Genomic DNA, 111,979 nt, shown 5'->3' on the forward strand with positions numbered 1-111,979 from the left:
ATGGGCGAAGGGCCGGAGGCCGAACTGGTCATGTTCTCCATCCAGGATTTCAGCATCACCCGCACCGGAGAAACCTGGGAGGACTACCGCAATGCGCTGCGCGGCATGTTCAAGGGCCTGGGTGGCGACACCCCCGAAACCACGACCATGACCCGCGCGCAACTGATGGAGGCAGAGGATGAAGACTGGATGCGGGCTATGTCGCGCATTCTCTGCCTGAATGACAAAAGCCGGGCCGCAGACCTTCTGCAGCAATGGCGTGACTGCGTGGCAGCACCTGATCCTGACGACATGGGCTGGGATGAAGATGACGAGATCGACCCCGATGTCATGCATCTGCCCGCTGGAGAAAACGCACTGACCCTGTACTGGGGACATCTGCTTGCCATTGCCGGTCAGTTCGCCCGCTTTGACTGGAAGGATGCCGAGGGCATTGCCGCCACGCACTGGCTGCCCGGCACCGATGACTGGCAGTGGGACACGCCCGCTGACGGTGTTGAATCGGGCCTGGAGCATATGGCCGAACATCTGGCTGGCCGCCAGCTGGCCCTGATCAAGCTGGCCACCGATGACGACAGCCTGCGCGTGACCGTGGTGCGCTCGGCAGATGCCGAGGACTTCATGGAGCGGCTGGCGCAGGCCCATATCAGCGCCTGGAACTACAGCGCGAACTGATGGCGACACCGGGCCACAGCGGTGCTCGCCGGCCTGATCCGGGGACGAAAGCAAAGCCCGCAGCAGTATCTTCAGCAACGGCAAAGCCGTGCAAAGGCCTTCATGCTGTCTAAAACAGACCCGGCTTCAACAAACAATATGACGCACAAATTTTAAATATTTCGTCATTTCGTCATTTATCGACAACACTTCGACAAAAACAGAGTTTTGCTAGACACTGTTGACAGCAAACCACTGCTTGCACCCTGTCCCTGTTTGTAGAATTCATTTTTACCGTTTTCTGATTGCGGATATGACATCACCCTCCGTTGCTCTCACTGGCAGCATTGTTGCCCTCATTACGCCCATGCTCGAAGACGGTAGCGTCGACTACCCGTCGCTGCGCAAACTCATCGACTGGCATGTGGCCGAAGGCACCAACTGCATCGGTGTGGTCGGCACCACCGGTGAATCTCCCACCGTGAATGTCGAAGAGCATTGCGAAATCATTCGTGTCGCCGTGGAGCAGGCCGCCGGCCGCGTCTCCATCATGGCCGGCTGCGGCGCCAACAGCACGCACGAAGCCATCGAGCTGGCCAAGTACGCCAAGAAGGTGGGCGCCGACAGCCAGCTGCAGGTCGTTCCCTACTACAACAAGCCCACACAGGAAGGCCAGTACCAGCACTTCAAGGCCATCGCCGAAGCCACTGGAGACCTGCCCGTGGTTCTGTACAACGTGCCCGGCCGCTCGGTTGCGGACATGCAGCATGACACCGTGCTGCGTCTGGCCCAGATCCCCGGCATCATCGGCATCAAGGAAGCCACAGGCAACATCGAGCGTGCTCAATGGCTGATCCGCGACGTGCCTGCCGGCTTCGGCGTCTACTCCGGTGACGACCCCACCGCAGTGGCACTGATGCTGTGCGGCGGCCACGGCAATATCAGCGTGACGGCCAACGTCGCTCCCCGTCTGATGAGCGAGCTGTGCAAGGCTGCCATGGCCGGCGATACCAAGCGCGCCATGGAAATCCAGTTCAAGCTCATGCCCCTGCACAAGAGCCTGTTTGTCGAAGCCAATCCCATTCCCGTGAAATGGGCAGCGGCCCGCATGGGTTTGTGCGGCCCCGCCATGCGCCTGCCCATGACGCCGCTGAGCGAGCAATGCGAAGCAGTTGTTGAGGATGCTCTGCGTAAAGTTGGCGTACTCTGATCGAGTTGCGCTAAGCTAGCGGTTTTTCGCACATAGCCTGAACGCTACCCAAGGACAATCCGCGTGAAACAACAAACAGCACGTTTGAGCCTGCTCAGCATCGCGCTGGGCCTGTCTGCCTGCACGACCACGTTCCAAGAGACCAAGATCGACTACAAGAGCGCGGGCAAGAATCAGGCCCCCTCTCTTGAAGTCCCTCCGGATCTGACGCAGCTGTCGCAAGACTCGCGCTATACCGTCCCTGGTGGCGTGGTATCCGCTGCTGCCATGCAGGCCAATGCCAAGGCAGCCAAGCCGACCGACAACAACACTGCAGCCAACAAGATTGGCGACGTCCGCATCGAGCGTGACGGTGCCGAGCATTGGCTCGTGGTTGATCGTGCAGCCGACAAGCTCTGGGAACCCACTCGCGACTTCTGGCTGGAAAACGGCTTCATCTACTCGATGGAAGACCGCCAGCTGGGCATTCTCGAGACCGACTGGGCCGAAAACCGCGCCAAGCTGCCTCAGGACATCATCCGCAAAAGCCTGGGCAAGGTGTTCGATTCGCTCTACTCCACCAGCGAGCGCGACAAATTCCGCACCCGCCTGGAGCGCGAGCCCGATGGCAAGACCCGCATCTATGTCACCCACCGTGGCATGCAGGAGGTCTACACCAGCGAGCGCAAGGACAACACCATCTGGCAGCCGCGTCCTCGCGACCCCGAACTGGAAACCGAGTTCCTGCGCCGCATCATGGTCAAGCTGGGTGTGAGCGAAGAGCAGGCCTCTGCCGTCGCCAAGGCGGACAAGTCTGCGGCCACTACCTCGACCGGCGCACGCATGGACACCATCAACGGCGTGCCCACTCTGCAGCTGGAAGAAGGCTTTGAGCGCGCATGGCGCCGCGTTGGCGTGGCACTGGACCGCACCGGCTTCACCGTGGAAGATCGCGACCGCAGCCGCGGCCTCTACTACGTGCGCTACGTGGACCCGAACGCCAAGCCCGAGTCCAAGGGCTTCTTCAGCAAGATCTTCAGCCAGGGCAAGGAAGCTGCTGCGCCTCAGAAGTATCAGATCCAGGTCAAGGGTGACGGCAACAAGTCCCAGGTCAGCGTGCTCAATGAGCAAGGCCAGCCGGACAGCTCCACCAACGGCCAGCGTATCGTGCGCATCATCACGGATGATCTGAAGTAAAGAGCGCTGCGCCCCATAAAAAAGCCACCGGACTGCGCTCTGGTGGCTTTTTTCATGTCCGAACGAATCGAGCCTGGGCCTGGGGCTGCAATGCTCATGGCGCGCGCTTGCCCGCCAGAATCCGCCCAAGTGCAGATACAGGTCCAGACGCAGACCTTGCATGCCAAGCATGCATCCGCAGCTCGAAAATCCGCTGCAAAACCCAGACGCAAAAAAACCGCACCTGGGTGCGGTTTTTTCATGCTCGAGGCCTGGGCCTCAAGCTGGCTGATGCAGCGAATTACTTGGCAGCAGGAGCTTCAGCGGCGGGAGCAGCAGGAGCGTCAGCGGCAGGAGCAGCAGGAGCGTCAGCGGCGGGGGCAGCAGGAGCGTCAGCAGCAGGAGCAGCAGCGTCAGCGGCGGGAGCAGCAGGAGCAGCAGGAGCTTCAGCAGCAGGAGCAGCAGGAGCTTCCACAGCAGGAGCGGGAGCAGCAGGAGCTTCTTCCTTCTTGCCGCAAGCAGCCAGAGCAGCAGCAGCGATCACGGTAGCCAGAATCAGAGAGTTCTTCATGACAGTTTCCTAAATGGTAGGTTCAGCAGACGGTATGCAGATTGCCATTACGGTCAGCCTTTTGCAGCTATTGATCGCTATGGCATATCAGGTCAAACGATAAATTCGACTCAGCCCGCATTATAGGTAGTTTTGCCCATTGCTGACTAACACTGACAGCAACTAAACAATTCTGCACAAATCGGTGCGTTCTCATTTACCGGGCAAGCCCACGCTTGCCTTGAGTCACACTGTGGAGCATAAATTTATTCCTGTCAAATCCCTGACAGAGCTTTGACGAAGATTTACATAACCTATACAAAGCCCGCCGAATCGACAAAAGCCACAGAGGACAAACCCGTAAGTTAGCACGATCGCTGTTACAAGTCCACCCTGTTTCAGTCGCCTGAGCGAACCCAGCCCGCATCGAACCACGACGACAGCAACTCCAGCGCATCATCGCTGGCCGTTGCCAGATCCTTGCGCGACAGGGCCCTGGTGTCAGCCAGCTTGCGCATCAAGGTGGCATCGCGGCCGCCCGCCAGATAGCTTTCGCCATTGATGAAGATGTGCTTGGCGTCATACATCATGCGCGTTCGGCGATCCAGCACCACGCTCTCGAACATGCCGTTTTCATCGCCATGCTCGAACCAGACATTGGGCTTGGGGTCGCTCAGGTACTCGCCCAGCGCGCGCTCCAGCGCCAGCGGCTCGGCCATGGCCTTCTTCAGTGCCTCGCGGGCAAAGTCATACATGCCTTCAGGAATCAGCGCCGGGTTGCTCACGGCTTCCTGCTTGGGGTCGCGATAAATGACCGGAGCCTCGGGCTCATCGGGCTCATCCGACATGCGCAGCAGCAATTCACGGCCCAGCTCGCTGCGATCGGGGGAGCGAAAGCCTATCGAATACGTCATGCATTCGCCTTCTGCCACTCCGTCATGCGCCCATTTGGGCGGCAGATACAGCATGTCGCCGGGCTCCAGAACGAACTCTTCCTCGGGCTCGAAATTGGAGAGGATTTTCAGTGGCTTGCCCTGCTGCAAAGACAGGTCTTTTTGACGACCGATGCGCCAGCGGCGCTTGCCCTGGGCCTGCAGCAGAAACACGTCATAGCTGTCGAAATGCGGGCCTACGCCGCCCTGATCGGTGGCAAAGCTGATCATCAGATCGTCAAGGCGCGCCTCGGGCACAAAACGGAATTGCTGCAGCAACTCATGCGCCTTGGCGTCATGCATGTCCACGCCCTGCACCAGCACGGTCCAGCCCGGCTTGGTCAATGCAGGCAGACTGCGACGGGACAGCGGACCATGGCTGAGCTTCCAGTTGTCACCTTCGAGCTGTTGAATCAGGCGCGACTCCACGCCATCCTCGCCCGCCATGGCCAGCAGGCGAGCACGCGGAATCGGGGCCTTGAAGCCGGGGATGGCCTGGCGCACCAGCAAGGGCTTTTTGTGCCAGTGGCGGCGCATGAATTGAGAGGCTGTGAGCCCACCCAGCAGGGTGAGCGGCGTATTGATGTCCATGAATACAGTCCTGCTTTCTAAGCAACGGACTGCATTGTCCTATAGGCCTCGAAAACGCTGGTCAGCACAGATCAATGACCAAGCGCTCTGAACTCGGACGGCGACATACCGGCATAGGCCTTGAAGGCACGGCTGAAGTGCGCGCTGTTGCCAAAACCGCAGCCCATGGCAATTTCTGTAATGGTGCGGTGCGCGAGCGCCGGTGAATGCAGCTCCCGCATGCACAGCTCCAGCCGGCTTTGCTGGATGAAGCCGCCCAGCGACTGGTCTCGCCCCGCAAAGGCATTGTGCAGATGCCGACGGCTGCAATTGAGTGCTTCGGCCACCTGATCGACCGACAACCCGGGGTCGCGCACATGGCAGGCCACATGCTCGCAGATGCGGTCGTACAGGGCCTGCTTTTGTGTCACCGCCGTGGCCTGCCCGCCAAGTGCCTGCAGGGACAGATGCACCATGTCCACCAGCAACTCCCCGGCGCGGCGCGCCAGCGGTGCCGCCATATTGTCCAGTTCCTGGTAAGTGCTGCGCATGGTCTGCAGAGCAATGCGCGCAATGCCGGCGCTGCCTCCCACCGAGCGTCCCATGAGGTTTTCCAGACGCAGGCCTCGCTCGGCAATGCTCTGTTTGGGCACCATCATGATCAGGTGCTCCGTGTGCTGGGGATTGGCCACCACATAGGGCTGCGAGGTGTCATAGATGGCCCAGCTGCCATTGCTCACGCAGGCCTTGCTGCCGTGCTGCTCCACCTCGGCATGGCCGCTCCAGGGGGCCACGATCTTGAGATAGGCCGCTTCGCTGTCGCGCAGACGGTGGCTGTCGCGTATGACGCGGTGGCGCCCGGCATCCAGCTTGGTGAGCATCACATCGCCTGCGTATGCCACGCTCAGATGCCCGTCAAAACAGGTGTCGCCATACAGATCCGTATCCAGACCCGAGAACAGCTGCGCCATCCAGTCCTGCCAGGCTGGTGCAGTTTCCTTCTCGGGAAGACCATCGGTACTCAGTACCACGGGCGCGGTCATGGGCCTTGACTCCTCGTTGTATCTATCTCTGCCTGTGCCGACAAAGTACAGCAATTATCGGGAAGTGAGCACTTTCGCGCTCAGGCCGGCAAGAATCTCCCACGCTGTATTAAAACTAGTGCAAACCCTAGGCTGCGTGCACGATTCGTCAAACGGTTTGTGCACATTGCGCACAGCATCTTGCCAAGGCTTTTCCTACGATCACTCACACGCCAGTCTCAGGCGAAACACCACAAAAGGTGGAGACAAGCCCGGTGACGCAAGCCTTGCGCAACGACACCAGCTCCCACTTTTCAACGTGCATCAACAAGCAGTGACCGAGGTCACGCGCCCTTGGTAGTGAAGGAAGCGAAGATGATTGAACAAAGCATGCTCATCGGCGGTCAGACCGCACAGGCCAGCAATGGTGCCACTTTCGAGCGCAGGAACCCTCTGGACGGATCGGTCGCCACGCGTGCCCCGGCCGCCACAACAGCCGATGCAGTGCGTGCCGTGGAAGCCGCTCAAGCGGCCTTCCCGGCCTGGGCAGCCCTGGGCCCCACAGAACGCAGGCTGATGCTGATGAAGGCCTCCCAGGCACTGGAAGCAAAGGCCGAGGCCTTTGCCGCAGCCATGGCGGCAGAAACCGGCGCCTCCGGCATCTGGGCCGGCTTCAATGTGCATCTGGCGGCCAATATGTTTCTCGAAGCCGCATCGCTGACCACCCAGATCAACGGTCAGCTGATTCCTTCGGACATTCCCGGCAGCATGGCCATGGCCGTGCGCCAGCCTGCCGGCGTGGTGCTCGGCATCGCCCCCTGGAATGCCCCCATCATCTTGGCCGTGCGCGCCATTGCCACGCCGCTGGCCTGCGGCAATACCGTGATCCTCAAGGGCTCTGAGCTGTGCCCTGCCACGCACGGCCTGATCATCGAAGCGCTGCAGGAAGGCGGCTTGCCGCCAGGCGTGGTGAACTTTGTGACCAATGCGCCCGAAGATGCCGGCGCCGTGGTCGAGGCCATGGTGGCTCACCCCGCCGTGCGCCGCGTGAACTTCACGGGCTCGACGCGCGTGGGCCGCATCATCGGCCAGACCTGCGCCAAATACCTCAAGCCGGTCATTCTGGAGCTGGGCGGCAAGGCCCCATTCCTGGTTCTGGACGATGCCGACATCGACGCCGCCGTGGCCGGCTGCACCTTTGGCGCTTTCGCCAACTCGGGCCAGATCTGCATGTCCACCGAACGCATCATCGTGGACGAGGCCGTGGCCGAGGAATTCATCGGAAAACTGGTGGCCCGCGCCACAACCCTGCCTCTGGGCGACCCCCGCAAAGGCCCTGTGGTGCTGGGCTCCGTCGTGGACATGAACACCGTGCACCGTGTCAACGAACTCATTGACGATGCCGTGAGCAAGGGCGCCAGGATTCTGTGCGGTGGCAAGGCCAGCGACACCTTGATGGCCGCCACGCTGATCGACGGTGTGACTCCCGAGATGCGAATCTTCCGTGAAGAGACCTTTGCCCCGGTAAAAGCCATCGTGCGCGTGCGTGGCGAAGAGCAGGCCATTTCCATGGCCAACGACAACGAGTTCGGCCTGTCTTCCGCCGTCTACACCAGGGACACAGCGCGCGGCTGGCGCGTGGCCGGCCGCATCGAGGCGGGCATCTGCCATGTCAACGGCCCCACCGTGCACGACGAAGCACAGATGCCTTTCGGCGGCGTGAAGAACTCGGGCTACGGTCACTTTGGCGGCCAGGCCGGTATCGATGCCTTCACAGACACCCGCTGGATCACCATGCAGACCACCGCACGTCACTACCCCTTCTAAAGCACCCAGGACAGCAGTCATAGCCGGCAGGCGTGACTGCTGTCTTCGCTTGAAACCTCCATCGCGGGCACTGGGCCATGAGGCAAAGACCTCAGGTGCAGCGCCCGCATGGGCAAGGCGCGAACCCCAACCCGCGCCTTGTGTCTGCCGACCCACAGAACCACCGGAGACCCACGTTGAAACATGCCTCCCAACTGGCCCTGGCAGCCCTGCTGTCCGGCCTCAGCCTCGCTGCCTCGGCTGCGGACTCTCACGGCACTGGCCCCGGCCAGCGCTTTTACGAAAAGACCTGCGCCAAATGCCATGAAGCCGGCATAGGCCCCGTCATCAAGGGACGCGGCTTTCCGCCCGCGACCTACGTGATCATTGCGCGCAACGGCATGAACGCCATGCCATCCTTTCGCGTGACCGATATCGACGATGCCACGCTGGAAGACTTGGCAAACTACCTGTCCAAGACAGAGGCCCCCAAGGCTGTCGAGCCAGCCAAGAAATAAGAAGGACGATGTAATGCAATCCGATCGTCGCTCCCTTCTCAAAGCTCTGACCGCAACAGGTCTGGCTGTCTCCGGCATAGGCTGGGCACAGGCTGCCACCTCCGCCGCAGGTCGCACCGCCAGCGCAGCCACGCGCTCTGCCGAGGTGCTGGCCGTGACATCCTCCATGCACGCCAGCGCACTGGACAAGGCCTTTGTGGCCGGTGTTCAGAGCACATCCCGCAATGCGCTGCACACCGGCCTTCAAGGCCTGGACAGCGCCGCATTCAACCAACTGGGCGAGCTGCTGACCGACAGTCAGGAAACCCTGTTGGTGGGTCTGCTCGACGACGCCTCGGCCACGCTGGTGCTGGATCTGGTTCGCTCCAGCGGTGGCCGCGTGCTGACCGTGGAACACCATCGCGTGGACGGCACCGCCGCCGACTGGGCCCAGGCGCTGGGTCGGTCGCTGGCGTCCAGTCAAGTCATGAACACCACCACGGCGGCAGCAGGCAAGGAAGCCCGCGTGTCCTTTAGCTGCGTAATCTAAGAAACAAGGAAAGCAGAGCATGACAAGCAAATACATGGCCCTGCCCAAGGGCATGAGCGAGAGCAGCTTTGATGCGGCCATCGCCCAGTTCAAGAAAGCCCTGGGCGAAGACAATGTGATGATCAAGGACGAGCTGGTTCGTCCCTACACCAAGGTGATGATGGCTGTGCCTACCGAAGAGCACACGCCATCGGCCGTGGTGACTGCCACCACCGTGGAGCAGGTGCAAGAGGTGCTCAAGATCTGCAACGCGCACAAGGTGCCCGTGTGGACCATCTCCACCGGCCGCAACTTCGGCTACGGCTCGGCCGCACCGGGCCAGCGCGGCCAGGTGGTGCTGGACCTGCGCAAGATGAACAAGATCATCCACGTGGACCCCGAACTGTGCACGGCCCTGGTCGAGCCTGGCGTGACCTACCAGATGCTCTACGACTACCTCGAAGAGAACAAGATTCCCTTGATGCTGTCGTTCTCGGCACCTTCTGCCATTGCCGGTCCTCTGGGCAACACCATGGACCGCGGCGTAGGCTACACCCCCTATGGCGAACACTTCATGATGCAGTGCGGCATGGAAGTGGTGATGGCCAACGGCGATGTGCTGCGCACCGGCATGGGAGGCGTCAAGGGCGACAAGGCCTGGCAGGTTTTCAAGTGGGGCTACGGCCCGACACTGGACGGCATGTTCACCCAGTCCAACTATGGCATCTGCACCAAGATGGGTTTCTGGCTGATGCCCAAGCCCCCGGTCTTCAAGCCGCTGGAAATCCAGTTCGACGAAGACAGCGATATCTCCGAGATCGTGGAATTCATCCGCCCCCTGCGCATCGCCCAGGTCATCCCCAATTCGGTGGTGATTGCCGGCGTGCTGTGGGAAGCGTCCACCTGCAACACCCGCCGCTCGGACTACACCACTGAGCCCGGCCATACGCCTGACGCCATCCTCAAGCAGATCCAGAAAGACAAGCATCTGGGCGCCTGGAATGTCTACGCTGCGCTGTACGGCACCAGGGAGCAGGTCGACGTCAACTTCAAGATCGTGCAGGACGCGCTCAGGAAACTGGGCAAGGGCCGCCTGATCACCGAGGAGATGGCCGGAGACACCCAGCCCTTCAAGTACCGTGCCCAGCTCATGTCAGGCGTGCCAAACCTGCAGGAATTCGGCCTCTACAACTGGCGCGGAGGTGGCGGCTCGATGTGGTTTGCCCCTGTGTCGCAGGCACGCGGCAGCGAGTGCGACAAGCAAAAGTCGCTGGCCAAGAAGATCCTCAACAAGCATGGCCTGGACTATGTGGGCGAGTTCATCGTCGGCTGGCGCGATATGCACCATGTCATCGACGTGCTGTACGACCGCAGCAACGAAGAGGAAACCAAGCGTGCCAACGCCTGCTTTGCCGAGCTGCTGGACGAGTTCGAAAAGGAAGGCTATGCCGTGTACCGCGTGAACACCGCCTTCCAGGAGCGCGTGGCGCAGAGCTACGGTCCGGTCAAGCGCGATATCGAGCGCAAGATCAAGCGTGCTCTGGACCCCAACGGCATTCTGGCTCCGGGAAAGTGCGGGATTGATATCTGAGGCTCCCCCTGAGCGGCTTTGCCGCTTCCCCCTCTCTCGCTGCGCGGGAGGGGGACAATACCTTCGCTGCGGGGCGGCCCTTGCTCGGTATTCCTGAGTTAGAGCATGCTCAATCCAACGCTCTTGGTCGCAGCCAAGCACGCAAAAAAGCCACCCGATTTGAAAACGCCGGGTGGCTTTTTTGTTTTTAGCTTGCTATTTTATTGATAGCTTACAGCGTATTTAGTATCTGGACTTTAGGCTTGTTTAACTCTTAATTGAGCAATTTGGAGCCAAACATGCCTGCCCTGAACTGCGCGGGCGTCTGCCCCGTGTGCTGCTTGAACAGGCGGCTCAGATGCGCGCCGCTGGCAAAGCCGCTGGCCAGTGCCAGCTCCGTCAAGGTGCAGTGGCGATTGGCAGGACTGAGCAGTTCGCGCTGGAACAGGGCCACGCGCTCGGCCCAGATATGCTGGCTGATGGACAGCCGCTCATCGGCAAAGGCGTTGTAGAGATGCCGCTTGCTGCAGTTGAGCGCTGCGGCCACGGCATCGACGCTCAGGGCCGGATCGCGCAGGTGCTGGCGCACATAGGCCTTGATGCGGCCCAGCAGCAGCTCGCTGGCGCTCAGCGAGGCCGCACGGCCGCAGGCATCGAGCAGGGACAGCTGGATCAGCTGCAGCAGCGAATCCGTCACATGCTGGGCCAGTCCCTGGCCCATGGCCCGGCATTCGGCAAAGGTGCCGCGCATCATGTCCAGCGCAATGCGGGACACGCCTTCGCCGCCGCCCACATAGCGTCCCATGAGGGCATCGATGGCGCGGCCATGGTCTTCGAAACGGCTTTTGGGCAAGGTGATGATCAGATGCTCGCACCACTCGGGGTTGAGCACCTCGTACTCCTGCGTGGTGTCGTAGATCAGCCACTGGCCGCTGCGCGCCACGGCTTCGCGCCCGTTCTGGCAGACGCGGGCCTCGCCATGCCAGGGGGCCACGATCTTGAGAAAGTCGGTGCTGCGGCGCGCCATGCTGGCCGAAGTGCGTCGCACGCGATGGCGGCTGGCCTCGATCCGGGTCATGCCCACAGGTCCCAGCTCGAAGGTGCCCAGTCGCGCCGAGAAATGCTGGTCGCCATAGACATCGCTCTCCAGTCCATAGAGCGTGGACATCCAGTGCTGCCAGGCGCCCACGGCTTGAGCGCCTTGCATCTCGGTCATCTTCTCGGTCACTTGGTAGGCAGGAATGTCTGGCCGCATCTGGGCTCCTGAAGAAGTAACAGGATGCTTCATTATCCATAGCGACCCAGACCCGGAGCCGGGCAAAACCGGCACCTCGCAGGGAAATCAGTGTTTACCCACAGACACTTGCATGCACAGACAAGACGCAGTGCACGCCCAGACAAGCCCCTTGCGCCGCGATTTCCTACGATGGCCGAAGAACCCGGACACCCGTCCATCAAAAAGGAGACAAGCATGACATTCGCCGACAAGCGTTTTGTTCTCAAGAGTCTGGTCGCAGCCACCGCCCTGGCCGGTCTGTGCGGCCAGGCCCTGGCCCAGGAAGCGCCAAAGTCCATCCGCATCGGCTGGGCCATTGCCAAGACCGGGGTCAACGCGGGCGGCACCTCCGTGACCACGGCGCCCAACTACAAGCTCTGGGTCAAGGAGATCAACGACGCCGGCGGCATCATGCTCAAGACCTACAACAAGCGCGTGCCCATCGAGGTCATCGAATACGACGACCGCTCCAGCACCGAAGAGGCCGTGCGCGCCACCGAGCGCCTGATCACCCAGGACAAGGTCGACTTCGTGCTGCCGCCCTGGGGCACGGGCTCAAACCTGGCTGTGGGGCCGACCTACGAAAAGCACAAATACCCGCTGCTGGCCGCCACCTCGGTGACCGACAAGGCCCCGGATCTGGCCAAGCGCTGGAAGCATGCCTTCTTCTTCCTGGGCACGGGCGGCGAATATGCCGAGGGCCTGGTCGCCATGCTGGAAAAGGCCAAGAAGGACGGCAAGATCAACAACAAGATCGCCATGATCAACATCGCCGACGGCTTTGGCGTGGAGCTGGCCAATGCCACGCGCAAGGCCGCCAAGCAGCATGGCTTCGAGCTGGTCTACGACAAGAGCTATCCGATCGGCACGCAGGACATGACGCCCATCATCAACGAGGCCAAGGGCAAGGGTGCCGACACCTTCGTGGCCTACTCCTACCCGCCCGACACCATGCTGATCAACGAGCAGGCCAGGACGCTGGGCCTGACTTCCAAGGTGCTGTTCACCGGTGTGGGAACGCAATTCCCCATGTTCAAGGGCAAGTTCGGCGCAGCGGCTGAAGGCGTGATGGCGCCGGGCGGCATCGATGCCGGCAACCCGCAGATGCAGGCCTATCTGAAGCGCTTCAAGGAGGTGACCGGCCAGGAATCGGACCGCTTTGCCAGCCCCATCGTCTACACCTCGCTGCAGATGCTGCAGCAGGCCATCGAGCGTGTGGGCAAGATCGACCGCGCCGCCGTAACCCAGGAGCTCAAGAGCGGCAGCTTCGAGACCGTGCTCGGCCCCGTCAAACTCGAAGGCCAGATGCTGACCAAGCTCTGGCATGTGGGCCAGTGGCAGAACGGCGAGTTCAATGCGATTGCGCCGACGAACCGGGCGGGGGTTAAGCCTGCGGTTATCCCCCGCAGCTCCCCCTGAGGCGCTACGCGCCTTCCCCCTCTCTCTACGCGCTTCGCGCTATGGGAGGGGGACAACACCTTCGCTGCGGGGCGGCGGGGCCGCCTAGGCCCTTGCTCGATGTTTCTCGCTTGAGTCATGCCTATTCAAAGATTTCGTCCAGCTTCTATAAGAATCAAAACAAGAGCTGCTCACGCTTGTCCTCCAAGCACTTTGCATTGATTTCATAACAAGAACAATGAATCACCAGCGGTATACGCTATGAATTTAATAGACATCCTTCTCGCTGGCGCCATGCTGGGCGGGCTCTATGGCCTGGTGGCCATGGGGCTGACGCTGCAGTATGGCGTGGCGCGCATCATGAATCTCTCGTATGGGGAGTTTCTGATTGCACCGGCCTTCCTGGCCTTTTTTGCGGTCAGCAGCTGGGGTATTTCACCGCTGCTTCTGGTGCTGCTGGTGGTGCCGCTGGGCTTTGCCATCCAGTGGCTGATCTATCAGCTGCTGCTGACGCCGCTGGTGCGCCGCGCCAAGGGCGGACCGGCGCTGGAGGTGGATTCGATTCTGGCCACCTTTGGCATGCTTTTCGTCGTCCAGGGCGTCATGCTGGTGATGTTCGGCGGCGACTATCACAGCTACAGCTATCTGTCCGAACCCGTGGAGATCCTGGGCAGCAAGGTCGCGGCCAACCGTCTGCTGGTGCTGGGCTTTGCGGTCGTGCTGGGCGGCGGCCTGTACCTGCTGCTGACGCGCACCCGCGCCGGCGCCGTAGTGCGCGCCGTGTCCGTGGCACCGCAGTTCGCACATCTGGTCGGCATCAATGTGCGCAGCACGGCGGCACTGGCCTATGGTCTGGGCGGTGCGCTGGTGGCGATCTGTGGCGTGCTGGTCAGCATGTTTCTGCCCTTCTCGGCCGGCATGGGCACCATGTTTGCCATGAAGGCGCTGATCGTCGTCATCATGGGCGGCGTGGGCAATCTCATGGGCTGCCTGGTCGCCGGCATGCTTCTGGGCTTTGCCGAAACGCTGGTCGCCTCCTTTGTCGACCCCGGCCTGACGCTGGCCGTCAATTACGCGGTGTTCCTGCTGGTGCTGCTGTTCAAGCCCACCGGTTTGTTCGGGAGGACTGCACGATGAGCCGCAAAGAAATTCTGATCTGGGCCGTCAGCGCCGCCGCCCTGCTGAGCCTGGCCCTGCTGCCGCGCTGGCTGACGGACGAGTACTACCTCTCGCTCATGATCAGCATCCTGATGTACTGCGTGCTGGCCACGGCCTGGGCGCTGTTCTCTGGACCGACGCGCTATATCTCGCTGGCCACCGTCGCCTTCTTCGGCATGGGCGCCTATGTCACCGCCGTGTTCGGCGAGTCCCTGCCCTGGGGCGCCGTGCTGGGGATTGCGGCCGGCGTGGGCCTGGTCATGGCCTTGATCGTGGGGCTGTCCACGCTGCGGCTGTCGGGCGTGTACTTTGTGATCTTCAGCTTCGGCCTGGCCGAGCTGGTCAAGCAGCTCGTCACCTGGTGGGAAGTCAACATCACCAAAGATCTGGGCCGCTATGTTTTCGTGGAGATCACCCAGCTCGATATCTACTGGCAGCTGCTGGCCATGCTGGCCCTGGTGCTGGCGCTGCGCGCCCTCATCAACCGCTCGCGCCTGGGTCTGGCGCTGCGCGTGATCGGCGAGGACGAGACCGTGGCCACCCATGTGGGCATCAACACCACCACGGCCAAGCTGCTGCTGTTCGCCGTCAGCGCCGTGTTCATCACCGTCACCGGCGCCATCATGGCTCCGCGCTGGACCTATATCGACCCCAGCATTGCCTTTGCTCCCGCCGTCTCGTTCCAGACGCTGATCATGGCCTTGCTCGGTGGTGCCGGCGCGCTGTTCGGCCCGATCCTGGGGGCCGTGCCGCTGGTGCTGCTGTTCGAGTACCTGGGTGCCAACTTCCCCAACCATTTCTCGATTCTGCTGGGCCTGGTGTTCATCGTGATCGTGTACTTCATTCCCCAGGGCCTGTCGGGCGTGCTGGCCAAGTTGTTCCACAAAAAGGGAGGCCAGCCATGAAGACCGCCACCCTGCTTTCCGTGCGCGGCGCCACCAAGCGCTTCGGCGGCCTGGTGGCCGTCAACGAACTGAGCTTTGATGTCTACCCGGGCGAGGTCGTGGGTCTGCTCGGCCCCAATGGCTCGGGCAAGACCACGGCAATGAACCTGATCTCGGGCGCCCTGCCCGTCAACGGCGGCGAGATCGTATTCAACGGCAAGCCCATCCACCCGCTCAAAAGCCACCAGATCGCCCGCCTGGGCGTGGCGCGCACCTTCCAGCTGGTCAAGGTGCTGGGCTCCATGACCTGCACCGACAACGTCATTGCCGGCATGGCCTTCAAGCCGAGGCCACTGTTTGGCAAACCTGCCGCTGCGCGTGCCCTGCAACTGCTGGAGCAGGTGGGTCTGGCCGAATTTGCGAATACTCCCGCAGGCGAGCTCACCTATATCAACCAGAAGCGCCTGGAGCTGGCCCGCGCGCTGGCGCTGGAGCCGCAGATCCTGCTGCTCGACGAATGGCTGGCAGGCCTGAACCCCACGGAGCTGCAGCAGGGCATTGCACTGATCCGGCAGCTGCAGGCCACGGGGCTGACGATTCTCATGGTCGAACATGTGATGGACGCCGTGCACGCGCTGTGCAGCCGCTGCGTGGTGATGAACGCGGGCACAAAAATAGCCGACGGCCCCACGGCCCTGGTGCTCAAGGAGCCCGAGGTGGTGCGCGCCTATCTGGGGGAAGAAGTGAGTGCAGATGAAGACCGGTCGGCGGAGGCAAGCCATGCTTGAAGTGCGCAATATCTCGGTGAGCTACGGCAAGCATGAGGCGCTGCACCAGGTCAGCCTCCAGGTGCAGCCCGGCGAGCTGGTCGTCATGCTGGGCGCCAACGGAGCGGGCAAGTCCAGCCTGCTCAAGGCGCTGGGCGGCATGGTCACGCCGCAGGCCGGTGCCAGCGCGCAACTGGCCGGGCAGGAGCTGATGCAGCTGCCGCCGCATGCCATCGTGCAATCGGGCCTGGCCCTGGTGCCCGAGGGGCGCGGTGTGTTCGGCGATCTCAGCGTCAAGGAAAACCTGCTGCTGGGTGCACAGCCCCGGCGCGCACGCGCCAACGAGGCCCGGAATCTGGAGCAGGTCTTCGCCCTCTTTCCCAAGCTGCGTGATCGCCTGCCGCAAGTCGTTCGCACCATGAGCGGCGGCGAGCAGCAGATGGTGGCCGTGGGCCGCGCTCTCATGAGCCAGCCCGACATCCTGCTGCTGGACGAGCCTTCGCTGGGCCTGTCGCCGCTGATGTGCAAAGAGCTGTTCGCAGCCCTGGCGCGCATCAAGACACTGGGCATGGGCGTGCTGCTGGTGGAGCAGAACGCGCGCCAAAGCCTGGCCATTGCCGACCGTGGCTACTTGCTGGAAACCGGGCGCATCGTGGGCGAAGGCTCGGCACAAGAACTTAGCAGCAGTGCTGCTGTCAGACGCGCCTACTTGGGCGGCGAACATTGAGATGACTCCCCCTGAGCGGCTTCGCCGCTTCCCCCGGAGGGGGACGGTGCCATCGCTGGGGCAGCCCATCGCTGCGGGGCGGCGGGGCCGCCTAGGCCCTTGCTCGACACCTCTGTGCCGGGCCGCGTCTAATTTCAACGATATGAACAACAGGCAGCTTTGATGACTGCTTTCACGTCAAAAAGGAGATGAAAAATGATCGAACAAAAAATGCTGATCGCCGGCCAGGAATGTGCAGCCGGCAATGGCGCAACGTTTGAGCGCAAGAATCCGCTGGATGGATCCGTCGCCACACGCGCCCCGGCAGCCACGACCGAGGATGCGATTCGCGCCTGCGACGCTGCTGCAGCCGCCTTCCCCGCCTGGTCGCAACTGGGGCCGAACGCCCGCCGCGCCATGCTGATGAAGGCCTCGCAGGCACTGGAAGCCAAGGGCGAAGCGATTGCTGCGGCCATGGCTGCCGAGACCGGCGCCTCGGGCATCTGGGCCGGCTTCAACGTGCATCTGGCCGCCAGCATGCTGCTGGAGGCGGCTTCGCTGACCACGCAGATCAATGGCGAGATCATTCCCTCCGACGTACCCGGCAGCGTGGCCATGGCCGTGCGCCAGCCCGCCGGCGTGGTACTCGGTATCGCGCCCTGGAATGCTCCCGTGATCCTGGCCGTGCGCAGCATCTCCACGGCCCTGGCCTGCGGCAACACCGTGATTCTCAAGGGCTCGGAACTCTGCCCCGCCACCCACGGCCTGATCATCGAGGCACTGCAGGACGCAGGCCTGCCCGCCGGCGTGGTGAACTTTGTGACCAATGCGCCCGCCGATGCGGGCAGCGTGGTCGAAGCCATCGTGGCCCACCCGGCCGTGCGCCGCGTGAGCTTTACCGGCTCCACCAAGGTGGGCCGCATCATCGGCCAGACCTGCGCCAGGCACTTGAAGCCTGCGCTGCTGGAGCTTGGCGGCAAGGCCCCCTTCCTGGTGCTCGACGATGCCGATATCGATGCGGCCGTGAACGCCGCCACCTTTGGCGCGTTTGCCAACTCGGGCCAGATCTGCATGTCTACCGAGCGCTTTGTGGTGGATAACAAGGTGGCCGACGAGTTCATCGCCAAGTTTGCCGCCAAGGCCAGCAGCCTGCCGCTGGGCGACCCGCGCAAGGGCCCCGTGGTGCTGGGCTCGGTCGTCGATCTGGCTACGGTGGAGCGCTGCAATGCCATGATCGACGACGCGCTGGCCAAGGGCGCAAAAATCGTCTGCGGCGGCAAGGCCGAGAGCACGCTGATGCCCGCCACGCTGATCGACCATGTGACGCCGGCGATGCGCATATTCCACGAGGAGACCTTTGGCCCGGTCAAAGGCATCGTGCGCGTGAACGGCGAGGAAGAAGCCATTGCCACGGCCAATGACAACGAGTTCGGTCTGTCCTCCGCAGTCTTCACCCGGGACACGGCCCGCGGCTGGCGTGTGGCGGCACGCATCGAGGCCGGCATCTGCCACATCAACGGCCCCACGGTGCATGACGAAGCCCAGATGCCGTTTGGTGGCGTCAAGGCCTCGGGCTATGGCCATTTCGGGGGCCAGCAGGGCATCAATGCCTTTACCGAAACCCGCTGGGTGACCATGCAGACCGCAGAACGCCACTATCCGTTCTAAAGACCCCCTGAGCGGCTTTGCCTAGGCGGCCCCGCCGCTTCCCCCTCTCTGCTACGCAGAGGGGGACGACAGCTTTGCTGCGCGGCGGCGCTTGCTTGCTGTCCCACACTTAGGTCGCGCCCTAGTTAAAGCTCGCGCCCATCGCTACTGAAATTAAAAAAGCCACCTGATTTGAAAACGCCAGGTGGCTTTCTTTTTTCCTTCTCACTATCTAATCCATAGCTGCTAGCGTTTGATGGAAAAGGGCTTGAGCCTCAAAAATCTCAAAGCATGTAATCAGGCAAAGTCATCGTCAAAGAAGCCACCGCCATCGTCCCAACTGCCGCTGTCAAAGCTGGCTGAGTTGTCTATGCTGCCAAGGCCCGCGTCGTTGGCAAGGCTGGCGGTATTGCCGCTGTCGCCATGCAGGCCCTGGCTGCTGCTGTCCTGCGCCAGCGACTTGCTTTCGCTGCCCCCGCTCTGGCTGCCCGAGCTAGCGTGATGGCCGCCCATCAGATTCTCCAGTCCGTTGAACAGAAACATGCCGCCCGCCACGCCGGCCGCAGCCGCTGCGGCATTGCCCAGGAAGCTGCTGCCAGTCGGGGCAGCTGGCTGGCCGTAGGCCTGCGGCGCTGCAGCGCGCGGCGCCGAGCCACCGCCAAAGAAACGGTCGCGCCAGCTGGAGGGCTGAGGCGCGGCTTGCGGCTGATACTGGGGCTGGTTCTGAGGCTGATAGGGTGGCTGGGCACTGGCAGCGTAGCCGCCGTCCTCGGCATAACGCTCGGGAGCGCGACCGAAGTGCGTGCCCAGGCCTCCCGAGAGAAAGCTGCCTGCGCCCTGGCTCTGGCTTTGCTGCGCCTGCTTCACCTGCTGCTGCAGCTCGCCGATCTGCTGCTGGGCCTGCTCAATGGCTTGCTCCAGCATCAAGGTGCGCTGGGCCAGCCAGTAGACCGCATCGGGCGCATTGCTCAATCCACGGCGCAGCTCGGCATCGGCCTGCGCGTCCTTGGGCTGGCCCTGGGTCAGCGTCAGCCTGGCGCACAGGTCTTGCAGCAGTTGTTGTTCCTGAGAGGTCATGGTGCCTTCCTTTAATCCCGCAAATTACTTACAGCAGAGATGGGGTCAGTATGCAGGCCTGCAAGAGCGCCAATGTGAAGGCCGTGCAAGTGCTTTTTGCAGGGTGTAACAAAAGGCCTGTGCTGCAGTTCCGGGCAGCGCGTGGGACAATGCCTGCCATTGCGCCACGGTCGTGGCGGCGTTTCAATTTCGGCTGCGGGACTGGCCCGCGGCCCACCAACTGCATACACACACCATGGAAGTTACCCAACAATGCGTGGTCGCCCTGACCTGGACACTGAAAGACACCCTGGGCGAGGAGCTGGACGTGCTGGACGAGCCCGTGGAATTTCTCGTCGGCGGCGATGACCTGTTCAAGCGCATCGAAGAGGCTCTGCAAGGCCACGGCGTAGGCACCACGCTGGACCTGCACCTGGAGCCCGAAGAGGCATTCGGCGACTATGACGAGAGCCTGATCTTTCTGGAAAAGCGCGAGCTGTTTCCCGAAGAGATCGAGGAAGGCATGAGCTTCGAGAGCAGCGCCATGCCCAAGGGCACCAACCCCGTACCTGCCGATCTGCTCTACACGGTCACGGAAATCTATCCCGAGCACGTGGTGCTGGACGGCAACCACCCGCTGGCCGGAATCGCCATCCGCCTGCACCTCAAGATCGAAGCCGTGCGCGAGGCTACCGAGGAAGAAATCGGTCGCGGCACGGCCGGTACGGGTTTTTTCCGTATCGAGCCCATGGCCCCGGGCAATGAAACACTGCATTGACACCGCCTGAGGCGCTTTGCGCCTTCCCCCAATGAGGGACGACAGCTTCGCTGCGAGGCGGCGGGGCCGCCCAGGCTCTGCTTGCTGTCACTGAGTGACGCTGCGCCACAGGTTCAAGCATTACTCATCGCTTCAGGCAAAGAAATAAAAAGGGACTCCTCGGAGTCCCTTTTGTCATGCGCGCTTGTCTGCTCAGCGACGGAAGATCTGGTTGCCTTCCACACGCACGTATTCGCCGATGCTCAGCTGCGGAGGCTGCTGGTAGTCCAGAGCACGCACGCTGCCGTCCTGCAGCTGCACGGTGACGCGGTAGATATCGCGCACGCTGCCGCCGCCCATGTTGTTTTGCACGGCGTTGCCGGCGAAAGCGCCTGCAGCCACACCGGCGATGGTTGCCAGCGTACGGCCGGAGCCCTTGCCCACCTGGTTGCCCAGCACGCCGCCGATCACGCCACCGGCAATCGCGCCGCCCGCGCCAATGCCGCTGCCGTCCTGCACGCGCACGGTCTCGATATTCATCACACGGCCCTGCTGGGCGTATTGCTGGGGCTGCTGCGAGTAGCAGTTGGGGTTGTTGTAGCCGCAGTTATTGGCGGGATAGGTCTGGACCTGGTTGTTGCCCACGGGGTAGGCCTGTGTGCTGCCAGGGTAGCCAGAGCCCGAATAAGCACCCTGGGAGTAGCCTCCCTGGTAGCCGCCGCTCTGGTAGCCACCCTGGGGATAGGCCGCGCAGGCCGACAGAGCCGCAACGATTGCGCTCACCATGGCCAACCGGCCCCAGCGTTGATTGATTTGCATGGAAATCTCCTGATTGGCGCATGCACATTCCATGCGCCGCAGTCCCTGTTATGAGTTGCTCTGCAAACCTTGCTCGGTCTGCCTTTCCATTGCAACGCAGCACCGGCTCGCCAGGACGACAGGTTTCACATTTGCTCACAATACTTTGAGCAAAGCACAGCCGTTTACAACTCTTCAAACCATAGCGCCTTGCCCTGTCCAGCACTCATTTTCGATACAGATATCATTTGAAACCGCCATCACAAAGCGCTGGAAGCTATCAAACATATAGCAATCTCAGCCTTTGGTGCGTACGCGCAGTACTTCGCCGCTGCGGCCGTCGACATAGAGCTTCACAAAGCGCCCATCGCTGGCCGTGGCCTTGACCTTGTAGAGGCCGTCGTCCCATTCCACTTCCTGAAATTCGCGATAGCCGGCCTTCTCCAGCCGGTCGCAGACATCGCGGATGGACAGGGTAGGCCCGAGCGCCATGCCGCGCACGGCGGCCACCGAGGCCGAGGCACGGTCCGCCAGGGAGTTTTCTGCGGCCAGGCAGGTGCCCGCGGACAGCAGCGCGGCGCCCCCAAGCAGGGCAATGCCGCCGCCGCGCTGCATGGACCGGTATAGCGACAGGGCGCGAGCGGACATAGCAAAGACGGGGGTTTGGAGACGAGACATGAAAACTCCTGAGGTCGGTTGGTGAACGATGGGTACAAGAAGACGGCCCGCCGGGCGAGAGGTGCTCTGTTACGGGTTGCAGCCAATTGTTCGCCTTCCCTTCTGAACCGTTTCTGAAGCCGCCATTCAGCTTTCATTCATCGATGCAGGCCTATAACCTTGGCTGCAGCACGCAACCAGACCTCATCACCTCCCACTCCAGCCCGCTCGCCATGTCTTTTTTCAACGCTTCGAATGACCCGCAATCTGCGCACCGCCCACGCCGGCGCGCCCTTCATGCCGTGCTGGCCATGCTGCTGGCAACGGCAGGCTTTGCCGCGCTGAGCCTGTGGCCCGCCACCTCGGATGCCGGCGACAACGATCACGAACTCGCCCGCCAGGCCTTGCGCCAGGGGCAGGTGCTGCCGCTGCGCACCGTTCTGGATCAGGTCGAGCAGCAATACCAGGGCCAGGTCATCAAGGTGGAGTTCGACCGCGAGGACGGCCGCTTTGTCTACGAGATCCGGCTGCTGCAAAGCGATGGCAAGGTGGTCAAGCTGGAGATCGATGCCAGCAACGGCAGCCTCATCAGCATGAAGCGCAAGAAGTGAATCCCGGCACTCAGGAAGGCTGTAGAGCATGCGAATTCTGCTGATTGAAGACGAACCCACGCTGCGTGAGCAGTTGCATCAGGCCCTGCTGCAGGCCGGCCACACCGTGGAAACGGCCGCCGATGGCGAGACGGCGCAATACCTGGGCGAGGTGGAGAGCTTCGACGCCGCGGTGCTGGACCTGGGCCTGCCGATGCGCGACGGGCTGAGCGTGCTGCGCGCCTGGCGCGCTCAGGGCCGCACCATGCCGGTGCTGATCCTTACCGCCAGAGCCGCCTGGCATGAAAAAGTCGCGGGCATGGATGCCGGAGCCGACGACTATCTGGCCAAACCCTTCCACATGGAAGAGTTGCTGGCGCGTCTGCGCGCCCTGCTGCGACGTCTGAGCCCGCATGCCAGCGCGCTGTGGCAATGCGGCTCCATCACCCTGGACTCGCGCCAGGCCCGTGTCACCGTCGAAGGTCAGGCGCTGACGCTGACCAGCCATGAATTCAAGGTACTGACCATGCTGATGCAGCGCATGGGCGCCGTGGTCTCGCGCACCGAGCTGTCCGAGCATATCTATCCGCAGGACAGCGACCGCGACTCCAACACCATCGAGGTCTTTGTCGGGCGGCTGCGGAAAAAACTGCCTGCAGGCTCGATCGAAACCGTGCGCGGCCTGGGCTATCGCCTGGTTGCGCCATCCAACCAAGAATAAAGCCTATGTCCGAGCACACCCTGAACTCCCCCATGACCCAGCAGCCGCCACCGCTGAGCGCGGGCTCCTGGAAGAACTCGCTGCGCCTGCGACTGCTGGCCGGCGCCCTGATATGGGTGCTGGCAGCACTGCTGCTCACGGGATGGGGCCTGCGCACGCTGTTTGCCGAGCATCTGACTCAGCAACTACGCGGCCAACTGGTGGCCAAGCTCGACCGCCTCAGCGGCGCCGTCAACTACCAGCCCGATCAGGCCGTCCCGGTCACGGTCTCCCCCTTCTCCGGCGACCCCTTGCTGCAGCAGCCGCTGTCGGGCATGTACTGGCAGGTGGACCAGCTTGACGCTGCCGGCCAACAGACCGTGCAGGCCGGCATCCAGCGTTCGCGCTCGCTCTGGGATCAGACCCTGGACTGGCCTTTCTTCAAGGCCGACAAGGTCTGGGAGCCCACACTGCCCCTGCATGCACCGGCAAGCTACGGCCATATGTCGGACGGCAATGGCAACACCCTGGTGATCGTGACGCGTACCGTACAGCTGCCCGAGGCCGATGCCCCGCCGCTGCGCCTGATGATTGCTGCCGACGCGGCCATGCTGGCCACGCCGCTGCAGCGCTTTACCAAGATGCTGGTGGCCGCGCTGTGCATGCTAGCAGCGGGGCTGATCGCCGCCGTGGTCGTGCAGCTGCAGCTGGCACTGGCTCCGCTGGCCGCCCTGCGCCGTCAGCTGGCCTCCGTGAGCCAGGGCGAAGCTTCTGAAATCAGGGGGGAACACCCGGCAGAAATCATGCCCCTGGTTCAGGAGTTCAACCATGTGCTGCGCATGAATGCCGAGATGGTGGAGCGGGCCCGCACCCAGGCGGGCAATCTGGCCCATGCAGTCAACACCCCGCTGAGCATCATGGGCAACGCGGCGGCGCAGCAGGACAGCCCGCTGGCGACCCTGGTGCGCGAGCAGGTCGCCAGTGCCAGCCGCCAGGTCGAATATCACCTGGCCCGTGCCCGTGCCGCCGCAGCAGCGGCGCAGCAGGGTCATGGCCTGCGCACCGCGCTGGCCGGCCCGCTGCACTCCCTGGTGCACACCATGGACAAGCTGCATGCGGCGCGCAGCATACGCTTTGAGCTGCAGGGGGATGCCACCCAATGGGACTTCAAGGGTGACTCCCAGGACCTGATGGAGATGCTGGGCAATCTGCTGGACAACGCCGGCAAATGGGCCAGGTCGAAGGTTGTGCTCAAGGTTCAGCCGGCAAGCGAGGACAGCCAGCGCCTGACGCTATGCATAGACGACGATGGCCCGGGCATTGCACCCGAGTTGCGCGAGCGCATCTTTGCGCGCGGCGAGCGGCTTGACGAACAGCGACCCGGCGCCGGCCTGGGCCTGGACATCGTGCGCGATCTGGTTCAGACCTATGGCGGCAGCATCCAGGCGCTGCCGTCGCCGCTGGGCGGGCTGCGCATGCAACTGCAACTGCCTGGCGCCAGGCACCAGGACTGAAGTCGATCAAAGACTGCGCAGCACCTGCGCCAGGGTATCGGTCTGGGGAAACAGCCAATCGGCGAGCAGCCCCAGCGCCACGGCCGCGACCAGGGCGCCCAGCACGGGCTTCCAGCTGATGCGCAAGGCTGCCAGCAGCCAGCCTTCGCGCTCCACCACATAGAGGGTTCGGGTCATCAGCAGCGCAAACGCCACCTCTACCGCCACGGTCAGAAACAGATCGGCACCGAACACCAGCCACACCAGCGAGCCCATGCCCGTGACCGCCACCAGCAGGACGGCAAACACCAGCAGTACCGGCACGAGCACCACGGCGCCTTCGTCGAGTCCGTCCAGCCCCGACACATCGACATCGGGCAGCTTCAGGCCCGATGACGCAGGCGCGATATCAGGCACGGCCGCACCATCGTCCCAGTGACCGCCCGCACCGCCGCCGCCGTAGGAGCCTCCCTGCCCGCTTTCAAGGCCCGCAGTATTCGCAGTATCGGCACCGCCTGATTTGCCACTGGAGCCGGGGACATCGGACCCGGCATCGCCCGTATCCCAGTCGCGGCGCAGCATGCAGCCGGCCCACAGGCGCACCAGCAACAGATAAAGCAGATAGCCGCAGGCCAGCGCCAGCCCATAGCGCAGCCCCATGCTGTGCACACCGGCATGCAGCAGGCACAGACTGATCAGGGACATGGCAGCCAGACTCAGGCCGCCGGTCAAAGCGGCATGCAGATGCAGCCAGTGGCGTTTTTGCAGGCGCCGCCGCATATGCTGGTCGCGGCCCAGCTGCACCTGGGTCCAGGAGGCAGAGCGACGGCGGCTCTGACGGCTCTGGCGACTCATGGGGCGCGAGGTACAGGCCTTTGGACAGGCTTACTGCTTGCCGGTGGAGCCGTAGCCGCCTTCGCCACGCTCGCTGGCGTCGGCAAAGTCATCCACCAGATTGAACTGTGCCTGCACCACGGGCACGATGACCAGCTGGGCCAGACGGTCCATGGGCTGCAGCGTGAAGGCGGTCTGCGAACGGTTCCAGGCGCTGACCATGAGCTGGCCCTGGTAGTCGGAGTCGATCAGGCCGACCAGATTGCCCAGCACGATGCCGTGCTTGTGGCCCATGCCCGAGCGCGGCAAGATGAGCGCCGCGTAATTGGGATCCTTGAGGTGCATGGCCATGCCGGTGGGGATCAGCTGCCACTGGCCGGGCTCCAGCGTCACGGGGGCATCGATGCAGGCGCGCAGGTCCAGGCCGGCGCTGCCGGCAGTGGCGTAGGCGGGCAGGTTGTCGCGCAGGCGCGCATCGAGAATCTTTACATCAACGTTCATAAGTATCTGGCCAGTCTTGTCTGTATTGAAACAAGGCCCGTGAGCCGGGCCTTGCATTCATTGCGGCAGCTGCCGTGCAGCCGCCAGCGGTTTTCCTGAAGGGCGCCATTGTGCCCTGTGCAGGGCAAGCGTCGGCGCCTGGCGCCTGTCAGCGGCCTTGCAGGCGCTTGAGCACACCGCCCACCAGCGACATCAGGCCCATGATGGCGAGCAGCACGCCAAAGCCCTGGATGAACTGGGAGAGGATCATCCCGCCCACGATCAGCGCCAGCGAGCCCGGAGACACCCAGGGCTTGCGACCGTTCTGGGCCTTCTGTCCCTCGATCTCGCGCTCCATGGCCTTGAAGCGCTGCTGCGCCTCCTGCTTGGTCACGGCCGTATTGGGGCGCCGTGCAGCGGCCGTGCGCTGGGCCGCTTGACCGGCCGCCGTGGTTCGCGCTCCCTGCACCTGCTGCGCCTGCTCGGCCATGTCGCGCGCCTTCTGCAAGGTGCTGCGCAGCTGCGACATGGGTGAGGCGGCTTGCGAGCCGGGCGTGACGACCGCGGTCTGAATCGCTCCGTCGATGCTGCGCAGCGTGCGGCGGTACTCGGGACTGGCTCGCATCAGCTGATCCACATACGCCACATAGTCGCCATTGCGCGGGCCTTCATAGCTGGAGAGATTCATGTTCGGACTCCTGGGATCACGGGTCAGGGACGCTTGGCGCTCAGGCGCTGCGCAATTTCATCGACCAGCTGGCGCGCCAGCACGTCCTTGCTGGCATGGGGCAGCTCCTTGGAGCCCTGATCGTCGATCAGCAGCAGGGCATTGTCGTCCTTGCCGAAGGTGGCGGGGCCGATATTGCCCACCAGCAGCGGCACGCTCTTGCGCAGGCGCTTGGCACTGGCGTGCTTGAGCAGATCATGACTTTCGGCAGCAAAGCCCACGCAATACAGCTTGCCGGACCGGGCCTGATCGGACTGGGCCACGCCGGCAAGAATGTCGGGGTTCTCGACAAAATCCATGGCCGGTACATCGCCCGAGCCATCCTTCTTGATCTTCTGATCGGAAAACTCGGCCGGACGCCAGTCGGCAACAGCGGCCGTGGCAATGAAGATCGAGGCCCCCGCCACCAGGGACTGCACGGCAGTCTGCATCTGGCGCGCCGACTGCACGTCGACACGGGTCACTCCGCGCGGCGTGGGCAGATGCACCGGGCCGGCCACCAGCGTGACCTGGGCACCGGCCTCGCGCGCTGCACGGGCAATCGCGAAGCCCATCTTGCCACTGGACAGGTTGGTGATGCCGCGCACCGGATCGATCGCCTCGAAGGTCGGGCCTGCCGTCACCAGCAGATGCTGGCCCTGCAGGCTCTTGGCCGTGAAGTGCGCCGCCAGCTCCTCCATGATTTCCTCGGGCTCCAGCATGCGGCCATCGCCAGTCTCGCCGCAGGCCTGGCTGCCGTTGCCCACGCCCAGCACCTGGGCACCGTCGGCTTGCACCTGAGCCAGATTGCGCTGGGTCGCGGGGTGGGCCCACATCTCGCGGTTCATGGCCGGGGCCAGCAGCAGGGGGACGCTCTCCATGGGGCGGGCCAGGCACATCAGGCTGAGCAACTCGTCCGAGCGACCCTGCACCAGGCGCGCGATGAAGTCCGCGCTGCAGGGCGCGATGAGGATGGCATCGGCGTCCCGGCTCAGATTGATGTGGGGCATGTTGTTGGGTTCGCGCACATCCCACTGGGAGGTGTAGACTGCGCGCCCAGAAAGCGCCTGCATGGTGACGGCCGTCATGAACTGCTCGGCAGCCTCCGTCATGACCACTTGCACCGTGGCACCGGCCTGGACCAGCAAGCGGCACAGCATGGCCGATTTGTAACAAGCCACGCCTCCGGAGAGACCCAGCACCAGATGTTTGCCTGCGAACACGTCATTCATGCTGCGCAATTTATCAGACCTGAGCGGCTTTGCCGCCGCACAAGCATCCCTGTACGCCACGCCGAAATTCGTGGCGAACCTATAATCCTGTTTTACCACCACCAAAAAAAGACATGACCAAGTTCGTCTTCGTCACCGGCGGTGTGGTGTCTTCCCTCGGTAAGGGAATCGCCTCAGCCTCCCTTGCAGCGATCCTCGAGTCGCGCGGTCTCAAAGTCACCCTCATCAAGCTCGATCCCTACATCAACGTGGACCCGGGCACCATGTCGCCCTTCCAGCACGGTGAAGTGTTTGTGACCGATGACGGAGCCGAGACCGATCTGGACCTGGGCCACTATGAGCGTTTCATCGAAACGCGCATGCGTCAGAGCAACAACTTCACCACGGGCCGCATCTATCAGTCCGTGCTGGAAAAGGAACGCCGTGGCGACTATCTGGGCAAGACCGTGCAGGTCATCCCCCATGTCACCAACGAAATTCAGGAATACATCAAGCGCGGCGCGGGCCTGGGCACCGACCACGAAGTGGATGTGGCCATCTGCGAAGTCGGCGGCACCGTGGGCGACATCGAGTCCCTGCCCTTCCTGGAAGCTGCGCGTCAGCTGGCGCTCAAGCTCGGCCCCAACAACTCCGCCTTTGTGCACCTGACCTACCTGCCGTTCATCGAGACGGCCGGCGAGCTCAAGACCAAGCCCACCCAGCACACCGTGCAGAAGCTGCGCGAAATCGGCATCCAGCCCGATGCGCTGCTGTGCCGCGCCAAGCACCAGGTGCCTGAAGAGGAAAAGAGCAAGATCTCCCTCTTCACCAATGTGCCCGAGTGGGGTGTGATCTCCATGTGGGACGTGGACACCATCTACAAGGTGCCGCGCATGCTGCACGAGCAGGGTCTGGACGGCCTGATCTGCGACAAGCTGCGCCTGAACACGCCTCCCACCAATCTCAAGCGCTGGGACGATCTGGTCTATGAGACCGAGCATCCCCAGGGCGAAGTCAAGATTGCCATGGTGGGCAAGTACGTGGAACTGTCCGACGCCTACAAGTCGGTCAACGAAGCGCTCAAGCACGCCGGCATGCGCAACCATGTTCGCGTGAAGATCACGCATGTGGACTCGGAAACCATCCACGACGCGGATGCCACCAAGCTGCTCAAGGACTACGACGGCATTCTGGTGCCCGGCGGCTTCGGCTCGCGCGGCGTGGAAGGCAAGATCTCTACGGCCAAGTTTGCCCGCGAGAACAAGGTGCCCTACCTGGGCATCTGCCTGGGCATGCAGGTCGCCACCATCGAGTACGCCCGCCATGTGGCAGGCCTCGCTGGCGCCAACTCCACCGAGTTCGATTCGGCCACCCCCAACCCCGTGATCGCCCTGATCACCGAGTGGAAGGATGCGGACGGCACGATCAAGACCCGTGACGAGAACTCCGACCTGGGCGGCACCATGCGTCTGGGCGCACAGTCTTCCGACGTGCAAAAGGGCACGCTGGCGCACAGCATCTACGGTGACGTGGTGACCGAGCGTCACCGCCACCGCTATGAAGCCAACACCCAGTATCTGGACCAGCTGCGCGAAGCCGGCCTGGTGATCTCGGCCCTGACCCAGCGCGAACAGCTGACCGAAATCGTCGAGCTGCCCGCCAAGGTCCACCCCTGGTACATCGGTGTGCAGTTCCACCCCGAGTTCAAGTCCACCCCCTGGGATGGTCACCCGCTGTTCAACGCCTTCATCAAGGCGGCCATGGACAACAAGGCCCAGTCGGGCAAGAAGGCCTGATTCCCTTCCTTCGGAATCAATCCTGAAATAGGAGCTGCCAGCGCTTGAAAATCAATGACTTCAGCATCAAATGATGTTGAAACCATTCAATGTAGAGCGCTGGCAGCTTCAGTTTTTGAAGCATGCGCGGCGTGCAAAAAGGAACCCACCATGAAACTCTGCGGCTTTGATATTGGTCTGGACAAGCGCTTCTTTCTGATCGCCGGCCCTTGCGTGGTCGAATCCGAACAGCTGCAGATGGACGTGGCCGGGCAACTCAAGGAAATTACTGCCTCTCTGGGCATCCACTTCATCTTCAAGAGCAGCTTCGACAAGGCCAACCGCTCCTCGGGCACCAGCTTTCGCGGCCCCGGCATGGAAAAAGGCCTGGAGATCCTCGCCAAGGTGAAGAAGGAATTGAACGTGCCCATCCTCACCGATGTGCACACCGAAGCCGAAGTGCCTTACGTGGCGTCTGTCGTCGACATGCTGCAGACCCCCGCCTTCCTGTGCCGCCAGACGGACTTCATCCGCGCCGTGGCCCAGTCGGGCAAGCCCGTGAACATCAAGAAGGGCCAGTTCCTGGCCCCGCATGACATGAAGAATGTCATCGACAAGGCCCGTGCTGCAGCGGTGGAAGCGGGCCTGCCCGCAGACAGCTTCACGGCCTGCGAACGCGGCGCCAGCTTTGGCTACAACAACCTGGTCAGCGACATGCGCTCGCTGGCCATCATGCGCGAGACCGGCGCCCCTGTCGTGTTCGACGCCACCCACAGCGTGCAGCTGCCCGGCGGCAACGGCACATCCAGCGGCGGCATGCGCGAGATGGTGCCCGTGCTCTCGCGTGCGGCCGTGGCCGTGGGCGTGGCAGGCCTGTTCATGGAAACCCACCCCGATCCCTGCAACGCCCTGTCGGACGGCCCCAATGCCGTGCCGCTCAAGCACATGAAGGCACTGCTCGAAACCCTGGTGGCGCTGGACGATGTGACCAAACGCAACGGCTTCCTGGAAGACCACTTCCAGGCCTGAGCATGCATACACAGCGCATCAGCAGCGACATGACGGCCTTGCAGCAGGCCTGCACGTCCATACGCCCCGGCCGCCCCAGGACGGGCACCGGCGCCTGAGCAGATGATGCCCCCCGGCATGACCGACACGATAAAGCGTGGCGTCATGCCTTTTTTGTATCCGCTTTTGTGTCCGAATGCTTGCACAGAAACGTCTTGCGCAAGAAATTCGACTGCTGCAACACGTCAAGGCAAAAGCGGCCCACCAAATTTGTGCACAATAGCCGCCGCAGCCTCTTCCATACTCGTCGCGTGCACGGCGCGCGCGCAGCATGTGGAGAAGAGTCGGCTTCACAATTTTGATAGCAGCTTGCGCTTAATGCACAAGCGCTTGGGCGTGATTTCATGAAAGAAGTCAGCCTGCACGTACCGATTTCAGAAACCCAAAGGAAATGCAATGAGTGCCATTGTTGACATCGTAGGCCGCGAAGTGCTGGACAGCCGCGGCAACCCCACCGTTGAGTGCGACGTGCTGCTGGAATCCGGCGTGATGGGCCGTGCCGCCGTGCCCTCGGGCGCATCCACCGGCTCGCGCGAAGCCATTGAACTGCGTGATGGCGACAAGAGCCGTTACCTGGGCAAGGGTGTCCTGAAGGCTGTTGAGCACATCAACACCGAAATCTCCGAAGCCGTGCTGGGCCTGGATGCTTCCGAGCAGGCTTTCCTGGACAAGACCCTGATCGACCTGGACGGCACCGACAACAAGAGCCGCCTGGGCGCCAACGCCATGCTGGCTGTCTCCATGGCCGTGGCCCGCGCCGCTGCCGAAGAAGCCGGCCTGCCCCTGTACCGCTACTTCGGCGGCATGGGCGGCGTGCAGCTGCCCGTGCCCATGATGAACGTGATCAACGGCGGCGCCCACGCGAACAACTCGCTGGACCTGCAAGAGTTCATGATCATCCCCGTGGGTGCCCCCACATTCCGTGAAGCCGTGCGCTGGGGCGCCGAAGTCTTCCACGCGCTGAAGGCCATCATCCACCACAATGGCATGTCCACCGCCGTGGGCGACGAAGGCGGTTTCGCACCCTCCGTGGAAAACCACGAAGCCGCGATCCAGCTGATCATCGAAGCCATCGAAAAGGCCGGCTACAAGCCCGGCGAGCAGATCGCCCTGGGCCTGGACTGCGCAGCATCCGAGTTCTACAAGGACGGCATGTACGTGCTGGCCGGCGAAGGCAATATGACACTGACTTCGACCCAGTGGACCGACATGCTGGCCGGCTGGTGCGACAAGTACCCCATCATCTCCATCGAAGACGGCATGCACGAAGGCGACTGGGATGGCTGGAAGATCCTGACCGAGCGCCTGGGCGCCAAGGTTCAGCTGGTGGGTGACGACCTGTTCGTGACCAACACCAAGATCCTCAAGGAAGGCATCGAAAAGCGCATCGCCAACTCGATCCTGATCAAGATCAACCAGATCGGCACCCTGACCGAGACCTTCGCCGCCATCGAGATGGCCAAGCGCGCCGGCTACACCGCCGTGATCTCGCACCGCTCTGGCGAAACCGAAGACAGCACCATTGCCGACATCGCCGTGGGCCTGAATGCTGGTCAAATCAAGACCGGCTCCATGAGCCGCTCCGACCGTATCGCCAAGTACAACCAGCTGCTGCGCATCGAGGAAGATCTGGGCGATGTCGCCGAGTACCCCGGCCGCGCTGCCTTCTACAACCTGCGCTAAACAAGAGCCCCCCCTGAGCCGCTTCGCACCTTCCCCCTTTAGGGGGGACGACACCCTTGCTGCGGGGCGGCCCTTGCCCGGTGTCTCTTGCTAACAAGCTACTTTTAAGCCACCTTTTCTATGGTCAACCGCGTCGTCTGCGTCACTTTACTGGTCTTGCTGACCGCCATTCATGCCCAGCTCTGGCTGGGCAATGGCAGCATGGCCTATGTGCACGAGCTGCAGCAGCAGATCAATGATCAGTACGCGGCCAACGCCCTCGAAAAATCGGAAAACGACAGACTGCAGTCCGAGGTCAACGACCTCAAGGACGGCCTGTCCACCGTGGAAGAAAAGGCCCGTTACGAGCTGGGCATGGTCAAACCCAATGAAATCTATATTCAGGTTTCCAAGCGCTGAGCCGGCGCCCGCTCTGCCTCAAAGCCAGCCCCGAGCTGGCTTTGCTGTTCCTGCACCCACTCTGGTGCTGCTGGGTGCACCTCATGCCCTGGCACGCGGCATGGCGCATGGCCTGTTGCAGGCCCGCCTGGATGCGGGTCATGCCACGCCCTGGCAATGCAGTGCACCTGCAGCCGGCGACGAATGGCCGGCCGACGCCCTGGTCTATGTGCTGGGCCAGGACTGGCGCGATGCCGACCCGGACCTCGCCATCGCTGAGCAGATCAGCCGATGGCGTGCGCTGCTGCAAGCACGCTCGCAGAGCTATGTGATGCTGTACGGCAGACCTTCTGCCCAATGGCAGCAACTGGCTGCCTCTTTGAAATTCATAGAACCGGCCGCAGACTGGGACTGGATTTCAAGCCAGAACCCCTGGAGTTCCAGCCAGAAAATACGCCGCAAAGCCTGCGAGCAATGCGGCGACCCCGAGTGCGAACTGGCGCTGTTCGAGGCCTTGAAAAGCGCCCCTTGAGGCGCCTCGCGCCCTATCACCTATCTCTTCTGAGCTGAAAGACAGCTGCGCTGCCCCGACCTGAGCCCTTGCTGGGTGTCTCCACCACAATCACAGATCAATAGCCGCAAGCACAATGCCCAGTTACTGCACCGAGCTGGAGCTGGGCGGCTGCTTTTGCACTTCGGTGAACAGACGCGCCGCATCGATGGCGTCGAACTGGTATTGCTGACCGCAGAAGTCGCAGCCCACTTCGATCTTGCCGCGCTCGGCCACGATGGAGTCAACCTCCTCCTCGCCCAGCGACGTCAGCATGGCGGCCACTCGGTCACGGCTGCAGGTGCAGGCGAAACGCGGGGCCTGCTCGTCGGCCTGAGGAGCAAAGCGCAGCAGCTTCTCCTCCCAGAACAGGCGCCGCAAAATGGTCTCCACATCCAGCGTCAGCAGCTCTTGCTGCGTCAGGCTGGAGGCCAGCGTGGCAACGCGGTTGTATTCCTCGTTCAGGCCCTGGGCATCGTGCTCGGCCTCGCCGCTTTCGGTGGCTGCAGCCAGATTCGCCTCGCCCTTCACAGGCATGCGCTGCAGCATCAGGCCGGCAGCGATCTGGTCATTGGCGGCAAGCACCATCACGGTGTCGAGCTGCTCGGACTGCATCATGTAGAACTGCAGCGCATCCGACAGGCGCTCGAAGCGACCGCCGGCTCCATCGTTGAGCGGCACCACGCCCTGATAGGGGTTCTGGCCGGGCTGGCGGTCCTTGGGATCCAGCGTGACGGCGCAGCGGCCCGCGCCATGGGCATTGACCAGCTCCGCCAGCGGGGCCAGCTGGCCGCGCAGGGGCAGATTGGCCTCTCCCACCAGCGTTGCCGTGGCACGCAGGCTCAGATCCGACTGCACTTCTGCCACGGCCAGTTTGACCGGGCCGTCACCCATGACCTGAAACACCAGCGCGCCATTGAACTTGATGTTGGACTGCATGAGCACGCCAGCCGCCGTCATCTCGCCGAGCAAGGTGCTGACGGCCTCGGGGTAGGCGCCGGTATCCTTGTTGCCGGCACGGCGCTGCAGGATTTCCTGCCAGGAGTCAGTCAGGCGAACAATGGCACCACGCACGGGCAGGCCGTCAAAAATGAATTTATGCAGTTCAGACACGCTAATCGATTCCGGTAAAAAGCTGGGCCCTCAGCCCAGCTTGCGCAAGCCGCGCTTGAAGCGGCGAGCATTTTCAACATAGTTCCTGGCGCTCTGGCGCAGACCTTCGATCTGCTCGGGCGAGAGCTGGCGCACGACCTTGGCGGGGCTGCCGAGGATCATGGAGCCGTCGGGGAATTCCTTGCCCTCGGTCACCAGCGAGCCTGCGCCCACCAGGCAGTTCCTGCCTATCCTGGCGCCGTTGAGCACCACAGCACCGATGCCGATAAGCGAGCCATCGCCAATCGAGCAGCCATGCAGCATTACTTGGTGGCCAACCGTCACATTGCAACCCACCGTCAGCGGCTTGCCGAAATCGGCATGCAGCACGCTGGCATCCTGGATGTTGGAGCCCGCGCCGATGCTGATGTTTTCGGTGTCCCCGCGGATGACGACTCCGAACCAGACGCTGGCGTCCTTGTCCAGCTTGACGCGGCCCATGACCTCGGCGCTGTCGGCCACCCAGGCGGTCTCGTCGATCTGCGGCGCAACGCCGTCGAGTTCGTAAATTGCCATCTGCTTGTCTCCCTGTGGGTTGCCTCTTTATAGAACCTAGAATTGTAGGGATGGAGTTACGTCATCGCGCGCTAGAGGTCTTGTGCCTTACAGACCCAGAGGAAAAAGCTGCTGCAGCCATTGATTTGCATGCACAAAAAGCTCTCTATTCGATAGCAGAAACAGCACCGACACTGCACATCCCCGAATCCGAGCTTCCCGGCCGACCGACCCGGCCCGAGCTCAAGCACCACACAGCCGTGGCGCGCCGCTCGCCTGCCACCCTCGAAGGCCGGGCCGTGCTCATCCATGCCATTGCGCATATCGAGTTCAATGCCATCAACCTCGCACTGGACGCCGTCTGGCGCTTCGACGGCATGCCCGGGCAGTACTACCACGACTGGCTGCAGGTGGCCGCCGAGGAAGCCAAGCATTTCCGCCTGCTGCGCGACCACCTGCGCCAGCACCATGGACAGGACTATGGCGACCACCCGGCCCACCAGGGACTGTGGACCATGTGTGAAAAAACGGCAGGCGACATCGTGGCCCGCATGGCTCTGGTTCCAAGAACGCTGGAGGCGCGCGGCCTGGACGCCACGCCGCAAATCCAGAACAAGCTGCGCAACACCCATGCGCCCGATGCGCTGGCGGCCTGCGACATTCTGGACATCATCCTGCGCGAAGAAGTGGGCCATGTGGCCATAGGCAACCACTGGTATCGCTGGCTGTGCGAGAAGAACAGCCTGGAGCCCGAGTCGTTGTACCTGGAGCTGACAAAGCGCCATGAAGCGCCACGCCTGCGCCCGCCCTTCAATGAGAAGGCACGCCGAGCCGCAGGCTTCACCGCAACCGAGATCGCCTGGCTGCAACAGATCTAGGTATTTTTTCTTGACTCGAATCAAGAACCATCGGCAAGCAAGGCCTGCGAGCCGAAGTTGTTGGCACAAACGATCTGAACGCACGAAGCTGACACTATGATCGGCTCGTTCTTACAATAACCGGCACAGCCAACCATTTCTCACACAGACGTCATGCAGCAATGAGTGAACAAACCATAGAGGACACGGCATTCGCCTCGCCGCGCAACCTGTCCAAAGGCATGATTGCACGCCAGCCCATCGTCAACGGGCTGCAGCAAATCATTGGTTACGAGCTGTTCAACCGCTCGCGCTCGCCTTATGGTCACACCATGGCCTCAGACGCGACGCTGATCTTTGCGGCCCTCACGCATGCAGGAGAGGAAGATCTGGTCGGCACCAAGCTCATGTTCGTGAATTGCACTCACGAAGGCCTGACCGGCGAGCACCTGGAACTGCTGCCGGCCGACAAGGTAGTGCTGGAGATCCCCCCTCTGGGCCATGCCGCCGTGCATGAGGTGGCAGCCCGCCTGCCCACGCTGCTGGCACTCAAGGACCAGGGCTTTCATCTGGCCTTCAACCACACGGTGCTGGAGTCTGTGTATTCGGCCTGGCTGCCGCTGGCCGACTACATCAAGCTCGATCTTTCCACGCTGGCACCGGACCAGCTCACGGTGCTGGTCAAGTTTGCCAACCGCCACACCCGCGCCGAGCTGATTGCCGAAAAAGTCGAAAGTGCCCACCAGCATGAGCTGGGGCAGCGCCTGGGCATCGAGCTTTTCCAGGGTTTCTGGTTTGCCCGCCCCACGGTGATGCAGACCCGCCTTCTGACCCCGACGCAGCAAAGCATCATCCAGTTGCTGACGCTGGTGCGCGAGCAGGCCAGCACCGATGCGATCGAGGAAGTTCTCAAGAAGGACGCCGCCCTGGCCTTCAACCTGCTGCGCCTCATCAATTCGGCCAGCTTTGGCGCCCATCGCAAGATCACCTCGTTCAAGCAGGCCGTGATGCTGCTCGGCCTGAACAAGCTGTTCCGCTGGGCGGCCATGCTGCTGACGGCGGCCCGTGAAGGCGGCCCGCCACCAGCCGTGGGCCAGACCGCCGTGATTCGCGGTCGTCTGATGGAGCTGCTGGCCAAGCACTCGCTGACGGAAACCGACGCCGATCTGGCCTTTATCTGCGGCATGTTCTCCATGCTGGACCGCATGCTGGGCATGCCTTTGCCTGCAGCGCTGGCGCTGATACCGGTGTCCGAGTCGGTCTCTGCCGCGCTGCTGCATCATGAAGGCATTCTGGGCGAGCTGCTGATGCTCACCAAGGCCTGCGAGAGTCATGACCAGGAACAATTCGATCGCAGCGCCTGCAGCCTGGAGCTGGAGCACGGGGACATCAATCACGCTCATCTGCAGGCTCTGAGATGGACGGAGTGTCTGTCCGACTGACAGCGCTTTTGCCCCACACCCAAGCGATAACTACATGGATACCTCTGACACCAACTCTTCTTCGCCGACCGCCAGCCCCGTTGCAGACAAGGACGAGGCCAATATGGCCAGCATTGCGCGCCAGGCAATCGTCGATGAAAAACGGGATGTGTATGGCTACGAGCTGTTTGACCGCTCGGTTGCACATAACGCACACACCGCTGCATCTGACGCGGCGCTGCTGTTCAATGCCCTGTCCTATGCCGGTGCCGAAGCGCTGGTGGGCAAAAAGACGGTTTTCATCAACTGCACCCATGACAGCCTGAGCGGCGGCCACCTGGAGCTGATTCACCCCGACCGCGTGGTACTGGAGGTCCCGGCCCTGCCCGCCGATGCCACCCAGGAAAACATCGAAGCCTGCCTGCCCACATTTGCGACCCTGCGCCAGCGTGGCTTTCGTCTGGCTTTTGACCAGAACCTGCTGCGCCGCAACTATGCGTCATGGCTGCCCATGGCCTCCTTCGTCAAGCTGGACATGCAGAGCTTCGGCATCGAGCATGCCGAAAAGCTGGTGAAGTTTGCCCAGACCTACACACGCGCCCAGATCGTGGCCGAGAAGGTTGAAACGGCCGAGCAGTTCGAGCATATGCGGAGCCTTGGCGTGAAACTGTTCCAGGGCTACTGGTTCGCCCAGCCCCAGCTTGTGCAGGCGCGTACCATTCGCCCCACCCAGACCACCATCATCCAGCTCATCAACCTGGTGCGCCAGCAGGCCAGCACGGAGGAGATCGAAGAGCTGCTCAAGAAGGACCCCACGCTGTCCTTCAACCTGCTGCGCTTCATCAACAGCTCGGGCTTTGGTCTGTCCTGCGAGATCACCTCCTTCCGCCATGCAGTGATGATTCTGGGACTCAAGAAGCTGTTCCGCTGGGCGGCCCTGCTGCTGACCACCTCACGCGCCGGCGGCACACCGCCGGCTGTGGGCCAGACGGCCGTGGTGCGCGGCCGCCTGATGGAGCTGCTGACCGCCGAGCTGCTGCCGCCCGAGGAATGCGACCACGCTTTCGTCGTGGGCGTTTTCTCGCTGCTCGATGTGATGCTGGGCCTGCCCATGGCCAAGGCCCTTGAATCCGTGGCGCTGCCCCAGTCCGTGGTCGATGCACTGGTACACAACCAAGGCGTTTTTGCGCCCTTCCTGGATCTGACGCGCGCCTGCGAGTCGGGCGACGAAGCGGCTTTTGCCCGCGCTGCCAATGCGCTGCAGCTGTCCAACCACCAGGTCAACTGGGCTCACCTGCAGGCACTGAGCTGGGCAGACAACCTGGCCAGCGAAGTGTGATCTGAACCAATCCGCTTCGCGAGAAGTCAGTGCGCTTGCTGCGCACAGCGAAAAAAGGGCTTGCGGCCGATGTGACCGCAAGCCCTTTTTTCATGCGAGACAGTCCCGATCAGTTGGTCTGGATGCCTGCAGCCTTGATGATCTGGGCGTTGGACCTGGACTCGGCCTCGATCTGCCTGGCGAAGTCCGCAGCCTTGCCGCCGGTAGGCACATTGTCCGTGGCTTCCAGACGCTGACGGATCTCGGGTAGCGCCAGCGCCTTGTTCACCTCGGCATTGAGGCGAGCCAGCACGGGGGCAGGCACACCGGCGGGAGCAAAGATGCCGAAGACCGATGTGGTGTTGGCGTTCTTGTAACCCAGCTCGGCCAGCGTAGGCACCTGGGGCAGCGAATCCAGACGCGCCGGAGCACCCACGGCCAGGGCCTTGAACTTGCCGGCCTTGATGTGCTGCATCACGGCGGGGCCGGCATTCGTGGACAACACCTCGAACTGTGCACTCAGGCCGTCATTGAGCTGCTGGCCGCCGCCCTTGTAGGGCACATGGGTGATCTGAACCTTGCCCTGGTCGGCAATCTGCTCGAGCATGATGTGGCCCAGCGACGCCAGACCGGCCGTGGCCCAGCGCACATCGCCGGGGTGGGCCTTGGCCTGGGTCATCAGCTCGGGAAAGCTCTTGGCAGTCAGGCGGGTCGTGCCCAGCAGCAGCACGGGCGAGTACATCACGCTGACCACGGGAACGATATCCTTGTGCGGGTCGAACAGCGGCTTGCCCAGATGGGGGCTCAGCGTCAGCGGGCTGATGGACGAAAAGCCCAGCGTATAGCCATCGGGGTTGGACTTGGCGACCTGGTCCAGGCCAATCGCGCCACCCGCGCCGGCCTTGTTGTCGATCACCACCGACTGACCCAGCGACTGCGACAGCTTTTCACCCAGCGCACGGGCCACCACATCGCTCACACCGCCGGCAGGGTAAGACACCACCAGACGAATGGGACGGCTGGGCCAGCCAGCCGCGTCGGCTTTGTCGGCCGCCTGGACATTCAGGGACAAGGTGGCAGGCAGCACGGCTGCCAGGGCACAGGTCAGCATGCTGCGACGCAGAAAGTTAGTCATCACTCGAAATCCAAAAATCAAGACCTGCATTTTTGACCAAAGTGAATTCCCAGGTTGATTTGAACGACGATTCGTCAATTCATTGGACAGAAAACATCAAAATAAAACTTCAAACACTCAAATAGACCAACACTCCAGTCGGCCAGCGCCTTCATCGACGTATCGCAATGACGCCCTCAAGGCTTGCCGCTAGACTGCAGCAATCTCCACAAAGAAAGCGCCCCATGGCAGAAAAACAATCTCTATCGCGTCGCGCCATGCTGCTGCAAGGCGGTGCTGCGGGCGCTGCACTGGGCGCCATGGCCCTGCCCGCCGGGGCCACGACCACGCGCAAGGCCTCCCGCACCTGCGTGCTCGATGGTCTGCAACCCGCAGTGCTTACCATCAGCGGCCCCGGTGTGCAGGCCAATCGCGGTAAGCCGCAGGCCGTGGCGGACCGCATGCTGATCATCTATGGCTATCTGTTCGATGCAGCCTGGTCCTGCGGCATGGATGCGCTCAACAGCCTGGAGCAGCAGACGCTCAGGACCACGCTTGAATACGACGAAGCCGAGCACAGCCTGCAAGGCCCGCTGCTGGAGCAGGTGCTGCAGGCCGCCGGCGTGGATGTAGGCCAGGCCATGGCGCGCGGCCTGCAACTGACCTTGCAGGGCATAGACGGCTACCGCAGCCAGATACCGCTGGCCCAGGCCGTGCGCTGGCGCATGCTGATCGCCACCCAGCTGGACGGCGTGCCGTTGGCCATGGGCGGCGTGGGCCCGCTCTGGGCCATTTTTGCAGCCCATCAGATTCCGGAGCTCAGCCAGTTGCCCGTCAAGCAACGCTTTGCCGCCGCCGTCTGGGGGCTCTACCACCTGCAGTTGGGCAGCCCGGCTGCCTAGACCTCCTCAGCCTCGCGGGTGATGCTCAGCATGCAGGGCCTTGAGCCGCTCGCGCGCCACATGGGTGTAGATGGTGGTGGTGGAGATATCGGCATGCCCCAGCAGCATCTGCACCACGCGCAGATCGGCGCCATGATTGAGCAAATGGGTGGCAAACGCATGGCGCAGCGTATGTGGCGACAGCGGCGAGTTCACACCAGCAATCTGCGCGCATTTCTTGACGATGACCCAGAACATCACGCGACTCATGCCCGCGCCGCGCTGGGTCACGAACACTTCCTCGGTCTGCTGTCCTCCCAGAATCGCGGCACGCGCATGCTTCAGATAGCGCTCCAGCCAGTGCTGCGCCTCCTGGCCGAACGGTACCAGCCGCTCCTTGCGCCCCTTGCCGGTCACGCGCAGCACGCCCGAGCGCAAGTCCAGCTCATGCATGCGCACGCTCACCAGTTCGCTGACGCGCAGACCGCTGGCATACATGAGCTCCAGCATGGCGCGATCGCGCAGACCCAGTGCAGTGTCCACATCTGGCGCATCGAGCAGGGCCTCTACCTGCTCCTGGGTCAGGGTCTTGGGCATGCGCGGCGGCTGCTTGGCTGCCAGCATGCGCACCGTGGGATCGGCAGCGATGCGCTTTTCACGCAGCGCCCAGTGAAAGTAGCGACGCAATACCGTCAGCCTACGGTTAGAGGATGTGGCCTTTGTACCCTCCACACGGGCCGTGAAATAGCCCTGCAGATCGGCTTCCAGCGCAGCATCCAGCGCCTTGGGCGGCTGCAGCCGCGCCAGCCAGCGCGCAGTCGCCGTCAGGTCGCGCCGGTAAGCGGACAAGGTATTTCGCGAAAGCCCGTCCTCCAGCAGCAGGGCATCGATGAACTGATCGAGCGCATCCTGACTCTGCGGCAAAGGCTGCGGCCAGTCATCGGGAATCTGCGGTTTGCGGGAGTTTTGAGGAGTGTCGGACATGGGGCTAGCGTACACGCTGGTGAAGGGTCCGCAGGTTTGAAACCGAGCCCGTAGCGATACGGAGCTACCGGTCAGATCGCGGGTTCGAGGCAAGCCATGTTTGAAGTTCGCCGTGGAGTAAGCTCAGGCAGGACAAGCTCTGACTGAAGACGGATCGGAAGACATGGGACGAGAGTACAAAATCAAATGTGTCGTACCAGACAATTACGACCCCACTGCGCTGCTTAGAAGGTTGCCAAATCCGAGCAATCCAGAAGTGCTGGGCGAGGTCTACAACTACGCGATAGAGCCGGACGGTTTCTATTTCATCGACCACCTAGCGGATCGCACTGTCGCGGCCGTAGCGTTGCAAAGCCTTCTTGATGAGGCGCTTCGGTTCAACGATGCGGTCGAGCTCATCCAGCTTTAGCCCATCCACTCCGCCTGCCGTGGCGCAAGCGGCCATGAGCCGCCGCCTGAGCCGACCAGAACCGGGGACTCAATGCTCAAGCCGAGCCACAAGCGACAGCTTGCCGATGTGAACCTGCTTGAGAGACTGCCTGGATCCCGACCGGGTCTCTAGTTCACGCCTATATGCGCGCAGCATCTGACGTGGGTAGTGACTGCCGCTGGCGAACAGGCTCTCCTGGTACTTCTGGCGCAGATACCTCATATCGAGATCCGATTTTGCAATCCAGCCTCGGCCCGCTTTGAAGCTCGTGACCGCATCTTTGTGCAAGGCGCAGAAGAGCGCCCAGACCATCAACTGATGCGCCTCACTCCAAGCCTGGGCATGAGCTTGTGAAACCTCCAGCTGTCCGGACAGTTGCGGAAACAGACCTCCGCCACCAGCCACGAGCTTCCCATCGGAAATCGCTATCCGTGATGGCCAGAACCGCAACGCTTCACGCAGAACCTTCTTGAATTTCATTGCTCAGATGGATATGGAAATCTCATGCCATGCAGACGGCAGCGGTACTCAGTCCGCATCAGGCGCGTGCAGTCCAGATGGGCACCCAAAGTAACGGCAGACAGGGCTGGAAGCCCGGTTTTCGATATATGCACTGCATGGCCATACGACACGCCAATGAAGCGGCATCGGCCTGAATCATCTAACAAGCGCCGGGCTGTGCCCTATGGTATGCAACAAGCGCGTTCGCATGTCCATGACCGATGCCGTGCTCGAGCTTGAGATGTGCGACCTGCTCCATATGTTTTTTATCGTGCAGCTCATCGAGGATCTTGAGCCAGTGCGCGATCGGCTTTCCATAGGCCTTCTCGATTGAAGGGAAGTAGGACGCGGGTCCTTTGATCTTTTGTTCACTTGCCATGCACACCTCCGATGAATGGATAAAGGATCTGACGCAAAGCATCCGACAAACCTTGCTCAACGCCTTGGACAATGAGCACATTGACGCTTCTTGGGTTGACTTCCCCTCGGCCGGCCCTGTTTTTGTGTATCGATTGGCTGCTCAGGGCCGAAATCAGCCCACCTCATCGCCCTGTCCCGGACCTCGCATATAAAAAAAAGCCCGAATGGCCTCAAAGGCAATTCGGGCTTGCGGTATCCGCTACTGCATCGGCAGCAGATCAGCAGCTTAGTCCAGTGTCAGCTTCTGCTTGGCCACGACCTGCTTGTAGGTTTCGTACTCTTCCTTCAGTTCCTTGGCGAATTCCTGAGGAGAGTTGCCCACCACCAGCGAGCCGGTGTCTTCGATGCGCTTCTTGACCGCTGGGTCCTGCAGCACCTTCTTCACAGCGGCATTGATCTTGTCGACCATGGCCTTGTCCATGCCCTTGGGACCCAGAATGCCGTAGGAAGCCATGCGATTGACCTGGGGCAGACCCACTTCCTTGAAGGTGGGCACGTCAGGCAGCACGGCCAGACGCTGGGGAGCGGCCACGGCGATGGCCTTGAGGCGGTTGTCCTTGATGAAGGGCAGTGCCGAAGGCAGGTTGTCCAGAATCATGGGGATCTGGCCGGCAACCGCGTCGTTCAGCGCCGGGCCCGCGCCGCGGTAAGGCACGTGGGTCATCTGGATGCCGGTCAGCGACTTGTACAGCTCCATCAGCATGTGCTGGATGCCGCCCGTGCCGGACGAGCCATAGGAGTACTTGCCGGGATTGGCCTTGAGCTCAGCCTCGAAAGCCTTGTAGCTGGCCGCGCCGGGGAACTTGGGGTTCACGGCGATCACATTGGGCGTGGCCGCAATGTTGATGATGGGCGTGAAGTCCGTCAGCGGGTTGTAGGGAGTCTTGGGGTTGATGGCCGGATTGGTGGCCATGGTCGACAGGGTGGAAATACCCAGGTTGTAGCCGTCGGGCTTCTGACGCGCGGTTTCCTGCGCACCGATGACGCCGCCACCGCCGCCCTTGTTGTCCACCACCACGGACTGACCCAGCTCCCGGCTCAGCGGCTCGGCGATCACACGCGCAATGATGTCGGTCGTGCCGCCTGCGGCAAAGGGCACCAGCAGCTTGATGGGCTTGGTGGGGTAGTTGGCCTCTGCCAACACACCAGTCGAGAAACCTACAGTTGCCAGAGCCATTGTCAGGCCCACGCACATACGACGATTCATGAAGGGGTCTCCTTATGAGTTCTGAAATTAACGGCTGATGGTACGTGCCGCAAAAAACCCGACACATTCTTGTTAGCCCTGATTTCTCAGTAATTACCCTAGATTCACACCATTTCCTTGAAGCGCATCAACGTTCAGCGCGAATGAACCGAGCGACGCCAGTAAGTATTACTACATAGAAACTTGGCGACAGCTTTCTCTCAGCAAACCGATGCCCGGCCCTATGCTTACAGGCCGTGAACTATCTAGAACTGCTTTTCCCCGATTTCGCGCTCATCGTGCTGGGCTATGTGCTGTGCCGTTTCACGCCCATCAACCGCAGCGTCTGGCGAGCCGTGGAGCAGCTCGTCTACTACCTGCTGTTTCCGGTGCTGCTGTTTCACTCCATCACGCGCAACCCGATCCAGTGGGGCGATGCCAGCCAGTTGCTGGCCGCCGGTGTGCTGGGAGGGCTGCTGGGCATTGCGCTGACCTACAGCCTTCCGCACCTGCCTCTTCTGGGCCGGCGCATCGATGCACGCAGCTATGCGGGGGCAGCGCAAGTGGCGTTTCGCTTCAACTCCTTTATCGCGCTGGCGCTGGTTTCGCGCCTGGCTGGGCCGGACGGGCTGCTCTATGTCTCGGTGCTGATTGGCGTGTCCGTGCCGCTATTCAATGTGGCCGCGGTCTGGCCCATGACGCGTGGCAGTGACCAGCATTTTGTCGGGCATCTGATGCGCAACCCGCTGATCATCGCCACCGTCAGCGCCCTGCTGTTCAATGCCGCCGGACTGAAGATTCCTGCCCTGCTGGAAGCTCCCGTGGCCCGTATCGGCGCTGCCTCGATCGCACTGGGCCTGATGGCCGCTGGCGCGGGCCTCAAGCTCAGTGCACTGGCCACCAACAAGCTGCTGGCCAGCGAGCTGCTGCTGATACGCCACGCCATCCAGCCGCTGATCGCCTTTGCCATGGTTCAGCTGTTCCACCTCAACCAGCCGCAGGCGATTGCGCTGATGGCGTTCTCCAGCCTGCCTACTGCCTCGTCCTGCTATGTGCTGGCTGTGCGCATGGGCTATGAGGGCTCGTTTGTGGCCAGTCTGGTGTCGCTGTCCACGATGCTTGGCGTGCTCAGCCTGCCCTTCGGGCTCTGGCTGATCGGTATTTGAATCTGATAGCTTCTTGCGCTTACTTGGTAAGCGATAGAGGCCAATTTCACTCAAAATCAGGCGCGCTGCGCCAGCGCCCAGGCCACATGCTCGGCCACCACAGGGTCGGGATGATCGGCCCGGCTCTGCAGCGCGGCCCTGAGTTCGGGCCTTCCGGTTTCGCGCCAGGCATTGCCCAGGGCCACAGCCACATTGCGCAGCCAGCGCGCATGTCCGATGCGGCGAATGGGGCTGCCCTCGGTCACGCGCAAAAACGTGGCTTCGTCCCAGGCCAGGAAATGCACCAGTTGCGTGCCCGCCAGTCCGGCGCGGGCGTCGAAGTCCGGCAAGACGCTGGGCTGGGCAAACTTGTTCCAGGGGCAGGCCAGCTGGCAGTCATCGCAGCCATAGATGCGGTTGGCCATCAAGGGCCGCAGTTCCTCGGGAATGCTGCCCGCATGCTCGATGGTCAGATAGGAGATGCAGCGCCGCGCATCGACCTTGTGCGGCGCGATGATGGCGCCCGTGGGGCAGGCGTCGATGCAGGACGAGCAGCTGCCGCAGTGCGCCGTGACTGCTGCGGTGGGCTCGAGTGCAAAGTCCACATAGATTTCACCCAGAAAGAACATTGATCCGGCCTCGCGGCTCAGCACCAGGGTGTGCTTGCCGCGCCAGCCCTGGCCGCTGCGGCTGGCCAGCTCGGCCTCCAGCACCGGTGCGGAGTCGGTAAAGGCACGGTGGCCGAACGGACCTATTTCCTGTGCAATGCGCTCGGCCAGCTTCTGCAGGCGGTTGCGCAGCACCTTGTGATAGTCGCGGCCTCTGGCGTAGATGGAGACGATGCCCTCCTCCGGACGCTTGAGCCGATCCCATTCCACGGCCTGCCAGCCGTCCTCGGCCGTGCGCGGCAGATAATCCATGCGTGCGGTAATCACGCTCACCGTGCCGGGAACTAATTCTGCTGGCCGGGCTCGTTTCAAACCATGGGCCTGCATGTAATGCATCTCGCCATGCAACCCTTGCGCCAACCATTGCAGCAAACCGGGTTCTGCCGAGGACAAATCCACGCCCGCCACGCCGATTTGGGAAAATCCCAGCTCGCGAGCCCAGGCTTGCATCAAAGGAACCAATTGACTGCTGCTCAACATACACCCCGAATTGTAGGAAGCGAGCCCGCATCGGCGCTGGCGCAGCGCCAGATACTCTGGCAAAGCGAACAAGATACCGAGCGCTTTGCCCGGCAACTGGCCGCCCTGCCACAGCTGCGCAACGCCTATGTGACCCTGCATGGCGACCTGGGTGCGGGCAAGACCACGCTGGTGCGTCACTGGCTGCGCGCCCTGGGCGTGCAGGGCCGCATCAAGAGCCCTACCTATGCAGTGGTGGAGCCGCATGAGGCCGGCGATCTCTCTATCTGGCACTTTGACTTCTACCGCTTCGACGACCCGCGTGAATGGGAAGATGCAGGTTTTCGTGACATTTTTGCCAGCGCCGGACTCAAGCTGGCAGAATGGCCCGAAAAGGCTGCAGCGGTTACACCTGTTGCGGATATAGCTATCCATATCGAAGCAATTGACGATGTGCAGCGACAGGTGACGCTCAAGGCTGGCACCCCCGCAGGCTGCACCGTGCTTGAAGCATTGACGGCATGAGCAAAACAACTTCCTCCACGGCTTTTCCGGACCTGCCCCGACCGGGCCCTTCCCTGCCGGGTCTTTCCCGACTGGGTCTTTCTCGCCGCAATCTGCTGCAGGCAGGCGGCGTGGTTCTGCTGCTGGGCCGCCAGCATATTGCGCAAGGCGCGAGCATCGTGGCCGTGCGCGTCTGGCCCGCACCCGACTACTCGCGCGTCACGCTGGAATCCGATATTCCGCTGACGGCCAAGCCGGTCTTCGTGCCCAGCCCGCCGCGCTTGGCCGTCGACATCGAGGGCCTGGATCTGAACCCGGCGCTCAAGGAACTGGTGGCCAAGGTCCGCTCCGACGACCCCAATATCGCCAGCATCCGCGTCGGCCAGTTTGCGCCCGGCGTGGTGCGCCTGGTGATCGACCTCAAGCAGGAAGCCAGGCCCCAGGTCTTTACGCTGGCCCCGATTGCTCCCTACAAGCACCGGCTGGTGCTGGACCTCTACCCCGCCAAGGCCGTCGATCCGCTGGAAGCCCTGATCAGCGAACGCTTGCGCGATGCCGGCAGCTCGGCTGCTGCCCCGGCACCGCACAATCCCGTGATCACGACACCGCCCCCTGCGGCGATTGCGACAGCGCCCCAGGCCGACCCTCTGGGGGACCTGATTGCCCAGCGCAACCAGCGCCCCAGCACTCCTGCACCAGCGCCTGCGGTGATTGCACAGGCACCGGCGCCCGTGCCGCCGCCACCGGCTCCCGCGCCACGCCCGGCTCCAGCACCCAGGCCTGCACCCAATATTGCCACCTCGCAAAGCACGGACCGCATCATCATCGTGGCGCTGGACCCCGGCCATGGCGGCGAGGACCCTGGTGCTACCGGTCCCAGCGGCCTGCGTGAAAAAGACGTGGTGCTCAAGGTCGCCCATCTGCTGCGCGAGCGCATCAACAACTCGCGCATCGGCGGCAGCCCCATGCGCGCCTTCATGACGCGCGATGCCGACTTTTTCGTACCCCTGGCCACACGCGTGGAAAAAGCCCGCCGCGTCCAGGCCGACCTGGTGGGGGGCCTGAACGTGGGCGGACTGCAGGACCAGCATGTGCAGCGCATGCTGCTGGATATGAGCACCACAGCCCAGATCAAGGACAGCCTCAAACTGGGTACTTCGCTGCTGGGCGAGATTGGCAGCATGGCCAAGCTGCACAAGGCCCGTGTGGAGCAGGCCGGCTTTGCCGTGCTGAAGGCGCCCGACATTCCCAGCGTGCTGGTGGAAACGGCCTTCATCAGCAACCCCGAGGAGGAAGCCAAGCTGGCCTCTGCCGCCTATCGCGAGCAACTGGCCGATGCGCTGATGACGGGCATACGCAAGTACTTCGCCCACAACCCGCCCCTGGCACGCAGCCGATCGGTTTAAGTGCGCACTTGCACAAAACCGTCGTGCTGGCTGTCAGCCGGCAAGCCGGTTTGATGACAGTCGCCAAGCCTGAATGACACAGGCTTGGCCCTCTCTCCTACCTGAAAGCCAGGGCAAAAGGTTCAAGATCAAGACGTGTTCTTATGAAAGCTGGCCTCTACGGCAGCTGTACAGGAGAGACCTCATGAAACTGCAAACTCTTGCCATCACCGTGTCTGCAGCCTTCACGCTTGCCATGGCAGGCTGCTCCACCTCGCCCACCAATGCCCAGATCGGCACCGGTGTCGGCGCCGTCGCCGGCGGCGTGGTCGGTGATGCACTGTTTGGTTCCACTTTGGGCACCGTAGGCGGCGCTGCAGCAGGAGCGCTGATCGGTAACGAGGTAGGCAAGCGCAAATAAGCACCTCGATCCGATCTGAATGTCCAACGAGAAAGCCCCGGCATAGTCGAGCGGATCTCACTTGCTCATGCTGCTGAGCTCAGGCAATGCCTTTGGCAGTTCACGAGATTTTTCAGACAGTTCTGATTTATCCCGGGCAATTTCTTATGGATACTCAAATTCAGCAGGCAAGTGAACCGCAGCAACGTTGATTTCTGACCTTTGCCAGAAGCGCTAGCTGCGTGTTTCTACGGTGATCCATCGGACTTTACCGAGTCCTTGAAAACTCGCGCTTTAGGAATACAGGCGCGGGCTTGGCCGAGCTGCGACAGGAGCCCTTCGTGGGCACGGGGTGTGAGCAGAAGGCATAACCATATCTACTAAGAAATGGGTAAATGCAGATCGCTCTGCGGGCACACAGATACAACAACATGCAAAACAGTTAAGCCAAGACGAAAAAATAGCAAACAGCATCATTTTTTGCCACAAATGACCACTCATTTGATTTGGCGTGAACAAACCCCAAAGAGTGTGTGCCCACCCTCAAATGAGCGACCTTTGCCACACGCATCGGCATCGCTCAAAAGTGCGCTGACCACTACCCAACAGCGCAAGAAAAAATCAAAAGGGGGTCTCCAACCCTGATGGCGCAGCAACTGTGCCGTCTGGTCACAGGCCAGTGCACCCCCACTATTTGTCCATTACCAATCCGGTACCTCCTGCTCTGCTTGTCCTCGTGCGCCAGCGCTGCCGCTGCTGCATCTGGCACTCGCATATGTCATGCATGGGAGCCGGTTGGCGCACCGGAGAGTCAGGAAAGATGGACCACCAATCCACCACCATCAGCCTTCACCGCCAAATTCAATTCCTCGGTCTGCTTGCAGCCTTGGCCACATGTGGCTGGGCTACTGCCCAGGAGCCGATTACCCCGATTCCGGCCGGTACGCAGGAAAACCCGCTCAAGGTGGATCTGGGACGCAAGCTGTTCAACGATACAAGGCTGTCATCCGACAACTCCATCTCCTGCGCCAGCTGCCACGAGGTGAAAAAGGGCGGAGCCGATCGTCAGGCGCTGTCCAGCGGCGTACAGGGACGGCAGGGCAAGGTCAACACGCCCACCGTGCTCAACAGCCGCTACAACTTTCGCCAGTTCTGGGACGGCCGCGCCGCGTCACTCGAAGAACAGGTGAAAGGCCCTCTGCATGACCCCAACGAAATGAACACCACCTGGGCGCAGGTGCTGGGCAAATTGTCCGCTGACGCAGCGCTGAGCGCCGAGTTCAAGGTGCTCTACCCGAACACCGGCATCAATGCCAGCAACATCGCCGATGCGCTGGCCAGCTACCAAAGGGCACTCATCACTCCCAACGCGCGCTTTGACCGCCACCTGCGCGGCGACAAGAACGTACTCAGCCAGGACGAGCTGCGTGGCTACCAACTGTTCAAGTCCTATGGCTGCGTGGCCTGCCACCAGGGCGTCAATGTCGGCGGCAACATGTTCCAGACCTTTGGCGTCATGGGTGACTATTTCAGCCAGCGAGGCCAGCCGAGCGACGCCGACCTCGGGCGCTACAACGTCACCAAAAACCCGGATGACAAGCATGTGTTCAAGGTCCCCAGCCTGCGCAATGTCGCCTTGACGGCCCCCTACTTCCATGACGGCTCGGCCAAGACGCTTGAAGACGCAGTCGATGTGATGTTCCGCTACCAGCTCGGCCGCAGTGCCCCTGAGCTGGACAAGAAATACATCATCAAGTTTCTTCACACCTTGACTGGCGAGCTCGATGGCCAGCCGCTGGAGCATTGGGCTCAGGAACCCTGAACACGCCATGACAACAAAATCGATACCCAGGCGTGGTTCGCTGCGCTGGGCCTATGCACTGGTCGCACTCCTGCTCATTGCCGTACTGGTGTTCCTGGTGCTGCAGACCCGCGCCATCAACCTCAACGCCAGCAATGAAATCATTAGCACGCTGCGTAACCTCAAACAGGTAGACGCGGATTGGAACGTGGACGTGCTACGCGCCAAGACCGGCCTGAGCACCAACTACGATCAGGTGGCAAGCCCTTTGCCGCTGATCGCACAGCTGGAAAAGCAGTTGAGCGAAACCACCGCCGAATACTGGCTGGGCAGGCATGAGAGCGTCTCCCGCATGCGTCCGCTGCTCGATCACTTCAGCGAGCTGATGGAGCAAAAAATTGCGTCGATCGAGCACTTCAAATCGCAAAACGCGATCTTGCAGAACTCATCACGCTTTCTCCCCCAGGCTGCCACCGAGCTGGCGCAGGCGCTGCGCAATGACTCGCAGGCCCCGGGCCAGCGACAGCACGCCGAAGAGCTGCTCAACCAGATACTGGCCAGCTCCATGAGCTACGCCCAAACGCCCGATCCGGAGCTGCGCGAGTTGATCAGCGACAACGCCACCGCCCTGCAAGCCCTGGCCCAAAGCCTGGATCTGCAGACGTTGGCCGACACCTTTGTCGCACATGTCCACACCATGCTGCGCCAGCAAGAACGTGGCAACCAATTGCTTCAGACGCTGGCAAACCTGCCGACCGCGAAGGCTATCGACGATCTGTCCGACACCCACACGCAAGAAAATGACCAATTGCTCACAGGCCTGCAAGGCTACCAGCGCGCGCTGGCCATTTACTCGACCTTGCTGTTGCTGCTGCTGGCTTTTGCAGGCTGGAAACTGTTTCGCAACTATCAGTTGCTCAACCAGACCAACAACACGCTGGCCCAGGCCAATACCGCGCTGGAACGCAGCCACCAGGAGCTCAAGGAATCGCAGGTCCAGCTGGTGCAATCCGAAAAGATGTCTGCCCTGGGCCAGATGGTGGCCGGCATCGCCCACGAGATCAACACGCCGCTGGCCTATGTCAAAAGCACTTTCAGCATCGTGCGCGACCAGCTGGGTCCCTTGGACGAGTTGAGCCAGCACAGCAAGGCCTTTACCCAGGCCATGCGAGCGCCGCAGCGCGACCAACGGTTGCTCAACCAGTATTTCCAGCGCATCGAGCAGTTGGCTGCCGACCTCAGCGACCAGCAGGTGATGTTTGAAATGAATAAGCTGCTCGGTGATGGCGTGCACGGCATCGAACAGATTTCCGAGATCGTGCTGAATCTCAAAAACTTCAGCCGTCTGGACCGAGAACGCATCACCAATTTTTCGGTCGAGGCCGGTCTGGAAAGCACTTTGCTGCTGGCGCGCAACCTGCTCAAGAACCGTATCGAGATCCGCAGAGACTACGGCCAGGTCCCCGAGATCTCGGGCTCGCCGTCCCAGGTCAACCAGGTCTTCCTGAACCTGATCACCAATGCAGCCCATGCCATGCCCGAGCGCGATACGCCCAACGTCATCACGCTGCGCACCAGCGTAGCGCCCGAAGAGCATATGGTGCTGATCGAGATTCAGGACAACGGCAGCGGCATTCCCGAGGAGGTGCTGCCCCGCGTCTTCGACCCGTTCTACACCACCAAGCCCATTGGCCAAGGCTCGGGCATGGGCCTGCCGATTTCCTTCAAGATCATTCAAGAGCACGGTGGTCGCATCTTGATAGACACCGTCAAGGATGTCGGCACCGTCTTCACCATCTTGCTCCCCCTGAGCAATGCCGCCACAACACCCGAAAAGGCAGCAAACAGTGCTGACGCATTGTTTTCAGACTGAGCGCGGCCCCAAGGAACCGAACCCAAGAGGAAATCCACTATGGACATGCGTCCCTGCATTCTTTTTGTGGACGACGAGGAGCGCGTAGTTAACCAGCTACGCATGATCTTTCGTCAGGACTACGAAGTCCACACAGCCACCTCAGGTGCCGCAGGTCTCCAGATCCTGCAGAGCACGCAGATCGATGTGGTCGTCAGCGATCAGCGCATGCCGGGTATGACTGGCATCGAGTTTCTGGCCCAGGTGCGAAGGCTGCAGCCGTCGGCCATGCGCTTGCTGCTTACCGGCTACTCGGACCTGGCGGCGATTGTCGGCTCGGTCAACGAGGGAGAGGTCTTTCGCTTTATCAACAAGCCCTGGGACCATGCGGAAATCCAGGCGATCATCGCCGCTGCCGTCCAGGCCGGCAGCGCGGCGCGAGTGGCTGCCGTCCCGACCGATCAGGCCGTGCAGGATTTCATGGCACAGGCTGCGCAACGCCCGCAGGTACTGATCATCGACGACCAGCGCTCGGATCTCGACGCCATAGCCCATTTGCTGCGCGAGGACCACGCCTGTCTGACGGCCGAATCGGTGAAAGAGGCCATCGACCTGCTGTCCAGCCACGATGTGGGAGTGCTCGTCACCGAGGCACGTGTCGGCAATAGCGACGTGGGCCACTTTCTGCATCTGCTCAAGCGCCACTACCCGCTGATCAATACCGTCATGCTCACCCGCGCTAGCGATGCCGATCTGGTGATCCGTCTCATCAACACGAGCCAGATCTTTCGCTTTGCCACCAAGCCGCTGCGCAAGAGCGTTCTGCAACTGGCTGTGTCTGCGGCGATGAAGGAGCACGGACGCTTTCGCATATCGCCCGAACTGGCCCACCGTCACCTTGTGGCCGAGGACAAGGAGGCCAGCAGCGACAGCGTGCTCCTTGGCAGCATCGTGCAAAGCCTCAAAAGCCTGCGCAAGCGCGTCACAAGCCTGTGGAAGTGAGCGACTGAGCTGCCAGGCAGAGGGACAAAAAAAGGGGCGACTGCCGCGCCCCTTTGCTCCATGCCCGATCATTGACTCAGGCAGGCTTGCCAGTCTTTTCCTGCCTGCCGGCGCGCCAGGCACCGAAGATGGCGATCAAACCGGGCACCAGGATCAGGCCCCAGATGATTTTCTCGAGATTGTTCTTCACCCACTCCATATTGCCGAAGAAGTAGCCTGCGGCGCTGATGCCCACCACCCACAGCACGGCCCCCACGACATTGAACAGGCTGAACTTGGCACGGCTCATATGAGCCACACCGGCTACGAAAGGTGCAAAGGTGCGGATGAAAGGCATGAAGCGCGCCAAGATGATGGTCACGCCACCATAACGCTCATAGAAGTTGTGAGCCTGGTCAAAAGCCTTGCGGTTGAACCAGCGCGAATCCTCCCACTGGAACACCTTGGGCCCCAGGTAGCGGCCTATCGTGTAATTGCTCTGGTCGCCCAGGATGGCTGCTGCCAGCAGCACCACCACTGCCAGCGGGTAACTCATGTAGCCGGCACCGCACAGCGCGCCGACGATGAACATCAGCGAGTCACCGGGCAGGAAAGGCATGACCACCACACCGGTTTCGACAAACACGATGATGAACAGCAGGGCATACACCCAGGGCCCATAGGCCACGACAAAGGCTTCCAGATGCTTGTCGATATGCAGGATGAAGTCGATCAGAAACTGAATGATTTCCAAAACACGGTCCTCAAAAATGGATTGGCATACCGGCGTATGCCGGCCAGTAATGTACTGCGCCCCCAAAGCCCGCAGACGCTCCACCCCTTGCTCGAGCGCCATGTTTTTGAGAGCAAACTCACAGCTGCTTGCAGACTGCAACAAGGCCGGCCTTTTCAAGGTAGTTTGTTACAAGTTTTGATAAAACTAAACGTCAACAATACGTCAGCTTGCCATTTCTGCTGGCACAGTAGAGATGTGTCGCCGCAAGCCGTGCATTGCAAATCACGACATCGGCCCCCCGGCCAACAAAGTCCGACGTCTCCAGCCTCCCGCATGTGCAGGAGTGGGCACAGAGACCAGACCGCTTTCCATAACTAGCACGACGAGAGGAATACGAACATGAAGACATTCACCATGCGCTATGGCAAGGCCCTGACTCTGGCAGCCGCACTGACTGGCGCCCTGGCACTGGGCGGCTGCGCCCATGGCCCCAGCCGTCAGCAAGTCGGTATCGGCGCAGGTGCCGTAGCCGGCGGTGCCGTGGGCAACGTGCTGTTTGGCGGCCCTGTGGGCACCATCGGCGGTGCAGCCGCCGGTGCGCTGATCGGTAACGAACTGACCAAGGGCGGCTACCGCCGCCGCTAAGCCCTGCGAGCGCTGCGGGCTGAACGAAGAGCTGCCAGAATTATTCCGGCAGCTCTTTGTGTTTTCGCTCCCCAAAAAACTCACTTGCCGGCCGGTTTGTACAGCCGCCTAGAATGGTTGCCGTGAACGCAACCAGCACCGAACTCTCCCCCTCCCCTACCGAAACCGCCGACCAGGCTGCCCCCGTGCGCCGGCCGATTCGCGACCTGCCCGACGAGCTGATCAGCCAGATCGCTGCCGGCGAGGTGGTCGAGCGCCCCGCCTCCGTGGTGCGCGAGCTGGTGGACAACGCTCTGGACTCGGGCGCCGGCCAGATCACCGTGCGCCTGCTGGCCGGCGGTGTGCGCCTGATCGCGGTGGAAGACGACGGCTGCGGCATTCCGCGCGACGAGCTTCCCGTAGCCCTGCGCCGCCATGCCACCAGCAAGATCAGCGATCTGCACGATCTGGAAACCGTGGCCACCATGGGCTTTCGCGGCGAGGCACTGGCCGCCATTGCCTCGGTATCGGAAACCTCCATCTTCTCGCGCCCCGCAGGCCAGGACTCGGCCTATCTGCTGGACGCCCGCAGCGGCGAGCTGCGCCCCGCCGCACGCAACCAGGGCACGACCGTGGAGGTCAAGGAGCTGTTCTTCTCCACGCCCGCGCGCCGCAAATTCCTCAAGACCGATGCCACCGAGCTCGCGCATTGCATAGAGTCCGTGCGTCGCCATGCGCTGGCCCGGCCCGATGTGAGCTTTGCCATCTGGCATGAAGGCAAGCTGGTCGAGCAATGGCGCGCTGCCGGCAGCACGCCCGACGAAGCCCTGTCGCGCCGCCTGGCCGATGTGCTCAACGACAAGTTTGTCGACAACTCGGTCGCCGTCGATCACTGGGCCGGCCCCGTCCACGTCACGGGCCGCGCCGGCATCCCGGACGCTGCGCGCTCGCGTCCCGACCAGCAGTTCTGCTACGTCAACGGCCGCTTTGTGCGCGACAAGGTATTGACGCATGCTGCCCGCTCTGCTTACGAGGACGTGCTGCATGGCAACAAGCAGCCGGTCTACGCGCTCTACATAGAGATCGACCCCGCGCGCGTGGATGTGAACGTGCACCCCACCAAGATCGAGGTGCGCTTTCGCGACAGCCGTGAAGTCCACCAGGCGGTGCGCCACGCGATCGAGAACGCGCTGGCCACGCCGCGCGCTGCGGCCGTGGTCGAGGCGGCGGCACAGGAAGCCGCCCGCCAGCCCGGCCTGATCGACGACGGCGCTGCCACGCCTGTGGCAGCCAAATCGGCGAACAAGCCAGCAGCAGCCCCGGCCTGGCCGCAAACCCGCATGAGCTTTGGCGAACCCGCCGTCGGCAACCCCGTGCGCGACCTGGCCAAGCTCTGGGAGCCCATGCGCGAAGCCACTGCGCAAGCAGAGCCCGCGCCCCAGATGGCGACTGCGGCAGCAGCCCCGGCGAGTGCTGCAGCTGCCACGCCTGTGTCAACGCCTGCGACATCCGCCACACCTGATTTGGCCACCGGCGCGACCACGATCACCAACACCACAGCCATGCCAAGCCCCGTGCCTCAGCCCGAGGACGAAGGCATCAGGCTGCGCCCTTCTGGCCAGTCCAGCTACTTTCAGCGCAAAGCGCCTGCTCCCCTGATGCAGGAAGCACCAGCCGCTACGCAGATCGCTGCCAAGGCTGCAGCTGCAGCCCCGCTCGAGCCGGCTGCGGCCATGCAAGCTGCCGAACATGCCGCAGCGCCGGCAACTCAACCACCCGTAACGGCTGCGGCAGACAACACCCCGGTCTGGCCGCTGGGCCGGGCCGTGGCTCAGCTGCACGGCGTCTATATCCTGGCCGAAAACAGCCAGGGCATGGTCATCGTGGACATGCATGCCGCCCACGAGCGCATCGTCTATGAGCAGCTCAAGAATGCCGTGAATACGGAAGATGGCGACCAGCAGATTCCCAGCCAGCCGCTGCTGATTCCCGCCACCTTTGCCGCAACGCCCGAGGAAGTCGCCACGGCCGAAGCCCATGTCGAGACCTTGCTGGCCCTGGGCATGGAGGTCTCTCCCTTCTCGCCCAAGACCCTGGCCGTGCGCGCCGTGCCGGCCACGCTGGCCCAGGGCGATGCCGTGGAGCTGGCGCGCAGCGTGCTGGCCGAACTGGCCCAGCATGACGCCAGCACCGTGGTGCAGCGCGCGCGCAACGAGATTCTGGCCACCATGGCCTGCCACGGCGCGGTGCGCGCCAACCGCAAGCTCACGCTGGACGAGATGAATGCACTGCTGCGTCAGATGGAGGTGACCGAGCGCTCCGACCAGTGCAATCACGGCCGCCCCACCTGGCGCCAGCTGAGCATGAAGGAGCTGGATGCGCTGTTTCTGCGCGGGCGCTGATGGCAGGGCTGCAATAGCCGCTAAATAGCCGCTACATTGCCGTTATCGACCAAAACAGCGGGCCGGCAGATCAGCGGGCCCACCTGCCATTCGCAGTCATGAACCCCAGCTCCTGCCCCCCGGAACCCGCCGAAGCCCATTCCTTCATCGCCCGCGTGCGTGCGGCCCTGCCGCAGCTGCCGCCGTCGGAGCGGCGGCTGGCGGAATTCCTGCTGGACTTTCCCGGCAATCTGTCGAGCTACGCGGCGGCCGAGATGGCCAAGCTCACAGGGGTCTCGAATGCCACGGTCACGCGCTTCATACAGCGGCTGGGCTATGAGGGCTACGAGGATGCACGCCGCCATGCCCGCGCTCAGGGCGACAACGGCTCGCCACTGTTTCTGGCTGCCGCATCGGCCCAGGGCCGGCCCACGGCGGATGTGATCGCCACACATCTGCGCCAGGCCTCGGAGAATCTGGCCATCACCATCGGACAGATCTCGGCAGATCAGCTCGATGCCATCGCCATGGCCCTGATCGGCGCGCGCCAGCTGTTCTTTGTCGGCTATCGCCAGAACCGCAACTTTGCCGCCTATCTGCGCTGGCAACTGCTGCAGGCACTGGAGATGCCCAGCCAGGTCATCCCCGGCGCTGGCGAGACCTTGGGTGAATATGCGGCCCAGATCGGCGAAAACGATGTGGTGGTGATCTTTGCCCTGCGCCGCAGCGTGCGCGTAGTCAGCGAGTTCGCGCGCCAGGCCAGACTGCTGGGCGCCCGCCTGATCTGCATCACCGACCATGCCAGCCCGGCCCCCGAGGCGGACTGGCTGCTGCGCGTGCAGACCTCGGCACCGGGACCGCTGGACAATCACACGGCGCTTTTCATGCTCTGCCACCTGATTGCCACGGCCACCTTGCAGCAAAGCGGGCAGCCGGGGCGCAGACATATGGCGGCCATCGAGACCAGCCACGATGCGCTGGACGAGATGCTATGAAATAGGAAGCTTATTGCGCTTGTTATTCATAGATTTCAGATACTTTTCTATCTGAAATCCATGAATGACTTGCGATAAAAGCTCTTTAATCAATAGCAACCAATAGCAACCAAGCAATAACAATCAACAGCAACCAACAGCAATCAGTGGGCGGCGGCGAGCGCCAGGCCGGCCAGCGCCGCCTGCATCGCTGCCACCACGGGCGACAGCACCGGCACCTCGAAGCGCGGCGCCAGCCACAGCGCAGCTTCGGACAGCGGGCCGCCACCGATCACCACGGCCTGCGCGCCATCGTGCTGCACGCATTGGGCCACGGCATCGCCCAGGCGCTCGCACTGCAAGGCCGGATCGGCCGCCAGCGCCAGCGGCTCACCGACAGCAATGCGTGTGCCGCAGAACCAGGGAGTCAGGCCCAGCGCTGCGACCGAGGCGGCAATCGAAGCCTCCAGCCCTGGCGTGGTCGTCGCAATACCGAAGCGGCGCGGCAGGCCCTGCTCGTCCCGCGCGGCCTGCCGCATGGCGGCTTCGCCGATGCCAAAGGCGGCAACTCCGGCCGGCAGGGCCGCTCTCAACAACTCCAGCCCCGGATTGCCGAACGCGGCCACGATGATGGCCCGCCCAGCTTGGCTGTCATCTCCCCGGGCAAAGGCCAGGCCCAGGCGCTGCACTTCCTGCTCGGCGATCTTCAGCCCCGCCTCGTCGGTAATCATGGCTGCCCCCCGCTCAGCCGTCGCGCCGTGCAGCAGCGCGCCGGGCGGCAGACAGGCCCGCGCCTGTCTGAGCATCAGCGCCGTGGTCTGCTGCGAGGTATTGGGGTTGATCAGCAAAATATGCATGCCAGCCCTCATGCCGTGCGCTCCTGAGCGCTTGAAGGTACGCCTGCAGCAGCGGCAGACTCCTGCCCGGCATGGGATTCCTCCCCCGCGCCTTCCTCGATGGAGCGGCCGAAGGTCTCGGGGGCAAACTGCACGGCAATCGCAAAGATGAAATACATGGCCGCGATCATGCCGAACATTCCGGAGACGCCGTGCAGATCGAACATCTTGCCCGCCAGCACCTGGGACATGGCTCCGCCGATCGTGCCCAGCGCCAGCAGGAAGGAGGTACCCAGCGCACGAATGCGCGTGGGGTACAGCTCTGGCGCAAAGATCCAGATGGAGGTGTTGAGCGTCAGCACGCAGAACTGGAACAGCGCACCGCAGACCAGGATCATGGCCACGCTATCGGTGAAGTTGCCGAACGCCAGGCCTGCCAGACAGGCAGCAATCGCCCCTACCGTCAGCACCCGCTTGCGCGGGAAGTAATAGCCCATGGTCGATGCCGCGATCGCGCCGGCCAGGCTGCCCATCTGCATGACGATGGTGAAGCTGAAGCTCTTGGTGATGGAGTAGCCCTGGGCGACCAGAATCGTCGGCATCAGCGTGAGCACCGAGAGCTGCGCGCCAAACGTCATCCACGAAGCCACACCCACGGCAATCGTGCGCCGCGCATAGCCGCCCCTGAAGATGTCGGTGAAAGAGCTGCGCTGCACGGTCTGCGTGGCAGCCGTCTGCGCCTGTGCACTGCCTGGGCTGATGAACTCGCGCAGCTCATACTGCGCATTGGCCAGCTTGCCCGCCGCCAGCATGCTCAGCACCTGGTTGGCTTCCTCGACCCGTCCCTTGGAGAGCAGAAAGCGCGGCGTCTCCGGCACAAAGCGGCGGTAGAACACGATGAAGATGGCCGGCATGACCAGACAGCCGAACAGCCAGCGCCAGGAATCATCGCCCGGGAACAGCGTGAACACGCCCAGCGCGAAGGCCGGCGCCAGCATATTGCCCAGACCGCCGCCGCCCACATTGATGAGACCGACTGCCGTGCCGCGAAAGCGCGCCGAGCAGAACTCGGCCAGCATGGTCACGGCCGTGGTGATTTCTCCGCCCAGACCAAAGCCCACGATGGCACGCGCCACGGCGAGGAAAGCGTAGTCGGGCGCCAGTGCGCAGCCGACGGCACCCAGCGTGAACAGCGCCAGGTTCACATTGAGCATGAAGCGCCGTCCCATGCGGTCGGCCAGGTAGCCCGACAGCAGTCGCCCCATGGCGGCGGCAAAGAAGGTGATGGTGTTCAGAAAGGCAATGTCCGTCGCGTCCAGCCCCCATTGCTGGCGCAGCAGGGGGCCGACCAGGCCGACTGCGTTCTGTTCGAACACATCGAAGAGCACGCCGCAGACCACCAGAAAGATGATGCTTTTGTGCGAGCGCGTCACACCGATCTGGTTGAGCGCATTTTCCAGCTGCTGCATCTGCGCCGCACTGGCCTTGCCTGACGCCGAGGGCGTCACGGGGATCTCACCTGCCATATCCACCTCCTGTGTGCTGATGACCGCCCAGGCACTGGGCCGGCAAATCGAATTTGAAATTTATTTTTCATATTTGAAGTTATGAAAATGTCTTTTCAAATACATGTTTACCCAGCCCCGTTGATTGGTGAAAGAGGCCATCCCCAGGCTCATGTGACGGCCTTGATGAAAAAACAATTTCACAACAGCAGATTGCGTGCCTGAAATCTCATGCACCACATCGGTGCTATCACAGAACGATGTCAGCGCAGGCATCGCACCGTTTTTTCTGTCGGACAACGCTGTGCCAAGCGGCTTCCGGACCATTTTTGCGACAGGACGATGAAAAATCCTTTACTTCAAATGCACCATCCAAGTGCCTGAAAACTAAGAATAAATATGGGATCAGTGTTCCAAATTCGGGCATCTACGCACCAGAATTGCGCCCTCATGCACCGAATCTATGCATGACGGCATAACTTTTTGGCATAATTTTGGTTTCGCGAGTTTCAGCGCATTCCCTGTCCCTGTCAGAAAGTTCTCTATGAAGTACGAGTCCGTAGGCCAATTCCTGGAAGAAGTGGCACAACGCAACCCCGGTCAGCCCGAATTCCTGCAAGCCGTCACCGAAGTGATGGAAAGCCTGTGGCCCTTCATCGAGAAGAATCCCAAGTACGCCGAACACGCTCTGCTGGAGCGCCTGGTCGAGCCCGAGCGCATCATCCAGTTCCGCGTGAGCTGGACTGACGACAAGGGCCAGGTGCAGGTAAACCGCGGCTTCCGCATCCAGCACAGCATGGCCATCGGCCCTTTCAAGGGCGGTCTGCGCTTCCACCCCTCGGTCAACCAGTCCGTGCTGAAGTTCCTGGCTTTCGAGCAGACCTTCAAGAACGCACTGACCACGCTGCCCATGGGCGGCGGCAAGGGCGGCTCCGACTTCGACCCCAAGGGCAAGAGCCCTGCCGAAGTCATGCGCTTTTGCCAGGCTTTCGTGTCCGAGCTGTTCCGCCACGTGGGTCCCGACACCGATGTGCCCGCAGGTGACATCGGCGTGGGCGGCCGTGAAGTGGGCTACATGGCCGGCATGTACAAGAAGCTGTCGAACACTGCAGCTTCCGTGTTCACGGGCAAGGGCCTGTCCTTCGGCGGCTCGCTGATCCGCCCCGAAGCCACTGGCTACGGCACCGTGTATTTCGCCCGTGAAATGCTGGCCACTCGCGGCCAGTCCTTTGAAGGCAAGACCGTGTCCGTGTCCGGTTCGGGCAACGTGGCTCAGTACGCCGTGGAAAAGGCCATGGAGCTGGGCGCCAAGGTCGTGACCGTGTCCGACTCCTCGGGCACCGTGTATGACGCCGCTGGTTTCACCACCGAAAAGCTGGCCATCCTGATGGATGTGAAGAACCACAAGTACGGCCGCGTCAGCGACTACGCCAAGCTGGTTTCCGGCGTGGAATTCCTGGCCGGCAAGAGCCCCTGGTCCATCAAGGTGGACGTGGCCCTGCCTTGCGCCACCCAGAACGAGCTGGACGAAGCCGATGCCAAGACCCTGATCGCCAACGGCGTGCTGTGCGTGGCTGAAGGCGCCAACATGCCCTCCACCAACGAAGCCGCCCGCGCCTTCGAAGCTGCCGGCGTGCTGTACGCACCCGGCAAGGCATCCAACGCCGGTGGCGTGGCCACTTCGGGCCTGGAAATGTCGCAAAACTCGGCCCGCCTGTCCTGGCCTGCCGAAGAAGTGGATGCACGTCTGCTGCAAATCATGCAAAGCATCCACGCAGCTTGCGTGAAGCACGGCAAGCGCGAAGACGGCACCATCAGCTACATCGACGGCGCCAACATCGCCGGCTTTGTGAAGGTGGCCGACGCCATGCTGGCACAAGGCGTGATCTAAGCGCCAAGCGCTCAGCACTCGCAAGAAAGGCCCTTCGGGGCCTTTTTTCATGCCCTCGGCCAGGCGGTGAAACGACGGCTTGAATGCCTTGCGTGCACAGTGCTCTAGGCCCTAACGCCCAGTCTCATCCAGCGTATCAGGAGCTTCTCGACCTCCAGCAACAGCAGCAGGGCAACCCCCAGCCCTATCGCCAGCAGTCCGGCCGCCAGATCGACAGGACGGCTGTCGAACAGCGCCTGCATGGGCGGGGTGTAGGTGAACAGCAGTTGCACCAGGGTGACGCCGGCCACGCCCAGCAGCACTGCCGGGGTGCCCAGGACGCCACGCAGGCTCAGCGAGGTTCCTTGCGTGTAGCGCACACTGAACAGATAGAAGATCTCCATGATCACCAGCGCATTGACCACGATGGTGCGAGCCAGTTCGACCGAGTCGCCGCGGCGCAGCGACCACTCGAACATGCCGAAGCAACCCAAGGCAAACAGCACCGAGACCAGGGCGACACGCCACAGCAGGTAGGGCTGCAGCAGTTGCTCGTCCGGCGAGCGCGGCTTGCGCTGCATCAGCGTGGCCTCGGGTGGTTCGAAGGCCAGCGTCAGGCCCAGGGCCACGGCAGTGACCAGATTGACCCAGAGAATCTGCACCGGAGTGACCGGCAGCGACAAGCCCAGCAGAATGGCAACGATGATGACAATGGCCTGGCCACCGTTGGTCGGCAAGGTCCAGGCAATGACCTTGCGCAGGTTTTCGTAGACGGTGCGCCCTTCCTTGACGGCGGCGACGATGGTGGCGAAGTTGTCGTCGGCCAGCACCATGCCTGCGGCCTCCTTGGCGGCAGCCGTGCCGGTAATGCCCATGGCCACGCCGATGTCGGCCCGCTTGAGCGCCGGCGCGTCGTTGACGCCGTCACCAGTCATGGCGATGACGCTGCGATCCGCCTGCAGGGCCTGCACCAGGCGCAGCTTGTGTTCCGGGCTGGTGCGGGCGAATACCGTGGAGGCTCGGGCCACATCGATCAGCTGGGCATCGTTGAGTCCGTCCAGCTCATGGCCCGAGGTGACGCGTATGGTGTCGGCCAGCGCCAGTTCCCGGGCAATGGCGGCGGCCGTGGCAGCGTGGTCGCCGGTAATCATCTTCACCGCAATGCCGGCACTACGGCATTCGCGCACGGCCGTCTTCGCCGAGTCGCGCGGCGGATCTATCATGCCCAGCACGCCAAGCAAGGTCAGATCCTTGACGTCGGCCATGTCCACGCTGTCCTTGCCGTCTGCCGGGACACGGCTGGCCAGGCCCAGCACGCGATAGCCTTTGGCAGCCAGGGCATCGATCTGCTCCAGCCAATAGGCTGCATCCAGCGCCTGCACGCCCTCGGCACCCTGCTGGTCGCGGCACATGGCAAGAATCTGCTCCGGAGCCCCTTTGACGAAAACCACGGCTGGAGCATCAACCGGGCGGTGCAGAGTGGCCATGTAGCGGTGGACGGCATCAAAGGGAACTTCGTCGAGTCGGCGCCAGTCCTGGCGCAGTTGCTCCACATCGAGACCGGCGCGCGCCGCCAGCGTCACCAGAGCTCCCTCCATGGGGTCACCCTCGACCGCCCAGACCTTGCCTTCGGCATGTCTTACATGGGCGTCGTTGCAAAGTGCCGCGCCTGTGGCGAAGTGCAGCAACTGCGGATGCAGTGCAGGATCAATCTCCTCGCCCGCCAGGGTGAAACGCCCTTGGGGGGCATAACCTTCGCCCTCTATGTCGAAGCTGGCACCGGGCAGCACCACGGCGCGCACGCTCATTTCGTTGCGTGTCAATGTGCCGGTCTTGTCGGAGCAGATGACCGAGACGGCGCCCAGTGTTTCAACCGCCGGCAGACTGCGCACGATGGCATAGCGTGCGGCCATGCGCTGCACGCCGATGGCCAGCGCAATCGTCATGACCACGGGCAGGCCTTCGGGGATGGCCGATACGGCAATGCCCACCACGGCAATGAAGGCGTCGGCTGTGTCGTAATCGCGCACCCATAGTGCGAAGCAGAACATCAGTGCGGACAGGCTCAAAATGGTGATGGTGAGCTGGCGCGCGAAACGGTCCATCAGCCGCGTCAGCGGGGTGGCCAGTGTCTGCACCGAACCCAGCATGGTGCTGATCAGGCCCAACTCGGTACGAGGGCCTGTGGCCACCACCACGCCCAGACCTTGCCCCGCGGCAACCAGGGTGCCGGAGTAGGCCATGGAAAAGCGGTCGCCGAGAGCGGCATCGGCGGCCACCGGATCGGCCGACTTGTCGACGGCAACCGATTCCCCGGTCAGCATGGCCTCGTCCAGCTTCAGGCTGCTGGCGCGCAGCAGGCGCAGATCGGCCGGGACGCGATCGCCAGCCTCGAGCAGCACACAGTCGCCGGCAACCAGCTCCTCAGCAGGCACCGCCATGCGCAATCCGTCGCGCAGCACATTGGCGCGGCTGGAAACCATGGCCTTCACTGCGTCCAGCGCCTTCTCGGCACGGCCTTCCTGCACGAATCCGAAGACCGCATTGATCAGCACCACCGCGAGGATCACCCCCGTATCGACCCAATGCTGCAGCAAGGCGGTGACCGCCGCCGAGCCCAGCAGCACATAGATCAGCAAATTGTTGAACTGCGACAGAAAGCGGGCCAGCATGCTGCGTGAAGCTGCGGCAGGCAGGGCATTGGGGCCCTGCTGCTGCAAGCGCTCGCGGGCCTCGCCGGAGCTCAGCCCAGCGGCAGTCGATTGCAATTGAGCGAGTACGGCATCGGTCGACAACGCGTGCCAGGCGGCAACGCGACTCTGTTCCTGCATCTGAGACTCCCTGACGATTCAACTGAAACGCTTGTGAGCCGGATCTGTGCCCGGTTGGCTGGCTACCGCGGAGAAGGCACCGTTGCATGGTATGCGCTCGGCAGGCCTTGCCACTGACTATAAGCAGGAATATCGATCATTGATTGACCGCTGCGGGCTGATTGCCTGCGCCAGCCAACGCTACCGCTGGTTCAGCCAGCTCTAGCTGCGCGCGGCACTGCCTAAAAATCAGTTGAACTGCTGGTTTTCATGGATTCCTTCCCCTATGAAATTTCATGACAATCAATTAAGTTTTGTTGAGCAATTCAACGCCAATCACTGAATCAACCTTCACCACAAATCATTGTGGGACTTATGAATCCAGACCGCGCCACTCTTTCCCGCCGACTTTGCATCGCCTGTGCCATGACCAGCCTGTTCGCAGGCGCGGTGCAGGCACAGGATGCCTATCCCAGCAAGCCCATCCGCATCGTGATTGGCTATGCCCCGGGCGGCTCCGTCGATATGGTCGGCCGCGTGGTCGGAGACATACTGGCCAGGCAGTTGAACGCCACCGTCGTGGTCGAGAACGTGCCGGGCGCCGCAGGCGTGGTGGGAGCACAGCGCGTGGTATCGGCCAAGCCCGACGGCTACACCTTGCTGGCAGGCTCCAGCAACGAAATGGCGGGCACCAAGTTTGTGAATGCCGCGCAGAAGTACGATCCGGCTGTGGATCTGACCCCGGTGAGCCTGACCGCCCTGGCCCCCAATCTGTGGGTGGCCGGAGCGCATGTTCCTGCCAAAACCGTGGATGACTTCGTCAAACTGGCCAAGGCCAACCCTGGCAAATACAGCTACGGCAGCCCCGGCATTGGCTCAACACCGCATTTTTCGGGAGAGCTGATCAAGAAGACTGCGGGTGTCTACCTCGTGCACATCCCCTACAAGGGCTCTCCGGCCATGACCAGCGATCTGGGCGGCGGCAACCTGGACTTCGCCATCCTCTCGCCCATGGCCGCAGCGCCGCTGGCGCAGTCAGGAAAGATCAGGATTCTGGGCGCCACCACGGCCACCCGCATCGCCACGCTCAAGGAGGTTCCTGCGCTGGCGGAACATCCCGCGCTCAAGGGCTATGCCCTGAGCGGCTGGTTTGCCCTCGCGGCTCCCAAGGGCCTGCCCCCGGAAGTGCTGGCCAAGCTGCAAAAAGCGATACAGACAGGCCTTGCCGACCCGGCCATCCGCCAGAAGCTGGAAGCAGCTGGAACCCCGCCCGCCAAGGGCAATGAAAGCCTTGCCCAGGTAATGCGCACAGACATGGACAAATACGCCGAGCTGGTGAAGTTCGCCCGGATCACGGCCGACAACTAAGGCAGCAGCCTGCAGCGCCATATATCTCCTGCCCGCAGGGCCTTGCATCACCGCGCCCGGCGGTGTTCTCCGCGCCCCTGCGACTAGGGCTGCCCCCATGGCATGCCCGCGCTCCTTCCCGGTACAAGTGACAGGTTTCACACATCCGGAGGGATATCTGATGATCTTGATTCGCCGCGCCAGCTTTTCGAGCCTGCTTTGCAGCAGCGCCTTCATGCTGTTCAGCCAGAATGCCCTGGCTCAGGCTGCATCACCCCAGCCGGGGGCGGCCCAGCCGGGTGCGGCCCAAACCGGAGGCCTGTCGCGGACCATGGTCGGCAAGGCCGATGTTTCGGTACCGGGTCGCGAAGCCGTGGTAGCCAAGGTGGAGGTCGCCCCAGGCTCGCGCGCGGGTCGCCACACCCACCCTGGCGACGAGATCAGCTATATCAGCGAGGGTGAGGTCGATCTGCTGATCGACGGCCAGCCGCCGCGCACGCTCAAGGCCGGCGAGACCTTTGTCGTGCCCGCGGGTGTGATTCATGACGCACACAACGCCAGCAATGGCACGGTCAAGCTGATTGGCGTGTATGTCGTGGAGAAGGGCAAGCCTCTGGCCACACCGGCCCCTTGAGCACCGCACAGCTTTGACCGACCAAGACAAGGCCGCAGTCCATCGCTGCGGCCTTTGTTCCTTGCTCGGCTCTTCTTCTGTAGGATCAACCCACATGAAGCACACCGTTACCGCCTTGCTGCTGGGTGCAGCCTGCAGCTTGAGCCTTGCCGCATCGCCCGCACCTGCGGCGACTCAGGAGATCGAGTACCTGATCGGCCATCTCAAAGCCTCGGGCTGCGAGTTTGAGCGCAATGGCAGCTGGCATGACAGCGCCAAGGCCGCCGAGCATCTGCGCGGCAAATACGACTATCTGCTCAAAAAGGGCTTGGTGGCAACAGCCGAGGACTTCATTGCCCGCGCAGGCACGGAGAGCAGCATCAGCCACAAGCCCTACCAGGTGCGCTGCAGCGGCAAGCAGGCCGAAGCCAGCGCCAGCTGGCTGCAGGCCGAGCTCAAGCGCTACCGCAACCGCCAGTAGCGCTCAGCAACCCGCGTCAGCCCGCGCGCTTGACGGCCGCATCGCACCAGCGCTGCGCCACCTGGGGCGAGGTACTGCAGACGGCATCGTGCGTGACCGTGGTCACGGCGCGCTCCAGCAGCTGGATATCGGCTTCGTGCTGACGTGCCACATGCGGGTCTTCAAAGAAAATGGCCCGGTGGCAGCGCTTTTCCAGCACCAGATCTGCAATCTGCGCATCGCCGCCCAGCGGCCCGCTGTTGTAGCGGTCCACCCAGGGCTTGTCGGCAGGCCAGCCCTTGCTCCAGGCCATCTCGTTGAGCTTCTGACCCGTGGTGCCCGTGCCCACGCGGCGGCGGTAGCGGCTGAGCAGCTCGAAGTTGCGCGCAGCAAAGTCCAGCATGGTGGGCTTCATGGCATCGTGGGCAATCAGCGCCAGCGTCTGGTTTTCGTAGTCATGAAAGCGGTCGGCATTGCGGTCACGCCCCAGGCCGGCGTGAATGCGCTCCATCTCGATCCAGTCGCGCGTGGAGGCGACCGTGGAAAGAAAAGGCTTGCCATGAATCACGCACTGGCGCTTCAAGGCCAGGGCTTCAGGGAAGATGGACGAGGGGTCCACCGGGTCCATCAGGTAGATGGCGCCATCGAGAGTGCGCTCGTCACCCTCCATGCCCACCACCTCGGCCACCAGCCTCATGAGACCGCCCTCGCGGCCATAGGGGTAGCGAACCAGGCCTCTGTAGCCCTGGAGCATGCTGGCCGCCGTGATGGCGTCATAGGTGCGGCCCACGGTATGAAAGCCCAGCTTGAGCTCGCGAATTCCGGCCTCGCAGGCGCGCAGCAAGGCAAACAGCGCGGCGTCCTCGGTTTGGTGGTGGAGTTTGTTGGCGGCAAGACCCAGGCAGATCGACATAGTGAACTAATCCTTCAAACAGGCTTCAAACGCTCGCAAACTCTGCGCAACCAGCTATGTATTTGCGGTTTGAAACACCCGCAAGAATATCGCCAATTCATGCACTCCAGATGACTGGGGCCGGGTCAGACAGCCATACTTGCACAGCACTTGACAGCCGCCCTCTTCCGCCGCACTCCTTCCATGCCCAAGACCTCACGCTTTTGCAGCCCCCGCCGCCTCGCGGCAGCACTCGGTCTGGCCTTGCTGCTGGCGCTCGCGATCTGGGGCATGCGCGAGATCGATGCCCGGCAGCGGGTCTGGATTTTTCAGCCCAGCGACCGCAGCTGGCCCGGCGCCAACACGGCCGGCATGCAGGAGCAATGGATAGACTTTCACAGCCGCGACGGCAGCGCCGCCAGGCTGCACGCCCTGTGGATGCCGTCCAGCGATGCACGTGCCCCGCTGCTGCTGTTTCTGCATGGAGCGAGCTGGAATGTGACGGGCTCCTCACCACGCATACGGCGCCTGCAGGCCATGGGCTTTTCGGTGCTGGCCGTGGACTACCGCGGCTTTGGCAAGAGCAGCCCGGCCCTGCCCTCGCAGACCTCGGCCGCCGAGGATGCCCGCGCTGCCTGGGACTGGCTGGGCCGCAAGGCCGCAGGCAGGCAGCGCTATATCTTCGGCCACTCGCTGGGCGGCGCTGTCGCTATCGACCTGGCCAGCTCCGTCAAGGATGAAAGCGGGGTGCTGGTCGAGTCCACCTTCACCAGCATTCCCGATGTGTTCGACTCCATGCGCTGGGGCTGGCTGCCCGTGAACTGGTTGATCACGCAGCGTTTCAACTCGATCGATAGGGTGGCAGACATTGGCTCGCCGCTGCTGGTCGTGCACGGCACGGCAGACCCGCTGATTCCGGCCCGGCTGGGTCAGCGGCTGTTCGATGCGGCGCGCGAGCCCAAGCGCCTGATCCTGGTCGAAGGTGCCAGCCACCACAACACCCAGTCCAGGGCCCTGGTGCAATATCGCCAGGCACTGCATGAGCTGTTCGGCCTGAATCCGCGCTGAGCGACATCGCCACATACTGTCTCGTCAGCATACGGATCAATGAACAGGTTCTGATAGGCTGTCCGGCTATGTCTGCGCCGCCTGCCCTGAACTCAAAGCCAAATCCCGCTCAATCTCTTAATGAGCAAGCGAAGAGTGCTCCTGAATCTGCAGTCTTCGTGATTCTCACGCTGGGGCTGCTGCTGGGTCTTCAGCCGCTGGCAACCGACCTCTATCTGCCCGCCCTACCCCAGCTGCAGCAAGGCTTTGGCGCCCATGTCTCGCAGGCCCAGCTGACGCTGACCGGCTTTTTGCTGGCCTTTGGCTGCTCGCAGATTCTCTGGGGCCCGCTGTCGGACCGGCTGGGTCGCCGCCCCATCTTGCTGCTGGGCATCAGCGGCTATGTGATCGCCGCGCTGGGCTGCGCCAGCGCCCAGAGCATGGAGGCCTTGATTGCCTGGCGCAGCCTGCAAGGCGCAGCCCTGGGCGCCGGCGTGATGTGCGCTCGTGCCGTGGTGCGCGATCTCTACGCACCGCATATGGGCGCGCAAGTCATGTCCAAGGCGCTGACGGGCCTGGGCGTGCTGGCTTTTCTGGCGCCCATCAGCGGCAGCTTGCTCGTGGGTTGGCTGGGCTGGCGCTCCACCATGCTGGCCCAGGCCTTCATGGGCGGTCTGGCCTGGCTGCTGGTGGTACTGCGCTTCAGGGAATCGATTCCCCAGCGCAACCCGCAGGCGCTGCAAGCGGGCAATCTGCTGCGCACCTGGTCGCGCATTGTGCGCAACCCCATGTTCCAGGCCTACAACCTGCTGACCTGTTTCAGCTATGCGGGCCTGTTCACCAATCTGGCGGCCTCTTCGTTCACCTATATCAACGTGCTGCATATGGAGCGTACGCAATACGGACTGATGCTGGGCGGCAACGCGTTGTGCTATATCGCAGGCACCTTTGCCTGCCGCCGTCTGCTGCGCAGCATGAGTGTGCGGCGCGCCGTGGCCGTGGCGGGAGTGCTGTCGCTGACGGCCGGCTCCATCATGGGCCTGGCAGCCCTGGCCGATCTGCGCAGCATCTGGGCCTATGCCCTGCCTTTTTGCCTCTACCAGATCGCCCACGGCATTCACATGCCCTGCGGACAAAGCAATGCCATCGCGCCCTTCCCCCAGGCAGCGGGTACGGCCTCGGCCATCAACGGCCTGGTGATGATGCTCATGGCGTTTGCCATGGGGCATTGGCTGGGACTGAATCTGGATAAGGACTCCACCATGCCGCTGGCCTTCGGCATCTGGTTCTGGTCGGCCTGCACGGCCATCACGGCATGGACGCTGGTACAGCGTTTTGGCATCAGCAAATCATGATTTGAAATAAGATGATTTAGATATTTAAAAACCAATTTTTATTATTTTTCTTTTTATAGAGATTTTTTGAGAATGCCTGGACTGGCCAACGCGCCGCACTTTTTGTGATCTCCAGCCATGCATTCCCGCCGCTCATTTCTGCAGCAATCGCTGCTCGCCGCCAGCTCTGCCGGCTTCTCATTAAGCTCCCTGGCCAAAGCCGCCGAGATCTCTGCCGTGCCTCAGGCCAGTCGCATCCTGGTGGGCTTTGGCGCAGGCGGCGGCATCGATCTGCTGGCACGCGTGCTGGCCGAAAGCATCGCAGCACAACTGGGCAAGAGCCACTATGTGGTGGTGGACAACAAGCCCGGCGCCAACGGCCAGATTGCCGCACAGACCCTGCTCAACGCCCCCAGCGACGGCAGCACCTATCTGATCGCGCCGCTGATCACCCCGGTGCTATCGCAGATCGTCTACAAAAAGCCCGGCTACGATCCAGCACGCGACTTTTCCCCGGTAGGTCTGCTCGCACATTTCCAGTTCGGGCTGGCCGTCCCCGCCAGGCACCCGGCGCGCAATATTCAGGAATATGTGGCCTGGCTCAAGGCCAACCCCGACAAAGCCAACTTCGGCAGCCCCGCCGTGGGCAGCCTGCCGCATTTCTTCGGACTGCTGCTGGGCGAAGCTGCGGGCGTCAACATCGTGCATGTGCCCTACAAGGGCGGCCCGGCCATGATGACGGATCTGATCAGCGGCCAGCTGGCCTCCGCCATCCAGACCACCAGCGAGCTCGCTCCGCTGCACAAGGAAGGCAAGGTGCGCATTCTGGGCACCTTCGGCAGCCAGCGCGGCCGCGAGCTGCCCGATGTGCCGACCTTTGCCGAAGCCGGCTACCCCAAGGCCACAGGCAGCGGTTGGTACAGCCTGTGGGCACGCAAAGGCACTTCGCCCGAAGCCATTGCCGCGGTCAACCGCGCCGTCAACCATGCGCTGCTGGACCCCAAGCTGCAACCCAAATGGGCGGAGCTGTCCCTGCAGCCCGACCCGCGCACGCCGCAGGCGCTGGAGCAGTTGCGCGTGGCCGAAGTCGCCAAGTGGCGTCCCGTGATCACCAACTCCGGCTTTGCCATCGAATAAGCAGAACGACCTACTCATGACCGCACCGAATATCGTTTTCATCCTGGCCGACGATCTCGGCTGGGCCGACCTGGGCGTCTATGGCGCCACCGATTTCAAGACCCCGCATCTGGACCGCCTCGCCGCCCAGGGCGTGCGCTTCAATCAGGCCTATGCCAACTCGGCAGTCTGCTCGGCCACCCGCATTGCGCTGATCACCGGGCGCTATCAGTACCGGCTGCAGGCCGGGCTTGAAGAGCCGCTGGCACGCCATGGTGCGCAACTCGGCCTGCCAGCCGATCACCCCACGCTGCCATCGCTGCTCAAGCAAGCCGGCTACGACACGGCACTGATAGGCAAATGGCACCTGGGCAAGCCGCCCGCGTACGGCCCACAGCTCAGCGGCTACGACTACTTCTTCGGCAACCACAGCGGTGCCATCGACTACTTCACGCACAAGCCCGGCGTGGGCGAACAGTTCAGCTCCGACCTCTGGCAAGGCAACGAGCCCGTGGAGCGCACGGGCTACTACACCTACATCCTGGGGGATGAGGCCACGCGCTATGTGCATGAGCGCAAGGGTCAGGACAAGCCTTTTTTCCTGTCACTGCACTTCACGGCACCGCACTGGCCCTGGGAAGGGCCCGACGACGAGCATGTCGCGCACAGCATCAAGGATCTGTTCCACTACGACGGCGGCAGTCTGAAGAAATACGGCGAAATCGTCGAGGCCCTGGACAAGGCCGTAGGCCAGGTACTGCAGGCGCTCGATGACAGCGGCCAGGCCGACAACACCATCGTCATCTTCACCAGCGACAACGGCGGCGAGCGCTTTTCCAAGACCTGGCCCTTCACGGGCCAGAAGACCGAGCTGCTCGAAGGCGGCATCCGCGTGCCCACGCTGCTGCGCTGGAGCGCCCGCATCCAACCCCAGGTCCAGGAGCAGGTCACGGCCAGCTTTGACTGGCTGCCCACGCTGCTGGCTGCTGCCGGAGCCAGGCAACACCCGGATTTCCCGAGTGACGGCCAGAACATCCTGCCCATACTGGAAGGCCACGCGGCCCAAACGGAGCGCAGCCTGTTCTGGCGCTACAAATCCCAGGCCCAGCGTGCCGTGCGCCAGGGTCCCTGGAAATACCTCAAGATCAACGACAACGAGTTCTTGTTCAATGTGGAGGAGGACGCCCGCGAGCGCGCCAATCTCAAGGTGCATCAGCCCGAGATCTTTGCCGAACTGCGCAGGCAATGGGAGCAGTGGAACGAGCAGTTGCTGCCCATCACGGCAGAAAACTACAGCCACGGCCTCTCGCCCGATATTCAGGCCGACCGCTATGTGCCGGAACGACTGAGCCAGGGCTAGGCCGGGCAGGTCACTAAATCCCGCCGCTGCCGCAAGGCGGCAGGCTGCGTTATCCTTCACAACCAGCAAGAACCAATGGCCGACGGTCATTGGTTCTTGTGCTTTGACCTGTACGGATTTCGCCCCATGACTGCTGCCCACGCCCTGCCCTGTATCGCCATTGCCGGCCCCACTGCCTCGGGCAAGACTGCGGCAGCGCTGGCATTGGCCGAGCGGCTGGCGCAACGCGGTCAGAAGGCCGAGATCATCAGCGTGGATTCGGCCCTGGTCTACAAAGGCATGGACATCGGCACGGCCAAGCCCACGGCGGCAGAGCTGGCCGCCGTCCCGCATCACCTCATCGACATCATCGATCCGTTGCAGGCCTACAGCGCGGCCGAGTTCGTGCGCGACACGCAGAAGCTGGTCGATGAAATCCGCGCCCGCCAGGCCATACCTCTGCTGGTGGGCGGCACCATGCTGTATTTCAAGGCGCTGATGGACGGGCTCGACGATATGCCCGCAGCCAACCCCGACGTGCGCGCCATGCTGGACGCGCAGGCCGCCGAGCTGGGCTGGCCCGCCATGCATGCAAGACTGGCCCAAGTGGACCCCGTCACCGCCGCACGCCTGGCCCCCGGCGACAGCCAGCGCATCCAGCGCGCACTCGAGGTCTGGCAGGTCTCGGGCAAACCGCTTTCGAGCTTTCACACGACCAGAAGCAAGACAGGCCCTGCAGAACAGATGGGACTTGCAATGCTTTTCTCGCTGGAGCCTGCAGAGCGAGCCTGGCTGCACCAGCGCATTGCGCTGCGCTTTGACCTGATGCTGGAGCAAGGCTTCCTCGACGAAGTGCGCAGCCTGCGCGCGCGCGGCGATCTGCATCTGAACCTGCCCTCGATGCGCTGCGTGGGCTATCGCCAGGCCTGGGAAGTGCTGGACGCGCTGGAGGCCGATCCCGGCAAACCGCTGGACATGGCAGGCCTGCGCGAGCGCGGCATCGCATCCACACGCCAGTTGGCCAAGCGCCAGATCACCTGGCTGCGCTCCATGCCCCAGCGCCATGCCATTGCCTGCGATGCGCCGGGCGCCCAGCAGCAACTGCTGGATGCGGCCATGGCGGCCATTGACGCAGCACAGCAGGCCGCAAGCTAAGGACCTTTCGCAGCAGCGTCCCTCGTTAAGATCGCTGCATGGCTGCCACCGACTCACCCCACGCCCATCCGCTGCTGCAGGTCAGCGACCTTGCCAAACTCTATGGCGAGGGCGAGGCCCAGACTACGGTCTTTGCGCAGGTGAGCTGCGAGATCGCCGCCGGCGAATTTGTCGCCATCGTCGGCAACTCCGGCGTGGGCAAATCCACCTTCCTCAACTGCCTGGCCGGGCTGGACAGCTGGCAGCAAGGCCGGGTTCTGCACAACGGCACGGATCTGTCCACGCTCGATGAAGCCCGGCGCGCCATCTGGCGGCGCGCGCATCTGGGCTTTGTGTTCCAGGCCTTTCATGTGCTGCCCCATCTCGATGTGGCGCAGAACATTGCCCTGCCGCTGATGCTGCTGGGCCGCATGGACGGCCAGAGTCAGCAGCGCGTGCAGCAGGTGCTGCAAGCCGTGGGACTCGCGGGTCTGGGCCAGCGCCTGCCCCAGCAGCTCAGCGGCGGCCAGTTGCAGCGCGTGGCCATTGCGCGTGCCCTGGTGCATTCACCGCCTCTGCTGCTGGCCGATGAGCCCACGGGCAATCTAGACCCGTCCACTGCTCAGCAGATCATGGATTTGCTGCTGCAGCAAACCCGCGACAACGGCACGGCGCTGGTACTGGTCACCCATTCCGCAGAAGCGGCCAGGCGCGCCGACCGCGTGCTGCGCCTGACGGCAGACGGCATGCAGGCCGAGCTCTCGACATCGCAGCAAAGCGCGCTAGGCCTGTGACTTCACGCCCCCCGCTTCTTCTGCTGCTGACCAGCTTTTCCTGGCAGGAGCTGCGCCAGCACCCCTGGCGCACGGCCACGGCGCTGATTGCCATCATGCTGGGCGTAGCGTTGGGCTTTGCCGTCCATGTGATCAACCAGTCGGCGCTGGACGAGTTCTCCAGGGCCGTGCGCAGCGTCAACGGCCAGCCCGATCTGCAGCTGCACGCCATGCAGGGTGGCCTGCCGCTGGCGCTCTACCCCCAGGTCACACAGGCCCAAGGCGTCGCCAGCGCCGTGCCCTGGGTCGAAACCACGGTGTTGCTGCCCGCCAGCAGCGCAGATCCGCAGACGCGCGGCACACAAGGAGCGGCGCAAGGCGTGAGCTTGCGCGTGCTCGGCAGCGATGCCCTCAAGCTCGCCCCTGTCGCCCCGGCATTGATGCCACGCCTGTTTGAGGGCGGCAACCGGCTCGACCTGTTTGCTCCCGACGCCGTGTTTCTCAATGCTGCAGCCTTGCAGGCCCTGCGACTGAGTCCTGAGCAAGCCGTCAACGCCCCCATGCAATGGCTGCTCAACGGCCAGGCCCAGCAACTTCGCATTGCGGGCACGGTCGCCGCCAGCGGCGCACCGGTCGCAGTCATGGACATTGCCGCACTGCAGCAGAAGCTCGGCCTGTTTGAGCGCATCGACCGGCTGGACCTATTGCTCACCGACAGCGCCAGCCGCAGCCAAGTGGCCACCGCCCTGCACGCCCTTGCAGCCTGGCAAGACCAGATACTGATCCAGCAGCCCAGCGACGATCAGCAGCGCGTGGGCGAGATGTCGCGCGCCTACCGCGTCAACCTCACGGTGCTGGCGCTGGTGGCCTTGTTCACGGGAGCGTTTCTGGTGTTCTCCGTGCTGGCGCTCAGCGTGGCCCAGCGCGCGCCGCAGTTTGCGCTGCTGGCCGTGCTTGGGGCTACGCCACGCCAGCGCATGGCACTGGTGCTGCTGGAAGCGCTGGCGCTGGGGACTCTGGGCAGCCTGGCCGGCATCGCGCTGGGTACGGGGCTGGTCTGGCTGGCGCTGCAGGTGCTGGGCGGCGATCTGGGCGGCGGATTCTTTGCCGGCGTGCAGCCTGCCCTTCACTGGAGCCCTGTGGCGGCGCTGGTCTTCGGTCTGCTGGGCCTTGCCGCCACGCTGGCTGGGGCCTGGTGGCCGGCACGCGCTGCCATGGATCTGCCGCCAGCGGCCACGCTCAAGGGACTGGGCAGCACGCATGAGAGAGCGCCGCGCCTGTGGCCAGCTGTGGCGCTGCTTGCAGCCAGCCTGGTGCTGGCCTTTATGCCGCCGGTCGCAGGTGTCCCGCTGGCCGCCTATATGGCCGTGGGCCTGCTGTTGCTGGGCGGCATGGCTGCCCTGCCCTGGCTGCTGGGGGCTGTGCTGGCACTGGTGCCCAACGCCTTCTCGCGCCAACCGCTGGCCATGCTGGCGCTGGAGCGCGCGCGGCGCATGCGCCACGCCACTACCGTGGCCGTGGGCGGTGTGGTGGCCAGCCTGAGCCTGGCCGTAGCCCTGACGGTGATGGTCACCAGCTTTCGCGGCAGCATGATGGAGTGGCTGGACGCCGTGTTGCCCGCCCCCATGTATGTGCGCGCGGCCGGCGGCTCCAGCCGTGTCGATGCAGCCCTGCTGCCGGCCGATGCGGCGCAGCGCCTGGAGCAGCTACCCGGCATAGAACGAGCACAGGCCATGCGCAGCAGCCAGCTGGTACTCAGCCCCGAACGCCCGGCCCTGAGTCTGCTGATTCGCCCGCTTCAAGGTGAGCAGGCCATGCAGCTTCCCTGGGTGGAGGGGCCACTGCGCCAGCCCCGCGCGGGCATTGCCGTGCACATCAGCGAAGCCGTGGCCCAGCTCTATGGCTTGAAGCCCGGCGACAGTTGGCCCCTGCTCTCCAAGGCTTTCAGTCTTCAAACTCAGGGCCATCAAGCGCCAGCGGCTTCTTTTTACATTGCATCCGTATGGCGCGACTATGTGCGTCAGTTCGGTGCCGTGGCAATGGACTGGAAGGACTACCTGGCGCTGGTGGGTCATGCAGGCAATGCAGCACAGATCAGCGAGATCGCCGTCTGGCCAGAGTCCCAAAGCCAGCTGTCAGGCACCGATCTGCAAGCAGCGATAGAGCAGGCCCTCGGCACGCCGGGGCAGCCACCTCCGGCGCTGGAGTTTGTCAGCAGCCAGGCGCTGCGCGAGCGCTCCTTGCGCATTTTCGATCGCAGCTTTGCCGTCACCTATTGGCTGCAGGCCGTGGCCATAGGCATAGGCCTGTTCGGCATTGCCGCCAGCTTCAGCGCCCAGGTGCTGGCCCGGCGCAAGGAGTTCGGGCTGCTGGCCCATCTGGGCCTGACGCGCCGCAATGTGCTGAGCGTGGTCGCCGCCGAGGGTCTGGCCTGGACCCTGCTGGGCACCATCGCCGGCACACTGCTGGGCCTGGGCGTGGCGGTGATCCTGGTGCATGTAGTCAATCCGCAGAGCTTTCACTGGACCATGGAGCTTCGCCTGCCTATGCTGCGCCTGCTGGCACTGGGCGCTGCCGTGGTGCTGGCCGGCGTCATCACCGCGTGGCTGGCCGGGCGCCGGGCCGCCAGTGCCGACGCGGTGCTGGCCGTCAAGGAGGACTGGTAGCCATACCTGCACCCCTGTCACCGTTTTTCACACGATTGCGCCATGGCGCAGCGCACAATCAAACCTTAACCGCTGCGAGGAGTTCGTATGCAGATTCAGCCCTATCTCTTTTTCGATGGCCGCTGCGAAGAGGCCCTGGATTTCTACCAGGCCGCTCTGGGGGCAGAGATCACCATGCTGATGCGCTACAAGGATGCTCCGCCGCAACCCGAGTCATCGAGCCAGCAAGGCTGTGGCCCGGGACAGATGGATCCCGAAAAAATCATGCACGCCAATATCCAGATTGGCGAGACGCAGATCATGGCATCTGACGGCATGAACGGCGGCAAGCCCGACTTCAAAGGCTTTTCTCTGTCCATCACCGCGCCCAGCGAGAATGAGGCCGACCGCATCTTTGCCGCCATCGGCCAGGGCGGCAAGGTACAGATGGCGCTGGACACCACGTTTTTTGCGCGTCGTTTTGGCGTGGTGATCGACCGCTTCGGGGTCAGCTGGATGGTGATCGTTCCCCTGGTCGATATCGGCTGAGGCAGCGCAAGGCAGCACCTCGGGATCATGGCATTGCGCTGATCGGCTCGGCGACAATGGGCCATGCCCTATCAGCCCACGCCCTCCCAGCTTCGACAACCGGCACTGCAGGCCCTGTCACGCAGGCAGTCCCTGCAGACGCTGGCAGCTGCCGCTCTGGGCTGGGCGACTCTGGGCCTGGCTCTGCCAGGCATGGCTTTGCCGTCCAGAACCTTGCAGTTTCCGCGCGACTTCGGCAGCCACCCTGATCTGCAGACGGAGTGGTGGTACATCACCGGGCAGTTGCAGGCCGGCGGCAAGCCCTGGGGCTTTCAGCTGACTTTCTTTCGCTCGCGCATCGAAGCCGCGCAAGGCCTGCAATCGGCGCTCGCGGCCAAGCAGCTGATCTTTGCCCATGCGGCCCTGTGCGATGTCGAGGGCCAAAAGCTGCGCCACGACCAGCGCATGGCGCGCGCGGGGCTGGGCCTAGCCGGAGCCGCCGAAAACGATACCGATGTGCATATCGGAGACTGGTATCTGCAGCGTCGCCCCGTACCAGGACAAGCCGCCAGCCAAGCCAGCCACTACCGCGCCCTGCTCCAGGCCAAGGACTTCACTCTGGATCTTTCATTCAACAGCACGCAGCCCCTGCTGCTGCAGGGCTTGAATGGTCTTTCACGCAAAGGCCCGCGTGAGGAACAGGCCAGCTACTACTACAGCCAGCCTCAGCTTGAGGTCGGCGGCTCCATCACCGTGGGCGGGCAGCAACTGCCTGTGCAAGCCAGCGCACGCAACCGCGCCTGGCTGGACCATGAATGCAGCGCGGCCATCATGGACCCGGAGGCTCAGGGCTGGGACTGGATAGGCATGAACCTCGATGACGGCAGCGCCCTCACGGCCTTTCATCTTCGCCGCCGCAATGGCTCGGCACTCTGGGCCGGCGGCTCATTTCGCGCACCGAACCAGAGCGCGCAAATCTTTGCCGCCGATCAGGTGCGGTTTGAGCCGCTGCGCCACTGGAGCAGCCCGCACAGCAAAGCAAGTTACCCTGTGGCCTGGAGCGTGCAGACACCGGCGGGCCGTTTCGAGGTTCATGCGCTGGTGGACGACCAGGAACTGGACAGCCGCGCCAGCACCGGCGCCATTTACTGGGAAGGTCTGTGCGAGCTGCGCAGCATCGGCGCCTATGGCAAAAGCGTCCGCGTAGGCAGCGGCTACCTGGAAATGACCGGCTATGCGAATGCGCTAAGGCTTTAGATCAGCCCTGCTCCTTGCAAACCAGAGCGCCGAGCTGATCGAGCAGCAGCTGCAAATGGCGCGCGCGCAGGTTCTCGCCCAAGAGATCGACCTGCAGCAGGCTGTGCCAGGTCGCAGCATGATCCACGCGGAAGCCGGACAGGGCCGAAATCAGATAGTGAACATCGACCGCGCTCAGCTGGTCCTTGAACAGGCCCTGCGCCACGCCGCGCTGCAGGATGCGCTCGATCGGCTCCAGCGCCGCCTTGCGCAACAGCTCGGTCTTGGAGATCTGGCCCAGCATCTCGCCGCCCTGGAAATTCTCCTGCAGCACCAGACGCGTGAACTCCCGGTTCTGCTCGTGATACTCGAAGCTCCTTTGCGCCAGCGCATGCAGCGCCTGCAAGGGCTCCAGCGCATCGAGATTGAGCTGCTCCTCCGACTCGCGAATATCCGAGTAGCTCTGCTCGATGACCGCGAGGTACACATCTTTCTTGTTGCCGAAGTAGTAGTAGAGCATGCGCTTGGCGCAGCCCGCCTTGGCGGCAATGCGCTCGAGCCTCGCTCCGTCATAGCCGTAATTGGCAAACTCGGTCTTGCCCGCGTCCAGCAGGGCTCGGCGCATATCGGCCGATGCCGCGTCTGCCGAAGGCTGCTGGCTCAGTGAAGTTTCAAGACCTTGCTGCTCGCTCACGACCACATCTCCATTGATTCGGGCGCGCCAGCGTACCACGCAGCGCAGGCATGAAAAATGCCCCCACGCTTGCCACTGCGTGTGGTCGGGGGCGCTTTTCATCTTGGGGCGGCCCGGCAATGAAAAAAGCCATGGCTCTGCCGAGCCATGGCTGTTCCGTTCAATGCCTGCGTCGCCTATTTCCCGCTATCGGGCAATGCGTAGGCAATCACATAGTCACCGCGGTCGGGCGACTGGCGGGCGCCGCCGGCCGAGATCACCACATACTGCCTGCCGGTTCTTGGCGACTTGTAGGTCATGGGGCCGCCCTGGCTGCCAACTGGCAGGCGGCCCTTCCAGATTTCCTTGCCGGTGGCGCTATCCCAGGCGCGCAGATAGTAATCCTGCGTGCCGGCAAAGAACACCAGACCGCCCTGGGTCGCCAGAGTGCCGCCCAGTGTGGGCAGGCCCACAGGCATGGGCATGCGCATCTTGATGCCCATGGGGCCCTGATCCTGCACCGTGCCCACGGGCACCTGCCAGACCACTTGCTGGGTCTTCATGTCGATGGCCGTGAGCGTACCGAACGGAGGCTTCTGGCAAGGAATGCCCAGAGGCGACATAAAACGATCCTTGATCACCGCATAGGGAGTGCCTCCCAGCGGCACCTGACCCATGCCGGTGTTGGGCGCTTCACCGCCGTCGGACAGCTTGTCCTTTTTCTGCTGCGGCATCATCTGCACCCACAGGCCCAGACGCATGTCGTTCACAAAGATCAGATTGTTGCCGGGATCCGCAGACAGGCCGCCCCAGTTCATGCCGCCCAGCGAACCCGGGAAGCTCAGCGACACATCGGTACCAGGCGCCGTGAACAGGCCTTCATAGCGCATGGACTTGAACTTGATGCGGCAGATCAGTTGATCCACCGGCGTCGCGCCCCACATGTCGGCTTCGGTCAAGGTCTTGGTGCCGATCTGCGGCATGCCCACGGACAAAGGCTGGGTCGGGGCGTACTTTTCGCCGGGAATATGACCAGGCTTGACGGCAATGTCTTCCACCTTGGTCAGCGGCTTGCCGCTGTGGCGGTCCAGCACAAAGATCTGACCGGCCTTGGTACCGACCACCAGCGCTGGGGTCGTCTTGCCACCCTGCTGGGGGAAATCGATCAGCGTGGGAGCCATGGGAAGGTCGAAGTCCCACAAGTCGTTGTGCACCGTCTGGTACACCCATTTCTCCTTTCCTGTGGCGGCATCCAGCGCGAGGATGGAAGCACCGTACTTCAGGTCCGCTGCAGAGCGCGTGGCGCCATACAGGTCCACCGAAGCCGATCCCATGGGCAGGTACACAGTATTGGAGCTCGGGTCGTAGGTCGTTCCCGCCCAGACATTGGCCGATGAGCGGGTGTAGGTCTGGCCGGGCTTGAGCACTTCATTGGGCGTGGCTGAGCCGGAGTCGAATGCCCAGCGCTGTGCGCCAGTCATTACATCAAAGCCGCGAATCACGCCACCGGGCATGTCCACCTGCACGTTGTCGGCCACGCGGCCGCCGACCACCACCGTGGTGCCGGCCACCGTGGGGGCCGATGTCAGGGTGTAGAAGGCGGGATTGGAGACATTGCCAATGCCCTGCTTGAGGTCGACCACGCCGTGATCGCCAAACTCGCCGCACAGCTCGCCGTTGTCTGCGTTGATCGCAAACAGACGTGCATCGATGGTGTTCATCAGAATGCGGCGTTTGCAGGTGGCGCCAGCAGGCAGGCTCACCGCCTGCACAGGAGTCGATCCCGGCACGCTGGGCTGAGCCAGTGCGGCATCCGCATCAAAGTAGGCAAGGCCTCGGCAGCGCTCCCACACACCGCCCACATGGGAGTTGGTGTCATGGCGCCACAGTTGCTTGCCGGTGTCGGCGTCCAGCGCAATCACGTTGTTGCTGGGCGTGCAGACAAACACCTTGTCGCCCACCTGCAGCGGTGTGGTCTGGTCTTCAGCGCCGGCCCCCGTGGACTTGGGTACGTCGCCAGTGTGAAAAGTCCAGGCCACCTGCAGCTGGTTGACGTTGTCCACGTTGATCTGATCCAGCGCGGCAAAGCGGTCATTATTGCTGCTGTTGCCGTAATGGCTCCAGTCCTTTTGCTCGCTGGCCGCATCCACTGGCTTGCGTGCCACGGCAGACTGGGCCTGCACCTCGGGGTGAATCTGGAACATGGACACAAATGCCGCCAGGCCAGCGACCAGCATGACCGCCGCTGCAGCAAATGGCGCCTTGCTGGACGACGCCTTGCCCGGCTCACCAGCCTTACGCAGCAGGGGCATGCTGGCCAGCACCACCACGGCAGCAAAGGTCAAGGCCAGCAGACGCGAAATCAGGCTCCAGTAATCCAGACCCACTTCGGCCAGCGCCCATAGCACGGTCGAGCCGAAAGTGCCCAGGTAGAACCATGCACCGCTCACGCGGCGGCGAACCAATTGCACGCCGGACAGCAGCAGCCCCAGGCCAGCGAGCAAAAAGTACCAGCTGCCGCCCAGGCTGATGAGCTTGCCGCCGCCTATCAAGAAGAACAGGCCGGCAAGCGCCAGCGCCGCCCCCAGAACCCAGAGCCAGATGCGGGCGGCCAAGGGCTGCGCCTGCTCCCGATGTGTCATATCGAACCTCGAACTGTATGCGCCTGCAAGCGCACCGTCATCCGGCTGCACTCAGGCATTTTTTGAAATGAGAAAAAAAGTCCATTGTTGTGAGAAATAAAGTCCATCGCTTGCAAACGTGTACCAGAAATTTCAGGAATCTCTGAAATTTCCATTTTCACGAGGGATTCTGGGCAACAAAAAAGGCCGCAGATGCGGCCTTTGGAGAGAGGACGAAACGCCTTATTTGCGACGTTGCAGCCAGGCGATCAGCTCGCCCATAATGCCCTTGCGGAACAGCAGCACACAGAGCACAAAGATCAGGCCGGTGACGATGGTGACCGACTCGCCCAGCGTGCCAAACCATTCCACTCCCGTGGTGTGCGCCAGAAAGGTACCGAACTCGCCGATCTTGTTTTCCAGCGCCACAACGACGGCCGAACCCAGCAGCGGACCCGACAGCGTGCCCAGCCCCCCCATCAGCGTCATCAGAATCACATGTCCGGAGGTGGTCCAGTGCACATCGGACAAGGTCGCAAAGCCGAGCACCAGAGTCTTCAGAGAGCCGGCCAGACCTGTCAGGGCCGCAGAGATGACAAAGGCCAGCAGCTTGAAGCGGTTGACGTCATAGCCCAGGGAGATGGCACGGGGCTCGTTTTCCTTGATGGCCTTGAGCACCTGGCCGAACGGCGAGTGAATGGTGCGCACGATGAGCAGAAAGGCCGCCGCCACGATGATCAGCGCCACGTAGTACATGACCAGGTCGCTGCTCAGATCGATCACGCCGAACAGCTTGCCACGCGGCACGCCTTGCAGGCCGTCTTCGCCTCCTGTGAACTTGGCCTGCAGTGCGACAAAGAACAGCATCTGTGCCAGCGCCAGCGTGATCATGGAGAAGTAAATGCCCTGGCGACGGATGGCCAGCCAGCCAAAGATCAGGCCCAGCAGAGCGCCGACCACCGTACCCAGCAACATGCCGACTTCGGGCGTGAAGCCCCAGGCCTTGATGGTGTAGCCAGCCACGTAGGCCGCACCGCCTAGAAACGCTGCGTGGCCGAAGGACAGCAGACCTGTATAGCCCAGCAAGAGATTGAAGGCCGAAGCGAACAGTGCAAAGCACATCAGCTTCATGACAAAAACCGGATAGGCACCGAGGAAGGGCGCGACGATCAGGCCCAGCAGCAGCAGGCCATAGCCCACGGGGGCAATGCGTTGAACAAGCGTCTTGGATTTCATGTCGTGCCCCTCTTATTTTTCTTTACCGAACAAGCCAGCGGGGCGAATCAGCAAAACAATGACCATGATGAAAAACACGACGGTGGACGATGCTTCAGGCCAGAAAACCTTGGTCAGCCCTTCGATGACGCCCAGCGCCAGACCGGTGAGGATCGATCCCATGATGGAGCCCATGCCACCGATCACCACCACGGCAAACACCACGATGATCAGGTTCTGCCCCATCAGCGGCGTGACCTGGTAGACGGGAGCGGCCAGCACGCCGGCAAAAGCCGCCAGCGCTGCACCGAAGGCATAGGTCAGCGTGATCATCACGGGCACGTTGACGCCGAAAGCCTCGACCAGGCGCGGGTTTTCGGTGCCGGCACGCAGATAGGCACCGATGCGCGTCTTCTCGATCACAAACCAGGTTGCCACGCACACCACGATGGAAGCCACAACCACCCAGGCGCGGTAATTGGGCAGGATCATGAAGCCCAGATTGGTCGCGCCTTCGAGCAGCTCGGGCGTGTCATAGCCCAGGCCCGAGACGCCATAGACGGAGCGGAACACCCCCTCGATCAGCAGCGACAGCCCCAGCGTCAGCAGCAGGCCGTAGAGATGATCGAGCTTGTAGATCCAGCGCAGCAAAAAGCGCTCGATCAACACCCCCAGAATCCCCACCAGCACCGGCGACAGGATCAGCATCACCCAATAGTTGATGCCGAAATAGCTCATGGCCATCCAGGTGCACATGGCCCCCAGCATGAACAGGGCGCCATGCGCAAAGTTGATGACATTGAGCAGGCCGAAGATCACGGCCAGGCCCAGACTCAGAATTGCGTAGAACGAACCGTTGACCAGCCCCAGAAGGAGCTGGCTCATCAGGCCGGGCAATGAAACGCCGAAGATTTCCATGAGAGATACGCTGGTGAGGGTGAGGTGTGCATCAAACCGGTAGCGCCATTACTTCCAGAGCGCGCACTTGGTTTCGGCCTTGGTGGTCCAGACCGTATCGGCAGGCAGCTTGGTCAGCACCTTGAGGTAATCCCAGGGCTTGGTGGATTCGCTGGGCTTCTTGGCCTCGACCAGATACATATCGTGGGCGAAAGTGCCGTCGGGACGGATCACGCCCTTGCCGTAGAAGTCGTTGATGGGCGTGCTCTTGAGGTGGGCCATCACCTTGTCGGCATTGGTGGTCTTCACCGCTTCCACGGCCTTCAGATAGTTCATCACGGCCGAGTAGTCGGCGGCCTGCACATCGGTAGGCATGCGCTTGGTCTTGGCAAAGAACTTGTTGGCGAACTTGCGCGATTCGTCGTTCATGTCCCAGTACCAGCTGGTGGTGTGCAGCAGGCCTTCGGTGTTCTTCAGGCCCAGGCTGTGGATGTCGGTCAGGAAGACCAGCAGACCGGCGGTCTTCATGGTCTTGTTGATGCCGAACTCCTTGGCCGCCTTGATGGCATTGATGGTGTCGCCGCCCGCATTGGCCAGACCCAGGATATGGGCCTTGGAGCTTTGCGCCTGCAGCAGGAAAGACGAAAAGTCCGAGGCGTTGAGCGGGTGCTTGACCGAGCCCAGCACCTTGCCGCCCTTGGCGTTGATGACCTTGGTGGTGTCGGCCTCCAGCGCCTGGCCGAACGCATAGTCGGCCGTCAGGAAGAACCAGTCCTTGCCGCCGCGATCCACCACGGCACCGCCCGTACCCTTGGCCAGGGCCACGGTGTCGTAGGCGTAGTGCACGGTATAGGGGTTGCACTGCTCGTTGGTCAGCGCAGAAGAGCCCGCGCCGCTGTTGAAGTGAACGCGCTTTTTCTCGTTGGCGATCTGGGACACCGCCAGTGCCGTGCCGGAATTGGTGCCGCTGAAGACCATGGAGATGCCCTGCGTATCAATCCATTCGCGCACCTTGGAGGCAGCGATGTCGGCCTTGTTCTGATGGTCTGCGCTGACCAGCTCGATGGGCTGGCCCAGGGCCTTGCCGCCGAAGTCGTCAATCGCCATCTGCATGGCGACCGCACCGTTCTTGCCCTCCACATCGGCATACAGGCTGGACATATCGGTGACGAAGCCGATCTTCACCTTTTCCTGGGCCTGGGCCAGAGGGCTGGACAGGCCGGCCACAGCCAGCATGCACGAGAGAACGCTCAGTTTTGCTTTCATCTTTATCTCCACGGGTTGGTTCTTTGTTATGAACGAATGGGAATTGCTTGCAGGCTCAGACGCCCAGCAGTTCGTTGAGTACGGACATCTTCTCGTCCAGTTCGCTGGCACCGAAGCGCAAGGCGACATGGCCGTGCTCGACCACATAGAAGCGGTCGGCCAGCGGCGCGGCAAAGCGGAAGTTCTGCTCCACCATCACCACGGTGTAGCCCTTTTCGCGCAGCGTGGTGATCATCCGGGCCAGGGTCTGGACGATGACGGGTGCCAGGCCTTCGGAAATCTCATCGAGCAACAACAGGCGCGCGCCCGTGCGCAGAATCCGCGCCACGGCCAGCATCTGCTGCTCGCCGCCCGACAGGCGCGTGCCCTGGCTGTTCCTGCGCTCATAGAGATTGGGGAACATCTGGTAGATCTCGTCGATGCTCATCCCCGGCTCGCCGGTCTTGAGCGGCGGCGGCAGCATCAGATTCTCTTCACAGGACAGGCTGGAGAAAATGCCGCGCTCCTCGGGGCAGTAACCCACGCCCAGGTGGGCGATCTTGTGCGTGGGCATGTGAATGGTTTCCACGCCATTGATCCTGATCGAGCCCTTGCGCGAGCCGGTCAGCCCCATGATGGCGCGCAGCGTGGAAGTGCGCCCCGCGCCATTGCGGCCCAGCAGGGTCACCACCTCGCCGGGATTGACCACCAGATCCATGCCATGCAGCACATGGGATTCGCCATACCAGGCATTGAGTCCCGAAATTTCCAGCGCCGGAGTACTTGTCTTATTCATTGTTCATCTGATCTCAAAACTGGCACGAACCCAAGTCAGAAACACCAGGCAAAGGCCGCCCTGCGGCGAAGCTGCCGTCCCCCTCAGGGAGAAGCCGCAAAGCGGCACAGGGGGAGCCATCAATGCGCCCCCTGAAGCTGCCCGTCAGTGGTCCCCATATAGGCTTCCATCACCTGCGGATTGCGCGAAACCTCTTCGTAGCGCCCTTCGGCCAGAACGGCGCCGCGCTGCAGCACGGTGATGCGATCGGCGATGGTGGCGATCACCTTCATGTTGTGCTCCACCATGAGAATGGTGCGGCCGGCAGAGACCTTCTTGATGAGCTGCGTCACGCGGTCCACATCCTCATGGCCCATGCCCTGTGTGGGCTCGTCCAGCAGCATCAGCTCGGGCTCCATGGCCAGCGTGGTGGCGATCTCCAGGGCGCGCTTGCGACCATAGGGCAGGTTCACGGTCACCTCGTCGGCCAGATCCTGCAGCCCGACTTCGGTCAGCAATTCCATGGCGCGGTCGTTGAGCTGATTGAGCGTCTCCTCGCTGGTCCAGAACTGGTAGGCCGTGCCCAGCTTGCGCTGCAGGCCTATGCGCACGTTCTCCAGCAAGGTGCAGTGCGGAAATACGGCGGAAATCTGAAACGAGCGAATCACGCCGCGCCGCGCAATCTGCGCCGGCGCCTCGCGGGTAATGTCCAGCCCGTTGAAGTGGATGCTCCCGGAAGTGGGCTCCAGAAACTTGGTCAGCAGATTGAAGCAAGTGGTCTTGCCCGCGCCATTGGGTCCGATCAGCGCGTGAATGGAGCCACGCTGCACGGCCAGATCCACCTTGCTGACGGCGGTAAAGCCTTTGAACTCTTTGGTGAGTTGCCTAGTTTCGAGAATAAGGTCGCTCATGCGCTGGCCGTCAGTCCTGAATGCTGCAAAACAAAGAGGGGAGCAACTTGCTGTGCTTCCTCTGCCTGAGCGGCATCTTGGTCTTTCATGCTGCAGTGCCGCAGCGGGAAACTCCTAGGAATGAAGAGCCGTCGGACTTATGCTTTCCCTAATCCTCCATAAAACAAATAGCAACAACAGAAGTAACTGCAAACTTCAAACTCATCGCAACTGCAAGTCACGCCAGAGACAGCGACATCCACAGGAATGTCAGCATCCACTTCGAACTCTCTAAAAAGCTTATGCCTTATATATATTGCGCTATCAATATTAATAAGACCGGGCGAAATACGTCCCCATGGCACAGCGCTCCCCAGATTGGCCCTGATGCCGTAAACCCTGAGTCGCTCAATTCCCACTGAAGTAACCAGGTTACTAGCCCAATGCCCGCAAATATGCTTGTTATTTGTCGCCCTGAAAAACCTGGGGCGACAAAGATCAACCGTATCGCTATTAATTTAAAAGCTTCTTACGCTTTCCCTATATGAGTTTCATATCTTTTTATCTTTGAAAACAATACCTATTGGTCGATAGAAGCTATCAAAATATTTGGCCACCAGCGTAGAAAGCCATGCCCAAGATACCGGCTGCACTGCTCTTGAGTTCCTGCGTGAAAACGCATGGAATAAAACCCCGTGCAGAACTGTTTACTGCAGGTCAACCACAAGGAGAGACCTCATGTTTCGCATCGCTTCTCTGACGCTAGTTTCCGCCGCCCTGCTGGCGGCCTGCTCGACCGGCCCGGCCGCCCCGGCCAAGTCTCCTGCCACCACCCTCAACGGTGTGCTGGTAGGACCGACCCAGATGACTCTGTACGTCTTTGACAAGGATGCCGCAGGCTCCGGCAAAAGCGCCTGCAACGGCGGCTGCGCAACCAACTGGCCGCCTTTGATGGCTCCCGCGAATGCGGCGCCGATCGGCGACTGGAGCGTGGTGATGCGCGACGACGGCAGCAAGCAATGGGCTTACAAGGGCCGCCCCCTCTATCACTGGGTCAAGGATGCCAAGCCCGGCGACATGACGGGTGACGGCTTCCTCAACAATAGCTGGCATGTCGCCAAGCCTTGAGTGAAGGTCGACGCCGCCCTGGTCCATATTCCCCGCCTGCGCCGCTATGCGCGTGCGCTGGCGGGCGATGCCGCACTGGCAGACGATCTGGTGCAGGACACCCTGGAGCGCGCCTGCCAGAAGTGGGACTTGTGGCAGCCGCCGGCCACCGCCTCGGTCGAGCAGGTGCAAAAGGCCTTGCTCAGCTGGCTGCTGACCTTGATGCACAACCTCTACGCCAATCAGTGGCAGCAGTCGTCACGGCATCGCATGGTGGCGCTTGACGAGGCGCAGGACACGCCTCACGACCCCATGCCCAGACTGACGCTGCAGCTGGATCTGGAGCGGGCCCTGTCCCATCTCACGCCGCAGGCACGCGAGGTGCTGCTGCTGATCGGCATGGAGCAGTTCAGTTATGCCGAAGCCGCGCAGATGCTGGGCGTTCCCGTGGGAACGGTGATGTCCCGCCTCTCGCGCGCCCGCGAGCAGCTCAGGCGCCTCATGGAAGGAGAAAGACCCGCGACGACCGTGTTGAGGGCTGTCAAATGAAGGAAAGTGCAATGACACCCCAGCGTCCCGATGAAACCACGCTGCATGCCTGGGTGGATGGAGAGTTGCAGCCCGATGCCGCTGCGGCCGTGGCGCAATGGCTGGCCGAACATCCCGAAGAGGCAGCGCGCATGGCCGCCATCCAGGCCCAGAACGCAGGCCTGCAGGCTCTGCATGGGCAATTGCTCGAAGAGCCGGTCCCGCCCCAGCTCATACGTACTCTGCAAAGGCCGACGCTGCAGTGGCGCTGGCAACATGCGCTGGCCGCCGGCATCATGCTCAGCGTGGGCCTGGGACTGGGCTATGGCGCGGGCCGGCAGACCTCGGTTTCGCAGCCTGCCGCGACACTTGCGCAGCTGCCGGGATTTGTACGCGAGGCAGCGGCTGCCCATGCCGTCTATGTGACCGAGCAGCGCCACCCCGTCGAGGTTGCAGTGCAACAGCAGACGCATCTGGTGCAGTGGCTGTCCAAGCGGCTGGGCGTTGCGCTCAAGCCCCCTGTGCTGGAGGCCCAGGGCTTTCAACTCATGGGCGGGCGGCTGCTGCCCGGAGAGAGCGGCCAGGCCCGCGCCCAATTCATGTACGAGGATCAGGCAGGCCAGCGCGTCACTCTGTATGTCTCGGTACTCAATCCCGAGACTGCAGCCACCTCCGCCCCCGCCTCCTTTGAATGGAGCAGCGACGGTGCAAGCCATGGTTTCTACTGGATCGACGGCCGGCAAGGCTATGCCTTGAGCGCTTCCTTGCCGCGCGAGCGCCTGCAAACTCTGGCCAACGCGATCTATCAGCAACTGAGCTGAAGCGACAGCCCCAAGCGTCGAGCAAGGGAGAGTGAGGGTCTGGGCTTATTGCAGGCTGCCGCTGCCGCCCTCGCCGCTGGCCGACTCGGGCAAGGCCAGGGGCAGAACGCCAATGCCCTCTTCCAGCAGCTCCATGGCCTCCCGGGCACTGGTCTGGCCGCGAATTGCGCGCTCCTCGGTTTCGCCGTAGTGAATGCGGCGCGCCTCTTCGGCAAATTTCTTGCCAACATCCTCACTGCTTTGCGCGACCTTGCGCGACCACTGCATCCAGGCAGCCTGCATGGACTGCAGATGCGCGCGCGCTTCAGCACTGATTTCAGGGCTGGTGGCGGCAAGTGCCGGCGCTGCGGCAGGGGCCGACTGCAAGGTTTGGGAAGTTTTTGGCGGCTGTGCGCCCAGGTTGATGCGGGGGGCACTCAAGCGCTTGGTCACATCGCTGTCGCCACAGACAGGACACTCCACCAGCTGGCGCTGCAGCTGATTCTGAAAATCATCTTCCGAAGCAAACCAGCCTTCGAAGACATGGCCTGCTGGGCAGTGAAGATCAAGCACTTTCATGGCGCCACTCAACCCTTGCGGTGAACCAGATAGCGATAAACAAAGCCGGGAAATGCCAGCGTCAGGAACAGCGTAGCAGTGATGGCATAAAACTCCCAGCCTTGGGGAGATATCTGGCCGGCGCGGCGCTCCAGCAGCAAGCCCAGGCCACCCACCAGCAGATACAGGGCAATCATTTCCAGCAGACGCACCCACAGCGGCTTGCGACCGGCCATGACGGGGCCGATGATGCCCAGACGCTGGTTGATAAAAGGCAAATTGGCTGCCACAAGGGCAGCCAAGATGATGAGCCAGATAGAGGCGGTTATAGACACAAAGCCATTCCTAGAAAAAGCGATGAGGGCATCGAGCCCTCATCACGTTCGTCTTATCAGGAAGCCAGGGCACGCACAACGGCGTCAGCGCACAAGGCCATCAGACCGCCGGGCAAGATACCCAGCAGCAGAACCAGCGCACCGTTGATCGTCAGCACAACGCGCACATCCAGAGGAGCAGACACGCTGGTAGCAGTGATTGGAGCATCAAAGTACATGACCTTGACCACGCGCAGGTAATAGAAGGCGCCGATCAGCGACATGATCACTGCATACACGGCCAGACCGATGTACAGGCTGCTGCCCGAAGCGACCAGTGCCTGCAGCACGGACAGCTTGGCGTAGAAGCCGACCAGCGGAGGAATACCGGCCATGGAGAACAGGCAGATCGCCATCACGCCGGCGTACAGCGGGCTGCGCTGGTTCAGGCCGGCCAGATCGGCGATCTCTTCGCTTTCAAAGCCTTCACGGGCCAGCAGCAGGATCACGCCGAAGGAAGCCAGGGCGGTCAGCACATAGGTCACGATGTAGAACATCGCCGAGCTGTAGGCGTTTTCGACAGTGGCAGGATCGACCTTGCCGTCCACCACACCCGACATCAGACCCAGCAGCACAAAGCCCATCTGGGAAATCGTCGAGTAAGCCAGCATGCGCTTGAGGCTGGTCTGCTGCAGACCGGCCAGGTTACCGATGAGCAGCGAGCAGACGGCCAGAACCATCAGCATCTGCTGCCAGTCGATGGCCAGCGGCAGCAGGCCGTCCACCAGCAGGCGGATGGTCATGGCAAAGGCAGCCAGCTTGGGCGCGCCACCGATCAAGGCGGTGATGGCAGTAGGTGCGCCCTGGTAAACGTCGGGCACCCACATGTGGAAAGGAACCACGCCCAGCTTGAAGGCCAGACCGGCGACCACGAAGACCAGACCGAAGACCAGCACCTGGTGCTTGATTTCACCGGAATTGATGGCCTTGAAGACTTGTCCGATATCCAGCGAACCGGTGGCGCCGTAGAGCATGGACATGCCGTACAGCAGGAAGCCGGAAGCCATGGCACCCAGAACGAAGTACTTCATGGCGGCTTCGACGGACACGGTGTGGTCGCGGCGCAGGGCCACCAGCGCATAGCTGGACAGGGTCAGCAACTCCAGGCCCAGATACAGGACCAGGAAGTTGTTGCCGCTGATCATGATGAACATGCCCAGCAGGGCCAGCATGGACAGCGTGAAGAACTCACCGCCACGCAGCATGTCGCGCTCGGCCGCATAAGGGCGACCGTAGACCATGGTAATCATCACGGCGATGGTGGCAAAGCACTTGAGCCAGTTGCCCATGGCGTCCGAGACAACCATGTTGCCCCAGCCGTAGAAGGTATTGCCGCTTGCGGCGTACATGCCTTGCATCACCGCCACGACAAGCAGGGTGAGCATGGTCAGAACATAGGTGCCGGTGCGACGGGCACTATTGATGCCCAGGTCCACCAAGGCAATGACGCAGGCCATGACCAGGAGTGTGATCTCCGGGTAGATCGCCAGCCAGCTGATGTTGTCAATCATCTCGTGTCTCTCGTTTCAGTCTGGTCAGTTGAGCTTGCTCACAGCCACATGCTTGATGAGCTCTGCCACAGACACATCCATCACATCGGTGAAGGGCTTGGGATACAGACCCATGACCAGCACGGCCGCGGCCAGCAGGCCCAGCACCAGGAATTCGCGGCAGTTGATGTCCTTGAGCTCAGCCACATGGTCGTTGGCCACGGCACCCAGGTACACGCGCTTGTACATCCACAGGGTGTAGGCAGCGCCGAAGATCAGAGCAGTTGCAGCGCCCAGACCAATCCAGAAGTTGTATTGCACGGCGCCCAGGATCACCATCCACTCGCCGACGAAGCCGGCAGTTGCAGGAAGACCGCAGTTGGCCATGGCGAACAGCAGGGCAAAGGCAGCGAACTTGGGCATGGTGTTGACCACACCGCCGTAAGCGGCGATTTCGCGCGAGTGAACGCGGTCGTACAGCACGCCGATGCACAGGAACATGGCGCCGGACACGAAACCGTGGGCAATCATCTGCACCAGGCCACCGGAGATGCCCAGGTTGTTGAACATGAAGAAGCCCAGGGTCACAAAGCCCATGTGAGCCACGGACGAATAAGCCACCAGCTTCTTCATGTCCTTTTGCACCAGGGCCACGACGCCCACGTAGATCACGGCAATCAGCGACAGCGTGATCATCAGGCCCGACCACTCATGCGCCGCATCGGGGGCAATGGGCAGAGAGAAGCGCAGGAAACCATAGGCACCCAGCTTCAGCATGATGGCGGCCAGCACGGCGGAGCCGCCGGTAGGGGCTTCAACGTGAACGTCGGGCAACCAAGTGTGGACCGGGAACATGGGCACCTTCACCGCAAAAGCGGCGAAGAAGGCGAAGAAGATCAGCGTCTGTGCGGTACCGGACAGAGGCAGCTTGTGCCAGTCCAGGATCTCGAAGCTGCCGCCCGACTGGGTGTACAGATAGATCAGAGCGACCAGCGTGAGCAGCGAGCCCATCAAGGTGTACAGGAAGAACTTGAAGGCTGCGTAGATCTTGTTCGGACCACCCCAGATACCAATGATCAGATACATCGGGATCAGAGTCGCTTCGAAGAATACGTAGAACAGCATGCCGTCCAGAGACGCGAACACACCGATCATCAGACCCGACAGGATCAGGAAAGCGGCCATGTACTGGTTGACGCGCTCGGTGATGTTGGTCCAGGAGGCGATCACCACGATGACGGTGATGAAGGCCGTCAGCGGCACAAACCACATGGAGATGCCATCCACGCCCAGGTGGTAGTGGATATTGAAGCGCTCAATCCAGAGCGCGTTCTCCACAAACTGCATATTGGCAGTCGTGGTGTCGAAGCCGGTGACCAGAGGAATGGTCACCGCAAAACCGATCAGCGCACCGATCAGTGCCAGCCAGCGCACCGCGTTGGCCTGCCCTTCTTTGCTGAAGGCCAGCAGGAGGGCGCCAAAAGCAATCGGCACCCAGATAGAAAGACTCAACAAACCCATTTTTGTTCTTCCCCTACTACTTGTTGAGCCACACGAAGTACGTCATGAGGGCAACGATACCCAGCAGCATGACCAACGCGTAGTGATAGAGATAGCCTGTTTGCAGGCCGCGCACCCACTGGCCGAACTTGGCCATGAGCTTCCAGGAGCCGTTCACGATGGCACCATCGATGATGGCCTGATCGCCGGCCTTCCAGAAGAAGGTACCGAAGGCACGGGAGCCGCGGGCGAAGATGTTCTCGTACACCCAGTCCACACCGTACTTGCCTTCCAGAACCTGGTAGAGACCAATCTTCTTGGAGAAAGCCATGATGGCAGCAGGAATCTCGGGCTTGACCATGTAGAACACATAGGACACCACCACACCGGCCAGAGCCAACCAGAACGGTGCGGCCGTGAAGCCGTGCAGCGCCATGGGCACCCAGCCGTGGATCTTCTCGGCCAGTTCGGCCATGGCGCCATGCTTGGAGCCATCGACGTGGATCACGCCCTTGAAGAAGTCGCCAAACAGCATGGGCATCAACGCAATCGCACCGATCACCACCGAAGGAATGGCCAGCAGCACCAGAGGACCGGTCACCACCAGAGGCGACTCGTGGGGCTTGGCATCATGGCCATGGCCGTGGTCGTCATGACCGTGGTGGTCATCATGGTGGGCATCGGGGTTATGGTCGTAGCGCTCCTTGCCGTGGAAGACGATGAAGTACAGACGGAAGGAGTAGAAAGCCGTGATGAACACACCAGCCAGCACTGCAAAATTGGCAAAGCCGGCAGCAGGCAGGTTGGAAGCATGAACCGCCTCGATGATCGCATCCTTGGAGTAGAAGCCCGAGAAGAACGGCGTGCCGATCAGCGCGAGGTTACCCAGCAGGAAGGTGATCCAGGTGATGGGCATGTACTTGCGCACGCCGCCCATCCAGCGGATGTCCTGATTGTGGTGCATGCCCATGATGACGGAGCCGGCACCGAGGAACAGCAGCGCCTTGAAGAAGGCGTGGGTCATCAGGTGGAACACGGACACCGAGTAGGCCGACACACCCAGAGCGATGGTCATATAGCCCAGCTGGGACAGCGTGGAGTACGCGATCACGCGCTTGATGTCGTTCTGGATGATGCCCAGGATACCCATGAACAGCGCTGTGATGGAGCCGATCACCAGGATGAAGTTCAGCGCAACATCCGACAGCTCATACAGAGGAGACATGCGCGACACCATGAAGATACCGGCCGTCACCATGGTCGCCGCGTGAATCAGCGCGGAGATAGGCGTGGGGCCTTCCATGGAGTCCGGCAGCCAGGCGTGCAGCGGGAACTGGGCCGACTTGCCCATCGCGCCGATGAACAGGCAGATGGCAGTCACGGTCACCAGCAACCAGCCCGTACCGGGCAGCTGGGTGTTCTGGATCTCGGGCAGCTTGGCGAAGATTTCAGAGTAGTTCAGAGTGCCGGTGTAGGCAGCGATCAGGCCGATACCCAGAATGAAGCCGAAGTCACCCACGCGGTTGACCAGGAAGGCCTTCAGGTTCGCGAAGATGGCCGTGGGCTTCTTGTAGTAAAAGCCGATCAGCAGATAGGACACCAGACCCACGGCTTCCCAGCCGAAGAACAGCTGCAGCAGGTTGTTGCTCATCACGAGCATCAACATGGAGAAGGTGAACAGCGAGATATAGGAGAAGAAACGGTTGTAGCCGTCATCCTCTTCCATGTAGCCCATGGTGTAGATGTGAACCATCAGCGACACAAAGGTCACCACGCACATCATCATGGCCGTGATGGAGTCGATCAGGAAACCGACTTCCATCTTCAGGCCACCAACAACCATCCAGGTGTAGATGGTTTCGTTGAACTTTGCGCCGTCGAAAACGACAGCCTGGAACGTGAGGGCCGACAGAACGAAGGCCAGGAGCACGCTCAGAATCGTCAGGGAACTGCTGCCGGTGCGACCAATCTTGTTGCCGCCAAAGGCCGTGCCCCAGATACCCGCGAGTGCGGAGCCGACCAGCGGTGCCAAAGGCACCGCAAGCAGCATGGATGCAGAAAGGGTTTGACTCATTTCTTGAGAACCTTGCAAGTTACGGCGGACTCAACCCTTGAGGGCGTTGAGATCTTCCGCATCGATGCTTGTCTTGTTACGGAACAGCAGCACCAAGATCGCCAGACCGATGGCCGACTCAGCAGCAGCCACTGTCAGGATGAAAAACACGAACACCTGGCCGTGCATGTCGCCCAGATAGCTGGAAAACGCGACAAAGTTCATGTTCACAGCCAGCAGCATCAGCTCGATGGCCATGAGCAAGACGATCAGGTTCTTGCGGTTCAGAAAGATGCCAACCACGGAGAGTGCAAACAGCATGGCACCCAGCGTCAGGAAGTGGCCCAAAGTCAGCGTCATGCTTTTGTCTCCACAGCAGGCGCTGCAGCCGCGGCTTCAGCGTCAGGTTTTTGTGCAGGCTTGGTGCTGTCGACCTTGACCAGCTTGATGCGGTCAGAGGCGCGTACACGAATTTGATCTGCAGGGTTCATGGCCTTGCTGTCCTTGCGCTTGCGCAGCGTCAGGGCAATGGCGGCAATCATGGCCACCAGCAGGATCACGGCCGCGATTTCCACGGGATACAGATATTCCGTGTACAGCAGCTTGCCCAGAGCCTGTGTGTTCGAGTAAGGAACGGTCTGGCCGGCGGCATTGACCATGGTCGCACCAACAGCCTTGGCGTCTTCGACGTCGCCGAAACCGCCCATCAGCACCATGCCCATTTCAAAGGCGATCAGCACACCGATCAGGGCTGCGAACGGGAAATGCTTCCAGAAACCGCGGCGCATGGAATCGATACGGATATCGAGCATCATCACCACGAACAGGAACAGCACCATCACAGCACCCAGATAGACCAGCACCAGAGCGATGCCGAGGAATTCAGCCTTGAGCAGCAGCCAGATGGCAGCTGCTTGCGAGAAGGCCAGAATCAGATTGAGCACGGCATGCACAGGGTTGCGAGCCGTGACAACCCGGAAGGCTGCAAACAGCAGCACGACCGAGAACAGATAGAAAAAACCAGTTTTGGCGTCCATGGATCGAATCTTTTCAAGTGATCAAGGAGCCGCTTCAGCGGTACTTGGCATCTGCCGCCTTGTTGGCAGCGATCTCGGCTTCATAACGGTCACCCACTGCCAGGAGCATGTCCTTGGTGAAGTAGAGATCACCGCGCTTTTCGCCGTGGTATTCGAAGATGTGCGTCTCCACGATGGAGTCCACCGGGCAGCTTTCTTCGCAGAAGCCGCAGAAGATGCACTTGGTCAGATCGATGTCATAGCGCGTGGTACGGCGCGAGCCGTCGTCACGCACATCGGACTCGATGGTGATGGCCATGGCAGGGCACACGGCTTCGCAAAGCTTGCAGGCAATGCAGCGCTCTTCGCCGTTTTCATAACGACGCAGGGCGTGCAGACCACGGAAGCGTGGCGACTGAGGTGTTTTTTCCTCAGGGAACTGCACCGTGATCTTGCGACGGAAGGTGTAGCGACCAGTCAGGGCCATGCCCTTGGCCAGTTCCCAGAGCATGAAGCTCTTGAGGAAATCCTTGAAGGAGAAAGGTGTTGCAGCTACTGCAGACATACGTACTCCGCTTATTTCCAGATGTTCCAGGGCGAGTACAGCCAAGCACCCACAACCACCAGCCACACCAGGGTGACGGGAATGAAGATCTTCCAACCCAGACGCATGATCTGGTCATAACGGAAGCGCGGGAAGGTAGCGCGAATCCAGATGAAGCACGACACCACCAGGAAGGTCTTGATCGCCAGCCAGATCCAACCGGGGATGAAACCCAGGAAGTCGAACGGAGGCAACCAGCCGCCCAGGAACATGATCACGGCCAGGATGGAGACCAGCCACATGCTCGCGTATTCGGCCAGGAAGAAGACCGCAAAGCCCATGCCCGAGTACTCGACCATGTGACCGGCCACGATTTCGGCTTCGCCTTCGACCACGTCAAACGGGTGACGGTTGGTTTCGGCGACGACCGAGATCAGGTAGACGATGAAGATGGGCAGCAGGGGCAGCCAGTTCCAGGACAGGATGCTCATGCCCATGGATGCGAACTGGCCTTGACCCTGGCTCATCACGATGGCCGAGAGGTTCATGCTGCCCGTGACCATGATGACCACCAGGAAACAGAAGCCCAGCGCGATTTCGTAGCTCACCATCTGAGCGGAGGCACGCAGCGCGCCCAGGAAGGCGTACTTGGAGTTGGAAGCCCAGCCCGCAATGATCACGCCATAGACTTCGATGGAAGTGATGGCCATCAGCAGCAGCAGACCCGCGTTCACGTTGGCCAGGGCCACATCGGGGGCAAAGGGAATCACCACCCAGGCTGCCAGGGCCGGCATGATGGCCATGACCGGACCCACATAGAACAGGCCCTTGGCAGCTGCCGTGGGCTGAATCAGTTCCTTGGTCAGCAGCTTCAGGCCGTCAGCCAGAGGCTGCAGCAGGCCCGAAGGACCCACGCGGTTGGGGCCCAGACGGATTTGCATGAAACCCAGCAGCTTGCGTTCCCACAGTGTGAGGTAGGCCACGGCACCCATCAGGGGAGCCACGATGGCCACGATGCCGAGCAGAATCCAGATGACGGGCCAGGCCACATCGGTCCAGAAAGGAGCGGCGGACAGGCCCGCGCCCCAGGCTTTCAATGCGTCGATCATGCGGCGCCTCCCTCACGAACCTGACGAGCGTCAGCCGTCAATTGCAGCGACGTAGCGCGGCGCACGATGCTGTCGAGCTGGTAAATGCTGGCGACTGCAGGCGCAGTCACATTGCCGGCGGGCACTGCGCTCACGGCCTGGGCCGCATTGCTCAGCACATTGGCGGGCACTTGGGCAGCGCCGCCAGTGGCCTCAGCCAGCACGTCTTGCGACGTCTCATAGTCCACGCCCGGCACACCCATCAGATTGGCCAGCACGCGCAGCACCTTCCATGCAGGACGCGTGTCGGCCAGAGGCTTGACCACGGCGTGGAAGCTCTGCAGACGGCCTTCGGCGTTGACGAAGCTGCCCGAGGTTTCCGTGAACGGAGCAATGGGCAACAGCACATCGCTGAATTCCAGGTTGGCCTTGAAGGGGCTCAGTGTCACCACCATCTCGGCCTTGTTCAGACCGGCGATGGCGGCCTTGCCGGCAGCGCTGTCGAACTCGGGCTCGTTGTTCAGCAAGATGGCAGCCTTCAGGCCACCATCAATCATCTGAGCAGCATTCAGACCGTTGCCAGCAGGCATGGCCTTGACCCATTGCGCGCCCACGGTGTTGGCGGCTTCGGTCAGATAGCCCACGGCGGCGCCAGTCTGCTCGGCAACCCAGCTGGCCAGAGCCAGCAGTGCGGAAGCCTGAGCATGGTGCGCTGCGGCATTACCCAGCAGTACGGCCTTTTGCTCGCCGGCCAGCAGGGCAGCGGCAATCGCCTTGGCTTCGTCATGGACCTGACCTGCCACGGGGGCCGAGACACCCTTGACTTCGGCCACAGCAGCTGCCACATCGGCCAGGGCCTGAGCCCAGTCGCCGGCAGCGACCACCGATGCGTTGACGGGCAAGGCCCAGTCATAGACGCGATCGTTGATGGCGAAGACCTTGCAGCCCTTCTTGGCAGCCTGGCGAATGCGCTGCGCGAACAGCGGATGATCCTTGCGCAGGTTGGAGCCCACGATCAGAGCCGACTGCAGAGTGCTCAGTGCGGCGATGGGCAGACCCAGCCACTGCACGCCTTGGGTGGCAGCAAACTCGGCATTGCGCAGACGGTAGTCGATGTTGTCGCTGCCGATGCCGCGCACCAGCTTGCCGGCCAGGAACAGCTCTTCCACCGTGCTGTGTGGGCTGACCAGAGCGCCGATGGCGCTGGCGCCATGGTTGTTCTTGATCTGCTGCAGGCCGTTGGCCACATATTCCAGAGCGGTCTGCCAGTCGACTTCCTTCCACTCGCCGCCCTGCTTGAGCATGGGCTTGGTGAGGCGTTCGTCGCTGTTCAGCGCTTCGTAGGAGAAGCGGTCACGGTCGGCAATCCAGCATTCGTTGACTTCTTCGTTCTCGAAGGGCACAACGCGCATGACCTTGTGGTTCTTGACCTGAACGATCAGGTTGGAACCTGTGGAGTCGTGCGGAGCCACCGACTTGCGGCGCGACAGCTCCCAGGTACGGGCGCTGTAGCGGAAGGGCTTGCTGGTCAACGCGCCCACGGGGCAGATGTCGATCATATTGCCCGACAGCTCGGAGTCCACGCTATCGCCCACCACGGTGGTGATCTCGGAGTGCTCGCCGCGGTGAATCATGCCCAGTTCCATGACGCCGGCCACTTCCTGGCCAAAGCGCACGCAACGTGTGCAGTGAATGCAGCGGCTCATTTCCTCCATGGAAATCAGCGGCCCCACGTTCTTGTGGAACACCACGCGCTTTTCTTCTTCGTAGCGCGAAGAGCTGCTGCCATAACCCACTGCCAGATCCTGGAGCTGGCATTCGCCGCCCTGGTCGCAGATGGGGCAGTCCAGCGGGTGATTGATGAGCAGGAACTCCATCACCGACTGTTGTGCCTTGATGGCCTTTTCGCTCTTGGTGCGCACGATCATGCCCTGCGTCACTGGCGTGGCGCAGGCGGGCATGGGCTTGGGAGCCTTTTCCACATCCACAAGGCACATGCGGCAGTTGGCCGCAATGGATAGCTTCTTGTGGTAGCAGAAGTGAGGAATATAGGTGCCGGCCTTCTCGGCTGCATGCATGACCATGCTGCCTTCAGTCACCTCGACCTTTTTTCCGTCCAGTTCAATTTCAACCATATGCTTGTCTCGCGATCAGGCGCTTATGCTGCCTGTTTGGAAGCGTTCTGGATCTTCGCTTCGAACTCGTGGCGGAAGTGCTTGATCATGGCGCGAACCGGCATGGCTGCCGCGTCGCCGAGCGCACAGATCGTGCGGCCCATGATGTTCACGGATACCGAGTCCAACAGCTCGATATCTTCCGGACGGCCTTCGCCGTGCTGAATACGGTTCACCACGCGCCACAGCCAGCCCGTGCCTTCACGGCATGGCGTGCACTGGCCGCAGGACTCGTGCGAATAGAAGTACGACAGACGCAGCAGGCACTCGACCATGTCGCGCGAATCATCCATCACGATCACTGCGCCCGAACCCAGCATGGAGCCGGCCTTGGAGATGGAGTCATAGTCCATCGTGCAGTCCATGATGATGTCGGCAGGCAGCACGGGCGATGAAGAGCCGCCGGGGATCACGGCCTTGAGCTTGCGACCGGTGCGCACACCGCCCGCCAGCTCCAGCAGCTTGCTGAAAGGCGTGCCCATGGGAACTTCGTAGTTGCCGGGCAGGTTCACGTCGCCGCTGACCGAGAAGATCTTGGTGCCGCCGTTGTTGGGCTTGCCGCATTCCAGGTAGGCCTGGCCACCGTTGCGGATGATCCAGGGAACGGCCGCAAAAGTCTCGGTGTTGTTGATGGTCGTGGGCTTGCCGTACAGACCGAAGCTGGCAGGGAATGGCGGCTTGAAGCGGGGCTGGCCCTTCTTGCCTTCCAGCGATTCCAGCAGCGCGGTTTCTTCTCCGCAGATATAGGCACCAAAGCCATGGTGGGCATGCAGCTGGAAGCTGAAGCTGCTGCCCAGGATGTTGTCACCCAGATAACCGGCCGCGCGGGCTTCTTCCAGGGCGGCCTCGAAGCGCTCATAGACTTCGAAGATTTCACCGTGGATGTAGTTGTAGCCGATGCTGATGCCCATCGCGAAAGCGGCAATGATCATGCCTTCGATCACGATGTGCGGGTTGAACATCAGGATGTCGCGGTCCTTGCAGGTACCAGGCTCGCCCTCGTCGGAGTTGCAGACTAGGTGCTTCTGACCGGGGAACTGGCGGGGCATGAAGCTCCACTTCAGACCTGTGGGGAAGCCCGCACCACCGCGGCCACGCAGGCCGGATTCCTTGAGCGTCGCGATGACCTGATCTTGCGTCAGACCTTCGCTGCCGTCCTTGCCCAGCAGCTTGCGCAGAGCCTGATAGCCGCCGCGTGCTTCGTAGTCCTTGATGGACCAGTTGCTGCCGTTCAGATCCGCATAGATCTGGGGGTTGATGTGACGGTCGTGGAAGCAGGTCTCGTTGCCGGTCGATGCGAACTTGGCCAGCACGGCATTGGCGGCAGGATTGTTCAGAATCGTGCTCATGCCTTGCCCTCCGCTGCGCGCAGGCCGTCGACCAGCTCGTCGAGCTTTTCATTGCTCATGAAGCTGCACATGCAACGGTCGTTGACCAGCATCACGGGCGAATCGGCGCAGGCGCCCAGGCACTCGGACTGCTGCAGCGTGAACAGGCCGTCCTTGGTGGTCTCGCCCATCTTGATGCCCAGCTTGTGCTCCAGGTGGTGCAGGGCCTTGTAGCCATCGCGCAGCTGGCATGGCAGATTGGTGCAGACATTGAGCTTGTACTTACCAACGGGTTGCTGGTTGTACATGTTGTAGAAAGTGGTGACTTCGTGCACCGCAATCTCGGCCATGCCCAGGACTTCGGCAATCACTGCCTCGCTTTCCTGGCTGACCCAGCCCTGCTCCTGCTGCACGATAGACAGGCAAGCCATGACGGCAGACTGCTTCTGGTCAGCCGGATACTTTGCCACCTCACGCGCAAAGCGTTCTCTGGTCGCTTCGGTAATCATCGGTCAACGTCTCCAAACACGATGTCCAGGGTACTGAGCACCATCACGGCGTCAGCCAGCATATGGCCACGGCTCAGTTCATCGAGAGCAGCCATGTGCGCAAATCCTGGTGGACGAATCTTCAGTCGATAGGGCTTGTTGGCACCATCGCTGATCAAATAAATGCCGAACTCACCCTTGGGATGCTCGACGGAAGCATAAGCCTCGCCTTCGGGAACCTTGAAGCCTTCGGTAAAGAGCTTGAAGTGGTGAATCAGCTCTTCCATGTTGGACTTCATGGCTTCACGGCTGGCGGGCGCAACCTTGTGATTGTCCGTGATCACCGGGCCGGGATTGACACGCAGCCAGTCCACGCATTGCTTGATGATCTTGTTGGACTCGCGCATCTCGGCCATGCGAACCAGATAGCGGTCGTAGCAGTCGCCCGTGGCACCCACCGGAATATCGAAGTCCAGCTTGTCGTAGACCTCGTAGGGCTGGGTCTTGCGCATGTCCCAGGGCAGGCCCGAGGCACGCAGCATGGGACCGGTCAGACCCAGGTTGATGGCGCGCTCTGCAGACACCACACCGATGCCGACGTTACGCTGCTTCCAGATACGGTTGTCGGTCAGCAGGGTTTCGTACTCGTCCGCGCACTTGGGGAAGCGCTGCGTGAAAGCGTCGATGAAGTCCAGCAGCGAGCCCTTGCGGTCTTCGTTCATGGCCTCCATGGAGCGCACATTGCGCACCTTGCTGGCCTTGTACTGAGGCATGCTGTCAGGCAGATCGCGGTACACGCCACCGGGACGGAAGTAGGCCGCGTGCATGCGCGCACCCGAGACGGCTTCGTACATGTCCATCAGCGCTTCACGCTCGCGGAAGCTGTAGATCAGGATGGTCGAGCTGCCGGCATCGTTGCCCGAGGAACCCAGCCACATCAGGTGATTCATGATGCGGGTGATTTCCGAGAACATCACGCGGATGTACTGGGCGCGGATGGGCACTTCGATGCCCATCAGTTTTTCAATGGCCAGGCAGTAAGCGTGCTCGTTGCTCATCATCGAGCAGTAATCCAGGCGGTCCATATAGGGCAGCGACTGGATATAGGTCTTGCTTTCGGCCAGCTTTTCGGTCGCGCGGTGCAGCAGACCGATGTGCGGGTCGGCGCGCTGCACCACTTCGCCATCGAGCTCCAACACCAGACGCAGCACACCGTGCGCTGCCGGGTGCTGCGGACCAAAGTTCAGGGAATAGTTCTTGATTTCAGCCATGGTCTTCCGTCAAAAGGCGACGTGCGCCTTTAGTGCAGGCCTCCGCCGTAGTTTTCTTCACGAATGATGCGCGGCGTGATTTCGCGCGGCTCGATCGTGACGGGCTGGTACACCACACGTTGCTGTTCGGCGTCGTAGCGCATTTCCACGTGACCGGACAGAGGGAAATCCTTGCGGAACGGATGGCCGATGAAGCCATAGTCGGTCAGGATGCGACGCAGGTCTTCGTGACCTTCGAACACAATGCCGAACAGATCGAAGGCTTCGCGCTCGAACCAGTTGGCCGAGTTCCAGATGGGGTTGATCGAGGCCACCACGGGGAAGTCGTCATCCGCGCAGTACACACGCACACGCAGGCGCTGGTTCAACGTCAGAGACATCAGGTGGGATACAACGGCAAAACGCGGACCGTCCTTGCCGACTTCCGCATAAGTGGAGTAGTCCACGCCGCACAGGTCCAGCAGCATCTCGAACTGGCAGTCCGGAGCATTGCGCAGAATCTGCATCACGTCCAGATACTTGTCAGCGGATACCTCCACCGTCACTTCGCCATAGGCCAGAGTGACAGAGCGCACCTTGTCACCCAAGGCAGCAGTAACCACATCCCGAAGCTTTTCGGGGTGAATAGCAATTGCAGTCATCTCAGCCCTTTAAACGCGAGCGATGGTGTGGGTACGACGAATCTTCTGCTGCAGCTGGATGATGCCGTAGATCAGCGCTTCCGCTGTCGGAGGGCAACCAGGCACATAGACGTCGACGGGAACAATGCGATCGCAACCGCGCACCACCGAGTAGCTGTAGTGATAGTAACCACCACCATTGGCACAGGAGCCCATGGAGATGACCCAGCGCGGCTCGGACATCTGGTCATAGACCTTGCGCATCGCGGGAGCCATCTTGTTGCACAGCGTACCGGCAACAATCATCAGGTCAGAGTGGCGGGGGCTGGCACGGAACACTTCGGAGCCGAAGCGACCGATGTCATAGCGGGCAGCAGCTGCGTGCATCATCTCCACCGCACAGCAGGCCAGGCCAAACGTCATGGGCCAGATCGACCCTGTCTTGGCCCAGTTCACCACCGTGTCATAACTGGTGGTGACGAAGCCTTCCTTCATCACGCCTTCGATCATCGTGTTTCCTCAGAAAAGCTGCTTATTCCCAATCCAGGGCGCCTTTTTTCCACTCGTAGGCAAAGCCCACGACCAGAATGGCCAGGAAAATCAGGACAGCAACAAAACCCACGCCGCCGACATCTTTGAGTGCGACAGCCCAGGGCAGCAGAAATGCGATTTCCAAGTCGAACAGAATGAACAGGATGGCAACCAGGTAGTAGCGCACATCAAACTTCATTCGAGCGTCTTCAAACGCCTCGAAACCGCATTCGTAGGGGGAGTTCTTGGCAGCATCAGGGCGGTTGGGACCCAGCACGTAGCCGAGCACCAGGGGTACAACACCCACAGCCATGCCAATAAGAATGAACAGAAGAACGGGAAGGTACTGATCGATGTTCATCGAGTGGGCCTTGTTATGAAAACATGCCTCACCGATCACTGCCTGATCAGCAGGGCAGGTTTTTAGTTATGTGTTGGTGCCGTCGGCGAGACTCGAACTCGCACAGCTTTCGCCACTACCCCCTCAAGATAGCGTGTCTACCAATTCCACCACGACGGCTTCGTCTCAAAGTCCGGCAATCTCTGGAACCTTCATTGCAAAGATTCTGATCCCCAGACAATCCCTAGATTCTAGCCTGAAAAACCCCAGCCTTTGGGGTTCTTCAGGATTTTCTCCAAATTATTTCGTTGGGATCTGGGCTGCGCCTTCTGCAGGAGCAGCAGGAGGCACGGCAGCATCACCGGTAGTTGCAGGCGGCACAGCGGCAGCAGGCGCAGGAGCCGACACAGGAGCGCCCTCAAGCACGCTGCCCGAGCTCACCGGACGGGCATTGCCCAGATAAGCCAGTGCCAATGTCGCAACAAAGAACACCGTGGCCAGAGCCGCTGTGGAACGCGACAGGAAGTTGGCACTGCCCGAGGCGCCAAACAGGCTGCCCGACGAACCACTGCCAAAGGAAGCCCCCATATCGGCACCCTTGCCGTGCTGCATGAGGATGAGGCCGATCATGCCCAGAGCGGCCAGCATCTGGACCGCGAGAATGACGCTGGAAAAGACGTTCATATCAAAACCTAAAAATCTGAATCATTGCGCACCACACCGGAGTGCGGCGCAGACGAATTATTGCGCTGCCGCAATAATGGTGAGGAAATCCGGGGCCTTGAGAGCCGCGCCACCGATCAGGCCGCCGTCAATATCGACCTGAGCCAGCAGCTGCGCCGCATTGCCGGCATTCATGCTGCCGCCATAAAGCAGGGGCACGCGATCAGCCTTGTCGCTGGCCGCCGCCAGCTGCGCCCGCAGCACGGCATGCACCTGCTGGGCCTGCTCGGGAGTGGCAGTCTTGCCGGTGCCAATGGCCCAGACAGGCTCATAGGCCACAACCAGCTCGCTCACGCAGTGGCCGACCTGATGAATCACGGCTGCCAGCTGACGCTTGACCACCGCTTCGGTCTGACCCGCTTCACGCTCCGCCAGGGTCTCGCCCACGCAGACGATGGGCGTGATGCCCTTGGCCAGCGCGGCCTGGGCCTTGGCAGCGACCACGGCATCGGTCTCACCATGATACTGACGACGCTCGGAGTGACCGACCAGCGCATAGCGCACGCCGAACTCCTTGAGCATGGCGGCGGAAGTTTCGCCCGTGAATGCGCCCTGCTCGTGCTGGGACACATCCTGCGCGCCCACACCAATGGAAGTACCCGCAAGTTCCGCCTGAACCTGAGCCAGGTAAGGCGCAGGAGCAGCCACGGCCACACCCGCCTTGTTGTCAGCAGGCAAGCCCTGCTTGATGGCCTGCAGCAAAGCGGCATTGGCAGCCAGGCTGCCGTTCATCTTCCAGTTGCCAACAATGAGTTTTTGCTTCATGTTTCCCAAGTCAAAACGATTTTTCCGGTGTGCTGGCTGGATTCCATCAGCGCATGAGCCTGCGCCGCATCAGCAGCATCGAATTCACGATAAATGGCTGGGCGCACCTTGCCGGACTCCAGCAGGGGCCAGACATTGCGCTTGAGCGCCTCGGCGATCGCCGCCTTGAAGGCCACGGAGCGCGGGCGCAGCGTGGAGCCGGTCACGGTCAGTCGTTTGCGCAGCACCAGGCCTGCATCGAACTCGGCCTTGACGCCGCCCTGCACCGCAATGATGACCAGACGGCCATCAGGAGCCAGGCATTGGACTTCGCGCGCCACATAGCTGCCGGCGACCATGTCGAGGATGACGTTGACGCCTTCGCCCGCCGTGATTCGCTGCACTTCTGCCGCAAAATCCTGTGTCTTGTAGTTGATGGCGTGATCGGCTCCGAGCTTGAGGCAGTCATCGCACTTGGCATCGCTGCCAGCCGTGACAATGACCGTCGCGCCCCAGGCCTTGGCCAGCTGAATCGCCGTCACGCCAATGCCGCTGCTACCGCCCTGCACCAGCAAGGTTTCGCCGGGCTGCAGAGCCCCCCGGTCAAACACATTGCTCCAGACCGTGAAAAAGGTCTCGGGCAAGGCAGCCGCCTGCACGTCGCTGAAGCCCGCAGGCACCGGCAGGCACTGGTCCACGGGCGCAGCGCAGAAGCTCGCATAGCCGCCACCGGCCACCAGCGCGCAGACGCGGTCGCCAAGCTTGAAGCCCGCCTTGGCCATGGCCGCCTCGTCGCCCGCCACGATCACACCCGCCACCTCAAGCCCCGGAAGATCGGAGGCTCCGGCAGGCGGTGCGTAATGACCTTTGCGTTGCAGCACATCAGGGCGGTTGATGCCGCTCGCTGCAACGCGAATCAGCACCTCCCCCTCGGCCGCCACCGGCATGGGACGTACACCCATGCGCAGCACGTCTGGCGCACCATAGCTGGTGATTTCCACCGCTCGCATTGTGTTGGCTTCCATAGTCAGGCTTTGCTTCATCTAAGAAATCAGGCTCAAGCGCTTACGAAAAAAAGCGCTGGCAGCTACAAAATCAGGATCAACCAGCAAACGACAAAACAGGAGACCGCCTCCCAGCGGACTCCTGCTCAGCCATTACTGCTGCTGTTGCTGCTGCTCGTCAGCGGCTGCGCGGTTTTCGCGCGGCTCGCGGTTCTCGCGGGGTTCGCGATTCTGACGGGGAGCGCGTTCGCGGTACTCGCGATCGCCACGGGGTTCACGCGGCTCGCGGGGCTCGCGCTCGGGCATGCCGGCGGGACGCTCGGTCAGCGCCTTCATGGACAGCTTGACACGACCCTTGTCGTCGGTCTCCAGGACCTTGACCTTGACCACTTGGCCTTCTTGCAGGTAGTCGGTGACCTTTTCCACACGCTCGTGGGCGATCTGGCTGATGTGCAGCAGACCGTCCTTGCCGGGCAGCAGATTGACCAGAGCACCGAATTCCAGGATCTTGACGATGGGGCCTTCGTAGATCTTGCCGATCTCGACTTCGGCCGTGATCTGCTCGATGCGCAGCTTGGCGGCTTCGGCCTTGGCGCCGTCGGTGGCGGCAATGGTGATGGTGCCGTCTTCCTCGATGTTGATCTGAGTGCCGGTCTCTTCGGTCAGCGCACGGATGGTGGCGCCGCCCTTGCCGATCACGTCACGGATCTTCTCGGGGTTGATCTTCATGGTGTAGAGCTTGGGCGCGAAGCTGGAGACTTCGGTCTTGGCTTCACCCATGGCTTCCTGCATCTTGCCCAGGATGTGCATGCGCGCTTCCTTGGCCTGAGCCAGGGCGACCTGCATGATTTCCTTAGTGATGCCCTGGATCTTGATGTCCATCTGCAGGGCAGTGATACCGTTGGTGGTACCGGCCACCTTGAAGTCCATGTCACCCAGGTGATCTTCGTCACCCAGGATGTCGGTCAGCACGGCGAACTTGTTGTCTTCCTTGATCAGACCCATGGCGATACCGGCCACATGCGCCTTCATGGGCACGCCGGCGTCCATCATGGACAGGCAGCCGCCGCAGACCGAAGCCATGGATGAGGAACCGTTGGACTCGGTGATTTCCGACACCACGCGGATGGTGTAGGGGAACTCTTCCTTGGTCGGCAGGCAAGCGGCCAGAGCGCGCTTGGCCAGACGGCCGTGGCCGATTTCACGGCGCTTGGTCGAACCCATGCGGCCCACTTCGCCGGTGGCAAAGGGAGGCATGTTGTAGTGGAACAGGAAGCGGTCTTCGAACTCGCCAGCCAGCGCGTCGATCTTCTGAGCGTCGCGCTCGGTACCCAGAGTGGAGATCACCAGGGCCTGGGTTTCACCACGCGTGAACAGCGCGGAGCCGTGAGTGCGGGGCAGCACGGAGGAGCGGATCTCGATGGGACGCACGGTACGGGTGTCGCGGCCGTCGATACGGGGCTCGCCCGCCAGGATCTGCGAACGCACGATGCCGGCTTCGATGTCGAACAGCATGCTTTCAACCTTGACGCCGTCGAACGCCACGCCTTGCTCGGTCAAGGCAGCCTTGACGTCGGCGTAGGCTGTGCGGCAAGCCAGGGTACGCACCTGCTTGTTGCGCTCCTGGTAAGCGGCGCGCAGCTTGGCTTCGCCCAGCTCGACCACCTTGGCGATCAGCGCTTCGTCCTTGGCAGGAGCAGTCCAGTCCCATGCGGGCTTGCCGCCTTCACGCACCAGGTCATGGATGGCGTCAATGGCGATCTTGCCTTGCTCGTGGCCGAACACCACGGCGCCCAGCATCACTTCTTCAGGCAGTTGCAGGGCTTCGGATTCCACCATCAGCACGGCGGATTCGGTACCGGCAACGACCAGATCCATCTGCGAATCCTTGCGCAGGGTCTGACCGGGGTTCAGCACGTATTCGCCATTGATGTAACCCACACGGGCTGCACCGATAGGGCCGTTGAAAGGCAGGCCCGACACTGCCAGGGCAGCGGAGACAGCAATCATGGCAGCGATGTCGGCGTCGACTTCGGGGTTCAACGAAATGGTGTGGATGACCACATGCACGTCGTTGTAGAAGCCTTCGGGGAACAGGGGACGGATGGGACGGTCGATCAGACGCGAGGTCAGAGTCTCCAGCTCGGAAGGCTTGGCTTCGCGCTTGAAGAAGCTGCCGGGGATCTTGCCGGCGGCATAAGTCTTCTCGATGTAGTCAACGGTCAGGGGGAAGAAGTCCTGGCCGGCCTTTGCGATCTTGGAACCCACGACAGTGGCCAGCACCACGGTGTCGTCGATATTGACCAGCACGGCGCCGGAGGCCTGACGGGCGATTTCGCCGGTTTCCATGGTGACCGTATGCTGGCCCCACTGGAAAGTCTTGGTAACTTTGTTGAACATGGTCATATTGACTCCTTTATGAATAGCTAGATACGCTCATCCAGCCTTGATTTGGAGTGCAAACAGAACACGATGCCATTCCAGTGCTACGCTAAGCGCTACAAATAGTGCAGCACTGGAATGACACAGCTTCGCTCTGTTTTGCGAACTCCGAAGTAAAAAACGCCTGAGCTAGGCAATCTAACTCAGGCGTTTCGATCTTTCACCGTGCTTACTTGCGCAGGCCCAGCTTGGCGATCAGTGCTGTGTAGCGGTCAGCGTCCTTGGACTTCAGGTAGTCCAGCAGCTTGCGGCGACGGCTCACCATGCGCAGCAGACCGCGACGACCGTGGTGGTCCTTGGCGTTAGCCTTGAAGTGGGGAGTCAGTTCGTTGATGCGAGCTGTCAGCAGAGCCACTTGCACTTCGGGGCTACCAGTGTCGTTTTCGGAACGAGCATTGGCCTTGACAACTTCAGCCTTCTTATCGGCAGCGATCATTTTGTTTTCCTTAGGATTTGGCACTCGACGAGGAGCACCTTGGTTACTTGCGCCAAGACTGGAAAGGCCTCAGCGTGCGTCTTGCACCATGCAAAACTCGGCGATTATATCAAGAGGCGATTTATCCCCCATGCAATAGCACGACTAGGCACAAGACCAAGGCTGGCAAACCCGCTTGCCCGCTCCTGAGCAAGGCTCGGACAATGCGCCCATCACCTCCAGCCAGGGATCTGAAATGACCAGCTTTCCTCGACGCTATTCATTTGCCAGCCTCTGCACTGCGGCCCTCATGGTCTTCGCACTCGCAGATCAGCCTGCACTCGCAGCCAATGCAGGCCAACGCAAGCCCAAAGCAGCCAAGAAGCAAAGCAGCAAGGTCAAGATCCAGAACACCCGGAGCAGCTCGGAAGAAACTACAGCCGAACGCGATAGACGGCTGTATCGGGAATGCCAGGGAAGACCCAACTCCGGGGCATGCGCCGGGTATGCCTACCCACCTTCCGGCCGCCGCCGTTGAAAAACAACCACCGATCTCCCCATCAAGACCACTCATCCAGTCACAAAGCATTCGGCACGCAACGAAACGTAATATGCCAGCATGCTCAACCTGCCCCTCATTCGTCGCCATTTTTCCAGAGGCTTCACCGCCATTGAGCTCATGGTCACGGTTGCCATTCTGGCCGTTTTGGCCGGCATTGCCGCACCCAGCTTCAATCCAATCATTGAACGCTGGAGAGTGCGCCAGGCATCCGAGGAGTTGCAGTCCACGTTTTACTTTGCGCGCTCCGAAGCCATCAAGCGCGGCGGCAATGTGACCATTTTACGCAGCGGTGATGGCGGAGGCTGCACAGCAGTGGGCACAGACACCAGCCTCTGGAGCTGCGGCTGGATTGTGTTTGCCGACTTGAACAGTAACGGCGCGCAGGATAACAACGAAGACACATTGCAGACCGCGCCTGCCCCTAACAAGGTAAGCGTGCAGTTCACCAATACCAGCGATGCCAAGCTGACCGACCCGATCAAGGTTGACCGCTGGGGAAGATTCTCAAGCACGAATGCTGCCATCGATTTCGCTTTTCGACTGACCCCCAAGAATGGCAGTGCTGCCAACGCATCCTCAATCTGCATCAACAGCAGCGGGCGTATCAAGCGACTCGAATCTGCAACCGGCTCATGCAGTTAACCAAGCGAACAGGATCATTGGGCTGCGGCACAGGCCCGCCCTCAACGAGGAGTCTGCATGTACCCCTGCTTCAACAACGCCCCGCATCTCGCCACCCCGT

Annotated in this window: 108 protein-coding genes and 1 tRNA gene (1 of these 109 only partly in view); 54 read left to right on the forward strand and 55 right to left on the reverse strand. The window is 62.0% G+C overall.

All coding sequences use genetic code 11. From position 1 onward, the window contains the following. From CTATCC11996_RS11760 to bamC, 3 genes are all read left to right on the forward strand, one after another. Positions 1–675: the end of a DUF6630 family protein gene (locus CTATCC11996_RS11760; protein WP_003076328.1), read on the forward strand. The gene continues 1,476 nt to the left of window position 1, outside the view; the window shows 675 of its 2,151 coding nt (coding positions 1,477–2,151); its start codon lies off the left edge, out of view; its stop codon occupies positions 673–675. A 292-nt stretch (positions 676–967) separates the two neighbouring features. Then, positions 968–1,864, forward strand: a complete 897-nt coding sequence (gene dapA / locus CTATCC11996_RS11765; RefSeq protein ID WP_003064577.1) for a 4-hydroxy-tetrahydrodipicolinate synthase — start codon at positions 968–970, stop codon at positions 1,862–1,864. A 63-nt stretch (positions 1,865–1,927) separates the two neighbouring features. Continuing rightward, on the forward strand, positions 1,928–3,040 hold the full coding sequence (bamC, locus tag CTATCC11996_RS11770) for an outer membrane protein assembly factor BamC (protein WP_034348918.1): 1,113 nt from the start codon (positions 1,928–1,930) through the stop codon (positions 3,038–3,040). Between the two features lie 280 nt (positions 3,041–3,320). Here the strand turns inward: bamC and CTATCC11996_RS25025 are convergent, their stop codons facing one another. From CTATCC11996_RS25025 to CTATCC11996_RS11785, 3 genes are all read right to left on the reverse strand, one after another. Further along, entirely contained in the window at positions 3,321–3,590 is a 270-nt protein-coding gene (locus tag CTATCC11996_RS25025; protein ID WP_034348919.1) for a hypothetical protein, read from the reverse strand. Between the two features lie 377 nt (positions 3,591–3,967). Further along, positions 3,968–5,092: a JmjC domain-containing protein gene (locus tag CTATCC11996_RS11780; protein ID WP_003076333.1), complete on the reverse strand. Its 1,125-nt coding sequence runs from the start codon at positions 5,090–5,092 to the stop codon at positions 3,968–3,970. A gap of 71 nt (positions 5,093–5,163) precedes the next feature. After that, entirely contained in the window at positions 5,164–6,114 is a 951-nt protein-coding gene (locus CTATCC11996_RS11785; protein WP_003076335.1) for an AraC-like ligand-binding domain-containing protein, read from the reverse strand. A gap of 354 nt (positions 6,115–6,468) precedes the next feature. Between CTATCC11996_RS11785 and CTATCC11996_RS11790 the strand changes: the two genes are divergently transcribed. The 4 genes from CTATCC11996_RS11790 to CTATCC11996_RS11805 all read left to right on the forward strand — a co-directional run bounded on the left by CTATCC11996_RS11790 (position 6,469) and on the right by CTATCC11996_RS11805 (position 10,516). Continuing rightward, positions 6,469–7,920: an aldehyde dehydrogenase gene (locus tag CTATCC11996_RS11790; protein WP_003076336.1), complete on the forward strand. Its 1,452-nt coding sequence runs from the start codon at positions 6,469–6,471 to the stop codon at positions 7,918–7,920. Positions 7,921–8,096: 176 nt separating this feature from the next. Continuing rightward, on the forward strand, positions 8,097–8,417 hold the full coding sequence (locus CTATCC11996_RS11795; RefSeq protein WP_003076338.1) for a c-type cytochrome: 321 nt from the start codon (positions 8,097–8,099) through the stop codon (positions 8,415–8,417). Positions 8,418–8,430: 13 nt separating this feature from the next. Beyond that, entirely contained in the window at positions 8,431–8,946 is a 516-nt protein-coding gene (locus CTATCC11996_RS11800; RefSeq protein ID WP_003076340.1) for a hypothetical protein, read from the forward strand. A gap of 19 nt (positions 8,947–8,965) precedes the next feature. Further along, the gene (locus CTATCC11996_RS11805) at positions 8,966–10,516 is read left to right on the forward strand and encodes an FAD-binding oxidoreductase (RefSeq protein ID WP_003076341.1); all 1,551 of its coding nucleotides are present in this window, start codon (positions 8,966–8,968) and stop codon (positions 10,514–10,516) included. A 253-nt stretch (positions 10,517–10,769) separates the two neighbouring features. Here CTATCC11996_RS11805 and CTATCC11996_RS11810 read toward each other — a convergent pair whose 3' ends face one another. After that, a complete protein-coding gene (locus tag CTATCC11996_RS11810; protein WP_003076342.1) occupies positions 10,770–11,750 on the reverse strand; it encodes an AraC family transcriptional regulator in 981 nt (326 codons plus the stop codon). Between the two features lie 216 nt (positions 11,751–11,966). On the opposite strand from CTATCC11996_RS11810, the gene CTATCC11996_RS11815 reads away from it, so the two are divergent. The 6 genes from CTATCC11996_RS11815 to CTATCC11996_RS11840 all read left to right on the forward strand — a co-directional run bounded on the left by CTATCC11996_RS11815 (position 11,967) and on the right by CTATCC11996_RS11840 (position 18,352). After that, positions 11,967–13,190 (forward strand): amino acid ABC transporter substrate-binding protein, encoded by a 1,224-nt coding sequence (locus tag CTATCC11996_RS11815; RefSeq protein WP_003076344.1) that lies wholly within the window; start codon positions 11,967–11,969, stop codon positions 13,188–13,190. A gap of 240 nt (positions 13,191–13,430) precedes the next feature. Next, positions 13,431–14,306 carry a branched-chain amino acid ABC transporter permease gene (locus CTATCC11996_RS11820; protein WP_034348923.1) on the forward strand — a complete coding sequence of 292 codons (876 nt, stop codon included), beginning with the start codon at positions 13,431–13,433 and terminating at the stop codon, positions 14,304–14,306. Next, positions 14,303–15,232 carry a branched-chain amino acid ABC transporter permease gene (locus tag CTATCC11996_RS11825; protein WP_003076348.1) on the forward strand — a complete coding sequence of 310 codons (930 nt, stop codon included), beginning with the start codon at positions 14,303–14,305 and terminating at the stop codon, positions 15,230–15,232. The genes CTATCC11996_RS11820 and CTATCC11996_RS11825 overlap by 4 nt, the downstream gene beginning before the upstream one ends. After that, the gene (locus CTATCC11996_RS11830; protein WP_003076350.1) at positions 15,229–15,999 is read left to right on the forward strand and encodes an ABC transporter ATP-binding protein; all 771 of its coding nucleotides are present in this window, start codon (positions 15,229–15,231) and stop codon (positions 15,997–15,999) included. Before CTATCC11996_RS11825 ends, CTATCC11996_RS11830 begins: the two co-directional genes overlap by 4 nt. Further along, positions 15,992–16,705: an ABC transporter ATP-binding protein gene (locus CTATCC11996_RS11835; RefSeq protein ID WP_003076352.1), complete on the forward strand. Its 714-nt coding sequence runs from the start codon at positions 15,992–15,994 to the stop codon at positions 16,703–16,705. The genes CTATCC11996_RS11830 and CTATCC11996_RS11835 overlap by 8 nt, the downstream gene beginning before the upstream one ends. 195 nt (positions 16,706–16,900) lie before the next feature. Next, the gene (locus tag CTATCC11996_RS11840) at positions 16,901–18,352 is read left to right on the forward strand and encodes an aldehyde dehydrogenase (RefSeq protein WP_003076354.1); all 1,452 of its coding nucleotides are present in this window, start codon (positions 16,901–16,903) and stop codon (positions 18,350–18,352) included. A gap of 276 nt (positions 18,353–18,628) precedes the next feature. On the opposite strand, the gene CTATCC11996_RS11845 is transcribed toward CTATCC11996_RS11840, so the two are convergent. Next, positions 18,629–19,408 (reverse strand): DUF2076 domain-containing protein, encoded by a 780-nt coding sequence (locus CTATCC11996_RS11845; RefSeq protein WP_003076356.1) that lies wholly within the window; start codon positions 19,406–19,408, stop codon positions 18,629–18,631. A gap of 235 nt (positions 19,409–19,643) precedes the next feature. Between CTATCC11996_RS11845 and CTATCC11996_RS11850 the strand changes: the two genes are divergently transcribed. Continuing rightward, entirely contained in the window at positions 19,644–20,165 is a 522-nt protein-coding gene (locus CTATCC11996_RS11850; protein ID WP_003076357.1) for an FKBP-type peptidyl-prolyl cis-trans isomerase, read from the forward strand. Positions 20,166–20,357: 192 nt separating this feature from the next. On the opposite strand, the gene CTATCC11996_RS11855 is transcribed toward CTATCC11996_RS11850, so the two are convergent. Continuing rightward, positions 20,358–20,963 carry a glycine zipper 2TM domain-containing protein gene (locus CTATCC11996_RS11855; RefSeq protein WP_034349051.1) on the reverse strand — a complete coding sequence of 202 codons (606 nt, stop codon included), beginning with the start codon at positions 20,961–20,963 and terminating at the stop codon, positions 20,358–20,360. Between the two features lie 276 nt (positions 20,964–21,239). Further along, positions 21,240–21,620 (reverse strand): PepSY domain-containing protein, encoded by a 381-nt coding sequence (locus CTATCC11996_RS11860; protein WP_034348926.1) that lies wholly within the window; start codon positions 21,618–21,620, stop codon positions 21,240–21,242. A 281-nt stretch (positions 21,621–21,901) separates the two neighbouring features. On the opposite strand from CTATCC11996_RS11860, the gene CTATCC11996_RS11865 reads away from it, so the two are divergent. The 3 genes from CTATCC11996_RS11865 to CTATCC11996_RS11875 are packed head-to-tail and all read left to right on the forward strand — an operon-like array spanning position 21,902 to position 24,403. Continuing rightward, the gene (locus CTATCC11996_RS11865; RefSeq protein ID WP_003057703.1) at positions 21,902–22,210 is read left to right on the forward strand and encodes a PepSY domain-containing protein; all 309 of its coding nucleotides are present in this window, start codon (positions 21,902–21,904) and stop codon (positions 22,208–22,210) included. Between the two features lie 28 nt (positions 22,211–22,238). After that, a complete protein-coding gene (locus CTATCC11996_RS11870; protein ID WP_003076364.1) occupies positions 22,239–22,910 on the forward strand; it encodes a response regulator transcription factor in 672 nt (223 codons plus the stop codon). A gap of 5 nt (positions 22,911–22,915) precedes the next feature. Then, positions 22,916–24,403: a sensor histidine kinase gene (locus tag CTATCC11996_RS11875; protein ID WP_003076366.1), complete on the forward strand. Its 1,488-nt coding sequence runs from the start codon at positions 22,916–22,918 to the stop codon at positions 24,401–24,403. A gap of 6 nt (positions 24,404–24,409) precedes the next feature. Here CTATCC11996_RS11875 and CTATCC11996_RS11880 read toward each other — a convergent pair whose 3' ends face one another. The 4 genes from CTATCC11996_RS11880 to coaBC form a co-directional block, all read right to left on the reverse strand. After that, the gene (locus CTATCC11996_RS11880; RefSeq protein ID WP_003076368.1) at positions 24,410–25,237 is read right to left on the reverse strand and encodes a hypothetical protein; all 828 of its coding nucleotides are present in this window, start codon (positions 25,235–25,237) and stop codon (positions 24,410–24,412) included. 30 nt (positions 25,238–25,267) lie between these two features. Then, positions 25,268–25,717, reverse strand: coding sequence for a dUTP diphosphatase (gene dut, locus CTATCC11996_RS11885; protein ID WP_003076370.1), 450 nt, complete (start codon positions 25,715–25,717; stop codon positions 25,268–25,270). 148 nt (positions 25,718–25,865) lie between these two features. Further along, the gene (locus CTATCC11996_RS11890; protein WP_003076372.1) at positions 25,866–26,384 is read right to left on the reverse strand and encodes a hypothetical protein; all 519 of its coding nucleotides are present in this window, start codon (positions 26,382–26,384) and stop codon (positions 25,866–25,868) included. 23 nt (positions 26,385–26,407) lie between these two features. Beyond that, positions 26,408–27,634: a bifunctional phosphopantothenoylcysteine decarboxylase/phosphopantothenate--cysteine ligase CoaBC gene (coaBC, locus tag CTATCC11996_RS11895; RefSeq protein ID WP_003076374.1), complete on the reverse strand. Its 1,227-nt coding sequence runs from the start codon at positions 27,632–27,634 to the stop codon at positions 26,408–26,410. Positions 27,635–27,747: 113 nt separating this feature from the next. On the opposite strand from coaBC, the gene CTATCC11996_RS11900 reads away from it, so the two are divergent. The 5 genes from CTATCC11996_RS11900 (at position 27,748) to CTATCC11996_RS11920 (ending at position 33,049) form a co-directional block, all read left to right on the forward strand. Next, complete coding sequence (locus CTATCC11996_RS11900) at positions 27,748–29,409, forward strand: CTP synthase (protein ID WP_003076376.1); 1,662 nt, start codon at positions 27,748–27,750, stop codon at positions 29,407–29,409. A 150-nt stretch (positions 29,410–29,559) separates the two neighbouring features. After that, positions 29,560–30,417: a 3-deoxy-8-phosphooctulonate synthase gene (gene kdsA, locus CTATCC11996_RS11905; protein WP_003076380.1), complete on the forward strand. Its 858-nt coding sequence runs from the start codon at positions 29,560–29,562 to the stop codon at positions 30,415–30,417. Between the two features lie 435 nt (positions 30,418–30,852). Continuing rightward, a complete protein-coding gene (gene eno, locus CTATCC11996_RS11910) occupies positions 30,853–32,139 on the forward strand; it encodes a phosphopyruvate hydratase (protein ID WP_003057720.1) in 1,287 nt (428 codons plus the stop codon). A gap of 120 nt (positions 32,140–32,259) precedes the next feature. Next, the gene (locus tag CTATCC11996_RS11915; RefSeq protein ID WP_003076383.1) at positions 32,260–32,538 is read left to right on the forward strand and encodes a septum formation initiator family protein; all 279 of its coding nucleotides are present in this window, start codon (positions 32,260–32,262) and stop codon (positions 32,536–32,538) included. 64 nt (positions 32,539–32,602) lie between these two features. Next, on the forward strand, positions 32,603–33,049 hold the full coding sequence (locus CTATCC11996_RS11920; RefSeq protein WP_003076385.1) for a hypothetical protein: 447 nt from the start codon (positions 32,603–32,605) through the stop codon (positions 33,047–33,049). 123 nt (positions 33,050–33,172) lie between these two features. Here the strand turns inward: CTATCC11996_RS11920 and hslO are convergent, their stop codons facing one another. After that, positions 33,173–34,180, reverse strand: coding sequence for an Hsp33 family molecular chaperone HslO (hslO, locus tag CTATCC11996_RS11925; RefSeq protein ID WP_003076386.1), 1,008 nt, complete (start codon positions 34,178–34,180; stop codon positions 33,173–33,175). A gap of 30 nt (positions 34,181–34,210) precedes the next feature. Further along, positions 34,211–34,735, reverse strand: a complete 525-nt coding sequence (locus tag CTATCC11996_RS11930; protein WP_003076388.1) for a gamma carbonic anhydrase family protein — start codon at positions 34,733–34,735, stop codon at positions 34,211–34,213. 50 nt (positions 34,736–34,785) lie between these two features. Between CTATCC11996_RS11930 and CTATCC11996_RS11935 the strand changes: the two genes are divergently transcribed. The 3 genes from CTATCC11996_RS11935 (at position 34,786) to CTATCC11996_RS11945 (ending at position 38,331) form a co-directional block, all read left to right on the forward strand. Next, a complete protein-coding gene (locus CTATCC11996_RS11935; protein ID WP_003076390.1) occupies positions 34,786–35,592 on the forward strand; it encodes a ferritin-like domain-containing protein in 807 nt (268 codons plus the stop codon). Positions 35,593–35,753: 161 nt separating this feature from the next. Then, positions 35,754–37,013: an EAL and HDOD domain-containing protein gene (locus tag CTATCC11996_RS11940; protein ID WP_003076393.1), complete on the forward strand. Its 1,260-nt coding sequence runs from the start codon at positions 35,754–35,756 to the stop codon at positions 37,011–37,013. Between the two features lie 34 nt (positions 37,014–37,047). Next, entirely contained in the window at positions 37,048–38,331 is a 1,284-nt protein-coding gene (locus CTATCC11996_RS11945) for an EAL and HDOD domain-containing protein (RefSeq protein ID WP_003076394.1), read from the forward strand. A 109-nt stretch (positions 38,332–38,440) separates the two neighbouring features. On the opposite strand, the gene CTATCC11996_RS11950 is transcribed toward CTATCC11996_RS11945, so the two are convergent. Further along, on the reverse strand, positions 38,441–39,445 hold the full coding sequence (locus tag CTATCC11996_RS11950; RefSeq protein ID WP_003076395.1) for a Bug family tripartite tricarboxylate transporter substrate binding protein: 1,005 nt from the start codon (positions 39,443–39,445) through the stop codon (positions 38,441–38,443). Positions 39,446–39,669: 224 nt separating this feature from the next. On the opposite strand from CTATCC11996_RS11950, the gene CTATCC11996_RS11955 reads away from it, so the two are divergent. Beyond that, positions 39,670–40,326 (forward strand): molybdopterin-dependent oxidoreductase, encoded by a 657-nt coding sequence (locus CTATCC11996_RS11955; protein ID WP_003076397.1) that lies wholly within the window; start codon positions 39,670–39,672, stop codon positions 40,324–40,326. A gap of 6 nt (positions 40,327–40,332) precedes the next feature. On the opposite strand, the gene xerD is transcribed toward CTATCC11996_RS11955, so the two are convergent. Beyond that, positions 40,333–41,289 carry a site-specific tyrosine recombinase XerD gene (xerD, locus tag CTATCC11996_RS11960; protein ID WP_003076399.1) on the reverse strand — a complete coding sequence of 319 codons (957 nt, stop codon included), beginning with the start codon at positions 41,287–41,289 and terminating at the stop codon, positions 40,333–40,335. Between the two features lie 163 nt (positions 41,290–41,452). On the opposite strand from xerD, the gene CTATCC11996_RS11965 reads away from it, so the two are divergent. After that, a complete protein-coding gene (locus tag CTATCC11996_RS11965; RefSeq protein WP_003076402.1) occupies positions 41,453–41,698 on the forward strand; it encodes a hypothetical protein in 246 nt (81 codons plus the stop codon). Between the two features lie 69 nt (positions 41,699–41,767). Here CTATCC11996_RS11965 and CTATCC11996_RS11970 read toward each other — a convergent pair whose 3' ends face one another. From CTATCC11996_RS11970 to CTATCC11996_RS11975, 3 genes are all read right to left on the reverse strand, one after another. Continuing rightward, positions 41,768–42,199: a hypothetical protein gene (locus CTATCC11996_RS11970; protein WP_003076404.1), complete on the reverse strand. Its 432-nt coding sequence runs from the start codon at positions 42,197–42,199 to the stop codon at positions 41,768–41,770. A gap of 181 nt (positions 42,200–42,380) precedes the next feature. Further along, complete coding sequence (locus CTATCC11996_RS25030) at positions 42,381–42,599, reverse strand: DUF4287 domain-containing protein (protein ID WP_080569867.1); 219 nt, start codon at positions 42,597–42,599, stop codon at positions 42,381–42,383. A gap of 267 nt (positions 42,600–42,866) precedes the next feature. Further along, positions 42,867–43,847 (reverse strand): tripartite tricarboxylate transporter substrate binding protein BugE, encoded by a 981-nt coding sequence (locus tag CTATCC11996_RS11975; RefSeq protein WP_034348933.1) that lies wholly within the window; start codon positions 43,845–43,847, stop codon positions 42,867–42,869. Positions 43,848–44,083: 236 nt separating this feature from the next. Between CTATCC11996_RS11975 and CTATCC11996_RS11980 the strand changes: the two genes are divergently transcribed. Next, positions 44,084–44,992: an AEC family transporter gene (locus tag CTATCC11996_RS11980; RefSeq protein WP_003076409.1), complete on the forward strand. Its 909-nt coding sequence runs from the start codon at positions 44,084–44,086 to the stop codon at positions 44,990–44,992. Between the two features lie 56 nt (positions 44,993–45,048). Here CTATCC11996_RS11980 and queG read toward each other — a convergent pair whose 3' ends face one another. Further along, complete coding sequence (queG, locus tag CTATCC11996_RS11985; RefSeq protein ID WP_003076411.1) at positions 45,049–46,089, reverse strand: tRNA epoxyqueuosine(34) reductase QueG; 1,041 nt, start codon at positions 46,087–46,089, stop codon at positions 45,049–45,051. Positions 46,090–46,101: 12 nt separating this feature from the next. On the opposite strand from queG, the gene tsaE reads away from it, so the two are divergent. The 6 genes from tsaE (at position 46,102) to CTATCC11996_RS12015 (ending at position 53,042) form a co-directional block, all read left to right on the forward strand. Beyond that, a complete protein-coding gene (gene tsaE, locus CTATCC11996_RS11990) occupies positions 46,102–46,623 on the forward strand; it encodes a tRNA (adenosine(37)-N6)-threonylcarbamoyltransferase complex ATPase subunit type 1 TsaE (protein WP_003076413.1) in 522 nt (173 codons plus the stop codon). Continuing rightward, a complete protein-coding gene (locus CTATCC11996_RS11995; RefSeq protein ID WP_003076415.1) occupies positions 46,620–48,008 on the forward strand; it encodes an N-acetylmuramoyl-L-alanine amidase in 1,389 nt (462 codons plus the stop codon). Before tsaE ends, CTATCC11996_RS11995 begins: the two co-directional genes overlap by 4 nt. Before the next feature lie 184 nt (positions 48,009–48,192). Continuing rightward, entirely contained in the window at positions 48,193–48,408 is a 216-nt protein-coding gene (locus CTATCC11996_RS12000) for a glycine zipper 2TM domain-containing protein (RefSeq protein WP_003076417.1), read from the forward strand. Positions 48,409–49,207: 799 nt separating this feature from the next. Then, a complete protein-coding gene (locus tag CTATCC11996_RS12005; protein WP_003076419.1) occupies positions 49,208–50,209 on the forward strand; it encodes a cytochrome-c peroxidase in 1,002 nt (333 codons plus the stop codon). A 7-nt stretch (positions 50,210–50,216) separates the two neighbouring features. Next, a complete protein-coding gene (locus tag CTATCC11996_RS12010; protein WP_003076421.1) occupies positions 50,217–52,061 on the forward strand; it encodes a DAHL domain-containing protein in 1,845 nt (614 codons plus the stop codon). Positions 52,062–52,100: 39 nt separating this feature from the next. Next, positions 52,101–53,042 (forward strand): response regulator, encoded by a 942-nt coding sequence (locus tag CTATCC11996_RS12015; protein WP_003076423.1) that lies wholly within the window; start codon positions 52,101–52,103, stop codon positions 53,040–53,042. Positions 53,043–53,118: 76 nt separating this feature from the next. Here CTATCC11996_RS12015 and CTATCC11996_RS12020 read toward each other — a convergent pair whose 3' ends face one another. Further along, complete coding sequence (locus CTATCC11996_RS12020) at positions 53,119–53,775, reverse strand: DedA family protein (protein WP_003076425.1); 657 nt, start codon at positions 53,773–53,775, stop codon at positions 53,119–53,121. A gap of 381 nt (positions 53,776–54,156) precedes the next feature. On the opposite strand from CTATCC11996_RS12020, the gene CTATCC11996_RS12025 reads away from it, so the two are divergent. The 3 genes from CTATCC11996_RS12025 to CTATCC11996_RS12035 all read left to right on the forward strand — a co-directional run bounded on the left by CTATCC11996_RS12025 (position 54,157) and on the right by CTATCC11996_RS12035 (position 57,757). Further along, positions 54,157–54,402, forward strand: coding sequence for a hypothetical protein (locus CTATCC11996_RS12025; RefSeq protein ID WP_003057754.1), 246 nt, complete (start codon positions 54,157–54,159; stop codon positions 54,400–54,402). A gap of 113 nt (positions 54,403–54,515) precedes the next feature. Beyond that, positions 54,516–56,783: a DNA mismatch repair endonuclease MutL gene (mutL, locus tag CTATCC11996_RS12030; protein ID WP_003076426.1), complete on the forward strand. Its 2,268-nt coding sequence runs from the start codon at positions 54,516–54,518 to the stop codon at positions 56,781–56,783. 98 nt (positions 56,784–56,881) lie between these two features. Then, the gene (locus CTATCC11996_RS12035) at positions 56,882–57,757 is read left to right on the forward strand and encodes a MurR/RpiR family transcriptional regulator (protein ID WP_003076428.1); all 876 of its coding nucleotides are present in this window, start codon (positions 56,882–56,884) and stop codon (positions 57,755–57,757) included. Between the two features lie 143 nt (positions 57,758–57,900). Here the strand turns inward: CTATCC11996_RS12035 and CTATCC11996_RS12040 are convergent, their stop codons facing one another. From CTATCC11996_RS12040 to CTATCC11996_RS26265, 3 genes are read right to left on the reverse strand one after another with little or no spacing between them, the layout of a single operon-like run. Continuing rightward, positions 57,901–58,605: an aspartate/glutamate racemase family protein gene (locus tag CTATCC11996_RS12040; protein ID WP_003076430.1), complete on the reverse strand. Its 705-nt coding sequence runs from the start codon at positions 58,603–58,605 to the stop codon at positions 57,901–57,903. After that, complete coding sequence (locus CTATCC11996_RS12045; protein WP_003076432.1) at positions 58,602–60,098, reverse strand: MFS transporter; 1,497 nt, start codon at positions 60,096–60,098, stop codon at positions 58,602–58,604. Before CTATCC11996_RS12045 ends, CTATCC11996_RS12040 begins: the two co-directional genes overlap by 4 nt. A gap of 60 nt (positions 60,099–60,158) precedes the next feature. Next, positions 60,159–60,377 (reverse strand): hypothetical protein, encoded by a 219-nt coding sequence (locus tag CTATCC11996_RS26265; RefSeq protein ID WP_238532408.1) that lies wholly within the window; start codon positions 60,375–60,377, stop codon positions 60,159–60,161. Between the two features lie 244 nt (positions 60,378–60,621). Between CTATCC11996_RS26265 and gdhA the strand changes: the two genes are divergently transcribed. Next, complete coding sequence (gene gdhA, locus CTATCC11996_RS12055) at positions 60,622–61,968, forward strand: NADP-specific glutamate dehydrogenase (RefSeq protein WP_003076433.1); 1,347 nt, start codon at positions 60,622–60,624, stop codon at positions 61,966–61,968. Between the two features lie 104 nt (positions 61,969–62,072). On the opposite strand, the gene CTATCC11996_RS12060 is transcribed toward gdhA, so the two are convergent. Further along, positions 62,073–64,778, reverse strand: coding sequence for an HAD-IC family P-type ATPase (locus tag CTATCC11996_RS12060; protein WP_003076435.1), 2,706 nt, complete (start codon positions 64,776–64,778; stop codon positions 62,073–62,075). Positions 64,779–65,183: 405 nt separating this feature from the next. On the opposite strand from CTATCC11996_RS12060, the gene CTATCC11996_RS12065 reads away from it, so the two are divergent. From CTATCC11996_RS12065 to CTATCC11996_RS12075, 3 genes are all read left to right on the forward strand, one after another. Then, positions 65,184–66,125 carry a Bug family tripartite tricarboxylate transporter substrate binding protein gene (locus CTATCC11996_RS12065; RefSeq protein WP_003076439.1) on the forward strand — a complete coding sequence of 314 codons (942 nt, stop codon included), beginning with the start codon at positions 65,184–65,186 and terminating at the stop codon, positions 66,123–66,125. A gap of 160 nt (positions 66,126–66,285) precedes the next feature. Continuing rightward, positions 66,286–66,738 carry a cupin domain-containing protein gene (locus CTATCC11996_RS12070; protein WP_003076441.1) on the forward strand — a complete coding sequence of 151 codons (453 nt, stop codon included), beginning with the start codon at positions 66,286–66,288 and terminating at the stop codon, positions 66,736–66,738. Between the two features lie 94 nt (positions 66,739–66,832). Then, positions 66,833–67,198 (forward strand): YfeK family protein, encoded by a 366-nt coding sequence (locus CTATCC11996_RS12075; protein WP_003076442.1) that lies wholly within the window; start codon positions 66,833–66,835, stop codon positions 67,196–67,198. 16 nt (positions 67,199–67,214) lie between these two features. Here the strand turns inward: CTATCC11996_RS12075 and CTATCC11996_RS12080 are convergent, their stop codons facing one another. Then, positions 67,215–68,090: a methylglyoxal synthase gene (locus CTATCC11996_RS12080; protein ID WP_003076444.1), complete on the reverse strand. Its 876-nt coding sequence runs from the start codon at positions 68,088–68,090 to the stop codon at positions 67,215–67,217. Between the two features lie 183 nt (positions 68,091–68,273). Between CTATCC11996_RS12080 and CTATCC11996_RS12085 the strand changes: the two genes are divergently transcribed. The 9 genes from CTATCC11996_RS12085 (at position 68,274) to CTATCC11996_RS12125 (ending at position 79,242) form a co-directional block, all read left to right on the forward strand. Beyond that, positions 68,274–69,137: an alpha/beta hydrolase gene (locus CTATCC11996_RS12085; RefSeq protein WP_003076447.1), complete on the forward strand. Its 864-nt coding sequence runs from the start codon at positions 68,274–68,276 to the stop codon at positions 69,135–69,137. A 158-nt stretch (positions 69,138–69,295) separates the two neighbouring features. Beyond that, the gene (locus CTATCC11996_RS12090; protein WP_003076448.1) at positions 69,296–70,471 is read left to right on the forward strand and encodes a multidrug effflux MFS transporter; all 1,176 of its coding nucleotides are present in this window, start codon (positions 69,296–69,298) and stop codon (positions 70,469–70,471) included. Between the two features lie 117 nt (positions 70,472–70,588). Beyond that, positions 70,589–71,587 carry a tripartite tricarboxylate transporter substrate-binding protein gene (locus tag CTATCC11996_RS12095; RefSeq protein ID WP_003076450.1) on the forward strand — a complete coding sequence of 333 codons (999 nt, stop codon included), beginning with the start codon at positions 70,589–70,591 and terminating at the stop codon, positions 71,585–71,587. Between the two features lie 16 nt (positions 71,588–71,603). Next, entirely contained in the window at positions 71,604–72,926 is a 1,323-nt protein-coding gene (locus tag CTATCC11996_RS12100; protein WP_003076453.1) for a sulfatase family protein, read from the forward strand. Between the two features lie 126 nt (positions 72,927–73,052). Beyond that, positions 73,053–74,060 carry a tRNA (adenosine(37)-N6)-dimethylallyltransferase MiaA gene (gene miaA / locus CTATCC11996_RS12105; protein ID WP_034348945.1) on the forward strand — a complete coding sequence of 336 codons (1,008 nt, stop codon included), beginning with the start codon at positions 73,053–73,055 and terminating at the stop codon, positions 74,058–74,060. Between the two features lie 38 nt (positions 74,061–74,098). Continuing rightward, positions 74,099–74,833 carry an ABC transporter ATP-binding protein gene (locus CTATCC11996_RS12110; RefSeq protein ID WP_003076457.1) on the forward strand — a complete coding sequence of 245 codons (735 nt, stop codon included), beginning with the start codon at positions 74,099–74,101 and terminating at the stop codon, positions 74,831–74,833. Next, on the forward strand, positions 74,830–77,478 hold the full coding sequence (locus tag CTATCC11996_RS12115) for an FtsX-like permease family protein (RefSeq protein ID WP_003076458.1): 2,649 nt from the start codon (positions 74,830–74,832) through the stop codon (positions 77,476–77,478). Before CTATCC11996_RS12110 ends, CTATCC11996_RS12115 begins: the two co-directional genes overlap by 4 nt. An 87-nt stretch (positions 77,479–77,565) precedes the next feature. Next, complete coding sequence (locus CTATCC11996_RS12120; RefSeq protein ID WP_003076460.1) at positions 77,566–78,006, forward strand: VOC family protein; 441 nt, start codon at positions 77,566–77,568, stop codon at positions 78,004–78,006. 63 nt (positions 78,007–78,069) lie between these two features. Next, entirely contained in the window at positions 78,070–79,242 is a 1,173-nt protein-coding gene (locus CTATCC11996_RS12125) for a lipocalin-like domain-containing protein (RefSeq protein ID WP_003076462.1), read from the forward strand. Position 79,243: 1 nt separating this feature from the next. On the opposite strand, the gene CTATCC11996_RS12130 is transcribed toward CTATCC11996_RS12125, so the two are convergent. The 8 genes from CTATCC11996_RS12130 to CTATCC11996_RS12160 all read right to left on the reverse strand — a co-directional run bounded on the left by CTATCC11996_RS12130 (position 79,244) and on the right by CTATCC11996_RS12160 (position 87,558). Further along, positions 79,244–79,915 (reverse strand): TetR/AcrR family transcriptional regulator, encoded by a 672-nt coding sequence (locus CTATCC11996_RS12130; protein ID WP_003076464.1) that lies wholly within the window; start codon positions 79,913–79,915, stop codon positions 79,244–79,246. 176 nt (positions 79,916–80,091) lie between these two features. Then, positions 80,092–82,536 (reverse strand): membrane-bound PQQ-dependent dehydrogenase, glucose/quinate/shikimate family, encoded by a 2,445-nt coding sequence (locus CTATCC11996_RS12135; protein WP_003076466.1) that lies wholly within the window; start codon positions 82,534–82,536, stop codon positions 80,092–80,094. Then, on the reverse strand, positions 82,533–82,697 hold the full coding sequence (locus CTATCC11996_RS25715; RefSeq protein ID WP_155278080.1) for a hypothetical protein: 165 nt from the start codon (positions 82,695–82,697) through the stop codon (positions 82,533–82,535). Before CTATCC11996_RS25715 ends, CTATCC11996_RS12135 begins: the two co-directional genes overlap by 4 nt. Before the next feature lie 61 nt (positions 82,698–82,758). Further along, the gene (locus tag CTATCC11996_RS12140) at positions 82,759–83,751 is read right to left on the reverse strand and encodes a branched-chain amino acid ABC transporter permease (RefSeq protein WP_003076467.1); all 993 of its coding nucleotides are present in this window, start codon (positions 83,749–83,751) and stop codon (positions 82,759–82,761) included. Positions 83,752–83,763: 12 nt separating this feature from the next. Beyond that, complete coding sequence (locus CTATCC11996_RS12145) at positions 83,764–84,648, reverse strand: branched-chain amino acid ABC transporter permease (protein WP_003057801.1); 885 nt, start codon at positions 84,646–84,648, stop codon at positions 83,764–83,766. A gap of 48 nt (positions 84,649–84,696) precedes the next feature. Continuing rightward, the gene (locus CTATCC11996_RS12150) at positions 84,697–85,893 is read right to left on the reverse strand and encodes an ABC transporter substrate-binding protein (RefSeq protein WP_003076472.1); all 1,197 of its coding nucleotides are present in this window, start codon (positions 85,891–85,893) and stop codon (positions 84,697–84,699) included. A gap of 55 nt (positions 85,894–85,948) precedes the next feature. Continuing rightward, positions 85,949–86,668: an ABC transporter ATP-binding protein gene (locus tag CTATCC11996_RS12155; RefSeq protein ID WP_003064410.1), complete on the reverse strand. Its 720-nt coding sequence runs from the start codon at positions 86,666–86,668 to the stop codon at positions 85,949–85,951. A gap of 119 nt (positions 86,669–86,787) precedes the next feature. Next, entirely contained in the window at positions 86,788–87,558 is a 771-nt protein-coding gene (locus CTATCC11996_RS12160) for an ABC transporter ATP-binding protein (protein ID WP_003076475.1), read from the reverse strand. Between the two features lie 717 nt (positions 87,559–88,275). Between CTATCC11996_RS12160 and CTATCC11996_RS12165 the strand changes: the two genes are divergently transcribed. Genes CTATCC11996_RS12165 through CTATCC11996_RS12175 form a run of 3 tightly spaced genes read left to right on the forward strand, consistent with a single transcriptional unit; the run spans position 88,276 to position 89,993 of the window. Continuing rightward, positions 88,276–88,665 carry a COG4315 family predicted lipoprotein gene (locus CTATCC11996_RS12165; RefSeq protein WP_003076477.1) on the forward strand — a complete coding sequence of 130 codons (390 nt, stop codon included), beginning with the start codon at positions 88,276–88,278 and terminating at the stop codon, positions 88,663–88,665. Then, the gene (locus CTATCC11996_RS12170) at positions 88,666–89,193 is read left to right on the forward strand and encodes an RNA polymerase sigma factor (RefSeq protein WP_003076480.1); all 528 of its coding nucleotides are present in this window, start codon (positions 88,666–88,668) and stop codon (positions 89,191–89,193) included. It begins immediately after the preceding gene. 11 nt (positions 89,194–89,204) lie between these two features. Then, the gene (locus tag CTATCC11996_RS12175) at positions 89,205–89,993 is read left to right on the forward strand and encodes an anti-sigma factor family protein (protein WP_003076482.1); all 789 of its coding nucleotides are present in this window, start codon (positions 89,205–89,207) and stop codon (positions 89,991–89,993) included. A gap of 45 nt (positions 89,994–90,038) precedes the next feature. Here CTATCC11996_RS12175 and CTATCC11996_RS12180 read toward each other — a convergent pair whose 3' ends face one another. The 22 genes from CTATCC11996_RS12180 to rpsO form a co-directional block, all read right to left on the reverse strand. Beyond that, positions 90,039–90,551 carry a DUF1178 family protein gene (locus tag CTATCC11996_RS12180; RefSeq protein WP_003076484.1) on the reverse strand — a complete coding sequence of 171 codons (513 nt, stop codon included), beginning with the start codon at positions 90,549–90,551 and terminating at the stop codon, positions 90,039–90,041. An 8-nt stretch (positions 90,552–90,559) separates the two neighbouring features. Then, a complete protein-coding gene (locus CTATCC11996_RS12185) occupies positions 90,560–90,865 on the reverse strand; it encodes a DUF2818 family protein (RefSeq protein WP_003076486.1) in 306 nt (101 codons plus the stop codon). Positions 90,866–90,921: 56 nt separating this feature from the next. After that, entirely contained in the window at positions 90,922–92,415 is a 1,494-nt protein-coding gene (nuoN, locus tag CTATCC11996_RS12190) for an NADH-quinone oxidoreductase subunit NuoN (RefSeq protein WP_003076488.1), read from the reverse strand. Positions 92,416–92,439: 24 nt separating this feature from the next. Next, positions 92,440–93,915: an NADH-quinone oxidoreductase subunit M gene (locus CTATCC11996_RS12195; RefSeq protein WP_003064396.1), complete on the reverse strand. Its 1,476-nt coding sequence runs from the start codon at positions 93,913–93,915 to the stop codon at positions 92,440–92,442. Positions 93,916–93,931: 16 nt separating this feature from the next. After that, positions 93,932–95,968 (reverse strand): NADH-quinone oxidoreductase subunit L, encoded by a 2,037-nt coding sequence (gene nuoL / locus CTATCC11996_RS12200; protein ID WP_172590528.1) that lies wholly within the window; start codon positions 95,966–95,968, stop codon positions 93,932–93,934. 30 nt (positions 95,969–95,998) lie between these two features. Beyond that, positions 95,999–96,307: an NADH-quinone oxidoreductase subunit NuoK gene (nuoK, locus tag CTATCC11996_RS12205; protein WP_003057821.1), complete on the reverse strand. Its 309-nt coding sequence runs from the start codon at positions 96,305–96,307 to the stop codon at positions 95,999–96,001. Further along, complete coding sequence (locus CTATCC11996_RS12210; protein ID WP_003076492.1) at positions 96,304–96,984, reverse strand: NADH-quinone oxidoreductase subunit J; 681 nt, start codon at positions 96,982–96,984, stop codon at positions 96,304–96,306. The genes nuoK and CTATCC11996_RS12210 overlap by 4 nt, the downstream gene beginning before the upstream one ends. Before the next feature lie 34 nt (positions 96,985–97,018). Beyond that, the gene (gene nuoI, locus CTATCC11996_RS12215; protein WP_003057824.1) at positions 97,019–97,528 is read right to left on the reverse strand and encodes an NADH-quinone oxidoreductase subunit NuoI; all 510 of its coding nucleotides are present in this window, start codon (positions 97,526–97,528) and stop codon (positions 97,019–97,021) included. Positions 97,529–97,539: 11 nt separating this feature from the next. Further along, entirely contained in the window at positions 97,540–98,616 is a 1,077-nt protein-coding gene (gene nuoH / locus CTATCC11996_RS12220; protein ID WP_003057825.1) for an NADH-quinone oxidoreductase subunit NuoH, read from the reverse strand. Continuing rightward, positions 98,613–100,730 (reverse strand): NADH-quinone oxidoreductase subunit NuoG, encoded by a 2,118-nt coding sequence (gene nuoG, locus CTATCC11996_RS12225; RefSeq protein ID WP_003076494.1) that lies wholly within the window; start codon positions 100,728–100,730, stop codon positions 98,613–98,615. The genes nuoH and nuoG overlap by 4 nt, the downstream gene beginning before the upstream one ends. 23 nt (positions 100,731–100,753) lie before the next feature. After that, complete coding sequence (gene nuoF / locus CTATCC11996_RS12230) at positions 100,754–102,118, reverse strand: NADH-quinone oxidoreductase subunit NuoF (RefSeq protein WP_003076496.1); 1,365 nt, start codon at positions 102,116–102,118, stop codon at positions 100,754–100,756. Beyond that, positions 102,115–102,606 carry an NADH-quinone oxidoreductase subunit NuoE gene (gene nuoE / locus CTATCC11996_RS12235; protein ID WP_003057829.1) on the reverse strand — a complete coding sequence of 164 codons (492 nt, stop codon included), beginning with the start codon at positions 102,604–102,606 and terminating at the stop codon, positions 102,115–102,117. The genes nuoF and nuoE overlap by 4 nt, the downstream gene beginning before the upstream one ends. Then, positions 102,603–103,856 carry an NADH-quinone oxidoreductase subunit D gene (locus CTATCC11996_RS12240; protein WP_003076498.1) on the reverse strand — a complete coding sequence of 418 codons (1,254 nt, stop codon included), beginning with the start codon at positions 103,854–103,856 and terminating at the stop codon, positions 102,603–102,605. Before CTATCC11996_RS12240 ends, nuoE begins: the two co-directional genes overlap by 4 nt. Before the next feature lie 29 nt (positions 103,857–103,885). Further along, positions 103,886–104,497, reverse strand: a complete 612-nt coding sequence (locus CTATCC11996_RS12245; RefSeq protein ID WP_003076499.1) for an NADH-quinone oxidoreductase subunit C — start codon at positions 104,495–104,497, stop codon at positions 103,886–103,888. Positions 104,498–104,506: 9 nt separating this feature from the next. Beyond that, entirely contained in the window at positions 104,507–104,986 is a 480-nt protein-coding gene (locus CTATCC11996_RS12250; RefSeq protein WP_003057832.1) for a NuoB/complex I 20 kDa subunit family protein, read from the reverse strand. A gap of 22 nt (positions 104,987–105,008) precedes the next feature. After that, on the reverse strand, positions 105,009–105,368 hold the full coding sequence (locus tag CTATCC11996_RS12255; RefSeq protein WP_003064381.1) for an NADH-quinone oxidoreductase subunit A: 360 nt from the start codon (positions 105,366–105,368) through the stop codon (positions 105,009–105,011). 74 nt (positions 105,369–105,442) lie between these two features. Further along, a tRNA-Leu gene (locus CTATCC11996_RS12260) sits at positions 105,443–105,527 on the reverse strand. A 120-nt stretch (positions 105,528–105,647) separates the two neighbouring features. Continuing rightward, the gene (secG, locus tag CTATCC11996_RS12265; protein ID WP_003076502.1) at positions 105,648–106,031 is read right to left on the reverse strand and encodes a preprotein translocase subunit SecG; all 384 of its coding nucleotides are present in this window, start codon (positions 106,029–106,031) and stop codon (positions 105,648–105,650) included. A 57-nt stretch (positions 106,032–106,088) separates the two neighbouring features. Beyond that, positions 106,089–106,835: a triose-phosphate isomerase gene (gene tpiA, locus CTATCC11996_RS12270; RefSeq protein WP_003076504.1), complete on the reverse strand. Its 747-nt coding sequence runs from the start codon at positions 106,833–106,835 to the stop codon at positions 106,089–106,091. Further along, positions 106,832–107,839 carry an NAD(P)H-quinone oxidoreductase gene (locus CTATCC11996_RS12275; RefSeq protein ID WP_034349079.1) on the reverse strand — a complete coding sequence of 336 codons (1,008 nt, stop codon included), beginning with the start codon at positions 107,837–107,839 and terminating at the stop codon, positions 106,832–106,834. The genes tpiA and CTATCC11996_RS12275 overlap by 4 nt, the downstream gene beginning before the upstream one ends. Positions 107,840–107,971: 132 nt before the next feature. Then, a complete protein-coding gene (pnp, locus tag CTATCC11996_RS12280) occupies positions 107,972–110,224 on the reverse strand; it encodes a polyribonucleotide nucleotidyltransferase (RefSeq protein ID WP_003076509.1) in 2,253 nt (750 codons plus the stop codon). A gap of 205 nt (positions 110,225–110,429) precedes the next feature. Next, entirely contained in the window at positions 110,430–110,696 is a 267-nt protein-coding gene (gene rpsO / locus CTATCC11996_RS12285) for a 30S ribosomal protein S15 (RefSeq protein WP_003057844.1), read from the reverse strand. A gap of 598 nt (positions 110,697–111,294) precedes the next feature. Between rpsO and CTATCC11996_RS12295 the strand changes: the two genes are divergently transcribed. Then, positions 111,295–111,879, forward strand: coding sequence for a GspH/FimT family pseudopilin (locus tag CTATCC11996_RS12295; protein ID WP_003076513.1), 585 nt, complete (start codon positions 111,295–111,297; stop codon positions 111,877–111,879). Positions 111,880–111,979: the final 100 nt, after the last annotated feature.

The sequence above is a fragment of the Comamonas testosteroni ATCC 11996 genome (assembly GCF_000241525.1).
In the GTDB taxonomy this organism is placed as follows: Bacteria; Pseudomonadota; Gammaproteobacteria; order Burkholderiales; family Burkholderiaceae_C; genus Comamonas; species Comamonas testosteroni.

Excerpts from the sequence above, each read along its gene's own strand:
- dapA (WP_003064577.1), top strand. The coding sequence starts at position 968 with ATGACATCACCCTCCGTTGCTCTCACTGGCAGCATTGTTGCCCTCATT.
- CTATCC11996_RS25025 (WP_034348919.1), bottom strand. The coding sequence starts at position 3,590 with ATGAAGAACTCTCTGATTCTGGCTACCGTGATCGCTGCTGCTGCTCTG.
- CTATCC11996_RS11780 (WP_003076333.1), bottom strand. The coding sequence starts at position 5,092 with ATGGACATCAATACGCCGCTCACCCTGCTGGGTGGGCTCACAGCCTCT.
- CTATCC11996_RS11785 (WP_003076335.1), bottom strand. The coding sequence starts at position 6,114 with ATGACCGCGCCCGTGGTACTGAGTACCGATGGTCTTCCCGAGAAGGAA.
- CTATCC11996_RS11790 (WP_003076336.1), top strand. The coding sequence starts at position 6,469 with ATGATTGAACAAAGCATGCTCATCGGCGGTCAGACCGCACAGGCCAGC.
- CTATCC11996_RS11800 (WP_003076340.1), top strand. The coding sequence starts at position 8,431 with ATGCAATCCGATCGTCGCTCCCTTCTCAAAGCTCTGACCGCAACAGGT.
- CTATCC11996_RS11805 (WP_003076341.1), top strand. The coding sequence starts at position 8,966 with ATGACAAGCAAATACATGGCCCTGCCCAAGGGCATGAGCGAGAGCAGC.
- CTATCC11996_RS11810 (WP_003076342.1), bottom strand. The coding sequence starts at position 11,750 with ATGCGGCCAGACATTCCTGCCTACCAAGTGACCGAGAAGATGACCGAG.
- CTATCC11996_RS11815 (WP_003076344.1), top strand. The coding sequence starts at position 11,967 with ATGACATTCGCCGACAAGCGTTTTGTTCTCAAGAGTCTGGTCGCAGCC.
- CTATCC11996_RS11820 (WP_034348923.1), top strand. The coding sequence starts at position 13,431 with ATGAATTTAATAGACATCCTTCTCGCTGGCGCCATGCTGGGCGGGCTC.
- CTATCC11996_RS11825 (WP_003076348.1), top strand. The coding sequence starts at position 14,303 with ATGAGCCGCAAAGAAATTCTGATCTGGGCCGTCAGCGCCGCCGCCCTG.
- CTATCC11996_RS11830 (WP_003076350.1), top strand. The coding sequence starts at position 15,229 with ATGAAGACCGCCACCCTGCTTTCCGTGCGCGGCGCCACCAAGCGCTTC.
- CTATCC11996_RS11835 (WP_003076352.1), top strand. The coding sequence starts at position 15,992 with ATGCTTGAAGTGCGCAATATCTCGGTGAGCTACGGCAAGCATGAGGCG.
- CTATCC11996_RS11840 (WP_003076354.1), top strand. The coding sequence starts at position 16,901 with ATGATCGAACAAAAAATGCTGATCGCCGGCCAGGAATGTGCAGCCGGC.
- CTATCC11996_RS11845 (WP_003076356.1), bottom strand. The coding sequence starts at position 19,408 with ATGACCTCTCAGGAACAACAACTGCTGCAAGACCTGTGCGCCAGGCTG.
- CTATCC11996_RS11850 (WP_003076357.1), top strand. The coding sequence starts at position 19,644 with ATGGAAGTTACCCAACAATGCGTGGTCGCCCTGACCTGGACACTGAAA.
- CTATCC11996_RS11855 (WP_034349051.1), bottom strand. The coding sequence starts at position 20,963 with ATGCAAATCAATCAACGCTGGGGCCGGTTGGCCATGGTGAGCGCAATC.
- CTATCC11996_RS11860 (WP_034348926.1), bottom strand. The coding sequence starts at position 21,620 with ATGTCTCGTCTCCAAACCCCCGTCTTTGCTATGTCCGCTCGCGCCCTG.
- CTATCC11996_RS11870 (WP_003076364.1), top strand. The coding sequence starts at position 22,239 with ATGCGAATTCTGCTGATTGAAGACGAACCCACGCTGCGTGAGCAGTTG.
- CTATCC11996_RS11875 (WP_003076366.1), top strand. The coding sequence starts at position 22,916 with ATGTCCGAGCACACCCTGAACTCCCCCATGACCCAGCAGCCGCCACCG.
- CTATCC11996_RS11880 (WP_003076368.1), bottom strand. The coding sequence starts at position 25,237 with ATGAGTCGCCAGAGCCGTCAGAGCCGCCGTCGCTCTGCCTCCTGGACC.
- dut (WP_003076370.1), bottom strand. The coding sequence starts at position 25,717 with ATGAACGTTGATGTAAAGATTCTCGATGCGCGCCTGCGCGACAACCTG.
- CTATCC11996_RS11890 (WP_003076372.1), bottom strand. The coding sequence starts at position 26,384 with ATGAATCTCTCCAGCTATGAAGGCCCGCGCAATGGCGACTATGTGGCG.
- coaBC (WP_003076374.1), bottom strand. The coding sequence starts at position 27,634 with ATGAATGACGTGTTCGCAGGCAAACATCTGGTGCTGGGTCTCTCCGGA.
- CTATCC11996_RS11900 (WP_003076376.1), top strand. The coding sequence starts at position 27,748 with ATGACCAAGTTCGTCTTCGTCACCGGCGGTGTGGTGTCTTCCCTCGGT.
- kdsA (WP_003076380.1), top strand. The coding sequence starts at position 29,560 with ATGAAACTCTGCGGCTTTGATATTGGTCTGGACAAGCGCTTCTTTCTG.
- eno (WP_003057720.1), top strand. The coding sequence starts at position 30,853 with ATGAGTGCCATTGTTGACATCGTAGGCCGCGAAGTGCTGGACAGCCGC.
- CTATCC11996_RS11915 (WP_003076383.1), top strand. The coding sequence starts at position 32,260 with ATGGTCAACCGCGTCGTCTGCGTCACTTTACTGGTCTTGCTGACCGCC.
- CTATCC11996_RS11930 (WP_003076388.1), bottom strand. The coding sequence starts at position 34,735 with ATGGCAATTTACGAACTCGACGGCGTTGCGCCGCAGATCGACGAGACC.
- CTATCC11996_RS11935 (WP_003076390.1), top strand. The coding sequence starts at position 34,786 with ATGGAGTTACGTCATCGCGCGCTAGAGGTCTTGTGCCTTACAGACCCA.
- CTATCC11996_RS11940 (WP_003076393.1), top strand. The coding sequence starts at position 35,754 with ATGAGTGAACAAACCATAGAGGACACGGCATTCGCCTCGCCGCGCAAC.
- CTATCC11996_RS11945 (WP_003076394.1), top strand. The coding sequence starts at position 37,048 with ATGGATACCTCTGACACCAACTCTTCTTCGCCGACCGCCAGCCCCGTT.
- CTATCC11996_RS11950 (WP_003076395.1), bottom strand. The coding sequence starts at position 39,445 with ATGACTAACTTTCTGCGTCGCAGCATGCTGACCTGTGCCCTGGCAGCC.
- CTATCC11996_RS11955 (WP_003076397.1), top strand. The coding sequence starts at position 39,670 with ATGGCAGAAAAACAATCTCTATCGCGTCGCGCCATGCTGCTGCAAGGC.
- xerD (WP_003076399.1), bottom strand. The coding sequence starts at position 41,289 with ATGTCCGACACTCCTCAAAACTCCCGCAAACCGCAGATTCCCGATGAC.
- CTATCC11996_RS11965 (WP_003076402.1), top strand. The coding sequence starts at position 41,453 with ATGGGACGAGAGTACAAAATCAAATGTGTCGTACCAGACAATTACGAC.
- CTATCC11996_RS11970 (WP_003076404.1), bottom strand. The coding sequence starts at position 42,199 with ATGAAATTCAAGAAGGTTCTGCGTGAAGCGTTGCGGTTCTGGCCATCA.
- CTATCC11996_RS25030 (WP_080569867.1), bottom strand. The coding sequence starts at position 42,599 with ATGGCAAGTGAACAAAAGATCAAAGGACCCGCGTCCTACTTCCCTTCA.
- CTATCC11996_RS11975 (WP_034348933.1), bottom strand. The coding sequence starts at position 43,847 with ATGAATCGTCGTATGTGCGTGGGCCTGACAATGGCTCTGGCAACTGTA.
- queG (WP_003076411.1), bottom strand. The coding sequence starts at position 46,089 with ATGCAAGCCTGGGCTCGCGAGCTGGGATTTTCCCAAATCGGCGTGGCG.
- CTATCC11996_RS11995 (WP_003076415.1), top strand. The coding sequence starts at position 46,620 with ATGAGCAAAACAACTTCCTCCACGGCTTTTCCGGACCTGCCCCGACCG.
- CTATCC11996_RS12000 (WP_003076417.1), top strand. The coding sequence starts at position 48,193 with ATGAAACTGCAAACTCTTGCCATCACCGTGTCTGCAGCCTTCACGCTT.
- CTATCC11996_RS12005 (WP_003076419.1), top strand. The coding sequence starts at position 49,208 with ATGGACCACCAATCCACCACCATCAGCCTTCACCGCCAAATTCAATTC.
- CTATCC11996_RS12010 (WP_003076421.1), top strand. The coding sequence starts at position 50,217 with ATGACAACAAAATCGATACCCAGGCGTGGTTCGCTGCGCTGGGCCTAT.
- CTATCC11996_RS12015 (WP_003076423.1), top strand. The coding sequence starts at position 52,101 with ATGGACATGCGTCCCTGCATTCTTTTTGTGGACGACGAGGAGCGCGTA.
- CTATCC11996_RS12025 (WP_003057754.1), top strand. The coding sequence starts at position 54,157 with ATGAAGACATTCACCATGCGCTATGGCAAGGCCCTGACTCTGGCAGCC.
- mutL (WP_003076426.1), top strand. The coding sequence starts at position 54,516 with ATGGTTGCCGTGAACGCAACCAGCACCGAACTCTCCCCCTCCCCTACC.
- CTATCC11996_RS12035 (WP_003076428.1), top strand. The coding sequence starts at position 56,882 with ATGAACCCCAGCTCCTGCCCCCCGGAACCCGCCGAAGCCCATTCCTTC.
- CTATCC11996_RS12040 (WP_003076430.1), bottom strand. The coding sequence starts at position 58,605 with ATGAGGGCTGGCATGCATATTTTGCTGATCAACCCCAATACCTCGCAG.
- CTATCC11996_RS12045 (WP_003076432.1), bottom strand. The coding sequence starts at position 60,098 with ATGGCAGGTGAGATCCCCGTGACGCCCTCGGCGTCAGGCAAGGCCAGT.
- gdhA (WP_003076433.1), top strand. The coding sequence starts at position 60,622 with ATGAAGTACGAGTCCGTAGGCCAATTCCTGGAAGAAGTGGCACAACGC.
- CTATCC11996_RS12060 (WP_003076435.1), bottom strand. The coding sequence starts at position 64,778 with ATGCAGGAACAGAGTCGCGTTGCCGCCTGGCACGCGTTGTCGACCGAT.
- CTATCC11996_RS12065 (WP_003076439.1), top strand. The coding sequence starts at position 65,184 with ATGACCAGCCTGTTCGCAGGCGCGGTGCAGGCACAGGATGCCTATCCC.
- CTATCC11996_RS12070 (WP_003076441.1), top strand. The coding sequence starts at position 66,286 with ATGATCTTGATTCGCCGCGCCAGCTTTTCGAGCCTGCTTTGCAGCAGC.
- CTATCC11996_RS12075 (WP_003076442.1), top strand. The coding sequence starts at position 66,833 with ATGAAGCACACCGTTACCGCCTTGCTGCTGGGTGCAGCCTGCAGCTTG.
- CTATCC11996_RS12080 (WP_003076444.1), bottom strand. The coding sequence starts at position 68,090 with ATGTCGATCTGCCTGGGTCTTGCCGCCAACAAACTCCACCACCAAACC.
- CTATCC11996_RS12085 (WP_003076447.1), top strand. The coding sequence starts at position 68,274 with ATGCCCAAGACCTCACGCTTTTGCAGCCCCCGCCGCCTCGCGGCAGCA.
- CTATCC11996_RS12095 (WP_003076450.1), top strand. The coding sequence starts at position 70,589 with ATGCATTCCCGCCGCTCATTTCTGCAGCAATCGCTGCTCGCCGCCAGC.
- CTATCC11996_RS12100 (WP_003076453.1), top strand. The coding sequence starts at position 71,604 with ATGACCGCACCGAATATCGTTTTCATCCTGGCCGACGATCTCGGCTGG.
- miaA (WP_034348945.1), top strand. The coding sequence starts at position 73,053 with ATGACTGCTGCCCACGCCCTGCCCTGTATCGCCATTGCCGGCCCCACT.
- CTATCC11996_RS12110 (WP_003076457.1), top strand. The coding sequence starts at position 74,099 with ATGGCTGCCACCGACTCACCCCACGCCCATCCGCTGCTGCAGGTCAGC.
- CTATCC11996_RS12120 (WP_003076460.1), top strand. The coding sequence starts at position 77,566 with ATGCAGATTCAGCCCTATCTCTTTTTCGATGGCCGCTGCGAAGAGGCC.
- CTATCC11996_RS12125 (WP_003076462.1), top strand. The coding sequence starts at position 78,070 with ATGCCCTATCAGCCCACGCCCTCCCAGCTTCGACAACCGGCACTGCAG.
- CTATCC11996_RS12135 (WP_003076466.1), bottom strand. The coding sequence starts at position 82,536 with ATGACACATCGGGAGCAGGCGCAGCCCTTGGCCGCCCGCATCTGGCTC.
- CTATCC11996_RS12140 (WP_003076467.1), bottom strand. The coding sequence starts at position 83,751 with ATGAAATCCAAGACGCTTGTTCAACGCATTGCCCCCGTGGGCTATGGC.
- CTATCC11996_RS12145 (WP_003057801.1), bottom strand. The coding sequence starts at position 84,648 with ATGGAAATCTTCGGCGTTTCATTGCCCGGCCTGATGAGCCAGCTCCTT.
- CTATCC11996_RS12150 (WP_003076472.1), bottom strand. The coding sequence starts at position 85,893 with ATGAAAGCAAAACTGAGCGTTCTCTCGTGCATGCTGGCTGTGGCCGGC.
- CTATCC11996_RS12155 (WP_003064410.1), bottom strand. The coding sequence starts at position 86,668 with ATGAATAAGACAAGTACTCCGGCGCTGGAAATTTCGGGACTCAATGCC.
- CTATCC11996_RS12160 (WP_003076475.1), bottom strand. The coding sequence starts at position 87,558 with ATGAGCGACCTTATTCTCGAAACTAGGCAACTCACCAAAGAGTTCAAA.
- CTATCC11996_RS12165 (WP_003076477.1), top strand. The coding sequence starts at position 88,276 with ATGTTTCGCATCGCTTCTCTGACGCTAGTTTCCGCCGCCCTGCTGGCG.
- CTATCC11996_RS12175 (WP_003076482.1), top strand. The coding sequence starts at position 89,205 with ATGACACCCCAGCGTCCCGATGAAACCACGCTGCATGCCTGGGTGGAT.
- CTATCC11996_RS12180 (WP_003076484.1), bottom strand. The coding sequence starts at position 90,551 with ATGAAAGTGCTTGATCTTCACTGCCCAGCAGGCCATGTCTTCGAAGGC.
- nuoN (WP_003076488.1), bottom strand. The coding sequence starts at position 92,415 with ATGATTGACAACATCAGCTGGCTGGCGATCTACCCGGAGATCACACTC.
- CTATCC11996_RS12195 (WP_003064396.1), bottom strand. The coding sequence starts at position 93,915 with ATGGGTTTGTTGAGTCTTTCTATCTGGGTGCCGATTGCTTTTGGCGCC.
- nuoL (WP_172590528.1), bottom strand. The coding sequence starts at position 95,968 with ATGAGTCAAACCCTTTCTGCATCCATGCTGCTTGCGGTGCCTTTGGCA.
- nuoK (WP_003057821.1), bottom strand. The coding sequence starts at position 96,307 with ATGACGCTGACTTTGGGCCACTTCCTGACGCTGGGTGCCATGCTGTTT.
- CTATCC11996_RS12210 (WP_003076492.1), bottom strand. The coding sequence starts at position 96,984 with ATGGACGCCAAAACTGGTTTTTTCTATCTGTTCTCGGTCGTGCTGCTG.
- nuoI (WP_003057824.1), bottom strand. The coding sequence starts at position 97,528 with ATGTCTGCAGTAGCTGCAACACCTTTCTCCTTCAAGGATTTCCTCAAG.
- nuoH (WP_003057825.1), bottom strand. The coding sequence starts at position 98,616 with ATGATCGACGCATTGAAAGCCTGGGGCGCGGGCCTGTCCGCCGCTCCT.
- nuoG (WP_003076494.1), bottom strand. The coding sequence starts at position 100,730 with ATGGTTGAAATTGAACTGGACGGAAAAAAGGTCGAGGTGACTGAAGGC.
- nuoF (WP_003076496.1), bottom strand. The coding sequence starts at position 102,118 with ATGAGCACGATTCTGAACAATCCTGCCGCCAATGCCGTGCTGGCCAAG.
- nuoE (WP_003057829.1), bottom strand. The coding sequence starts at position 102,606 with ATGATTACCGAAGCGACCAGAGAACGCTTTGCGCGTGAGGTGGCAAAG.
- CTATCC11996_RS12240 (WP_003076498.1), bottom strand. The coding sequence starts at position 103,856 with ATGGCTGAAATCAAGAACTATTCCCTGAACTTTGGTCCGCAGCACCCG.
- CTATCC11996_RS12245 (WP_003076499.1), bottom strand. The coding sequence starts at position 104,497 with ATGACTGCAATTGCTATTCACCCCGAAAAGCTTCGGGATGTGGTTACT.
- CTATCC11996_RS12250 (WP_003057832.1), bottom strand. The coding sequence starts at position 104,986 with ATGATCGAAGGCGTGATGAAGGAAGGCTTCGTCACCACCAGTTATGAC.
- CTATCC11996_RS12255 (WP_003064381.1), bottom strand. The coding sequence starts at position 105,368 with ATGAACATCGATCAGTACCTTCCCGTTCTTCTGTTCATTCTTATTGGC.
- secG (WP_003076502.1), bottom strand. The coding sequence starts at position 106,031 with ATGAACGTCTTTTCCAGCGTCATTCTCGCGGTCCAGATGCTGGCCGCT.
- tpiA (WP_003076504.1), bottom strand. The coding sequence starts at position 106,835 with ATGAAGCAAAAACTCATTGTTGGCAACTGGAAGATGAACGGCAGCCTG.
- CTATCC11996_RS12275 (WP_034349079.1), bottom strand. The coding sequence starts at position 107,839 with ATGGAAGCCAACACAATGCGAGCGGTGGAAATCACCAGCTATGGTGCG.
- pnp (WP_003076509.1), bottom strand. The coding sequence starts at position 110,224 with ATGACCATGTTCAACAAAGTTACCAAGACTTTCCAGTGGGGCCAGCAT.
- rpsO (WP_003057844.1), bottom strand. The coding sequence starts at position 110,696 with ATGATCGCTGCCGATAAGAAGGCTGAAGTTGTCAAGGCCAATGCTCGT.
- CTATCC11996_RS12295 (WP_003076513.1), top strand. The coding sequence starts at position 111,295 with ATGCTCAACCTGCCCCTCATTCGTCGCCATTTTTCCAGAGGCTTCACC.